107 protein-coding genes (1 of these 107 running past the window's edge) are annotated in these 115004 nt (G+C 71.2%); 37 read left to right on the plus strand and 70 right to left on the minus strand.

Translation table 11 applies throughout. The features are described from left to right. Positions 1-192 precede the first annotated feature (192 nt). Complete coding sequence (locus AC3EN4_RS16655; RefSeq protein ID WP_422737536.1) at positions 193-1722, minus strand: flotillin family protein; 1530 nt, start codon at positions 1720-1722, stop codon at positions 193-195. 27 nt (positions 1723-1749) lie between these two features. Continuing rightward, a complete protein-coding gene (locus AC3EN4_RS16660; protein ID WP_435206712.1) occupies positions 1750-2292 on the minus strand; it encodes a hypothetical protein in 543 nt (180 codons plus the stop codon). Positions 2293-2439: 147 nt separating this feature from the next. Here AC3EN4_RS16660 and AC3EN4_RS16665 point away from each other — a divergent pair, with 147 nt between their 5' ends. Continuing rightward, positions 2440-2919: a methylated-DNA--[protein]-cysteine S-methyltransferase gene (locus tag AC3EN4_RS16665; RefSeq protein ID WP_435206713.1), complete on the plus strand. Its 480-nt coding sequence runs from the start codon at positions 2440-2442 to the stop codon at positions 2917-2919. A gap of 119 nt (positions 2920-3038) precedes the next feature. Here AC3EN4_RS16665 and AC3EN4_RS16670 read toward each other — a convergent pair whose 3' ends face one another. Then, positions 3039-4118 (minus strand): inositol-3-phosphate synthase, encoded by a 1080-nt coding sequence (locus tag AC3EN4_RS16670; protein WP_422737533.1) that lies wholly within the window; start codon positions 4116-4118, stop codon positions 3039-3041. A 23-nt stretch (positions 4119-4141) separates the two neighbouring features. Beyond that, positions 4142-4780: a PadR family transcriptional regulator gene (locus AC3EN4_RS16675; RefSeq protein WP_422737532.1), complete on the minus strand. Its 639-nt coding sequence runs from the start codon at positions 4778-4780 to the stop codon at positions 4142-4144. A 175-nt stretch (positions 4781-4955) separates the two neighbouring features. Between AC3EN4_RS16675 and AC3EN4_RS16680 the strand changes: the two genes are divergently transcribed. Next, entirely contained in the window at positions 4956-5411 is a 456-nt protein-coding gene (locus AC3EN4_RS16680; RefSeq protein WP_422737531.1) for a DUF5318 domain-containing protein, read from the plus strand. Between the two features lie 139 nt (positions 5412-5550). Here AC3EN4_RS16680 and AC3EN4_RS16685 read toward each other — a convergent pair whose 3' ends face one another. Continuing rightward, a complete protein-coding gene (locus AC3EN4_RS16685) occupies positions 5551-6240 on the minus strand; it encodes a hypothetical protein (protein WP_488179832.1) in 690 nt (229 codons plus the stop codon). A 4-nt stretch (positions 6241-6244) separates the two neighbouring features. Here AC3EN4_RS16685 and AC3EN4_RS16690 point away from each other — a divergent pair, with 4 nt between their 5' ends. Then, positions 6245-8407, plus strand: coding sequence for a transglycosylase domain-containing protein (locus AC3EN4_RS16690; protein ID WP_488179833.1), 2163 nt, complete (start codon positions 6245-6247; stop codon positions 8405-8407). A gap of 181 nt (positions 8408-8588) precedes the next feature. Continuing rightward, complete coding sequence (locus AC3EN4_RS16695) at positions 8589-9116, plus strand: DUF2690 domain-containing protein (RefSeq protein WP_435206715.1); 528 nt, start codon at positions 8589-8591, stop codon at positions 9114-9116. Positions 9117-9189: 73 nt separating this feature from the next. Here AC3EN4_RS16695 and AC3EN4_RS16700 read toward each other — a convergent pair whose 3' ends face one another. Next, positions 9190-9765: an AfsR/SARP family transcriptional regulator gene (locus tag AC3EN4_RS16700; RefSeq protein ID WP_435206716.1), complete on the minus strand. Its 576-nt coding sequence runs from the start codon at positions 9763-9765 to the stop codon at positions 9190-9192. Between AC3EN4_RS16700 and AC3EN4_RS16705 the strand changes: the two genes are divergently transcribed. Beyond that, on the plus strand, positions 9754-9981 hold the full coding sequence (locus AC3EN4_RS16705) for a hypothetical protein (RefSeq protein ID WP_435206717.1): 228 nt from the start codon (positions 9754-9756) through the stop codon (positions 9979-9981). The genes AC3EN4_RS16700 and AC3EN4_RS16705 overlap by 12 nt on opposite strands. Positions 9982-10465: 484 nt before the next feature. Next, a complete protein-coding gene (locus tag AC3EN4_RS16710) occupies positions 10466-11002 on the plus strand; it encodes a DUF2690 domain-containing protein (protein WP_435206718.1) in 537 nt (178 codons plus the stop codon). Positions 11003-11075: 73 nt separating this feature from the next. Here the strand turns inward: AC3EN4_RS16710 and AC3EN4_RS16715 are convergent, their stop codons facing one another. Continuing rightward, positions 11076-14039, minus strand: a complete 2964-nt coding sequence (locus AC3EN4_RS16715) for a golvesin C-terminal-like domain-containing protein (RefSeq protein WP_435206719.1) — start codon at positions 14037-14039, stop codon at positions 11076-11078. Between the two features lie 11 nt (positions 14040-14050). Beyond that, positions 14051-15565 carry a chymotrypsin family serine protease gene (locus AC3EN4_RS16720; RefSeq protein ID WP_435206720.1) on the minus strand — a complete coding sequence of 505 codons (1515 nt, stop codon included), beginning with the start codon at positions 15563-15565 and terminating at the stop codon, positions 14051-14053. 267 nt (positions 15566-15832) lie between these two features. Here AC3EN4_RS16720 and AC3EN4_RS16725 point away from each other — a divergent pair, with 267 nt between their 5' ends. After that, positions 15833-17341, plus strand: coding sequence for a glycosyltransferase family 87 protein (locus tag AC3EN4_RS16725; RefSeq protein ID WP_435206721.1), 1509 nt, complete (start codon positions 15833-15835; stop codon positions 17339-17341). Between the two features lie 30 nt (positions 17342-17371). On the opposite strand, the gene AC3EN4_RS16730 is transcribed toward AC3EN4_RS16725, so the two are convergent. From AC3EN4_RS16730 to AC3EN4_RS16745, 4 genes are all read right to left on the minus strand, one after another. Beyond that, positions 17372-17845 carry a hypothetical protein gene (locus tag AC3EN4_RS16730; protein ID WP_435206722.1) on the minus strand — a complete coding sequence of 158 codons (474 nt, stop codon included), beginning with the start codon at positions 17843-17845 and terminating at the stop codon, positions 17372-17374. Between the two features lie 17 nt (positions 17846-17862). Beyond that, positions 17863-21753, minus strand: coding sequence for an SGNH/GDSL hydrolase family protein (locus AC3EN4_RS16735; protein WP_435206723.1), 3891 nt, complete (start codon positions 21751-21753; stop codon positions 17863-17865). Positions 21754-22184: 431 nt separating this feature from the next. Next, the gene (locus tag AC3EN4_RS16740; protein ID WP_435206724.1) at positions 22185-24392 is read right to left on the minus strand and encodes a hypothetical protein; all 2208 of its coding nucleotides are present in this window, start codon (positions 24390-24392) and stop codon (positions 22185-22187) included. Continuing rightward, entirely contained in the window at positions 24389-25180 is a 792-nt protein-coding gene (locus AC3EN4_RS16745) for a deoxyribonuclease IV (protein WP_422737525.1), read from the minus strand. Before AC3EN4_RS16745 ends, AC3EN4_RS16740 begins: the two co-directional genes overlap by 4 nt. A 627-nt stretch (positions 25181-25807) precedes the next feature. On the opposite strand from AC3EN4_RS16745, the gene rpsF reads away from it, so the two are divergent. The 4 genes from rpsF to rplI all read left to right on the plus strand — a co-directional run bounded on the left by rpsF (position 25808) and on the right by rplI (position 27467). Beyond that, positions 25808-26098: a 30S ribosomal protein S6 gene (gene rpsF, locus AC3EN4_RS16750; protein WP_007453836.1), complete on the plus strand. Its 291-nt coding sequence runs from the start codon at positions 25808-25810 to the stop codon at positions 26096-26098. A gap of 90 nt (positions 26099-26188) precedes the next feature. Further along, a complete protein-coding gene (locus AC3EN4_RS16755) occupies positions 26189-26725 on the plus strand; it encodes a single-stranded DNA-binding protein (RefSeq protein ID WP_433536288.1) in 537 nt (178 codons plus the stop codon). Positions 26726-26766: 41 nt separating this feature from the next. After that, entirely contained in the window at positions 26767-27006 is a 240-nt protein-coding gene (gene rpsR / locus AC3EN4_RS16760) for a 30S ribosomal protein S18 (RefSeq protein WP_007073789.1), read from the plus strand. Between the two features lie 14 nt (positions 27007-27020). After that, complete coding sequence (gene rplI, locus AC3EN4_RS16765; RefSeq protein ID WP_007453817.1) at positions 27021-27467, plus strand: 50S ribosomal protein L9; 447 nt, start codon at positions 27021-27023, stop codon at positions 27465-27467. Between the two features lie 85 nt (positions 27468-27552). Here rplI and AC3EN4_RS16770 read toward each other — a convergent pair whose 3' ends face one another. Beyond that, on the minus strand, positions 27553-29142 hold the full coding sequence (locus tag AC3EN4_RS16770; protein ID WP_435206725.1) for a hypothetical protein: 1590 nt from the start codon (positions 29140-29142) through the stop codon (positions 27553-27555). 381 nt (positions 29143-29523) lie between these two features. Between AC3EN4_RS16770 and dnaB the strand changes: the two genes are divergently transcribed. Then, the gene (gene dnaB, locus AC3EN4_RS16775; RefSeq protein WP_435206726.1) at positions 29524-32361 is read left to right on the plus strand and encodes a replicative DNA helicase; all 2838 of its coding nucleotides are present in this window, start codon (positions 29524-29526) and stop codon (positions 32359-32361) included. Between the two features lie 58 nt (positions 32362-32419). Here the strand turns inward: dnaB and AC3EN4_RS16780 are convergent, their stop codons facing one another. The 6 genes from AC3EN4_RS16780 to AC3EN4_RS16805 form a co-directional block, all read right to left on the minus strand. Then, positions 32420-32629: a helix-hairpin-helix domain-containing protein gene (locus AC3EN4_RS16780; RefSeq protein ID WP_435206727.1), complete on the minus strand. Its 210-nt coding sequence runs from the start codon at positions 32627-32629 to the stop codon at positions 32420-32422. Positions 32630-32633: 4 nt separating this feature from the next. After that, complete coding sequence (locus tag AC3EN4_RS16785) at positions 32634-33311, minus strand: maleylpyruvate isomerase N-terminal domain-containing protein (RefSeq protein WP_435206728.1); 678 nt, start codon at positions 33309-33311, stop codon at positions 32634-32636. A gap of 101 nt (positions 33312-33412) precedes the next feature. Beyond that, the gene (locus AC3EN4_RS16790) at positions 33413-33802 is read right to left on the minus strand and encodes a TFIIB-type zinc ribbon-containing protein (RefSeq protein WP_422737521.1); all 390 of its coding nucleotides are present in this window, start codon (positions 33800-33802) and stop codon (positions 33413-33415) included. 22 nt (positions 33803-33824) lie between these two features. After that, positions 33825-34457: a phosphoribosyltransferase gene (locus AC3EN4_RS16795; RefSeq protein ID WP_422737520.1), complete on the minus strand. Its 633-nt coding sequence runs from the start codon at positions 34455-34457 to the stop codon at positions 33825-33827. Between the two features lie 41 nt (positions 34458-34498). Continuing rightward, entirely contained in the window at positions 34499-35821 is a 1323-nt protein-coding gene (locus tag AC3EN4_RS16800) for a glycosyltransferase 87 family protein (protein ID WP_435206729.1), read from the minus strand. A 78-nt stretch (positions 35822-35899) separates the two neighbouring features. Continuing rightward, positions 35900-38419 carry a putative bifunctional diguanylate cyclase/phosphodiesterase gene (locus tag AC3EN4_RS16805; protein WP_435206730.1) on the minus strand — a complete coding sequence of 840 codons (2520 nt, stop codon included), beginning with the start codon at positions 38417-38419 and terminating at the stop codon, positions 35900-35902. 958 nt (positions 38420-39377) lie between these two features. On the opposite strand from AC3EN4_RS16805, the gene AC3EN4_RS16810 reads away from it, so the two are divergent. The 5 genes from AC3EN4_RS16810 to AC3EN4_RS16830 all read left to right on the plus strand — a co-directional run bounded on the left by AC3EN4_RS16810 (position 39378) and on the right by AC3EN4_RS16830 (position 45129). Next, positions 39378-42170, plus strand: a complete 2793-nt coding sequence (locus AC3EN4_RS16810) for an ATP-binding protein (RefSeq protein ID WP_435206731.1) — start codon at positions 39378-39380, stop codon at positions 42168-42170. A 265-nt stretch (positions 42171-42435) separates the two neighbouring features. Next, positions 42436-42927 (plus strand): cyclic pyranopterin monophosphate synthase MoaC, encoded by a 492-nt coding sequence (gene moaC, locus AC3EN4_RS16815; protein ID WP_422737516.1) that lies wholly within the window; start codon positions 42436-42438, stop codon positions 42925-42927. Next, positions 42924-43394, plus strand: a complete 471-nt coding sequence (locus tag AC3EN4_RS16820) for a MogA/MoaB family molybdenum cofactor biosynthesis protein (protein WP_435206732.1) — start codon at positions 42924-42926, stop codon at positions 43392-43394. Before moaC ends, AC3EN4_RS16820 begins: the two co-directional genes overlap by 4 nt. Before the next feature lie 53 nt (positions 43395-43447). Next, the gene (locus AC3EN4_RS16825; protein WP_435206733.1) at positions 43448-44704 is read left to right on the plus strand and encodes a molybdopterin molybdotransferase MoeA; all 1257 of its coding nucleotides are present in this window, start codon (positions 43448-43450) and stop codon (positions 44702-44704) included. Then, positions 44701-45129, plus strand: a complete 429-nt coding sequence (locus tag AC3EN4_RS16830; RefSeq protein WP_433536276.1) for a molybdenum cofactor biosynthesis protein MoaE — start codon at positions 44701-44703, stop codon at positions 45127-45129. The genes AC3EN4_RS16825 and AC3EN4_RS16830 overlap by 4 nt, the downstream gene beginning before the upstream one ends. A 6-nt stretch (positions 45130-45135) precedes the next feature. On the opposite strand, the gene AC3EN4_RS16835 is transcribed toward AC3EN4_RS16830, so the two are convergent. Beyond that, on the minus strand, positions 45136-46581 hold the full coding sequence (locus tag AC3EN4_RS16835; RefSeq protein ID WP_435206734.1) for a glycosyltransferase 87 family protein: 1446 nt from the start codon (positions 46579-46581) through the stop codon (positions 45136-45138). A gap of 215 nt (positions 46582-46796) precedes the next feature. After that, on the minus strand, positions 46797-47342 hold the full coding sequence (locus AC3EN4_RS16840; RefSeq protein WP_435206735.1) for a DoxX family protein: 546 nt from the start codon (positions 47340-47342) through the stop codon (positions 46797-46799). Between the two features lie 134 nt (positions 47343-47476). Between AC3EN4_RS16840 and AC3EN4_RS16845 the strand changes: the two genes are divergently transcribed. After that, positions 47477-48025, plus strand: coding sequence for a GNAT family N-acetyltransferase (locus AC3EN4_RS16845; RefSeq protein WP_422737510.1), 549 nt, complete (start codon positions 47477-47479; stop codon positions 48023-48025). Between the two features lie 28 nt (positions 48026-48053). On the opposite strand, the gene AC3EN4_RS16850 is transcribed toward AC3EN4_RS16845, so the two are convergent. The 3 genes from AC3EN4_RS16850 to AC3EN4_RS16860 all read right to left on the minus strand — a co-directional run bounded on the left by AC3EN4_RS16850 (position 48054) and on the right by AC3EN4_RS16860 (position 50698). Then, positions 48054-49292 carry an AAA family ATPase gene (locus AC3EN4_RS16850; protein ID WP_422737509.1) on the minus strand — a complete coding sequence of 413 codons (1239 nt, stop codon included), beginning with the start codon at positions 49290-49292 and terminating at the stop codon, positions 48054-48056. Positions 49293-49426: 134 nt separating this feature from the next. Further along, positions 49427-49837, minus strand: coding sequence for an LppU/SCO3897 family protein (locus tag AC3EN4_RS16855; RefSeq protein ID WP_435206853.1), 411 nt, complete (start codon positions 49835-49837; stop codon positions 49427-49429). A 420-nt stretch (positions 49838-50257) separates the two neighbouring features. Beyond that, the gene (locus AC3EN4_RS16860; RefSeq protein ID WP_435206854.1) at positions 50258-50698 is read right to left on the minus strand and encodes an LppU/SCO3897 family protein; all 441 of its coding nucleotides are present in this window, start codon (positions 50696-50698) and stop codon (positions 50258-50260) included. A gap of 552 nt (positions 50699-51250) precedes the next feature. Between AC3EN4_RS16860 and AC3EN4_RS16865 the strand changes: the two genes are divergently transcribed. Together AC3EN4_RS16865 and AC3EN4_RS16870 are read left to right on the plus strand one after the other, a co-directional pair. After that, positions 51251-52255 (plus strand): EamA family transporter, encoded by a 1005-nt coding sequence (locus AC3EN4_RS16865; RefSeq protein WP_435206736.1) that lies wholly within the window; start codon positions 51251-51253, stop codon positions 52253-52255. 10 nt (positions 52256-52265) lie between these two features. After that, positions 52266-52895, plus strand: coding sequence for a prepilin peptidase (locus tag AC3EN4_RS16870; protein WP_435206738.1), 630 nt, complete (start codon positions 52266-52268; stop codon positions 52893-52895). 152 nt (positions 52896-53047) lie between these two features. Here the strand turns inward: AC3EN4_RS16870 and AC3EN4_RS16875 are convergent, their stop codons facing one another. The 5 genes from AC3EN4_RS16875 to AC3EN4_RS16895 form a co-directional block, all read right to left on the minus strand. Next, complete coding sequence (locus AC3EN4_RS16875; protein WP_435206739.1) at positions 53048-56248, minus strand: UvrD-helicase domain-containing protein; 3201 nt, start codon at positions 56246-56248, stop codon at positions 53048-53050. A gap of 61 nt (positions 56249-56309) precedes the next feature. Continuing rightward, the gene (locus tag AC3EN4_RS16880) at positions 56310-57560 is read right to left on the minus strand and encodes a metallophosphoesterase (protein WP_435206740.1); all 1251 of its coding nucleotides are present in this window, start codon (positions 57558-57560) and stop codon (positions 56310-56312) included. Positions 57561-57573: 13 nt separating this feature from the next. Continuing rightward, on the minus strand, positions 57574-57828 hold the full coding sequence (locus AC3EN4_RS16885) for a MoaD/ThiS family protein (protein ID WP_422737504.1): 255 nt from the start codon (positions 57826-57828) through the stop codon (positions 57574-57576). A 3-nt stretch (positions 57829-57831) separates the two neighbouring features. After that, positions 57832-58845: a GTP 3',8-cyclase MoaA gene (gene moaA, locus AC3EN4_RS16890; RefSeq protein WP_435206742.1), complete on the minus strand. Its 1014-nt coding sequence runs from the start codon at positions 58843-58845 to the stop codon at positions 57832-57834. Next, positions 58842-59756: a fructosamine kinase family protein gene (locus AC3EN4_RS16895; RefSeq protein ID WP_435206743.1), complete on the minus strand. Its 915-nt coding sequence runs from the start codon at positions 59754-59756 to the stop codon at positions 58842-58844. The genes moaA and AC3EN4_RS16895 overlap by 4 nt, the downstream gene beginning before the upstream one ends. Positions 59757-59908: 152 nt before the next feature. On the opposite strand from AC3EN4_RS16895, the gene AC3EN4_RS16900 reads away from it, so the two are divergent. The 3 genes from AC3EN4_RS16900 (at position 59909) to AC3EN4_RS16910 (ending at position 61695) form a co-directional block, all read left to right on the plus strand. After that, positions 59909-60955 carry a DUF4192 domain-containing protein gene (locus AC3EN4_RS16900; RefSeq protein WP_435206744.1) on the plus strand — a complete coding sequence of 349 codons (1047 nt, stop codon included), beginning with the start codon at positions 59909-59911 and terminating at the stop codon, positions 60953-60955. A gap of 90 nt (positions 60956-61045) precedes the next feature. Continuing rightward, the gene (locus AC3EN4_RS16905; protein ID WP_435206745.1) at positions 61046-61381 is read left to right on the plus strand and encodes a type II toxin-antitoxin system RelE/ParE family toxin; all 336 of its coding nucleotides are present in this window, start codon (positions 61046-61048) and stop codon (positions 61379-61381) included. Beyond that, complete coding sequence (locus AC3EN4_RS16910) at positions 61378-61695, plus strand: helix-turn-helix domain-containing protein (RefSeq protein ID WP_421473766.1); 318 nt, start codon at positions 61378-61380, stop codon at positions 61693-61695. Before AC3EN4_RS16905 ends, AC3EN4_RS16910 begins: the two co-directional genes overlap by 4 nt. 21 nt (positions 61696-61716) lie before the next feature. Here the strand turns inward: AC3EN4_RS16910 and fdhD are convergent, their stop codons facing one another. Then, positions 61717-62595 (minus strand): formate dehydrogenase accessory sulfurtransferase FdhD, encoded by an 879-nt coding sequence (fdhD, locus tag AC3EN4_RS16915; protein ID WP_435206746.1) that lies wholly within the window; start codon positions 62593-62595, stop codon positions 61717-61719. Between the two features lie 168 nt (positions 62596-62763). Here fdhD and mobA point away from each other — a divergent pair, with 168 nt between their 5' ends. From mobA to AC3EN4_RS16930, 3 genes are all read left to right on the plus strand, one after another. Next, entirely contained in the window at positions 62764-63435 is a 672-nt protein-coding gene (gene mobA / locus AC3EN4_RS16920) for a molybdenum cofactor guanylyltransferase (RefSeq protein ID WP_435206748.1), read from the plus strand. Then, positions 63432-63695 (plus strand): DUF6457 domain-containing protein, encoded by a 264-nt coding sequence (locus tag AC3EN4_RS16925; protein ID WP_435206749.1) that lies wholly within the window; start codon positions 63432-63434, stop codon positions 63693-63695. Before mobA ends, AC3EN4_RS16925 begins: the two co-directional genes overlap by 4 nt. 120 nt (positions 63696-63815) lie before the next feature. Further along, entirely contained in the window at positions 63816-64910 is a 1095-nt protein-coding gene (locus tag AC3EN4_RS16930; RefSeq protein ID WP_422737497.1) for a T3SS (YopN, CesT) and YbjN peptide-binding chaperone 1, read from the plus strand. Here AC3EN4_RS16930 and AC3EN4_RS16935 read toward each other — a convergent pair. Then, entirely contained in the window at positions 64907-65869 is a 963-nt protein-coding gene (locus AC3EN4_RS16935; RefSeq protein ID WP_435206751.1) for a zinc-binding dehydrogenase, read from the minus strand. The genes AC3EN4_RS16930 and AC3EN4_RS16935 overlap by 4 nt on opposite strands. 61 nt (positions 65870-65930) lie before the next feature. Beyond that, positions 65931-66392: an Lrp/AsnC family transcriptional regulator gene (locus AC3EN4_RS16940; RefSeq protein ID WP_007453771.1), complete on the minus strand. Its 462-nt coding sequence runs from the start codon at positions 66390-66392 to the stop codon at positions 65931-65933. Between the two features lie 59 nt (positions 66393-66451). Between AC3EN4_RS16940 and ddaH the strand changes: the two genes are divergently transcribed. Next, positions 66452-67285 carry a dimethylargininase gene (gene ddaH, locus AC3EN4_RS16945; protein WP_422737495.1) on the plus strand — a complete coding sequence of 278 codons (834 nt, stop codon included), beginning with the start codon at positions 66452-66454 and terminating at the stop codon, positions 67283-67285. 75 nt (positions 67286-67360) lie between these two features. Here the strand turns inward: ddaH and AC3EN4_RS16950 are convergent, their stop codons facing one another. Next, the gene (locus tag AC3EN4_RS16950; protein ID WP_422737494.1) at positions 67361-68548 is read right to left on the minus strand and encodes an ABC transporter substrate-binding protein; all 1188 of its coding nucleotides are present in this window, start codon (positions 68546-68548) and stop codon (positions 67361-67363) included. A gap of 80 nt (positions 68549-68628) precedes the next feature. Next, positions 68629-69426 (minus strand): alpha/beta hydrolase family protein, encoded by a 798-nt coding sequence (locus tag AC3EN4_RS16955; RefSeq protein ID WP_435206753.1) that lies wholly within the window; start codon positions 69424-69426, stop codon positions 68629-68631. Between the two features lie 83 nt (positions 69427-69509). Here AC3EN4_RS16955 and AC3EN4_RS16960 point away from each other — a divergent pair, with 83 nt between their 5' ends. After that, positions 69510-70112: a bacterial proteasome activator family protein gene (locus AC3EN4_RS16960; protein WP_422737492.1), complete on the plus strand. Its 603-nt coding sequence runs from the start codon at positions 69510-69512 to the stop codon at positions 70110-70112. A 4-nt stretch (positions 70113-70116) separates the two neighbouring features. On the opposite strand, the gene AC3EN4_RS16965 is transcribed toward AC3EN4_RS16960, so the two are convergent. The 3 genes from AC3EN4_RS16965 to AC3EN4_RS16975 all read right to left on the minus strand — a co-directional run bounded on the left by AC3EN4_RS16965 (position 70117) and on the right by AC3EN4_RS16975 (position 72785). Beyond that, positions 70117-70929 carry a Cof-type HAD-IIB family hydrolase gene (locus tag AC3EN4_RS16965; RefSeq protein ID WP_435206755.1) on the minus strand — a complete coding sequence of 271 codons (813 nt, stop codon included), beginning with the start codon at positions 70927-70929 and terminating at the stop codon, positions 70117-70119. Continuing rightward, the gene (locus tag AC3EN4_RS16970; RefSeq protein ID WP_422737490.1) at positions 70929-71750 is read right to left on the minus strand and encodes an HAD family hydrolase; all 822 of its coding nucleotides are present in this window, start codon (positions 71748-71750) and stop codon (positions 70929-70931) included. Before AC3EN4_RS16970 ends, AC3EN4_RS16965 begins: the two co-directional genes overlap by 1 nt. 294 nt (positions 71751-72044) lie before the next feature. Further along, positions 72045-72785: a hypothetical protein gene (locus tag AC3EN4_RS16975; protein WP_435206756.1), complete on the minus strand. Its 741-nt coding sequence runs from the start codon at positions 72783-72785 to the stop codon at positions 72045-72047. A gap of 174 nt (positions 72786-72959) precedes the next feature. Here AC3EN4_RS16975 and AC3EN4_RS16980 point away from each other — a divergent pair, with 174 nt between their 5' ends. The 3 genes from AC3EN4_RS16980 to AC3EN4_RS16990 all read left to right on the plus strand — a co-directional run bounded on the left by AC3EN4_RS16980 (position 72960) and on the right by AC3EN4_RS16990 (position 74821). Then, positions 72960-73391, plus strand: coding sequence for an OsmC family protein (locus AC3EN4_RS16980; protein ID WP_355048644.1), 432 nt, complete (start codon positions 72960-72962; stop codon positions 73389-73391). A gap of 256 nt (positions 73392-73647) precedes the next feature. Next, positions 73648-73995, plus strand: a complete 348-nt coding sequence (locus AC3EN4_RS16985; RefSeq protein ID WP_422740871.1) for a metallopeptidase family protein — start codon at positions 73648-73650, stop codon at positions 73993-73995. 103 nt (positions 73996-74098) lie between these two features. Then, complete coding sequence (locus AC3EN4_RS16990; protein WP_357131467.1) at positions 74099-74821, plus strand: AIM24 family protein; 723 nt, start codon at positions 74099-74101, stop codon at positions 74819-74821. 37 nt (positions 74822-74858) lie between these two features. Here AC3EN4_RS16990 and pheA read toward each other — a convergent pair whose 3' ends face one another. From pheA to AC3EN4_RS17015, 5 genes are all read right to left on the minus strand, one after another. Further along, positions 74859-75812, minus strand: a complete 954-nt coding sequence (gene pheA, locus AC3EN4_RS16995; RefSeq protein ID WP_422737487.1) for a prephenate dehydratase — start codon at positions 75810-75812, stop codon at positions 74859-74861. 10 nt (positions 75813-75822) lie between these two features. Beyond that, positions 75823-76395 carry a hypothetical protein gene (locus tag AC3EN4_RS17000; protein WP_435206758.1) on the minus strand — a complete coding sequence of 191 codons (573 nt, stop codon included), beginning with the start codon at positions 76393-76395 and terminating at the stop codon, positions 75823-75825. An 82-nt stretch (positions 76396-76477) separates the two neighbouring features. Beyond that, positions 76478-76867, minus strand: coding sequence for an ACT domain-containing protein (locus AC3EN4_RS17005; protein ID WP_435206759.1), 390 nt, complete (start codon positions 76865-76867; stop codon positions 76478-76480). Between the two features lie 75 nt (positions 76868-76942). After that, on the minus strand, positions 76943-77401 hold the full coding sequence (locus AC3EN4_RS17010; protein WP_435206760.1) for a hypothetical protein: 459 nt from the start codon (positions 77399-77401) through the stop codon (positions 76943-76945). Positions 77402-77569: 168 nt separating this feature from the next. Further along, the gene (locus tag AC3EN4_RS17015) at positions 77570-78310 is read right to left on the minus strand and encodes a hypothetical protein (protein ID WP_422737484.1); all 741 of its coding nucleotides are present in this window, start codon (positions 78308-78310) and stop codon (positions 77570-77572) included. Between the two features lie 163 nt (positions 78311-78473). Here AC3EN4_RS17015 and AC3EN4_RS17020 point away from each other — a divergent pair, with 163 nt between their 5' ends. Beyond that, complete coding sequence (locus AC3EN4_RS17020) at positions 78474-79691, plus strand: arginine deiminase (protein ID WP_435206761.1); 1218 nt, start codon at positions 78474-78476, stop codon at positions 79689-79691. A gap of 48 nt (positions 79692-79739) precedes the next feature. Here AC3EN4_RS17020 and AC3EN4_RS17025 read toward each other — a convergent pair whose 3' ends face one another. From AC3EN4_RS17025 to AC3EN4_RS17080, 12 genes are all read right to left on the minus strand, one after another. Further along, the gene (locus AC3EN4_RS17025; protein ID WP_422737482.1) at positions 79740-80627 is read right to left on the minus strand and encodes a DUF5926 family protein; all 888 of its coding nucleotides are present in this window, start codon (positions 80625-80627) and stop codon (positions 79740-79742) included. A 45-nt stretch (positions 80628-80672) separates the two neighbouring features. Beyond that, positions 80673-81077, minus strand: coding sequence for an ATP-binding protein (locus tag AC3EN4_RS17030; RefSeq protein ID WP_435206856.1), 405 nt, complete (start codon positions 81075-81077; stop codon positions 80673-80675). Between the two features lie 60 nt (positions 81078-81137). Then, positions 81138-82592: a PAS domain-containing sensor histidine kinase gene (locus AC3EN4_RS17035; RefSeq protein WP_435206762.1), complete on the minus strand. Its 1455-nt coding sequence runs from the start codon at positions 82590-82592 to the stop codon at positions 81138-81140. A gap of 83 nt (positions 82593-82675) precedes the next feature. Further along, a complete protein-coding gene (locus AC3EN4_RS17040; protein ID WP_435206763.1) occupies positions 82676-83464 on the minus strand; it encodes a glycerophosphodiester phosphodiesterase in 789 nt (262 codons plus the stop codon). A 10-nt stretch (positions 83465-83474) separates the two neighbouring features. After that, positions 83475-83810, minus strand: coding sequence for a rhodanese-like domain-containing protein (locus AC3EN4_RS17045; protein ID WP_435206765.1), 336 nt, complete (start codon positions 83808-83810; stop codon positions 83475-83477). A gap of 58 nt (positions 83811-83868) precedes the next feature. Then, the gene (locus tag AC3EN4_RS17050; RefSeq protein ID WP_435206766.1) at positions 83869-84744 is read right to left on the minus strand and encodes an LCP family protein; all 876 of its coding nucleotides are present in this window, start codon (positions 84742-84744) and stop codon (positions 83869-83871) included. A gap of 257 nt (positions 84745-85001) precedes the next feature. Continuing rightward, positions 85002-86261 (minus strand): LCP family protein, encoded by a 1260-nt coding sequence (locus AC3EN4_RS17055; RefSeq protein ID WP_422737478.1) that lies wholly within the window; start codon positions 86259-86261, stop codon positions 85002-85004. A gap of 180 nt (positions 86262-86441) precedes the next feature. Continuing rightward, positions 86442-87665, minus strand: coding sequence for an LCP family protein (locus AC3EN4_RS17060; RefSeq protein WP_435206767.1), 1224 nt, complete (start codon positions 87663-87665; stop codon positions 86442-86444). 76 nt (positions 87666-87741) lie between these two features. Then, positions 87742-88719 carry an NAD-dependent epimerase/dehydratase family protein gene (locus AC3EN4_RS17065; protein ID WP_422737476.1) on the minus strand — a complete coding sequence of 326 codons (978 nt, stop codon included), beginning with the start codon at positions 88717-88719 and terminating at the stop codon, positions 87742-87744. Positions 88720-88799: 80 nt separating this feature from the next. Beyond that, the gene (locus AC3EN4_RS17070; RefSeq protein ID WP_435206768.1) at positions 88800-90491 is read right to left on the minus strand and encodes a solute symporter family protein; all 1692 of its coding nucleotides are present in this window, start codon (positions 90489-90491) and stop codon (positions 88800-88802) included. Continuing rightward, positions 90469-90834 carry a DUF485 domain-containing protein gene (locus AC3EN4_RS17075; RefSeq protein WP_435206769.1) on the minus strand — a complete coding sequence of 122 codons (366 nt, stop codon included), beginning with the start codon at positions 90832-90834 and terminating at the stop codon, positions 90469-90471. Before AC3EN4_RS17075 ends, AC3EN4_RS17070 begins: the two co-directional genes overlap by 23 nt. A 175-nt stretch (positions 90835-91009) precedes the next feature. Beyond that, positions 91010-91762, minus strand: a complete 753-nt coding sequence (locus AC3EN4_RS17080; protein WP_435206858.1) for a flavin reductase family protein — start codon at positions 91760-91762, stop codon at positions 91010-91012. A gap of 448 nt (positions 91763-92210) precedes the next feature. Between AC3EN4_RS17080 and AC3EN4_RS17085 the strand changes: the two genes are divergently transcribed. After that, positions 92211-92996 carry a helix-turn-helix domain-containing protein gene (locus AC3EN4_RS17085; protein ID WP_422737474.1) on the plus strand — a complete coding sequence of 262 codons (786 nt, stop codon included), beginning with the start codon at positions 92211-92213 and terminating at the stop codon, positions 92994-92996. Further along, positions 92993-93193: a DUF397 domain-containing protein gene (locus AC3EN4_RS17090; protein ID WP_435206771.1), complete on the plus strand. Its 201-nt coding sequence runs from the start codon at positions 92993-92995 to the stop codon at positions 93191-93193. Before AC3EN4_RS17085 ends, AC3EN4_RS17090 begins: the two co-directional genes overlap by 4 nt. Here AC3EN4_RS17090 and AC3EN4_RS17095 read toward each other — a convergent pair. Together AC3EN4_RS17095 and AC3EN4_RS17100 are read right to left on the minus strand one after the other, a co-directional pair. After that, on the minus strand, positions 93190-94899 hold the full coding sequence (locus AC3EN4_RS17095; protein WP_435206772.1) for an ABC transporter permease: 1710 nt from the start codon (positions 94897-94899) through the stop codon (positions 93190-93192). The two genes, AC3EN4_RS17090 and AC3EN4_RS17095, sit on opposite strands and share 4 nt — an antisense overlap. Beyond that, complete coding sequence (locus tag AC3EN4_RS17100; protein ID WP_422737471.1) at positions 94884-95648, minus strand: ABC transporter ATP-binding protein; 765 nt, start codon at positions 95646-95648, stop codon at positions 94884-94886. The genes AC3EN4_RS17095 and AC3EN4_RS17100 overlap by 16 nt, the downstream gene beginning before the upstream one ends. Positions 95649-95842: 194 nt before the next feature. On the opposite strand from AC3EN4_RS17100, the gene AC3EN4_RS17105 reads away from it, so the two are divergent. Then, on the plus strand, positions 95843-96289 hold the full coding sequence (locus AC3EN4_RS17105; RefSeq protein WP_435206773.1) for a hypothetical protein: 447 nt from the start codon (positions 95843-95845) through the stop codon (positions 96287-96289). Between the two features lie 478 nt (positions 96290-96767). On the opposite strand, the gene AC3EN4_RS17110 is transcribed toward AC3EN4_RS17105, so the two are convergent. From AC3EN4_RS17110 to AC3EN4_RS17130, 5 genes are all read right to left on the minus strand, one after another. After that, complete coding sequence (locus AC3EN4_RS17110) at positions 96768-98408, minus strand: sodium/solute symporter (RefSeq protein ID WP_435206775.1); 1641 nt, start codon at positions 98406-98408, stop codon at positions 96768-96770. A gap of 1 nt (position 98409) precedes the next feature. Then, complete coding sequence (locus tag AC3EN4_RS17115) at positions 98410-98823, minus strand: DUF485 domain-containing protein (protein WP_435206776.1); 414 nt, start codon at positions 98821-98823, stop codon at positions 98410-98412. A 44-nt stretch (positions 98824-98867) separates the two neighbouring features. Next, positions 98868-100640, minus strand: a complete 1773-nt coding sequence (locus AC3EN4_RS17120; RefSeq protein WP_435206777.1) for a DUF4153 domain-containing protein — start codon at positions 100638-100640, stop codon at positions 98868-98870. Between the two features lie 323 nt (positions 100641-100963). Then, positions 100964-102037 (minus strand): sensor histidine kinase, encoded by a 1074-nt coding sequence (locus tag AC3EN4_RS17125; protein WP_435206778.1) that lies wholly within the window; start codon positions 102035-102037, stop codon positions 100964-100966. After that, positions 102034-102711, minus strand: a complete 678-nt coding sequence (locus tag AC3EN4_RS17130) for a response regulator transcription factor (protein WP_422737460.1) — start codon at positions 102709-102711, stop codon at positions 102034-102036. Before AC3EN4_RS17130 ends, AC3EN4_RS17125 begins: the two co-directional genes overlap by 4 nt. Before the next feature lie 183 nt (positions 102712-102894). On the opposite strand from AC3EN4_RS17130, the gene AC3EN4_RS17135 reads away from it, so the two are divergent. Next, positions 102895-103446, plus strand: coding sequence for a Uma2 family endonuclease (locus AC3EN4_RS17135; RefSeq protein ID WP_435206779.1), 552 nt, complete (start codon positions 102895-102897; stop codon positions 103444-103446). Between the two features lie 48 nt (positions 103447-103494). Here the strand turns inward: AC3EN4_RS17135 and AC3EN4_RS17140 are convergent, their stop codons facing one another. From AC3EN4_RS17140 to AC3EN4_RS17165, 6 genes are all read right to left on the minus strand, one after another. After that, complete coding sequence (locus tag AC3EN4_RS17140; RefSeq protein ID WP_435206780.1) at positions 103495-105570, minus strand: carboxypeptidase regulatory-like domain-containing protein; 2076 nt, start codon at positions 105568-105570, stop codon at positions 103495-103497. 146 nt (positions 105571-105716) lie between these two features. Beyond that, the gene (locus AC3EN4_RS17145) at positions 105717-106379 is read right to left on the minus strand and encodes a DUF5701 family protein (protein ID WP_435206781.1); all 663 of its coding nucleotides are present in this window, start codon (positions 106377-106379) and stop codon (positions 105717-105719) included. Between the two features lie 65 nt (positions 106380-106444). Further along, on the minus strand, positions 106445-107206 hold the full coding sequence (locus AC3EN4_RS17150) for a LytR/AlgR family response regulator transcription factor (protein ID WP_007453674.1): 762 nt from the start codon (positions 107204-107206) through the stop codon (positions 106445-106447). A gap of 31 nt (positions 107207-107237) precedes the next feature. Then, entirely contained in the window at positions 107238-108464 is a 1227-nt protein-coding gene (locus AC3EN4_RS17155; RefSeq protein ID WP_435206783.1) for a sensor histidine kinase, read from the minus strand. 32 nt (positions 108465-108496) lie between these two features. Continuing rightward, positions 108497-110068, minus strand: a complete 1572-nt coding sequence (locus tag AC3EN4_RS17160) for a sugar transferase (RefSeq protein WP_422740865.1) — start codon at positions 110066-110068, stop codon at positions 108497-108499. Between the two features lie 264 nt (positions 110069-110332). Then, positions 110333-111193: an Fpg/Nei family DNA glycosylase gene (locus AC3EN4_RS17165; RefSeq protein ID WP_435206784.1), complete on the minus strand. Its 861-nt coding sequence runs from the start codon at positions 111191-111193 to the stop codon at positions 110333-110335. Positions 111194-111273: 80 nt separating this feature from the next. Between AC3EN4_RS17165 and AC3EN4_RS17170 the strand changes: the two genes are divergently transcribed. Beyond that, positions 111274-112542: a glycosyltransferase gene (locus tag AC3EN4_RS17170; protein ID WP_435206785.1), complete on the plus strand. Its 1269-nt coding sequence runs from the start codon at positions 111274-111276 to the stop codon at positions 112540-112542. A 359-nt stretch (positions 112543-112901) separates the two neighbouring features. On the opposite strand, the gene AC3EN4_RS17175 is transcribed toward AC3EN4_RS17170, so the two are convergent. The 3 genes in view from AC3EN4_RS17175 to AC3EN4_RS17185 are tightly spaced (each overlapping or abutting the next) and all read right to left on the minus strand, a layout consistent with a single transcriptional unit that may run on beyond the window. Next, a complete protein-coding gene (locus AC3EN4_RS17175; RefSeq protein ID WP_435206786.1) occupies positions 112902-113624 on the minus strand; it encodes a CDP-alcohol phosphatidyltransferase family protein in 723 nt (240 codons plus the stop codon). Then, positions 113599-114666: an iron-containing alcohol dehydrogenase family protein gene (locus AC3EN4_RS17180; protein ID WP_435206787.1), complete on the minus strand. Its 1068-nt coding sequence runs from the start codon at positions 114664-114666 to the stop codon at positions 113599-113601. Before AC3EN4_RS17180 ends, AC3EN4_RS17175 begins: the two co-directional genes overlap by 26 nt. After that, on the minus strand, positions 114654-115004 hold the end of the coding sequence (locus AC3EN4_RS17185; protein WP_435206789.1) for a phosphocholine cytidylyltransferase family protein. 381 nt of this gene lie beyond the right edge of the window; 351 of the gene's 732 nt are visible here — the last part of the coding sequence; the start codon falls outside the window, past its right edge — the gene reads right to left on this strand; its stop codon occupies positions 114654-114656. The genes AC3EN4_RS17180 and AC3EN4_RS17185 overlap by 13 nt, the downstream gene beginning before the upstream one ends.

Raw genomic sequence — 115004 nt, forward strand, 5'->3', positions numbered from 1 at the left:
CGCGCCCCGAACCCCGCGCTCCGCGCCCCGAACCCCGCGCTCCGCGCCCCGAACCCCGCCGATCTTGCACTTTCTGTGGTCGATATGAGGGGGACTGTCCTCTTTCGTCGCGACAGAAAGTGCAAGATTGACGGCGTGGGGGGCGCGGCGGCGCGGCGCGGGGACGGGGGCGCGGGGCGGGGGCAGCGTGGGCTAGCGGGTTTCTACGGCTGTTCCGTCTACTGCCGCGCCCTTGCCGGTCGAGCTGCCGTTGCCGGGCGTCGAGGCTGAGCCGAGGCGGGCCAGCAGGCCGGCCAGGTCGATGCCGGTGAGGTCGCTGCCGAGCTGCAAGCCCTGCGCCACGTTGCCGGCTACCGACTTGGTCAGCGACGACGCGCCTTCGGTGGAGATGACCGTCATCTTGTCGATCGCCCCGATCGGAGCGCTGGCTGCCTCGACGACCTGCGGCAGCACCTTGACCAGGAGGTCCAGCACCGCAGCCTCGCCGTACGCGGCGAACGCCTCGGCCTTGCGGGCCATCGCGTCGGCCTCGGCCTCACCCTTGGCCAGGATGGCCGCCGCCTCGGCCTGCCCCTCGCGCTCGACCGCCTCGGCGATGGCGGAGCGCCGCCGCTGCTCGGCCTCACCCTCCTTGGCGCCCTCGATCGCGTTCGCCTCGGCCAGTGCCGCACGGCGGGCCCGCTCGCCCTCACCGGTGAGCCGCGCCTGCTCGGCGGACGCCTGCGCGGCGGCGATGACCGCCTGGCGCTGTGCGTCCGCGCTGAGTACCGCCGCGTTGCGGGCCGCCTCGGCCTCCTGCTCCACCTTGTACCGGGCGGCGTCGGCCGGCTTGCGCACCTCGGTGTCCAGTTGGCGCTGCTTCAGCTCGGCGTTGCGCTCGGCCACCTTCTGCTGCTCGGAGAGGATCGCCTGGTCCCGTTCCGCCTGGGCGAGCGGCCCGGCCGCGGCCGACTTGGCCTTCGCCGCGTCGATCTCCGCCTGGATGCCGGCCTGCTTGAGGGCCAGGTTGCGGTTCGCCTCGGCGATGGCCTCCTCGGCGAGCAGGCGCTCCTGCTCAGCCTGCTGCCGGGCCCGCGCCTCGGCGATGGCCGCGTCCTTGAGTACCCGGGCTGCCTCCGGCCGACCCAGGTCCTGCAGGTAGGAGCCTTCGGCGAGGATGTCCTGGAGCTGGAACGTGTCGAGCACCAGACCCTGGTTGGTCATCGAGTGCTCGGCCTCCTCGGCCACGGCGCTGGCGAACGCCGCCCGGTCCCGGATGACCTCCTCGACGGTGAGCCGACCGACGATCGAACGCAGCGCCCCCGCCAGCACCTCCCGGGTGAAGTTGTCGATCTCGTCCTGCTGGTGCAGGAACCGTTGGGCGGCCGCGCGGATCGCGTCCTCGGTGCCGCCGACCTTGACGATCGCCACTCCGTGCAGGTCGGCACGGATGCCCTGCTTGCTGACCGCGCCCCGGATGCCCACGTCGATCCGCCGGCTGGACAGGTCGAGCGACTGGAGCTTCTGCACCACCGGGAGCACGAAGACCGAGGCGCCGAGCACCACCTTCTGCCCGGAGGTGTCGGTCGACCGGCCGCCGTCCGCGGTGTGCGTGGTGCGGCCCTTGCGACCCGTGACGATGAACGCCTCGTTCGGCCCGGCCACCTTGATCCGGGACAGCACGAACAACACCAGGACGAGCGCGAGGACGACCGCGCCCACGACAGCTATCAACAGGGGCATGGAGGGGGTCCTGTCTACGAGAAGGAATCAGTAGGTCTCGACGTGCACGCTGGTCTCACTCAGCGCCTGCACGACGAAGACCTGCGCGCCGATCGGGATCGGCTGGTCGGCGCGGGCGTTGAGCTTGACCGGCTGGCCGGCGACGCGTACCCGCACCTCGCCGTACCCGTCGAGGGGCACCGGCGTGACGACCAGGCCGAGCGCGCCGACCAGGTCGTCGCGGGTGGGGGTGGGGTCGGTGCGCATGTTGCGCGCCGCCCGGCTGAAGCGGGACGCCAGCCACGCCGTGGGCACGGCCGCGAGCAGGCCGCCGGCCGCCGCGCCGGCGATCATTCCGGGGGTACGCGCGCCGAGCAGCTCGTTGACGATGGCCCCGCCGAAGCCGAACGCTCCGGCGAAGCCGGCGACCGCCTCGGTGGAGATCGGCCCGTCCACGTCGGGGTGCCCGAAGTGGAGCAACTCGCTGCCGAGCAGGGCGAGTGCCAGCACCGTGACACCGGCCCCGCCGATGATCAGGAAAACGAGCGTCCCCGTGGCCATGACCTGCACGGTATCGACGCCGCGCAACATCCAACCTGACGTTCCGAGCCCGCCCCCGCCCCGCCGATCTTGCACATTGTGTCGTTGTTACGTGGTGGTTCGTACCTTTGGTGACGACAGAAAGTGCAAGATCGGCGCGGGTGGGGGTGACGGCTTCGCGTCGGGGACAATGGGTTCGTGCGCTGGACCGTGCTTGACTCACCGATCGGCGAGTTCTCCGTGGCCACCGACGGCACGAGCGTCTGCGGAGCCCACTTCGGCCGGGTGGACGGGGCCACCGACGAGCCGGCCGATCCGCTGTCCCGGCAGGTCGTGGCCGAGCTGCGGGCGTACTTCGCCGGCGAGCTGACCGCGTTCACGGTTCCCGTGTCGGCCCCGCGCGGCTCCGAGTTCGAGCGGGCGGTGTGGCGGGAGATGACCCGCATCCCGTACGGCCAGACGCTGACGTACGGCGAGGTGGCTCGGCTGGTCGGCGACCCTGGCGGGGCCCGGGCGGTGGGGGTGGCCTGCAACCGAAACCCGGTTCCCGTGCTCGTGCCGTGTCACCGGATCGTCGGCGCGGGCGGCAAGCTGGTCGGCTTCGGTGGCGGCCTGCCTCGCAAGGTCACGCTGCTGGAGTTGGAGGCTGGGGTCGCGCTGCGACACGCCTGGTCCTGAACCTGCTGCGGAGGTCCCGTGGGCGGTGCTGAGGATCACGGGACGCGTACCCGGGTATGAAGCCCGAAGGGCCGGGTCCACACGGACCCGGCCCTTCGGCGGTGCTGGTGATCAGCGCGTCAGCGCTCGACCTCGCCGGCGATGAACTCCTCCACGGCCTGGTGGGCGTCGTGGTCGGCGTACTGCACCGGCGGGGACTTCATGAAGTACGACGAGGCCGACAGGATCGGGCCGCCGATCTTGCGGTCCAGCGCGATCTTCGCGGCCCGGACGGCGTCGATGATGACACCGGCGGAGTTCGGCGAGTCCCACACCTCGAGCTTGAGCTCGGCGTTGAGCGGGGTGTCGCCGAAGGAGCGACCCTCCAGGCGGATGTACGCCCACTTGCGGTCGTCCAGCCACGGCACGTGGTCCGACGGGCCGATGTGCACGTCGCTCTTGCTCATCTCGTGCGGGATCTGCGAAGTGACCGATTGGGTCTTCGAGATCTTCTTCGAGACCAGGCGGTTGCGCTCCAGCATGTTCATGAAGTCCATGTTGCCGCCGAAGTTGAGCTGGTACGTGCGCAGCAGCTCGACACCGCGGTCCTCGAAGAGCTTCGCGAGCGCGCGGTGCACGATGGTCGCACCGACCTGGCTCTTGATGTCGTCGCCGACGATCGGCAGACCCGCGTCGGTGAACTTCTGCGCCCACTCGGGGTCGGAGGCGATGAAGACCGGCAGGGCGTTGACGAACGCGCAACCGGCGTCGATCGCGGCCTGAGCGTAGAACTTGTCGGCCTGCTCGGAGCCGACCGGCAGGTAGGAGACGACGACGTCGACCTGCGCGTCGCGCAGCGCCTGGGCCACGTCGACCGGGGTGGCGTCGGACTCCTCGACGATCTCGCGGTAGTACTGGCCCAGACCGTCGAAGGTCGGGCCGCGCTGCACGGTGACGCCGGTCGGCGGCACGTCGCAGAGCTTGATGGTGTTGTTCTCGCTGGCGACGATCGCCTCCGCGAGGTCCATGCCCACCTTCTTGGCGTCGACGTCGAACGCCGCGACGAACTGAACGTCAGAGACGTGGTAGTCGCCGAAGGTGACGTGCATGAGACCCGGGACGCGGTCGTTCGGGTCGGCGTTGCGGTAGTACTCGACGCCCTGAACCAGGGACGAGGCGCAGTTACCCACACCGACGATGGCGACGCGGACGGAGCCCATAGCGTCTGCCTCCTTCTTTTCTGTCACGGCCGCTCTTTCCTGGTCTCTCCAGGTGGAGGCGGGCTGTTGTCTTCTCGTCGGCCACCGGCTGTCCCCGGATGGGGGACCGTCGGGGCTCGGCCGGAGCGCTCGTTGGCGATGAGCTCCTCCAGCCAGCGGACCTCACGCTCACAGGCGTCCAGGCCGTGGCGCTGCAGTTCCAAGGTGTAAGCGTCGAGGCGCTCGGCCGCCCGGCCCAGCACGTCGCGAAGGCCTTCACGACGTTCCTCGATCTTGCGGCGGCGACCCTCCAGAATGCGCAGGCGGGTCGCCTGGTCGGTCCGGGCGAAGAACGCGAAGTGCACGCCGAAACCCGTGTCGTCGTACGTCTCGGGGCCGGCCTGTGCGATGAGCTGGGCGAAGCGTTCCTTGCCCTCCGCGGTGATTTTGTAGACCACCCGACCTCGTCGGCTGGTCAGCGCGGGAACCTCCTCGGCGGTGGCGGGTGTCTCGGCGGCTTCGGTGATCCATCCCGCCGCCTGCAACCTGCGCAGGGTCGGGTAGAGCGAGCCGTAGCTGATCGCCGCCCGGATCGCACCGAGTTTGGCGGTCAGCTCCTTGCGCAGCTCATAGCCGTGCATCGGAGACTCCTGCAGGAGGCCGAGGATGGCGAATTCGAGCACTGGCCATCCTCTCTTTACCCTCCGGCGCGGAGCGATAACCGCCACGATGTATCGGACCGATACATCGCACGTTAGCCGTTGCCGCCGGCCAGCACAAACCCCCGTTCCGGGATGCTGTCATCACGCATCGTGACCGTGGTCGCCTCGCCGGGCCGGACCGCGTACCCTTCTCCGCATGCGTACGCAGCGCCAGATCGTCGACTACTCGCTTCAGAAGCGAGCAGTGCTGCGTGAGCTGATGGCCGGCCGCATCGGCACGTACGACGTGTGTGACGCGTCGCCGTACCTGAAGAACGCTGCACGGTTCCACGGCGAGCCCACCGAGCTGCGCTGTCCCATCTGTCGCAGCGAGAATCTGACGCTGGTCCACTACATTTACGGGGACGAACTCAAGCAGTCCGCCGGACAGGCTCGGACACTCGCCGAGCTGCCCGTGCTGGCGATGACGCTACGTGAGTTCCAGGTCTTCGTGGTGGAGGTGTGCCTCGGCTGTGACTGGAACCATCTCGTCGAGCAGTACCTGCTCGGTCGGGAGGGTCTCACCGGCGACGGCGACGGTGTTGGCGCTGACGAGCAGGACGCCGCGGCCGCCGAGGGCGTGGGTCGGCGGAGGCGAGAGGCGCAACGGTGATCTCAGTGGGTTCGACCGGCTCCGGGGCTGTGAACATGAACCGGGACGGCCGACCACTCGTTGGTCCGATTGGCCCGATTGATTCGGCAATGACCCTGGCGAACCGGCACCCCCGTGCCGGTGCTCCGGGTGAAGCAACTCACGGCAACCCGGTGGCGGCGCTGTCGCGCCCCACCGCGACCGGCAGGGTGTGAAGAATGAACTCGTACGGCGATCCCAGCTCCGCGCGCGGTCGGGCCCAGTACCCGGGCCCGGACGGTGACCCCGGACCGGGCGCGGACGACGCGTACCGCAGACCCGGCGGTGACTCCCGCGCGGGCGGCTGGTCTTCCGCGGAGCCCGCGGCGCCCCCCGGCCGAGCCTCGGTGACACCGAGAGCCGCCGGCGGTCGTGCGTCGGTCGGCGGCTCGGCCTCCGTGCCTCCGCCCGGCGGCGCCGCCGCCGGATCCGCGGCGGTGGGCTCGGCCACTCCCGGCCGCAGCGGGCGGGCCTCGGTGCCCGTGTCGCCGGCGCCGGGTGCGGCCACCGGTCGCGCCGGGGCCGGGCGGGCGTCCGTTCCGGTGTCCCCGGCGCCGGGAGCGCCCGCCGGTCGGGCCCGGGTCGGCACCGCCGCCGTCGGCGCCGCCTCGGCGGGCCGGGCCAGCGTCGGCTCCGCGTCGGTGGGCGGCCGTGCCGCGGTCGCCCGGGCGAGCGTCTCGCCAGTCTCCGGCGGGCCCGGTGGTCCCGGCGGTCCGAACGGTCCGGGTGGACCGAACGGACCCGGACGCGGTGGCCGAGGTGGTCGCGGCGCGGGTGACCCGGCCGCGGCGGCCCGGGCCAAGAAGCGCAAGCGGATGAACCTGCTGATCGCCGGGTTCGCCGTCTTCATCATGCTCGCCGGCGTCGGTGTGGTCGGGTTCACCTACTACTCGACGAACGTCGTCATGCCCAACGAGTTGCCGCTGCCGCTGTCCACGACCGTGTACGCCAAGGACGGCAAGACCACGCTCGCCAAGCTGGGCAGCGAGAACCGCACCTTCGTCACCATCAACCAGATTCCGGAGCACGTGCAGCACGCGGTGGCGGCAGCCGAGGACCGGAACTTCTACCGGCACTCGGGCGTCGACTACAAGGGCATCGTCCGGGCCGCGTGGAACAACGTCTCCAACGGTGACAAGCAGGGCGCCTCGACGATCACCCAGCAGTACGCCCGCAACGCGTTCGAGAATCTCCAGGACGACACGTACGGCCGCAAGGTGAAGGAGGCCATCCTCGCCTCCAAGCTGAACGACGCGTACAGCAAGCCGGAGATCATGCAGCACTACCTCAACGTCATCTACTTCGGACGCGGTGCGTACGGCATCGAGGCGGCGGCACAGACGTACTTCGGCAAGTCGGCGATCAAGCTGACCCCCGCCGAGGGCGCGGTCCTGGCCGCATTGATCAAGCAACCCGTTGCGACCGACACCCACAAGGGTTACGACCCGGCGGTCAACCCGACCGACGCCAAGACCCGGTGGGACTACGTGATCGACGGGATGAAGAAGGAGAAGTGGCTGGACCCGGCCGCCCCGATCGAATACCCGAAGGTGTTGCCACCGAAGAAGGGCGGCAACGGCTTCGGCGTCGACACCCCCCGGGGCAACGTCATCAACTACGTCCGTCAGGAGATGGACGCGATGGGCCTCTGCTCCGACACCGGCGCGGAGGGCAAGACGAGCTGTGTCGACGCGCTGCGGGACGGCGGCTACCGGATCACCACGACCATCGACCCGAAGCTCCAGACGGCCGCCGAGAACGTCGCCATGCAGTCGAAGAAGGGCTCGGAGCTCAACGACCAGCCCAAGAACCTGATGGCGGCCGTGGTCTCGATCGACCCGAAGAAGGGCCGCGTGCTCGCCTACTACGGCGGTGACAGCGGCGCCGACTTCGACTACGCCGGCAAGAACATCGACAAGAACGGCGACCTGGTCGGTGGTCACCCGCCGGGCTCCTCGATGAAGGTCTACACCCTCGCCGCCGCGATCGAGGCCGGCATCTCCGTCAAGTCGCACTGGGACCCCACGCCGTACAAGCCCGAGGGTTCCAAGGACCCGATCGGGAACGCCGGCCGGACCAACCTCAAGTGCGGCAAGTACTGCACCCTCGAAGAGTCGACGATCCAGTCGTACAACGTGCCCTTCTACTGGGTCGCCGACACCATCGGCGCCGACAAGGTCGTCGACATGGCCCGGAAGGCCGGCGTCACCACCATGTGGGACGTCAACCCGCCGCAGGCCTACGACCTGTCGAAGAAGGGGAAGAACCCCTTCGACAACTACACCGGTTTCGGCAAGTACCCGCTCACCGTGTTCGACCACGCGAACGCGATGGCCACCTTCGCCAACGACGGCAAGTACATCAAGGCGCACTTCGTCATCAAGGTGGAGCAGCAGGACAAGGACACCGGTAAGTGGAAGGTCGTCGGCAGCGAGCGGATCAAGCCTGAGCAGCGGATCGACAAGAAGATCACCGATGAGGTGACCGGCGTCCTCAAGCAGATCCCCGCCCCCAACCATCTCTCGCTCGAAGACGGCCGTCAGGCCGCCGCGAAGACGGGCACCTGGGAGTGGAACGACAAGGACAACGCGCACGCGTGGACGGTCGGGTACACCCCGCAGAACGCCACGGCCGTCTGGGTGGGCAGTCGGGATATCAAGAAGCCCCAGATCCGCCTCGCGAGTGGCAAGCCCGTCGGCGGTTCGACGCTGCCCGGTCCCATCTGGGAGAAGTACATGAACGCCGCGCTCAAGGGCCAGGAGGAGATTCCCCTGCCCAGCGTCACCGGCGAGGGCGACGTCACCAAGGGCAACGGCAAGGAGCCCGCGGCACCACCGCCGCCGCCCCCGGGCCAGCCCGGTCAGCCCGGCCAGCCGGGTCAGCCGTGCGACCCGTTGACCAATCCGTTCTGCCCCCGCAACGACGGCAACCCCGGTGGAAACAACCCCGGCGGTCCCGGAGTTGGCGGAAGAAACTAGGACCACACCGCACGCCGCCGCCGGCCGGACGATCTGTCCGGCCGGCGGCGGCGTTTTGCTGTGCTCACCGTCCCGAGTAGGACGTTGATGATGACTCCCCAGGACTGATGAGTGGTCGATGGAAGCGCGATGACGGCCGATGCCAGGCTGCCGTTGTCCCCGTCACCTGATCAGGAGAACCATGAAGCGACTGTTGCTCCTCCCCGGCCTCGCCTCGGCTCTCGCCCTGAGCTTCCTCGCCGGTCCCACCCCGGCCCAGGCCGCGCCGGCCCAGCCCGCGTCCGCATCCGACGTCGAGGCGGTGATCGCGGCGGGGCAGGGCACCCGGATCGACGCGGCGACGCTCGCCACGAGCGGCTGCGGATCGTCGTGCGACGGGAAGGATCCCTACTTCAAGATCTACTACAACGGCTCGAGCTACTACAAGTGCGCTGACGACGCGATCACCCAGTACAGCGTCTCGAACTCCTTCGGCAGCGTCAGCCTGCGCTACAGCCCTCGTTGTCGTACGGCTTGGGCGAAGACCGCCGCGAGCGACGTGATCTTCAAGGTGGTCAGCCGCTACACCAACGGCACGCAGCGGACGTCGATGAGCGCCTTCTACCCGTCCGAGTACACGAACATGGTCAATGACGCAGGGCTGGAGGCGCAGGCCTGTTTCGACCCGACCGGCCCGGGCGAAGGCTGGACCTGCACCGCTTGGTGGTGAGTCGGGCAGAGGTCCACATGCAGGGGAGCGCACCGACCGGTGCGCTCCCCTGCACGTGTCAGGTGCGTACAACTCAGTTGTTGAGGCACTCCAAGGCGTTGGTGAGCACCTTCAGGGACTGTGTCGTTTCAGTCAATGCCCGGCGGAGCGCTTCAACTGCTCGGCTGGACTGAGGCGTCTCGGGGTCGGGCGATGCGCCGACCAGGCGAAGGTGCATCTCCTGCACCGAGGTGCCCGGATTGATGCCCAGCTCGGTGGCGAGCCGCATCTTCAACTGGTGCAGCAGCATCAGCGCCTCACCCGTGCGAGACCTCAGGTGCAGAGCCTCGGCGAGCCGGCAGTGCAGACCCTCGTGATAGGGGTAGCGCTGGACCCAGGTGCGCAGATCGGCGGTGATGGCGCTGTGTCGGCCGCAGCTGAACTCCAGCTCCACCAACGTCTCGATGGCCCTGAGTCTGGATTCCTCCCAACGGAGAGCGTCTGCGCTCAAGGCGGGTGAATCGATGCCCTCCAGGGCGGAGCCCCGCCAGAGGCCGAGGGCCGCCTTGAGGTTACCGGCCGCGCGCTCGAACTGCCCGAGTCGTTGAGCGTGGTCGGCTTCGGCGCAGAGCCTGCGGAACGTGAGCCCGTCGACCTGATGCTCGCGCACTTCAAGGCAGTAGCCCCGCCCGACCCGGTTGATCTGTGGGGCATGCGTCTGCCCGAAGAGGCGCCGGAGCTTGCCGAGCCGATTCTGTACCTGCTGGCGGGCGGTGCTGGGTGGCTGCTCTCCCCACAGGACGTCGATGAGCCGGTCGATCGGTACCGGTTTGTTGGCATCGATCAGGAGAGCGGCGAGAAGTCTGCGATTCCGGTCTCCACCTAGAGGTAGAACCATTAATCCCGATTTGACGGTTAATGGTCCTAAGAACGAGATTTCCAATTGAGCCCCCGTGTTGCGTTCGGTGCATTTGCCGTAGCAAGCTGTGACTCAGCATAGTCGGTCCTGGATGTCCGTCAAGCATCGCTCAAGATCATCTGAGTGAAATCTGAACGCCTGCTAAGGGCCTCGTGCCCGAGTGGCTCGGCGCGGTACACAGCCCTGGCCTCAGGGGATGGATTGCCTGCGTACAGCCATCGTCCGGACTTCCCGCGGGGCGCTTCCGTGCCGGTGTCGACGCGGCGGCTGAACACCGCACGGCGGCTCGGCACGCGCCGGCCGTCCGGTGCCGTGGCGGGCGTCGCTGCATCGTCCGCGCTGCGTCGCGTCGCGCCATCAGGGCGATTGACCGGACTGTGGAGAGCTGGTGACGGCTTGATGGCCGGCGGTTGGATCCTCCACTCATTCCATCGACACTGGAGGAACTACCGTGCTGAAGAGAAATCTCGTCCGACTGGGCGCCACGCTGCTGATCTGCCTGGGGGGTGCCGTCGTCGCCCCGCAGGCCGCGATGTCGGCACCGTCGGCGCCGGACAGCTCGTCCACCACGATCAGGGCGCAGGATCTGGACCCCAGCACCGCCACGATGATCCCGGACGCGGAGCTGGCCAGTGCCGGCTGCGGATCGACGTGCGACGGGAAGAACCCGGCCACCTACAAGATCTACTACAGCGGATGCACGTCGTGCTACCACTACTGCGCGGACGATGCGACGACTGTCGCCTCGAACACCAGCGGCATCACCCTGGAGCTGCGGTACAGTCCCCGCTGCCGCACCGCCTGGGCTCGGGTCGGGTCGGACTTCTACTACCCGACCATCCGCAGCTACTACTCCGACGGTCGCGTCCGTACGTCGTACAGCGGTTTCGTTGACGCCTATTACACCCAGATGGTGAACGACGCCGGACTTCTCGCGAGGGCGGAAGCCACTGCGGGCCCCAGCACCTGGTGGACGTCCAAGTACTGATCCTGCCGTTCCATCGCCGTGCGGAGTGCCGCATCGGGCTGCGTTTTCGCAGCAGCCCGATGCGGCACTCACCTTATGAGCCGCCGCCGGGAACGAACGCCACGGCGTCGAACCCGATGGTCTTCTCGGTCGGTGCCGACTTGAAAGAGTCGAGCCTCACGCTGGCGCCGGAGCGGAGGCTGAAGTTGCCGAGCCACACCCAGCCGCCCTTGTGGTAATCCTGGTCCACCCGCACCTGACGGGTCCGGCCGTCACCCGTCTGGACCTCGTAGATCGCGTCATTCACCCGAGCCCCGGTCATGGGGATGTAGGCGTAGATGCCGGTCCAACCGGAGTACGACGACGGCGGTTTCCACGTACCGATCACCTGGAACTTGGTCGATCCGCGCGCCCTGCTGAACCAGTGATGACCCCCGAAGCCGTTGTCCACCTGGTGAAGGTCGATCTTCGCGGTGTACTCGTTCGGCCAGCCACTGCCGAACTCGAATTTCACCGACCCGTCATTGCGTGGTCCGACGCCACCGCACCGCGGCATGCTGGTTCCGGAGAGAACGTAGTCGACCACGATCGCGTTGGACGGCAGTTGACTGGCCGTGCACCGTGGCGGATTGTGCGTACCGTCTGCCGGCTCGGAGTAGTTGTCCGGTACATCGTACCGAATGCCCTCGTAACCGCAGGTCTCCTCGCAATCGCTCTTCCAGGTCACGGGTTTGTGGTACCAGCACTTCAGGTCGTACTGGCCGGCGCTGTTCTTGTGGAGGCAGGGCCCCGGCTTCTCGCCCTCCAAGCCCGGCTCGTTCGGTTGCACCCGCTGGAGCTGGTCACAATTGTTGGTGGAATCGCAGAACATCCAGATCTGTGGCTTGGCCGCGGAACGCCGCAGCCGCGCCTCGACCGGTTCGCCGTTCCAGAACGCCGTGCGGAAGCCAACCCCGTCATCGCCGGTGTCGATCGACTGAGCAGCCCACCCGATGACCTTCTCCTGGTAGGGCCAGTCCTGTGGATGCGCCGCGTCGCTGAAGACCGGCACGTTGTCGTCTGGGTTGAGCGGGTCCCGCACGTCCAGGAACGGGTGTCGCGTCGGGTCGTACCGCGGGTTGATGGGGTTGTTTCCCCAACCCACGCCCCAGGGTGAGCCATCACCCTTGTCCGGGTAGAAACCACTGTTGTACGCCCAGGCGGCGAAGAACCAGTTCTCGATCCGGGTCGGGTCGGCGTTGTTGATCCTCAGTCCTGCGTTGTACGTCTGGTTCCACTTGTCCTGCAGGATCTGCAAGCCCGCGGAGATGTTCGCCGCGTAGTCGAGGGCGATCGCCCGCTGGTGGTTGACCGGTCTGGCGGTCTCGCCCGGCTTCTCCTTCCCGGCCTTGCGCATACCGTCGGTCACCTGGCTGACGCCGTAGCCGCAGTCGGCCTCGTCCCAGTGGATCCGCCAGTCGTCGCTGGTGTCGGAGTCGTAGTAGCGGCGGCCGTAGTAGTTGCCGATCAGCGGGTTGCCGTACTCGCCGGACTCCGTCTGGGACGCCTGCCAGAGGTTGGATTCCTGAGCCAGGATGCCGAGCATGACCTGGGCAGCAACATGGCCGCCGCCGGCAAGCGCCCGAGGCGGGAACATCCCCTGGGGCGAGTAGGCCGGCAGGCCGAAGCCCCGGTAGTTGGCGGGACGGCTCTGGGTCAACGCTCCGAAGATGCCGTAGTCGACGGCCCACTCGATCTGACGAGGGCGCGGATGGTAGGCGAGCGTGGCCATGTCGTTGCGCGGCACCGAACACCAGGGGTCCGGGTCCTGTGGCGTGTACGGCTCCAGTACGTCATCGACTGCGCTGGACCCCAGCGATCTGCCACTCGACGCCGGTCGGGGCACGCCGATGGCCGGACTGTCCGACGTGGGGGCCGTCTCCACAGTGTTCACCCGGAAGGCGAGCTCATGGCCGGACTTCATGGCTCGGGCACCCAGCCGGAGAGGTGCCCGGGTGCCGACTGACACTGTCGACCCGGGCAGGGTCTCCTCGGCCGTCATCGTCCGCTCGAAGGCCAGGTCGCCGTTTGTGGAGATCTCTGCCTGAACTGGCACGCTCAGTCGGCGTACCGCTGCTGGTAGCGGCTTCACCGTCTTCGGAGTGCCGGTCAGGAACACCCGACCGCTGTCGCCGCGCTCCAGACCGAACGTGCCGATCGGACCCTCGGCGAGAGTGGTGACACTGCTGCCGACCTGTCGACGTGCCCGCATGGCGGTTCCATCCGCCTCCAGGAAGTTGAGCCCGCCGTCTTTGTCCGCTCGGATCGCGAACGGCACGCCTCGGCTCCTCGCCACCATCCGCACCCGGCCCGCAGTGTCGACTGCGGCGAGCCTGTCGCTCAGTCCGCCGACGAAGCCGTCCCGCGTCGACACCGCCGAGGTGAACTGGCCGTTGATCTTGACCTTGGCCCCCAGCGTGCCGCGTTCGGCGTCAAGCCGCAGCAGTTGGGTACCGGGCAACCCTTCGTCGCCCTCCTGGGTCAGCGCAGCGGACTCACCCGCACCGCAGCCCGGATTGAAGTACGCGAGGCTTGTCGTGACCGGAAGTTTGGTGACCTTTCCGGTCTGCAGATCGACGACAGCCGTGAAACCGCCCCGCCCGCTCAACTCGGTCTTGTTGGTGAAGTTGCGTGGGGCATAGACGACGACCGCGCGGCGCCCGGACGACGTGACGCAGGCATTGCCAATCCACCGGTCGGTGTCGAAGCCACCCTCGCGTAGCGTTGCGACGGTACGCCACGCATAGCCGTCGGCGGCATCCGCCACCAGCACATGAAGGCCCTCGGCGTCGCCCGCCGTGGTCCATGCCCGGTCCGTTGACGTGCGCCACGACGCGCCCAGCACCTTGTCCCGATCGGCGCTGGGAACCGCTTCGGCCGGCACACCGGCTCCGGCCTTCGGTTCTGCCTCCGGTCGGGCCTGTGCCGCCGGAACCTGCAACAGGCTGAGGCCCACCGCACCCACGGTCATCAGCGCCAACCGCAGGAAGGTACCCCTCCTGATGGGGTCAACTGTCATTCCAGTCTCCTTCATCGTCGGTCGTTGCGGACGGTCAGCTCGGTCATGTTGGGGTACGCAGCCGCAATTTTGTCGACACCCACCATGTCGTAGTTGAACGGGTTCTCGTCACGCCCGCCGTGAATCCGCAGAATGATCCCCTTGATCAGAATCCCGGACTCGGGACCTTCGCTGGGTATGGTGTAGACCGCTCCACCCATGTCTCCATCGCCGAACGCGATGGAGCTGCATCCGATGGAGTCGTAATCCTTGAGGAAGGGGAAGCCATTACATGGGCTTCCATCTTTCAGGATGTAGGTGCGGCGATCAGGCCACACGGTGCCGGGCTCGTTGATGTCGGCCTTGATGACCGATACGCCCCTGGCCTCCTCCAGGTCTCCCTGGTAACTCTCGATCCAGACGGTGTTGCTGCCGACGAACTCGGTCATCTCCACCCCGCAGAACGTTCCGGTTTCGGCGCCCGAAACGCACACCTGTTGACCGGCGATCGGCGACTCCCAGGCATCGATCTGCCAACCGTCCTGCGTCCAGCCGGTGCCGTCGTAAACGGCCGGCTCGGCACCGCCCTTCGGCTTGGTCAAGGTGACGCCGCGGATTGGCTTGTGCCAGGCTGCGTCGACACCCGTCGTCTCGTTCACCACGTCCCCACTGGGGTCGACGTAGGTTTGACCGGGAGTACCACAACTCGCCGGGCCGACCATCAGTTCGGTGTTCGTGGCGTCGTCCAGAATCGGGACGCCTGAGGTGCAGTGCCATTTCGTGTCGGCATCGACAACCTCGCCGGAATCAAGTCGAACACTCCAACCGCCATTGCCGCGGTTGGTGCTCGAGTTGATGATGTGTGCGCCTCCCCATGCCGGCGTCGTGTCATCCTGGCGGCTCGGACTGGGCCAGGTGACTGCGTCGGCAGCAACTCCAGCAGTGGTGCTGCGGCCGTCCGGCGTTTCGGTCCGGCCGCTGAGCGCGGGCAGATCCGGTTCGCTCCGCACCGTGACCGGCACGCCGACGTCCGGCAGTCGGAGAGAGGATTTGGCCCCGCTCGACACGGTGGCCGTAATACCGTCGCCCCGCACGGTGTAGGCGACAGACCGTATCGACCGGTTGCCGCTGGCCCTGATCTTCTCGGCAGCTCGAGCGAGTTCGTGAGCCGCGTAGTGGGCGGGCTCGACCTGCACCGGAACGTGCGCACGCTCCTGATCAAGCACGCGGCGCACGTCCGCCGGGACCTTGCCCCGCCAATAGACAGTCACTGTCCCTTGCCGAAGAGCCACACCCGCGAAGCCTGACTGCCTCGCCTCGGCAGCAGTGCGGATACGTACCGCCGCCGCGGCCAGCGGTGCCTCGGCGGCCATCCGCGCGCGTTGTGCCGGCGTCGCGCCCTGAGTGTCAGCCGCGAACAGCTTGTCCGCGGCCGCAGGCGTCCGTGACACCCTGCCCGGCTTGTCGGTGGTTCCCGCCGCCTCCGCTGACACGGGCAGTACGGCGAGTGCCGCACTGGCCATGCCGGCGGTGAGCAGCCACCCCATGGATCTTGCCGAACCCTTCAATCCGATCCCCTCACCGTGATGACGGGCTCGCAGGGCTCAAACGAGTCGATGCTGCGGCCCGATTGGCGCGAAGTTTCTCCGGCTGTCTCATCAATCGGTCACAGCTCGGACAGTCCGAGAGCGGGGATCAGGTCAGGGTGCGGGCGGCGGACGGAGGTCTCGGGCCCTGATCGCGCTGGGTTGCCACCTGAGTGGACGGCTCGGGACACATGACGTACTACTGCGAGTACGGCAGGATGCCTTTCTATGAGCACCCAGTCGACGCCCGGCATCGACGACGCCGGAACCACCGACCACCCGTCCCGCTCCGACGGGTTCGTCCGCGGCCTCTCCGGCGCCATCGGCGGGCCGCTGGGCGACCACGCGACGGCCCTGGATCGGCCGGCCGGGCAGGAACGCCGGTTCTGGACCGCCGTCCGGATCGTCCTGGCGCTTGCGTGCCTCACGCTCGCGCTGCACTGGGTGCAGAAATCCCCGTGCCAGGACGGCGCCTGGCAGAACAACGTCCAATACACCCGGTTCTGCTACACGGACGTGCTCGCCCTCTACTACGCCGAGGGCCTCAACGAGGGCAAGGTGCCCTACCGGGACCACCCGGTGGAGTACCCGGTGCTGACCGGCTACTTCATGGGTGCCCTCGGCCTGCCGGTGCACGCGATCGGCGACGGCGACCCGAGCATCAACCAGGGCCAGTGGTTCTACAACCTGAACGCGCTCGTGCTGGGCGCGCTCGCCGTGGCCACCGTCGCGGTGATCCTCGCGCTGCGCCGCCGACGACCCTGGGACGCCGCGCTGTTCGCGCTCGCCCCGGCGCTGCTGCTCACCGCCACCGTCAACTGGGACCTGCTCGCCATCGGACTGGCGGCGTTCGGTCTGCTGGCCTGGGCCCGGCGACAACCGGTGGTCGCCGGCGTGCTGCTCGGGTTGGCCGGCGCGGCGAAACTCTGGCCGCTGTTCGTGCTGGGGCCGATCCTCGTCCTGGCGCTGCGGGCCAACCGGCTCCGCGCCGCGCTCACCTCGCTCGGCGCGGCGGCGGTGGCCGTGGTGCTGGTGAACCTGCCCGCCTACCGGGCCAACCCGGACAACTGGGGTCGGTTCTTCGAGCTGAACACCACTCGGCCGATCGACTGGGGCACGCTCTGGTACATCGGGCGCTACCTGGACGGCAAGGTCGGCAACGACCCTGGCCAGCAGGGTCCGTTCGAATGGTTGAACACCAACATCCCGACCCTCAACACCATTTCGTACGCCCTGTTCGGGCTGGCCTGCCTCGGCGTGGCCGTGCTGGCGCTGCGGGCCCCGCGCCGGCCGCGGCTCGCCCAGCTCGCCTTCCTGGTGGTCGCCGCGTTCCTCATCTTCAGCAAGGTCTGGTCCCAGCAGTTCGTGCTCTGGATGCTGCCGCTGGTCGTGCTGGCCCGGCCGAAGTGGGGTGCCTTCCTGGCCTGGCAGTTCGCCGAGGTCTGCTACTTCGTGGCCTTCTACGGTGAGCTGCTCGGTGCGGCGACGAGCCGGCCGGTCTTCCCGGAGGGCGTGTTCGTGCTGGCCTCGACGCTGCGACTGGCGACCGTGGTGACCCTCTGCGTCCTGGTCATCCGGGAGATCCTGCACCCCGAACAGGACGCGGTGCGGGCCACCTATGCCGACGACCCGGACGGCGGCGTGCTCGACGGCGCGCCCGACGTCGGCTGGATCGACCGCTTCCGCCTACGCCCCAGCACCCCGACGACGGTCACCGAGGAGGACGTGCGGGTCTGACGCCGTGGCGTGCGCGTGCGCAAGGAGCCATCACTGCCGTAGGCCGACCGTGGTGTCCGCCTGGCCGAGTTTCCGGTCGAGGCCGGTGTCGCAAGCGGTGTCTGACATCGTCACCTCGGGCTGGGCACTGCGGGTGCCGCTGAACCGTACACAGAGCCGCACCGTCACCTCGGCGGGCGCGAGCCCTCCGGCGTTGCCGGTGCCGTCGAACGCCACGTCCAGCCAGATCCGATCACCCGGTTCGGACCGGCGACCGAAGACGAACCCGTTGCGCTCCCCGCTCTCCACCAACTCGGCGACCGCACCGAGCAGCGCCTCCTGGCGCGGGGCGGACGGGTCGGCCAGCGCGTTCGACATCGCCTGCCGCGACCGTTCCGCCTTCTCGCGGACCACAGCCGTGGCCTTGTCCGTGGCGTCCTGCTCCTGGTCAGGGGCCCCACAGCCGAGACTCGACGCGGCCAGGGCCGTGCCCGCGAGGAGGCCGAGCAGCCTTCTCGCGGGCACTGATGATGAAGCCTTGGTCAAAGCCCCATCTTTCCCCGTGTGACGTCGTTCATCACCTCAGCGTAGATACCGGCGCCACTGATCTTCGGGTGGAACGACTGCTGTGATGCCCCGTAGACGTTCCACGAGTCCGGTACCGGGCTCTTGAGCGGTCCCTCCTCACCTGCGGTGAGGTCCTTGATGACACCGTTCACCGTCTCCGGTGAACCGCAGACCGCCTTGCCCGAGAAGCGCTCGGTCGGGTTGCCGAACCACACCTGGACCCCCTCGGCCTTGACCTCGGCGACCGCCTCCTCCATCTTCGTCGCGAGGAGTTCGGCCGTGGAGTTCAGCCAGGGCAGTTCCTCCGCGCCGATACCGAGGACGCAGTACCCTTCGACCAGCTTGGGATAGCCCATCAGCAGGATCTTGGCTGCTGGCGCCTTCTTGTGGATCTCTCTGAGCACGATCTTGATTGATTCCTTGACCGGCCCTTCGATGCGCTTCCTGGTGGCCGTGCTCACCGGCTCGGTGTCGCCCTTCAACGTGCTGTCCTGGCAGAGTTGGAGTCCGGATCCGTAGATGCACTCCTGGATCACCTTGCTGAACTCGGAGTCATTGCCCCCGATGGACAGGGTGACCAGGGTGGTGTTCTCGTCGAGGAAGCCCTTGTCCAGTTGGGATACCTCGCCGTACGAGCCGCTGCCCGTCTTGTTGAACGCGTTCGCCGGCGGTGACTGCCCGGTCGGGACGGTCCTGAAGGGCAGCAGGTTGTGAGTCCGGGCGCCCGAGCAGGCATGGAACTGGTAATCCATCTGCGGATCCCAGGAGTCGGCCCGGCTGCCGATCGATGCCGAGTTGTCCGACAGCACCGCCTGCCGTGACCAGGAGTACCGGGAGCGGTGGCAGTTGTTCTGGAACAGCACCTCATCGCCGTTGAGTTGCTTGAAGTCGGTCTCGCGGTAGTAGTCGGCACCACGGTTCTCCGACGCTCCCTCGCCGGAGGAGTACGAGTCCCCGAGGGCCACGACCTGATGACGCGGCTTCGCGTTCAGCTTCTGCACCGCGATCGCGTCCCACGCCACGTCCTCCACCCCGGTGCCGTCCTGGGTGTCGGTCGACAGCCGGACGCGGGGAGTGCCGGCGAACTTGAAGACACCCAGGGACACCCACCGGTGCTCCTGGGTGCGTTGCAGCAGGACCCGCTTCTTGCCCTTGTCGAAGCCCTGGCCGAGGTCCACCTGGTACTCGGCCTGACGGGTGTGCGCGCCCTGGTCGGGCATGTGCACCATCACCCGCCCCCAGCCCTGGAGTTGCTGGTTCAGCGACCACGTTCCGGATACCCGAAACTTGCCACCCTGGTCATCGGGCCGCCGGGTGTGCGCGAACCAGAAGTGGCCCCCGAATCCCCCACCGATCTGGTGGAAATCGATCTTGGACGGGTAGTGGCCGGTGCTGTCTGCGGCGAAGTCCAGATTGAAGGTTCCGGCGTTCGTCCAGGGCCGTCCGCAACCCGGCCGGACGGACGGTGTGCCGTCGACGACGTTGTCGATGACGAGAGCACCGCTCGGCAAGCCCGACAGGCTGCAGTTCGGTGCGTAGCTCGTAGCGTCCTCCTGGTAGGCGTACCCGGGATCGAATCGGAGCACCTCGTTGCCGGCCTCGAAGCCCTCCTTCCACTTCACCGGCCGGTTGTACCAACACACGAGATCGAAGCGGCCGGCGGCGTTCTTGTGGGCGCAGGGGCCCGCTTCCTCGCCCACCACATCCGGGTCATCCGGAACGTTCAACTCCCCTGGGTGGCAGTAGTTCGAGTCGTCGCAGAACAGATCGATCGGCGGCTTGACGGTGATCCGCTGCCGAGTGTCGTTCCACCACGCGGCCCGGAAGCCCGAGACCAGCTGGTCCGGGCCCTCCAGCAACTCCGGCGGGTGTCCGGCAAAACCGAGCACCTTCTCCTGGTACGGCCAGAACTGCGGATTCGCCGCGTCGGCGTACGTGTACTCGAGGAAGGGCACCCGGTCGGCCCGGAATCTCGGGTTGATCGGGTTGTTGGCCCAACCGACGCCCCACGGGGATCCGTCGCCCCGGTCCGGGTGGAAGCCACTGTTGTAGGCCCAGAGAGCGAAGAACCAGTGCTCGAGCCCTCCGGGATCCCCGCTGTTCACGATCAACCCGGCGGTCCGGGTCTCGTTCCACTTCGACTGCAGAATCTGCAGCCCGGCGGCGATGTTCGCGGCGAAATCCAGAGCGATGGCACGCTGCTTGTACGCGGGCAGGGCGACCTCACCTTCCTTCTCCCGGCCCGCCAACCGCATACCGTCGGTGACCTGGGTGACGCCGTACCCGCAGTCTGCGTCTTCCCACCTGATGTCCCAGTCGTCCTCCTCCTTGCCGTTGTAGATGTCCCGGCCGTAGTAGTTGCCGATCAACGGACTGGCGGTGACGCCCGGGACAGCGTGGAAGGACGCCTGCCAGAGATTCGACTCCTGCGCCGCGATGCCCAGCATGACCTGGGCCGGAACGCGGCCACCGCCGACCAACGGGATCGGCGGGAACAGATCCTGAGGTCGGTACGCAGACATGCCGAGGTTCTTCCAGTTGGCCTCCCGCTGCACGTAGAGCGAGTTGGTGATCGCCTGGTCGACTGCCCACTCGACCTGGCGGGGCTTGGGCTGCAATGCCTGGTTGCGCGGGTCGTTGCGCGGGACCGAGCAGTAGGCTTCCGCCTCCACGGGGTTGCTCGGGGAGCCCGCGGCGGCTGCCGAGGCCCGGCTACCCCCACCGGCCGACGCGAGTTTTGGATGAATGCGCCTACCCTCGGCGGCCTGGGCGTCCGGAGCGTCGGCGGGTTGCACCTGGAAATCGACCTTCTTGCCGTTGGTCAGGACGGTGGCCTGGATCTTCACCTGCCGCGGCGACGTCGGGTCCGGAACCGCAACCCGTGGGTCGGCCTGACCGGCCCAGCGGACCTCGGTCAACGCCAACTGCCCGTGCGAAGACAGCTGGGATCCGGCTGCCACCTCGACCTTCGACACGTTCTCCGGTAGCGCGTGCGTCCGGTCCGCCTGACCGGTGATGAAGGCCCGGCCACCAGCGCCAGGCGTGACGCTCAGCTTGGACAGCTGCCCCTCCGCGAGCGTTCGCGGTTCGTTCTTCGACTGCGGAACGGCACGCCGGACCCGTACCCGGTCACCCGTGCGGTCCATGAACAGGACACCGCCGCCGCCGTCCGCCTTGAGCTGGAACGGGGTTCCCGAGGTGGGGGCGACCGGCGTCAGCGTGCCGCCGCCTCCCACCTGCACCAGGCGCGAACCCCCGGCTGCCACGATGGTGCGTCCCACCGGCAGGGCAGAGGTGACCTCGGCGTTGACGAGGATCGGTCGCGAGAGCTCGCCTTTGCCGGCATCGAGCCGGAACAGTCGCGTACGAGCGGGCCCGTCGATCTGGTCGTTCGACAGCTGGCCGCCCAACTGCGTGAGGACCGCCGTCTCGTCCGCGCCGCAGCCCGGGTTGAAGTAGGCCAGCGATGACTGCACCGGCAGCTTGCGCACCGAGCCGGTCACCAGGTCGACAGTTGCCGTGAAGCCGCCGCGATCGAAAAGGTCAGCTTTGTTGGTGAAGGTGCGCGGCGCGTAGACGACAACGAGCCGCCGACCGGAACCGGTCAGGCAGGCGTTGCCGATCCACTGGTCCGCGTCGAAGCCCGGCTCTGCGAGAGTGGCCACGGTCCGCCACGTGTAACCGCTGCTGGCGGTCGCGGCGAGGACATGGAAGCCGTTGCCGTCTCCCGACGTCGTCCACGCGACGTCCTGCGACTCCTTATAGCCTTCGGTCAGGAGCTCGGCCCGACGCTGCGGATCGATCGTGGACGACGGGGTATCCGCCGCGGGTGCCGGCGCGGGCGGCGCGGCTGCTGCGAATGCCACGCCGTGCACCGACTGAGGAAGCAGCACCGCGCAGGCCACCGCGATGAGTAGCGCCGGAGATCGGGAACGTCGACGAGCCATCGGACTCCTCTCGGACTCGATGCGGCCGCATTCGTCTTCAGATGCCGTGCGGGAGGCCGGAAGGTAGCGCCGTGGTGGCTGAAGGACGCGCGGACAGCACCGGGGATCAGGGAGCCCTCAGGGTGGGGTGTGCGGCCATTGCTCTTTCATCGCCGTCACACAGGACGACCGTCACACGCTGTCGCCGAACGTGGCTGCGGCCGATGCGGGTGCGCGGCCAGGGGTGCGTCGACCCCATCGGCTGCCAACGATGGACCGCCGCCGTGACACTGACGCCATCGGCGGGCCGCTGGGTGACCAGGCCATGGCACTGGTCCGGCGGACGGGCAAACCGCAGGCAGCGAGAGGCGTCAGAGTCGATAGACGACCGCGTCGCCGACGTCCTGACGGGTGACGCCGAGCGATTCGACCGGCGCGTCGATGGTGATCTCCCAGGGCGTGCCGGGCACCTCGTCGCGGAGCAGCACCACCGTGCGCACACCGAGGGTGCGCAGGTAGTCGACGCTCATCTGGTCGGGGAACGACTGGCTGACCCGGCGTACGTCGTCGAGCTGTCGGGGCGTGAAGCCGCTGCCGCCGTTCGCCACGTCCGGGAATCCGTCCGTCGACCAGAGCATCACGTGCTGGTCGAGACCCTGGTCGCTGGGGAGCACGAGCAGCGGGCCCTGCGCCGAGCGCATCGCGGCGGGCTGCGCCGGCACCACCGGATGCGGGGTGGAGTTCAGCCCTTCGACGGTGACCAGCAGCAGCGGCAGCAGCGTGGCGATCCGCAGCCACGGCCCGGGCCAGGACGGGATCCGCTGCGCGGCCAGCTCCCGGACCCGGTCGGTGAGGGCGGTGACCGCGCCCGCCGCGAGCAGCGCGAGCAGCAACGTCGTCCAGAGCATCAACCGCCCGGGGGTACGCAGCGCGTTCCAACCAGGCGCGTGCTCGAACAACGGCACGTAGGTGAAGGTGCCGTCGAAGAAGCGGGTACCCATCGCGAACACCATCGTGACCAGCACCCCGACGAGCAGGAACAGCCGGTGCCGCAGCCGCCAGACGGAGAAGAACAGCCCGCCGAAGGCCAACGCGTAGAGCACGAACCCCGGCAGCAGCGTCATCTCCGCGTGAAACGGCAGCGCGTCTCGGGCACCCTCGTGCAACCCACCCCAGATCCGCGACTCGGCGGGCGCGGTCACGAAGCCGGACGCCGGCGGAGAGAAGAGGGAGATGTCGCGGACGGTCCGCTCGGCGTACGGGTGCAGCTCGGTCACCTGGAAGTACGGGAGTGCCATCAGCGCGCCCACCCCGGCGAAGAACACCCCACCGACCAGGTCGGCCACGAGCAGCCGGCGGCCGAACGGCAGGGTACGGCCGGACCGCAGCCACTTCACCCCGAACAGCACGGCAGCGACCAGCACCGCGACGGCCAGGAAGTAGGCGAACGGCAGACCGATGCCGAAGCCGAGGCTGATCTGCCAGGCGGCCACCAGCCAACCGGCGTACACCCAGCCGTCGTGCCGTCGTTCGGGCCGGTAGCCGTACCGCAGCGACCAGCCGTGCCCCCGCGCGAGCATCGCGAGAGCCAGCGGGATGCCGCCGTTGGACAGCACGTGCAGGTGCCCGGCCTGGGCCAGCAGCCACGGCGCGTAGGCGTAGCCCACCCCGGCGACGGCGGCGCCGATCCGGCCGGCACCGAGTTGCCGGGCCAGGGCGTACGCCCCGAACGTGGCGAGCGCGTGCGCCAGCACGAACATGATGTTGTAGCGCAGCACCGCGTCCTCGGGGCCGCTGCCGAGCATCCCGGCCGGGGCGTAGCCGAGCAGCGTGTCGGAGAACGCGAAGCTCCACAGCTCCGGGAAGAAGGTGTTCGACTGCCACAGGCGGGTCGGGTCGGCCAGCAGGATGTGACCGGACCAGGCCATCTGCCACGCCTGGAGGCTCGGGTCCCAGGTGTCCTGCGGCAGGGTGTAGCGCGGGTAGCGAAGCGTCGGCCAGGTCATCAGCACGGCCAGCGCCAGCGAGGCAAGGGCCGCCAGGCTCCACTCGTGGACCAGGGACCGGCCCACCGCGCGGGCCGCCCGGGTGAGCCGGCTGGGCCGGGGCTCCGGCGCCGAGGCGAACGCCTCCCACCGGTCGGGCTCGACCGACTTGGCCTCGCTACCCTCGTTGGCGTCGCCGTCCTTGGCTGCCGTACCCGTGGCGTCGGCCTTCTTCGCGACGGCGCTCGTCGTACCGATGTCGCCCTTGACGTCGCCCTTGACCGCGTCGCAGTTAGGCGTGTCGGCCTTGTCGCCGTCGGCGCTCTTCGCGTCGCCGTTCGTGACGGCGCCGTTCGTGACGGCGCCGTTCTTGGTGGCGTCGCTCTTCGTGGCGTCGCTCTTCGTGGTGGCGTTCGTTGCCGCGCTGGAGCTCTTCGGAGCCCTGTTTCTCCCCCAGCCCCTGCGGGTCGTGCCGTTCGTGGTGGTCCCGGCCGAGGCGGCCGGGTGCTCGGTGGACGGCGCGGCCGGTCGGATCGGGTCGTCGCCGGTGGACGTGGGCTGCGCCTTTCCCGGCTTGGACGGTCCGGTCGTCATGCTGCCGGGCGCTCCGTCGGGAGCTGCTGGCGCAGGAAATCGATGTCGGCGGCCTGGCCCTCGACGCCGCCCGGAGTCTCGACGACCACCGGCGCCCCGGCGGCCCGGATCACCGCCACCACCAGCTCGGGATCGATCGTCCCGCCGTCGAGGTTGTCGTGCCGGTCCTGGCCGGAGTTGAACCCGCCCTTGGAGTTGTTGGCGTGCACCAGGTCGATCCGGCCGGTGATTGCCTTGACCCGGTCGACGAGGCCGAGCAGTTCCTCGCCCCCTGCGTACGCGTGGCAGGTGTCCAGGCAGAAGCCAACCTCGTAGTCGCCGATCGCGTCCCAGAGCCGGGCCAGCGCGTCCAGCCGGCGGGCGCACGCGTTGTCTCCGCCGGCCGTGTTCTCGATGAGGACCGGCACGCCGAACCCGCCGGAGTCGGCCGCGTACGCGAAGGTCTTGCGCCAGTTGTCGAAGCCGACCGCCAGGTCGTCGCCGGCGTTGACGTGCCCACCGTGGACGATCAGACCCTTGGCGCCGATCTCGGCCGCCGCGGTCGCGTGCCCGACCAGCAGTTTGCGGCTGGGGATCCGGATGCGGTTGTTGAGGGTTGCCACGTTGATGACGTACGGCGCGTGCACGTAGAGGTCGACCTCGGCGGCGCGCAGCCGCTCGGCGTCCTCGCGCGGCTTGGGTGCCTTCCATCCCTGCGGGTCGGAGAGGAAGAACTGCACGGTGTCGGCGGACCGTGCGGCCGCCTCCGCCAGCGGGTCGGTCGAATCGACGTGGGCTCCGATACGCATGGCAGCGAGCCTACGTCGCGACCACGACAGGCGCGGTGACGGCCGGCGATGTCGTCACTCCGGCCGCCGGACGCTCGTTGAGGGGATGGGACCCGACGAGCGGGGCCCGGGGCCGGGCGCGACGAGGCGCCCGGGTACGGCACCGGGTCGTTCGTCGGCCCGACAGCGAGGTCACCCCCGTGGCGCGGCCCGGCGTCGCGGGGGGAGACCCCGTCGCACCAGATGGGCCCGGTCGCAGAATCTCGGAAATTTCTGCCTTTTGCCCCGACACGGGACGAGAGCCGTTGTATCGTCAGATAACAACACGATAAAGCTCCGCGGGGCGTCTCCGGTCCAACCTCATCGGTGTGGTCGTTCCTCCCCAGGTCCCACCCAAGGAATGCGGACGGGACGCTCCGCGGCCTCGTTGACGGGGGCTCGCCACCGACCAGTGACGGTCGGCTGGCGGGCCCCCGTCGGCCTGCCCGGAACGCCGGCCCGACCACCCCGGGCATGATCGTCCGGACCGGGTATCCTGGTCAGGTTGTCCGCGTCCGGCCGGGTTCCCCCGGCACGTGCGGGCAACGACGCACGACCTCCTGCCACGGAAGGACCGTGGCCGCTTAGCCCACAGGAGGTGAGCACGTCTTGCGTCATTACGAGATCATGGTGATCCTCGACCCCAGCCTCGAGGAGCGCACCGTCGCCCCGTCGCTCGACACGTACCTGAACGTGATTCGGACCGCGGGTGGCTCGGTTGAGAAGACGGACGTGTGGGGCCGCCGGCGCCTCGCGTTCGAGATCAACAAAAAGGCCGAGGGCATCTACGCCGTCGTCGACCTGCAGGCTACGCCTGCTGCCGTGGCCGAGCTGGACCGTCAGCTCCGGCTGAACGAGTCCGTGCTGCGCACCAAGGTCATCCGGCCGGAGATGCGCTAAGCATTCAGTCCGGTATTCAACCCGGTTCGCCCGGATCAGCCTCCGCGACTCTGTCGTACGGCTTTGAGAGCCTGTACGACGAGACGCTGAGTGCGCGAGGAGATGGTCATGGCAGGAGACACCACCATCACGGTCATCGGCAATCTGACCGATGACCCCGAGTTGCGGTTCACCCCCTCCGGGGCTGCGGTCGCCAAGTTCCGTGTCGCCTCGACGCCCCGATTCATGGACAAGGCGTCGGGCGAGTGGAAGGACGGCGAGCCGCTGTTCCTCGCCTGCACCGTGTGGCGGCAGGCCGCCGAGCACGTCGCCGAGTCGCTGCAGCGCGGCGCTCGCGTGATCGTCTCGGGCCGGCTGCGTCAGCGGTCCTACGAGACCCGCGAGGGTGAGAAGCGCACCGTCATCGAGCTTGAGGTCGACGAGATCGGCCCGTCGCTGCGCTACGCCACGGCGAAGGTGCAGAAGATGTCCCGCTCCGGTGGCGGTGGCGGCGGCTTCGGTGGCGGCGGCGGTGGTGGTGGCCAGGGTGGTGGCGGAGGCAACTTCGACGACCCCTGGGCTTCGGCCGCACCCTCTCCCGCGCGTGCCGGTTCGGGCGGCAACTTCGACGAGGAGCCTCCGTTCTAATGGCGCCGAGCGCCCGCGATCGCAAACCAGGAGCAAGGTCAATGGCCAAGGCTGCGGCACTTCGCAAGCCGAAGAAGAAGGTGAACCCGCTCGACAAGGACGGGATCACCTACATCGATTACAAGGACACGGCGCTGCTGCGCAAGTTCATCTCCGACCGCGGCAAGATCCGCGCTCGGCGGGTCACCGGCGTGACCTCGCAGCAGCAGCGGCAGATCGCCCGCGCGGTCAAGAACGCCCGCGAGATGGCGCTCCTGCCGTACACCGCAACGGCCCGCTGAGAGGAGGCACCGATATGAAGATCATCCTGACTCAGGAAGTGTCCGGCCTCGGTGCCCCGGGCGACATCGTCGAGGTCAAGGACGGCTTCGGCCGTAACTACCTGCTGCCGCAGGGCTTCGCGATCGCCTGGACCAAGGGCGCGGAAAAGCAGGTCACGGTCATCAAGCGGGCCCGCTCGGCCCGCGAGATCCGCGACCTCGACCACGCCAACGAGGTCAAGGGCCAGCTCGAGGGTCTCAAGGTCAACCTGAAGGCTCGCGCCGGCGACGGCGGTCGGCTCTTCGGCTCGGTCACCTCGGCCGAGATCGTCGACGCCGTCAAGGGCGCCGGCGGTCCGGTCCTCGACCGTCGCCGGCTGGAGGTGCCCGGTCACATCAAGTCGACCGGCACCTACCCGGTGAAGATCAAGCTGCACCCCGAGGTCACCGCGTCGTTCAACCTGAACGTCGTTCAGGGCTGACGACCCGCACCACACGACGAGGGCCCGCACCGAGCAATCGGTGCGGGCCCTCGCGCATCCGCCAAGCGTGGCCCGGCGGCCCGCCTCACCCGATCGGTTGGCCCGTCACCGCGCTGATCAGCACCGTGGAAAGACCACCGCCGACCACGGCCGCCGCGAGCGCGATCGTCGCCGACCGCCACGTCGTGCCGACCCGGCGCAGCAGCGCCGCCACCACCAGGCTGCTCACCAGCGCCAGCCCGAAACGCGGCGAGCCGGCGAGCAGTGACTCCAACGCGCGTGACCGCGCCGAGTCACAGCCACCTCCACTGATGTCGGTGACACACCCGGCGGGCGCCTGCGCGTCGAGCGTCAGCAACCACAGGAAGATCAGCATCGCCGGCACCAGGTAGCAGGCAGTGGTGTAGAGCAGCGGCCGGACCGACCCGCCAGGGTCCGGGTCGAGCAGGTCGTCCTCCAGACGACGCGCCCAACCACCCGTCGCCACCGACTCGACCCGCCTGCGCACCGACGCCGTACCGACCGGCGGCCGGTCCGCCCGACGCCGGGCGCCAGCAGGGGGTACGGGGGCACTGCGCGGCCGTGGAGCCGTGTAACCCACCACCGGCGACCGGGGCGCCGACGTCGTCGTGTCCATCCAGCGCGGATCGTCACCGGACAACCGGGTGCCGGGCCAGAACCCGCTGTCCCGGCTCGGCCATCCCTCCGTCAGCCGATCCGAGCGGGGCGGCAGCGTCCGCTCCCACTGGTCGTCCTCGACCGCGGACCGCTCCCACTGGCCGGTACGGTCCGACCGCTCCCAACCACCGACGCTCTCCCCCGAAGACCACTGCTCGCTCACGTCCGTGCCGTCCGAGCCCGGCGTCGGCCACGCGTGCACACCCGACGCGTCCCACGGGTCCACCGCGGGCGCGTACGACGGATCGGGCTCGGCCGCCTGCTCCGCCCCGCGCTCCCACGGGTCGGCCGCCGGACGCGTCCACGACTCCTCCGTCGCGCGCCGGCTGCGCCGCGTCGGTCGGCTCACCTCCGGACGGGACACCGTCTCGGCCGAGTCGGCCGTCAGGTCCCCACCGGACCAGATCACCTGCGGACGGCCGGCCGGTGCGCGACGGGGACGACGGTCGGAGGCCGCCCCGGACACCGGCTCCTCCGCCGCCGAGTCGGCGCGTCGACGGCCCGCGTACCCCTGCTCCTGGGGACGGTCGAGCGTCCACTCCCGGGTGTGGTCCGAATCGGGACCCGCGCCGATCGCCGGCTGCTCACGCCGACCACCCGCGCCGATCGCCGGCTGCTCGCGCCAACCACCCGCGCCGATCGCCGGCTGTTCACGCCAACCACCCGCGTCGGCCCGGCGTCGGCCGGTCGCCTCGGCACTGCGCCAACCGGCACCCGAACTCGGGCGCTCGACCTCGATCTCGTCCTCGTCGGGCGCGGCGTGTCGGCCACCGCCGTCGGCCCGCTGAACCCCCGACTCCAGCGCCCACCGCGGCAGGTAGGCGTCGACCGGTTCGTCCTGCCCACGGTCGCGCGCCCGCCGCCGACTGGAGGTGCGGTAGGGCACGTCCTCGTCGTACGGGTCGACCGGAGCGGGCAGCGCAGGTTGACCCCACGAGGCGGTCGGCGGACGCTCCCGCGGGGTGCCCTCCCCGCGTCCCCAGTCCCGGTAACTCACGGCCGGAGTGTGACCCTTCTGAACCCAAAGCGTGATCCGCTGTCCAGGTGTAGCCGTTCGCTGGAGATAGTACGGGAAGATCGTGTAAAAGAACCGACCGAAATATTCTCCTCCACAGGGTGGGGACCGCATTTTGCCAGGTCAACGGCCTGCGCCCGAGAATTCCCCAGCGGTTGTCCACAGGCTGTGCACACGCTGCGCACATGCTCGTCCACCGGCATCCACAGGTTGTCCCGAGGCTCGTCCACCGTGCTTGTTGAGTCGCTGACCTCGGGGTCCGTATGGTTGGCCCTCGACCGCCGGCGCGATGGCCCCCGATCGACCGGCTCGGTCGGGAGAACTGTCGTACCTCGGCGGTAGAGCTGGGACAGATCCGACGCAGTGGAGGGGGGACCGGTGTCGGTCACCGACGACATGCGGGCGGAGGCACGGTCCGGCAACGGACAGCCACCCGTGCAGCGGGACGGCGGGTTCGACAAGACGCCACCCCAGGACGTCGCCGCCGAGCAGTGCGTCCTCGGTGGCATGTTGCTCTCCAAGGACGCGATCGCCGACGTCGTCGAGATCCTCAAGACCAACGACTTCTACCGGCCGGTGCACGCCACCATCTTCGACACCATCCTCGACATCTACGGCCGGGGTGAGCCGGCGGACTCGATCACCGTCGCGGCGGCGCTCGCCGACTCCGGGGACCTCGTCCGCATCGGCGGCGCACCGTACCTGCACACCCTCATCGCCAGCGTGCCCACCGCGGCGAACGCCGCATACTACGCGCGGATCGTCAGCGAGCGCGCCGTGCTGCGCAGGCTCGTCGAGGCCGGCACCAAGATCGTGCAGCTGGGCTACGGCACCGCCAGCGGCGGCAGCCGGGACGTGGACGACATCGTCGACCTCGCCCAGCAGGCCGTCTACGACGTCACCGAACGCCGGGTCAGCGAGGACTTCGCGGTCCTGGCCGACATGCTCCAGCCGACGCTGGACGAGATCGAGGCGGTGGGTGCGCAGGGCGGCGTGATGACCGGCGTGCCGACCGGCTTCAGCGACCTGGACCGGCTGCTCAACGGCCTCCACGCGGGGCAATTGATCATCGTGGCCGGCCGGCCCGGTTTGGGTAAGGCACTTGCGCTCGACACCCCCCTGCCGACCCCGGACGGCTGGACCACGATGGGTGAGGTCAAGGCAGGCGACCAACTACTGGCGGCGGACGGCTCCCCTACCACCGTCACACACGCCTTCGACGTGATGCACGACCGTCCCTGCTACGAGGTGGAGTTCTCCGACGGCACCGTCATCGTGGCGGACGCGGAGCACCTGTGGAAGACGACCACCCGAGCGAGCCGGCGGCCGGGCCCGGCGCGGCGGAAGCGGCACTGGCCCGAATCGTCGCTGACCAACCTACGTGCGGCCCGCGAAACTCTCGGCGCCGCGGGAAACCAGCCGATCACCCTCTTCGACACACTCGAGAAGGTCGGACCGGAGTTCCGGCATGTCCTGCACAAGGTCGCGCGTGATGTCGGGTCGACCGGCCGGATCAGCCGCCCCATCGTCCGCAACGGCAAGACGAGGAACTGGACGGCGCCGGGTTACCCGGCTGCCCCCCTGGTGACAGCGCTTCTTGAACGAGCCGAGCGGCAGGTCAACTCAGGCAGCCGGGTCGACCATGATGGCGTCGTCACCACTGCTGAGATCGCGGCCACGCTGCGTACCGACACCGCCGACCGACGGTTGAACCATGCCGTACGGAACTGCGCCCCCCTCCAACTCCCGGACCGCGAACTGCTGGTTCCGCCCTACACCTTGGGGGCATGGCTCGGGGACGGGCACACCGGCGCCAGCCGCTTCACCACCGCCGATCCGGACATGCTCACGCACGTCGAGGCCGACGGCTTCGCCGTGCGTCCCAGTGGGCCGATGGTCTACACCATCCTGCTACGGCCCACGCCGGTTGCTCAGGGGAACGGCGCCTGCGTGGACTGCGGCGTTTCCACCAGGGCGCTGCGGGAGAATCCGGCGACCAGGAAGTGCGCAGGCTGCCGGCACCGCAACGGTTCGTTTCTCGGGTTGTTGCGTCAGGTCGGGGTAGCGGCGGACAAGCACATCCCTGATGTCTACCTACGCGCCTCCGAGCCGCAGCGCCGGGCGCTGTTGGCTGGCCTGATGGACACCGACGGCACCGTCGCCCCCACCGGTAACCTGCAGTACACATCGACCTCGAAGCGACTGGCAGAGGACGTACGCGAACTCATCCTCAGCCTCGGCTACCGCTGCACGGTCAACGCCAAGCCGGTACGCGGCCGCACAAGCGAGTCGTCCGTCGCGTACACGTTGAACTTCTCCACCCCCGACGTCATCTTCCGGCTCAAGCGCAAGCAGGACGCGCACGTCGAACGCCGCCGGAGCACCTCCGACGTCCGGACGACCTCGCGGTACATCGTTGACGTTCGTCCGGTCCCGAGTGTGCCGGTCCGGTGCGTCACCGTCGACAACCCCGAGCATCTCTACCTGGCCAGCCGGGCGATGATTCCCACCCACAACAGCACGGCCAGCATGGACTTTGCCCGAAACGCGGCCATCCGGGCCAACCAGGCGGCCGCTATCTTCTCGCTGGAAATGAGCAAGGTCGAGATCGTCATGCGACTGCTCTCGGCCGAGGCGCGGGTGCCGCTGCACGTCCTGCGCAGCGGGCAGCTCTCCGACGACGACTGGACCAAGCTGGCCCGCTGCATGGGTGAGATCAGCGAGGCGCCGTTGTTCGTCGACGACACGCCGAGCATGAACCTGATGGAGATCCGCGCGAAGGCCCGCCGACTCAAGCAGCGGCACGACCTCAAGATGATCGTGGTCGACTACCTCCAGCTGATGACCTCGCCGAAGCGTACGGAGAGCCGCCAGCAGGAGGTCGCCGACCTGTCTCGTGGCCTCAAGCTGCTGGCCAAGGAGGTCGAGTGCCCGGTCATCGCGGTGAGTCAGCTGAACCGTGGCCCCGAGCAGCGAACCGACAAGCGTCCTCAGTTGTCCGATTTGCGGGAATCGGGATCGATTGAGCAGGATGCCGACGTTGTCATCCTTTTGCACCGCGACGACTACTATGACAAGGAGTCACCGCGGGCAGGGGAAGCGGACTTTATTGTTGCTAAGCATCGAAATGGTCCGACCGACACGGTGACGGTCGCGGCCCAGCTGCATCTGTCCCGCTTCGTCGACATGGCGATCGGCTGATCGACGTCTTCGGCGCACTGTGCGGCTCGCCAATCTGCCGACGCCGAGGCAACCGGCATCACCCCAGGCTGAGGCCGTGCTCCTCGAGAGCGGCCTGGATGATGTCGAGCGTTTTCGGGCCCATGCCGTGCAGTGCGGCCAGCTCCGTACGGGGCACCCCGGCCAGCTCGCGCAGAGTCGTGTAACCGGCACCGTGCAGGGCGCGCGTGGCCGGCGCACCTATCTGCGGCAGCGTGTCGGGTGAGGGGTTCACTCCCTTATCGTTCATCACGTCACCCCAGCAGGGGGAACCAGCCTGCCGCCTCGCCCAACTCCAGCCGGTCCCGGTCGGTGAGGGAGACGCGGCCGGTCGCCTTCAACAGGAACTCCCGGTCGTCCCAGCCGGCCGGGCGGACCGCGTCGTCGCTCAACAGCCCATCCATCGTGGACACCGCCACGCTCGTCGCCCGGGGTCCGGGTGGCGGCGCGTCCGGCAGCTCCGGGATGAGGTCCAGGTGGTGCACCACGGCCTCGGTGGTCAGGGTGGCCAGGAAATCGGGTACGCGCAGCACATGACCCTGCGTGGTCACGTACCCGTCGGGGTCCGCGAATCCGGCGGCGCGGACCGCCGCCGGGGCGGTGTCCCGCCACAACCGGACGATGGCGGTCGGTCGGTCGAAGGCGGACGCCGATCGCCGGATCCACCAGGCGTGCCGGGCGGCCTGCTCGTCGCCGCCCGGGAAGCCGCGCCAGTAGGAGACGTCGTCCACGTCGGCGGGACCGTCGACCGGGCTGGCCAGGGCCACCAGGGCCCGCTGGGCGTCGCCGAGCACGTGCAGGAGCAGGTCGGCGACGAGCCAGCCCTGGCATCGGGTGGCCCGTTGCAGGTCGGCGTCGTCGAGGGCGCCCACCACGGCGGTGATGCCGTCGTACGCCTCGGCGAGGGCCTCGTCGTGCCGGGTGACGGTCATGCGGTGTAGCCTCGCACGGACCGCCGCGCCAGCCAATCGCCGGGCAGCGACGTTGCCCGGGTCGACAACCGGATCGACCCGGGCGGGAGCCTCGGCCGGGTTCAGCCGAACATCTCGTCGAGGAAGCTCTTGCGCTTCTTGTGCCGGTAGTGACCGTGGTAGCCGTGGTGCTGCTGCTGGTAGCCGTAGGCGGGCGCCGGCGGGTAGCCGTGCGCGGGCGGTGGAGGCGGCGGTGGCGGGACAGCGCCGTAACCGGGCTGGTGCTGGGCGGGCGGCGGGGGCGGAGGCGGCGCGTAACCGCCCGGCTGCGGTGCCGGCGCGGTCGGCCCGGCCTGCTGGCGACTCCAGTTGGCCTCTGCCTCGAACAGCTTCTCGAGCTCGCCGCGGTCGAGGAAGATTCCCCGGCACTCGCCACACTGGTCGATGACGACGCCGCTGCGCTCGTACTGGCGCATCTCACCACGACACTTGGGACAGATGAGGTCACTCATCACCCGACGGTACCTGGTCGACCTAAGCGATTGCTGTGAGCGCCTCGATGACTTCGTCGTCGGAGACCTCGTGGAAGTCGTCGTAGTAGACGCTGACCGAGCCGAAATCGGGCGGACGTTGGGCGCAGATGACCTGGTCGGCCTCGGCGGCCAGCAGCTCGTACGCCTCCTGGGCGCCGACCGGCACGGCCACCACCACGCGGCGGGCGCCGAGCCGGCGGGCGACCTCGACGGCCGCTCGGGCGGTCGCGCCGGTGGCCAGACCGTCGTCGACGATCACCGCGACCCGGTCGGTGAGGTCGAGCGGTGGGCGACCGCCCCGGTAGAGCCGCTCGCGGCGCTCCAGCTCGGTCTGCTCGCGCCGGCTGACCTCGGCGATGTCGTCGCTGCTGAGGCGGCTGGCGATTGCGTCGTTGAGCACCTGCACGCCGCCGGGACCGAGCGCGCCGAAGGCGACCTCGCGCGCCCAGGGCATGCCGAGCTTGCGGACGACCAGTACGTCGAGGGGGACGCCGAGCCGTTCGGCGACGACCCGGGCCACCGGTACGCCGCCGCGGACCAGCCCGAGGACGACGGCGTCCGGGTCGCCGACCAGGGCGGTGAGCCGGTCGGCGAGCACTCTGCCCGCCTCGGCGCGGTCGCGGTAGGTGGTCATGTCTTCAGGTGTACGCCGTGCGGCGTCGTTGTGCCCGCCGGTTAGGCCGATGTGGCCCGACCGGGCAGGTGCTCGGGCGTCAGGGCGGCCGGTGTGGTCTCCGGCCGGTGCAGGGCGGGGGCCCAGACGAGCAGGGCCACCGGATAGAGCAGGTAACCGAAGCGGGTGGAGGGCATGAGGGCGATGGCGGCGAGTAGGCCGTACCCACAGATCGCGGCGGTGGCCGCGGCGGTGCCGGGCGGGCGGCGGGCGAGCCGGACGGCGATGGCCGCACCGGCCGCGACCAGCAGCGCGGCGGCGATCAGCCGGCCTCCGGGCAGGGCGGTGGCGATCAGCTGGCCGGGGAACGGGGACTGTGCCGGGCTGGTGACCAGGCCGTGCCCGAGCGGGAAGCGCAGCACGTTCTCGGTGAGGGCGGCGCGGTCGACGAGCAGTGCCGGGAGCAGGGCGAGGACGGGTAGCCCGATCGCGCCGGCCGCGACCCGCGCGCCGGCTCGCCGGGTCAGACCCCAGACGATCAGGACCAGGGCGATCGGCCAGGCGAACAGTTTCAGCGCGCCGGCCAGCCCGACCGCGAGGCCGGCCCGGCCGGGGCGGCCGGCGGCGGCGAGGGCGAGGGCCAGCAGGCAGAGCGCGAGCACGGGTAGGTCGTCGCCGCCGGTCGCCAGGGTCAGCGCGCAGACGGGGAGGACGGTGGCGGCCTGTACGCCTCGCAGCAGCGCGGCGTCCCGGCGGTGCGTGGCGTCGAGGGTGGCGGGCGCGGCGCGCAGGGCGGCCACGGCCAGGGCGAGCGCCAGTGCGGTGCCCAGCGTGAACCAGACGCGGGCGTCGGTCCACCATCCGTCGACGAGAGCCCGGGGCAGGCCGAACATCGCCATGCCCGGCTGGTACGGCGTGTAGCCGAGCAGTTGTTCACCAGGCGGCAGGGCGGCGATCGCGTCCCGACCGAGGTACGGCGTGCCGTGGTCGAGCAGTCGGCTGCCGGCCTGCTCGACGACCAGGACTTCCTCCTGCGCCCGGTCGGTGCGTCCGGTGGCCCGTTCGATGCTCTGCCAGAGCACGGGGACGAGGGCGGTGGTCACCCAGGCGAAGCCGGTCACCACCCAGCGGGCGGCGAGCCCGGCCAGCCGTGGGCTGCGTCGGCGGACCAGGAGCTGGACGACCACCGCCAGCGTCGCGACCAGGTAGCCGGTGGCGGCGACGGCACCCCAGGCCCGGTGCGGCAGGAGGGTCGAGGTGGCCGCGGTGATCGTCGCGAAGACTGCCGACACGGCGTAGAGACCCAGGTCGAGGGCGAGTCCGCCGGCGGCGGTGTCGAGTGTCCGCCACCGCTGGGGGCGGGCGGTCGGGGCGTCGGCGGTCACGGGCGTCAGTCTGGCAGATCTCGCTGCTCACCCGGTTGGCCGTCCGGCTGTCGCCCTGGTCGGGGCGCCGGTGCCCGGTCAGGCCGGGAGGTGGCGGTCGGGGCGGGAGCGGCCGGCCTGGCGGCGGCTCTGGTTGAGGCGGATCACCGCGCCCGTGTCGTGCAGTGGCCGCGCCAGGGTTCCGGGCTGGCCGCCCGAGCCGCGTTGCAACGCGGCGAGCAATGTCCCGGCCGGCATCGGTCGGGCGAACAGGTGGCCCTGACCGGCCGAGCAGCCCAGCTCCCAGAGGGCGCGTCGCTGCGGTTCGCTCTCCACCCCTTCGGCGACCACCGCCAGGTTGAGGCTGCGGCCCAGGTCGAGGGTGGAACGGATGACGGCGGCGGCCTCGGCCGAACTCTCCATGGTCGTGACGAAGCTGCGATCGATCTTCAGCTCGTGCACGGGTATCCGAGAGAGCAGCGAGAGAGACGAGTAGCCGGTGCCGAAGTCGTCGAGCGCCAACCGGACGCCCTCGTCGCGGAGCCGGCTGAGCACCCGGTCGACCACGTCGAGTTGGCTGAGCGTCAACGTCTCGGTCAGCTCCAGCACCAACCGCTCGGGCGGGAGGTCGTGGGCCCGTAGCCGGGCCAGCACCGAGCCGGGGAAGCGTGCGTCGAGCAGGCTGCGCGGCGAGACGTTGACCGCGACCGGTACGTCGAAGCCGGCGTCGCGCCAGTCGGCGGCGGCGATCAGCGCCTGGTCGAGGATCGCCTCGGCGAAGGCCGGCAGCATCCCCGAGCGCTCCACCGCCTCCAGGAAGCGCAGCGGGTCGATCAGCCCGTGGGTGGGGTGGTGCCAGCGGGCCAGGGCCTCGGCGCTGGTCACCTCGCCGGTGCCCAGGTCGACGATGGGTTGGAAGTTGACGATGAACTCGTGGTCGGCGACCGCGCGCGGCAGGTCACCGCCGAGGGTGAGGCGGTTCAGGTCGGCGGTGTCCCGGGTCGGGGCGTACGTGGAGATCCGCTGCCCGGCCCGCTTCGCCTGGTACATCGCCACGTCCGCGCGGCGCAGCAGCTCGGGCATGCCGCCGCTGGCCGGGGCCACGGAGATACCGCCGCTGGCCTCGACGCTGATCCGCATCCCGTCCAGCTCGAACGGCTCGTGCAGTGCGGCCAGCAGCGTCTCGGCGCGGTGGGCGGCCACCGCCGGGGCCGGTAGCCCGCGCAGGAGTACGGCGAACTCGTCGCCGCCGAGGCGGGCCACCAGGTCACTCGACTGGGCGACGCCGCGCAGCCGGTCGGCGACCTGGACCAGAACCTGGTCACCGGCGGCGTGGCCGAGGGTGTCGTTCACTTCCTTGAAGTGGTTGAGGTCGATCAACACCAGCGCGGTCACCCCGTCGGCGTGCCGGGCGCTGAGCTGCTCGGTGCCCTGATCGAGCAGGTGCCGCCGGTTCGCGAGGCCGGTGAGCGCGTCGTGCGCGGCGGCGTACGCGTGCTCGTCGGCCACCCGGGCCAGCTCGGCGTACGCCTGTGCGTTGCGGACCGCCGTGCAGAGCGCGGAGGCGAAGGTACGCAGCGTGTACTGCTCCCGCTCGGACAGCTGCACCGGGCCACGGAAGCGCAGGCGCAGGACGCCGACGTCGACGGAGCGGTCGTGGCCCTCCAGCGGGGTGGGCACGACGGTGCCGTCCACCTCGGGGGGCGTGTCGGTGGGCCCGTCGAAGGTGATGCCGCCGGTGGCGCCCCGGACGGTACGGCCACCGTCGTGCAGCTCGATCTCGACCTCGTCGGCGGAGAAGAGTTCGGCGGCCTGGGTGACGGCGGTGGTCAGCACGTTGTCCAGGTCCACCACGTTGAGCGCGTCGGTGGTGCGGGCGAGTCGCTGCCACGCCTGCTGCTCGGTGCGGGTTCGGATCCTCGTCGAGTAGGCCAGGTGCAGGCTGAGCACGAGCGGCGGGACGGCCAGCAGAAGTTTGAGGTTGGCGTCGAGGATCAGCAGTGTGCAGACCGCCACGATGAACCGGACGGCGAAGCCGGCGAGCCGGAGGTCGAGGTTGCTCCGGAACTGTCGGGAGATTCTCGTCCCCGAGGCCAGCGCGATCACCGGTATGGCCAGTACGTCGTCGACGAGGGCGGCGACGAGGTAGGCCAGGGCCAGGGGCGCGATCAGCGCGATGGTTCCCTCGGGAGGCCAGGTCCAGCCCGTCATCGCCAGAGCGATGCCGGCCCCCCAGGCCACCAGGACGTTCTTTCCGACGCTGAACGCGAGCTTGATCGGCAAGGCACGGCGAGGGGTGAGCGCGATGCCCGCAGCGGTGCAGAGCACCACCACCGGTGCCGGGACGATCGCGAGGCCGACGACGATCGCGGTCTCGGTCCAGCTGATCGAATGGGTGGTGGATCGGATGCGTACCCGCGCCTTGACCAGGTTGCCCAGCGTGATCGTCGCGGTGAGCACCACGATCAGGGCGATGTCGTTCGAGGTGGCGGTCGTTCCGTAGCGTACGGCGGCCGGAAGCGACGTGGCCATGATGACCGCCGCCGCGACGACGACGAGACCGACGAGCAGCCGTAGCCGCTGATCGGTCTCAATCTCTCGTCGCTGAGGAAGGGTCACATCACCCCCGGAGGACTGACTCCGTCGCAGCCTACCGCCCGGAATCGACGACGTCCTCCGTCAAACCGTTCAGTCCCACTCGCTGCCGCGCATCGCGCTGCTCCTCTCGACTGCCGGGTCGATCTACCCGAGGACCGGGGATCTTCCTACGAAAGGCAGCCTAAGAGGCGGATGGGCAATTAAGTTAGAATAAATGTCGCTATGCGCAATATTAGTCAAGCTGGCGTGCTTTTGTCACGGTCTGTCCACCTGCCTTGGACGGAGTGCGGTCACCGCTTGCAGATATGACCCCCCGTGTCGGTTCCCCAGCTAACGGTATTGCTCGAAGATTGTGTTCACGCTATTCCCACCAGGATGAAGCCTCTCCCCGGGATGCCTCATCCGAAGTTTGGTCAGGAGCGAAGACGGGTCAGTCGGAGTTCATCAGGAGGGCGCTCGACGGGTGAATTGTCGATCGGGCTTTCGGTCTCATCCAACGGGCCCCGCGCGTCCACCTCCAAGGGTTTGCCGGGGTGCAACTTGCTGGTCACACGCTGCGACGTGCCGCCGCCCTGGAACCGCCCCCGAACGACGGTCCCTCACGGCCCACCCCACCGCCGAGCGTGCCGGATCGTAGGCTTCGTTGCGTGACTGATTGAATACCCGGTGACGGCTGGAGTAGGGGACGGTGGAGATTCGGCTTCTGGGCGGCCTTTCGGCGCAACTTCCAAGCGGCACCCTGCGCACGGGCACTCCCAAACAGCAGGCAATCTTCGCAATGCTCGCGGTGCAACCCGGCCAACTGGTGAGCGTGGACGAACTCGTCGACGAGCTATGGGCCGACCGTCCGCCGCGATCCGCAGTGGCGAATGTGCGGACGTACGCCGCTAATCTGCGCCGAGGCTTTGACGCGTTGCAGCCCGGGTGCGGAGCTATCGCGCGGCAGCGGAACGGCTACCGACTCGACGCGCAGCCACACATGATTGACGTTTTCTGCTTCGAGTCGGAGTCGAGTTCGGGTCGACAGGCGCTGGCGGCGGGCGACCTGGAGCAGGCCGGTCAGCTGCTGAGCCGTGCCCTGGCCAGGTGGTCGGGCCCCATGCTCGCCGGTGTTCCGCTCGGCCCGGTCCTGAAAGCCCGTACGGTCGCGGTCGAGGAGGAGCGACTGTTGTCGGTGGAACTGCTCGCCGACGTCCACCTGCGTTCCGGTCGAGGTGATCTGGCGATCCCGCCGCTGCGGGAGGTGGTCGCGCGCCATCCGCTCCGCGAGCCGACGTACCTGCTCCTCATGCGTGCCCTGCACGAGCGCGGGGACAACGCCGAAGCGCTCGTCGCGTACGACGAGATCCGCAAGCACCTGATCACGGAGTTGGGGGTGAGTCCGGGCGCCAACCTCGAAGAGCTGCGGCGGAGGATCGCCGCAGCGCCGAACCGCGTGGATGTTCCAGGTCGGCGCGAGAGCACGGTACGACGGGCGACCACCACCGCACCCGTGTCCACGGGCGACCCGACGGCCGGTCGGTCGCCCGCAGTCAACCCGGTGGACCATCTGCCCCGGTCGGTCGTCGACTTCGTCGGTCGCGAGACGGTGGTGTCGCGGCTGCTGACGGAGACCCGTCGTGTCGAGGACCGCGTTCCGGCCGTGCACGTCATCGACGGGATGGCCGGCAGCGGCAAGACGACGCTTGCCGTGCATCTGGCCCGTCGACTGAGTGACAGGTATCCGGACGCCCGGCTCTACGTCGACCTGCGCGGGCATGGTGCCAAGGACGCGACGGAACCGGCGTCAGCCCTGGTTGTCCTGCTTCGCCAGCTCGGGGTGCCGCCCGAACGGGTGCCGGTCGACCTGGAGGACAGGACCGAACTCTGGCGACGCGAGCTGGCCCGCCGGAGGTCGGTGATCATTCTGGACAACGCGGCCAGCAGCGACCAGATCCTTCCCCTTCTGCCGATCGAGCCGACCGCCGTCGTGCTGGTGACGTCGCGACGTCGGCTCGCCCATCCTGATCTCGGGGCGTCGCAGTCCCTGCCGGTCATGTCCTCCGACGAGGGCGTAGAGCTGTTGGCCCTGAGCGTCGGCCGGGAACGGGTCGACGCCGAGCCGGAAGCGGCGGTCGAGGTGGTACGGCGCTGCGGCCGTCTCCCGCTGGCGATCCGGCTGGCCAGCGCCCGGTTGGCCCACCGCCGCGGTTGGCGGTTGGCGGACCTGGCCGCACAGATGGCCGGTACCCCCTCGGTTCTCCTCCGGCTGGGCGGGGAGAACAGCACGGTCGCCAGCGCGTTCGCTGCCTCCTACGGGCCTCTTCCCGAGTCGATCAAGCGCGTCTTCCGCTTCCTGGGCCTGTACCCGGGCAGTCGGTTGAGCCCGCCCGTGGTCGCCGCGCTGACCGGCCTGACGGTGGCGGAAGCGCAGGTGGCGCTCGACGACCTCACCGATCGGCACCTGGTGGAGGATCTGGACTCAACCCACTATCGCCTGCATGACCTCGTGCGCCAGTACGCCGTCGAACTGTGCTCGCACATCGACCCCGCCGTCGATCGGCAGGCCGCTCTGCGACAGCTCTTCGATTTCGTGCTGGCAGCGACGCTGCGGGTCGCCGAGACGCTCGAACCGGGCGTGATCGGCTCCCAGTTCACGCGCCTCCCGTTCGGCCGCCCGGAGTTACTCGAGTCCGTCGGAGAGCCGGGCGTCGAGTGGTTGGAGACGGAACGGACCGACCTGGTGACGATGGTGTCGGCAGCACAGGATTCCGGCTTCCCCGAACACGCCTGGCGGCTCGCGCGTTCCCTCTGGCGTTTCTGCTACATCCGCGGGTACTTCGAGGACATCATCCGAGCCCATCGGTACGGACTGGCCGCCGCAGAGGCGACCGGAGAGACCAACGCGATGGCGTTGATGAACAACTACCTGGCCTCCGCGTACGTCCGCACGGGCGACAATCAGTGGGCGCTCGAGCACCTGACCCGCGCCGTGGACCTCTCACGCGCGTCTCGGGACGTGCTGAACACCGCGCGGTACCGCACCAATCTCGCCGCCGTCTACTGGTGGGGCGGTCGCCTCGCGGACGCCTTGGAGGTGGGCAGGGAGAGCCTGCGCGACTACAAGGGGTATGGAAACGTCGGCGTGCCGGTGGTGCTGCCGAACCTGGGCACGGCTCTGATGACGCTCGGGCTGCATCGAGAGGCGCTGCGGCTCCACCGTCTCCACCTGACGTGGGCACGGACCAACTCCAACGAGTTCCATGTGCTCAACGCCCTGAGCCACATCGGGGCCGTCCGGGCCCGGATGGGTGACTTCCAGCCGGCGGTCCGAATCCTGGTGGCGTCGCTGGCGCTCCGGGACCGCACTGGCCACCGCTACGCCGAGGCCGAGGTGCGTAACGATCTCGGCATCGCGTACCGCGGTCTCGGCCGGCTGGCGGAAGCCCAACGGGAGCACGAGGCGGCTCGGGATCTGGCCGTCCGCTCGGGTGAACGGCACGTCGAGGCCGCGGCGTTGAACGAACTGGGCAGAACGCTGCGGGCCCGTGGGCGGGACCATGAGGCAGCGGAGATGCACCGCGAGGCCCTGCGTCTGGCGACCCGGATCGCGCACCCGCATGAGCAGGGGCGGGCACTGGCCGGGCTGGCCGAGCACTTCGCCCCCGTCGATCCGGCAGAGGCCCGGCGGCACTGGGAGCGGGCCCTCGCGATCTTCCGTCGGATGGGCGTGCCGGAACGCCTCGACGTCGAGCGGAAGCTCGCCGAACTGGACGCCGACGCAGGTCGCTGACCTGCTCGAACATCGCTTATCGATTTCTTATCGCCGGGCTCGGTAGCTTCTCACACGTATCGACGAACGGGGGAGGTTCTGCCCCTGGGCAGAACCAGGTCGTCGAGACACGCCCGCCACCGGGTCACCCCCCAGCGACGCCGGTGGCGGGTCCGGCCAGGAAGGGGTGATGGCCCGGTGGACGCGCCGTCGCACCCGGCGCGCTGCTGGGCCATCGCCCCTTCCGCGCGCCCACGCGTCGTACCGCACCGATAGGCTCACGGCCGTGACCGAACCCGCGCAGCTCAGCCACGTCGACCGGACCGGCGCGGCCCGCATGGTCGATGTCTCCGCCAAGTCGGTGACCGGTCGGCTGGCCGTCGCCGCGGGCCGTCTGCGCACCACGGCAGAGGTCATCGACCTGCTGCACCGTGACGGGTTGCCCAAGGGTGACGCGCTGGCGGTGGGCCGGCTCGCCGGCATCATGGGGGCCAAGCGCACTCCGGAGCTGATCCCGCTCTGCCACCCGATCGCCCTGCACGGCGTCACCGTCGACCTGCGACTGACGACCGACACCGTGGAGATCACCGCTACCGCCCGCACGGCCGACCGGACCGGAGTCGAGATGGAGGCGCTGACCGCCGTGGCGGTCGCCGGCCTCGCGCTCATCGACATGGTCAAGGCGGTCGACCCGGCGGCCTCGGTGGAGGCGGTCCGGGTGCTCCGCAAGGAGGGCGGCAAGACCGGCGAGTGGGTCCGACCGGAGGACCGGCCGTGATCCGGGCCCGGGTGATCGTGGCGTCCAATCGGGCGGCGGCCGGCGTGTACGCCGACACCAGCGGGCCGCTGCTCGTCGCGGGTCTGCGCGAGTTGGGCTGTCAGGTGGACGATCCGGTGGTGGTGCCCGACGGTGAGCCCGTCGGCGACGCGCTGCGGGACGCCCTCTCCGACGGTGTCGACGTGGTGGTGACCAGCGGTGGCACCGGCGTCACGCCGTCCGACCGCACGCCGGACGTGACCCGGGCGCTGCTGGACTACGAGATTCCCGGCATCGCCGAGGCGATCCGGTCACACAGTCGAGAGCGGGTGCCCACCTCGGTGCTGTCCCGAGGGGTGGCCGGGGTGGCCGGCCGGATGCTGGTGGTCAACCTGCCCGGCTCGACGGGCGGCGCCCGCGACGGGCTGGCCGTGCTCGGGCCGATCCTCAACCACACCGTCGACCAGTTGCGTGGCGGTGACCACTGAGCCGGTCGTCCCAGGCCCCGCCACGCGTCGGTCGGTGCCGATAGGCTCGGTCGGTGCGAACGGAAACCACACCAACGGCGGACCAGGTGGCCGCGCCCCCGCCGGCCGGGTGGGAGGAGGCGCGGTCCCGGGTGTACGCGGTGGGCCTTGCCGCCGCACTGCCCGCCGTAGCCCGGCCACTTGTCGACACCGATGGGCTGACCCTGGCCGAGCCCTTGACCACCCGCACCGACCTGCCCGCGTTCCCGACCTCCAGCGTGGACGGCTGGGCCGTCCGGGGCGACGGGCCGTGGCGGATCGTCGGCCGGGTGCTGGCCGGTAACACTCCCGCACCGCTGACCGACGACGGCACGAGCGTCGAGATCGCGACCGGGGCCATGGTTCCGGCGGGCGCCAGCACCGTGCTGCGCGTCGAGGAGTCCACCGTCGCCGACGGCCTCGTCAGCGGCACGCCCCGGCGGACGCCGGAGTGGCGGCAGCCGGGCGAGGAGGCGTACGCCGATGAGGAGCTCCTGCCCGTCGGCACGCCGGTCGACCCGGCGGTGATCGGCCTGGCCGCGTCCTGCGGGCACGACACGCTGCGGGTCCGGCGCGCGCCGCGCGCCGCGCTGCTGGTCTTCGGCGACGAGCTGCTGACCGCTGGTCCGCCCGGGGCGGGCCGGGTGCGGGACGCGTTGGGCCCGGCGGTGCCGGCGTGGCTGCGGCGGTACGGCTGCCAGGTCCGGCCCTCGGACGTGGTGGGGCCGGTGGCCGACACGCTGCCCGCGCACGTGGCGGCGTTGCGGGCGGCGCTGACCAACGCCGACCTGGTCTGCACCACCGGCGGCACGATGCACGGTCCGGTCGACCATCTGCACCCGACCCTGGAGGCGCTCGGCGCCGACTACGTGGTCAACACGGTGGCGGTCCGGCCGGGCTTCCCGATGTTGCTGGCCCGGCTGGTCGATCCGGACGGGCGGGTCCGGTTCGTTGCCGGTCTGCCGGGCAATCCGCAGTCCGCCATCGTCGCGCTGGTGTCCCTGGTCGCGCCGCTGCTGGCCGGCCTTGCGGGTCGCTCGATGCCGGTGTTGCCGCAGGCGACCCTGGCCGAGGCGGTGCCCGGTCGCGGCGACCACACCCATCTGGCGCTGGTTCGGCTGGACCGGGCCGCCGGTACGGCGTACCCGGTGCGGCATGTCGGTTCGGCGATGCTGCGCGGCCTCGCGGGCGCCGACGGGTTCGCCGTCATCCGGCCGGGCACCAGCGGCGCGCCGGGCGACCGGGTGCCGATCGTGCCGTTGCCGCTGCTGCCCGGGGAGCGGCCGTCGTGACCGCGCCGGCGATCACCGTTGTCGAGGTCACCGACCGGCCCCTGGACCTCGCCGCCCACGAGGCGGCGGTCGCCGACCGGCGGGCCGGTGCCGTCGTCTCCTTTCAGGGCGTCGTCCGCGACCACGACCACGGGCGGGCGGTGGTGAGCCTGGACTACGAGGGGCACCCGAGCGCCGTGCAGGTGCTGCGCGAGGTCGCCGCCGAGATCGCGGCCGACCCCGACGTGTACGCGGTGGCGGTCTCGCACCGGGTCGGCCCGTTGGCCATCGGTGACGTGGCGCTGGTCGCCGCGGTGAGCACGGCGCACCGCGCCGCGGCCTTCGCCGCGTGTGCCCGGTTGGTCGACGAGGCCAAGGCCCGCTTGCCGATCTGGAAGCGGCAGGTCTTCGCCGACGGCACCGAGGAGTGGGTCAACTGCCCCTGATCTGACCTAGCGACGGCCGTTGACCACGACCGCCCGGGCGAGTCGTTCGCCGTAGAAGGCCGGCTCGGCACCGGGCCGCCAGGGCAGGGCCGCGACCAGCACGATCAGGGCCAGCGCCAGCGAGTTCTCCATCAGCGCCCCGAACAGGCCGTCCTGGTAGTGCGACACCTCCGGCAACTGGTGCTCGTACGGCCAGATCGGGGAGACCAGGAACAGCAGGTAGAGCCCGATCGCGGCGACGCCGTGCCGGAGCCCGGTCAGCGTCGGATACCAGATCGGCGGGCGCAGGGCGTTGAGGCCGCTCAGGCCACCGAACGCCGACCCTTGGCCGGTGCGCTGCGCGAGGCCCCTGCTCGCCTCGCGGCGGCGTACGGCGGCGTCGGCCAGCACGATGATCGCCGGGATCACCCAGACGAGGTGGTGCGTCCAGGAGATCGGGCTGATCACGTTGGCGGTCAGGCCGACGAGCGTGAACGCGGTCAACTCGTCGCCGTCGGCACGCGAACTGGCCGCCCGGGACAGGCCGAGCGCCAGGATCAGCACCGAGAAGGCGAGCCAGAGCAGGCCGGGGGTCTCGATCGAGTCGTACAGGCGGGCCAGCAGGCCGGCGAGCGACTGGTTGGGCGTCATGTCGGCCGCGCCGACCCGCTCGGTCTGCCAGAGCACGCTGCCGAAGTAGGTGCGTGACTCGTCGCCGACGATCGCGAACGTTCCGATGGTCACGCCGATCGCGGTGCCGGTCGCGGTGGCCGCCGCCCGCCACTGCCGGGTGATCAGCAGGTAGCCGATGAACAGCGCCGGGGTGAGCTTGACGGCGGTGGCCAGGCCGATGCCGGCACCCGCCCAGGCGCCACCGTAGACGAAGCGCAGCAGCGGGCCGTCGGTCGCGGCGTAGTGGGTGCCCCGGCGGGAGCGCCAGCGCAGCCCGATGAGGTCCGCCATGATGAGCGCGAACAGCAGGAGGTTGACCTGGCCGTAGCCCAGGGTCTCGCGGCTGGGCTCGATCGCGACGGCGAGCGGAACGGCGAGGGCCACGGTGAACCACAGTGGCCACGCCAAGCGGTCCACGATGGGCCGCAGCAGCCCGGCCAGCACCAGTGCCAGCGCGGCGATGCTGGCGACGGCGTTGACCATCCCGGCCGCGCCGATCGGGAGCTGCGCCATCGGCAACATGACGAGCCCGGCGAACGGCGGGTAGGTGAAGCCGAGGGTGGTGCCGGGCGCGATGAACTCGTAGAGCTCGTGACCGCTCGCCCACCACACCACCGCGCCGTGGTAGATCTTCATGTCGAAGAAGTTGTACGGTCGCCCGAATTCCCCGATGGCGAGCCATGCGGCGTAGGCGACGGCGACCACGAGGGCGCCCCGTACGACATTCCTGCGATCGATCCCCCGGGTCATGCGCTGAACTGGGGCGAGGCGGTCCGCCCGTCTACCGACAGTCGTCGGCATGGCGTGGCCACCCCCGTACCAAGGTCGTCCTAGCCTTCCAGGTCCTGCACGGAGCCTAGAACGGCGCCTCACGTCAGTGCCTCCCGCGTTATGCGACCGTGTCCGATCCCACACATGTTTTTGACATTTCCACCGCGTTAACGCCTACCGGGTGGTTCAGGTAATTCGCGGCCTTAGCGGGGGGTGGGGGTGCGAACGAGAGGCATCGAGGCAGGTCAGCCTGGTAGCCGGCGTGCGGTCGCCGCCGAGCGGACGGCGATCCGTGCCTCGCGGCGGGCGGTGCGTACGGCGCGCTGCACCGAACGTCGAGAGTGGCCGATGCGGTGACCCGTACGCCAGCGCACGCCGGGCTTGCCGCCGGTGTCGACGGCCGCGAGGAGGAGACCGCCGAGGAGCCCGAGATTCTTGAGGGTGTGGATCTGGTTGTTGTTCTTGGCGATCGGGTCGTCGTTCTTCCAGAACGGATGCCCGGCGATGGTCACCGGCACCAGGGTTCCGGCGAGGACCAGTGCGGCGGGCCGACTGAACCGCCCGGTGGCGAGCATCAGGCCCGCCCCGACCTGCGTCGCCGCGTTGAGCCGGATCAACGACTCCGTATCGGTGGGGAAGTTCGGGTGCGCCTTCTGCAACAACGGCGCGACCTTGTCGGTCACCGGCTTGGCGGTCTCCGCCAGTCGGTGCGGGTTGCGGAGGTTGCGGTAGCCCTGGATCACGAAGATGCCGCTCAACATGGCGCGGGCGAGGGAACGTACGGGCGTCATGGATCAGTCATACCCCGTCGCGGCGTTTGCTACCCGGGCAACCGTCGGATCCGGATCGGTCGGCGTGCCCGCGCGCCACGCCGAATCGAGCGACCATCGCTGATGGACGGGGCGTGACGGGTAACGTCGCGCGGGTGACGACGCTACGGCTCCGCCCCGAGGACCCGGCCGACGCCGGTCCGGTGCGTCGGGTGCTGGCCTCGGCGTTCGCCCGCCCGGAGGTGCAGACGCCGCCGGAGGTGGGACTTGTCGACGACCTGCGGGGCACCGACGCCTGGCTGCCCGAGCTGGCCATGGTCGCCGAGTACGGCGGCGAGGTCGTCGGGTACGCGCTGCTCACCCGGGTGCGGGTACGCCCCGAACGGGGTGCCGTGGCGCCGGCCCTGGCACTCGGGCCGGTGGCGGTGGCGCCGCACCGACAGCGGGTCGGCCACGGCAGCGCGGTGGTGCAGGCCGCCCTGGACGCCGCCACCGAGTTGGGTGAGCGGCTGGTCGTGGTGCTCGGCGACCCGGCCTTCTACCGTCGCTTCGGCTTCGGACCGGCCGCCGAGCTGGGTCTGAGCAGCCCGTGGGCCGGTCTCGGCGAGCCGTGGCAGGCGTTGGTGCTGCCGCCGTCCACCAGCGAGGAGGGCGCCCCGCCGCGCGGCGAGGTGGTCTTCCCCGCGCCCTGGTCCCAGGTCTGACGCTCCGGCGCGGCCGGCGGTAGCGCGGTCAGGCCGGCTGGGTGCGCAGGTAACGGCCGAAGTGCGGGACGGTGAACGCCACCGTGCCCCGCTCGCCCGAGTAGATGAGCCCCTTCTTGATCAGCGCGTCCCGGGCCGGGGAGAGGCTGGCCGGCTTGCGGCCGAGGGCGCGGGCGATCTCGGCGGTGGGCACGGCGGCGTCCATGTCGTCGCGGACCGCGTCGCCGGCCTCGCCCTCCACCAGGGACAGCGTGGCCATCGCCCGCATGTACTCCCGTTCGGCCGGAGTGGCCCGCTCGAACCGGGAGCCGAAGAACCCGACCGCCAGTTCGGCCTCGGCCTCGGGGGCGGCGACCCGGACGTCCGCGGCGGTGACCGGCGACCGTGGCGCATGGTCCCAGGTCGCCTTCCCGTACGCCTGGACGAAGTACGGGTAGCCGCCGGACTTCTCGTAGAGCAGGTCGAGCGCCTTCTGCTCGTACTCCACCTCCTCGCGCTCGGCCGGCGCGCAGAGCGCCTGATCGGCGGCGATCCGGTCGAGCCGGTCGATGCGCTGGTAGCGGAAGAGCCGTTCCGAGTACGACTTGGCGGCGCTGAGCACGGCCGGTAGGTGCGGTAGCCCGGCGCCGACGACGATCAGTGGGGCGCCGAGCTGGGACAGTTCGTGGCAGGCGGCGCAGAGTGCCGAGACGTCCTCCGGCCCGACGTCCTGCATCTCGTCGATGAAGAGCGCGATGCCGGTGCCCACGTCGCTGGCCACGGCGGCGGCGTCGGTGAACAGCTCGACCAGGTCGATCTCGATGTCGCCGGAGTCGGCCCGGCCACTGGCGGCCGGTACGTCGATGCCGGGTTGCCACCGGTCACGCAGCTTGGGTGCGGCACCGCGACCGGCCGGCGCGGATCGCTGGGCGAACGCCTTGAGCACCCCGAGGAAGGCGTCGATCCGGTCGGGGGCGCGGTGGCGTGGGGCGAGTTCGCGGACCGCCATGTGCAGCGCGGCGGCGACCGGGCGGCGCAGTGACTGGTCCGGCCGCGCCTCGATCTTGCCGGTGCCCCACAGCCGGTTGATCGCCTGGGACCGCAGGGTGTTGAGCAGGACGGTCTTGCCAACGCCGCGCAGCCCGGTGAGCATGAGGCTCCGCTCGGGCCGGCCGCGGGCGATGCGTTCCAGCACGATGTCGAACACGTCCAGCTCGCGCCCCCGCCCGGCGAGTTCGGGTGGGCGCTGGCCGGCGCCCGGGGCGTACGGGTTGCGGACCGGATCCACGCATCGCAGAGTATCGGGCCCTCTAGCTGCGAAGCTAGATATGGATAGATGAGGCTACCGGCGTGTCGAGACCGTCGATACAAAACTAGGGCTGTCTAGCGTCCACGCTAGACAGCCCTAGTTTCGGGAATCGACTACCGCTTCTTCAGGCAGAGCACGTAGTCGAACAGGTCGATCGAATTGTCGTGCACGTAGTTCGCGGTCGCCTGCGGCGCGAGCGTCTGGCAGCGGTCGCCGTCGGTGGTCGCCGGGATCCGCAGCAGCACCTGGTAGGTGTTCGGGCCGCACGGCACCTTGCGCAGCTCCGCGTCCGCCTCGGTGCCGTCGTTGACCACGCAGTCGCCCTTGGCGAACTCCTCCTCCTCGTCCGGCGACGGCAGCACCGGGCTCGGCGCATCGCTGGGCAGGCCGGGAGGGACGACGGGGGCGGTCGCGGACGGCGCGGGCGCGGCGTCGTTGTCGGCGTCGGCGATGCGCCAGGCCGCCCAGCCGGCGAGGCCGAGGCAGGGACACAGCAGAAGCAGCACGACCAGCCCGACGATCAGGGCCACCTTCCGGCCGCTCCGGCCCGCGGGAGCGGCCGGCGGCATCGGGTACGCGCCGGGCGGCGGCCCCCACGGCGGCGCCGGCTGGCCGGGGGCGGGCGGGAACGGCCCCGGCGGCACGTCCGACTGCGTCGGCTGCTGCGGCGGGGCGTTCCACTGCCCCGGTTGCGGCGGGGCGTTCCACTGCGTCGGCTGCTCCGGGCCACCCCACTGCGCGGGCTGCTCCGGGGGCGCCCACTGCGAGGGCTGCTCCGGGGGCGCCCACTGCTCAGGCTGGGGTGGTGGTGGTCCCCACTGCGGGAGCGTCGGGTCGACCGGTGGCGGGCCGCCGGGACCGGTCGGCGGACGCTGGTACGGGTCGTCCGGCTGCCCGGAACCCGGTGGTCCGTAGGTCGTCATGTCATCCCCAGGGGTGGGTGGTCAGCGCTGCTTCAGGCAGAGCACGAAGTCGAGGGTGTCCAGCTCGCTGTCGAAGAAGTACCAGTTCGTGTAGCCCTCCACCTTGGCGCACTTGGCCTCGGCGTCGCGCTCACCGCTGGTCGCGCCGTCGATCCGGCGCAGCACCTCGTACGACTTCGGGGCGCAGCCGCTGATCAGAAGCTTGGGCTTGCCTCCGGCCACGCCGTCGTTGCGGACACACTGTCCGACCTTGACGAATCGCGGATCGGCCGACGACTCGGGCGCGGCGGCGCTCGGTACCGGCTCGTCCGGCTCGTTCGCGGCGGCGCTGGGCTCTGCCGCACCGGCGGAACCGGTCGGCGCGGCCGTCGTCGACGCCGGATCGTCCGACCCCCGCAGGAACCAGTACGCGCCACCGCCGGCCACCAGCAGCAGCACCACGACGGCCAGTACCGCGACCAGCGGTCCCCGCCCCCGCTTCGGCGGCGCGGGTACCGGATCGTCATCGTCGGGCCGGTAGGACGCCGGGCCGTAGCCCGGGTTGCGGTCGACGGCCGGGTACCCGCCGCCGTACGGCCCCGAGGCCGCACCGCCGTACTGTCCGCCGGTGCCGCCGTACTGTCCGCCCGCGCTGCCGCCGTACTGTCCGCCCGCTCCACCGCCGTACTGCCCGCCGGTGCCGCCGCCGTACTGGCTGCCTGCGCCGCCGCCGTACTGGCCCCCGCCGTGGGGCGCCGCTGGTGCGCCGCCGTACGGGCCGTCGCCGTAGGGGCCGGGTCGCTGCGACGCCACCGGGTAGGGCTGGACCGTCGGCGGGTAGGGCTCCGCGGCCGGCGGATAGGGCTGCTGCGGCGGCCGGTCGGGCGTCTCGTCGGGCCGCTGCCCACGCCACGGGCGTCCGTAGCCCTCACCCGGTGGTCCGTAGTTCGTCATGCCGCCCTCCTGCACAAGTGGTGAGAGGCCGGCCACCAATGCGCGACGCCGACTCCGAGGTCACCGTAGCGTGGTCCACCGATGAGCTCATCTCCACCGAGCGCCGCCGCCGCATCCGGCCGCCGCGCCGACACCGCGCCGAGCCTGGTCTGGACCGCGTTGATCGTGGTCTACCTGCTGTGGGGCTCCACCTACCTGGCCATTCGGATCACGGTGGAGACGGTGCCGCCGCTGCTGTCCGCCGCCCTGCGGTTCGCCGTGGCGGGCCTGGTGCTCGCGGTGGTGCTGCGGCTGCGCCGAGGGCCGGGCGCCCTCCGCGTGGAGCGTCGACAGCTCGGCTCCGCCGCGCTGGTCGGTGTGCTCCTGCTCGCCGGCGGCAACGGCCTGGTCGTGCTCGCCGAGTCCGGACCACCCGGCGTGGCGCTGCCCTCCGGCGTCGCCGCCCTGCTGGTGGCGACCGTGCCGCTGCTCGTGGTGCTGCTGCGGTCGGCCACCGGCGACCGGCCGCCGCTCTGGACGTTCGCCGGGGTCACCGTGGGCTTCGCCGGTCTGGTGCTGCTGGTGCTGCCCGCCGGCAGCGCGAAGGCGGTGCCGCTGGTCGGTGCGCTGACGGTGGTGGCGGGGGCCGCCGCCTGGTCGGTCGGGTCGTTCCTGTCGGGACGGATCCGGATGCCCGCCGACCCGTTCGTGGCGACCGTGTACGAGATGGCGGCCGGCGCGCTGGCGCTGGCCGTGGTCGCCGCCGGCCGGGGCGAACTGCGGGACTTCCACCCGTCGACGGTCAGCGCCCGGTCCTGGTTGGCGCTGGGCTACCTCATGGTGGCCGGCTCGCTGGTGGCCTTCACCGCGTACGTCTGGCTGCTGCAGAACGCGCCGATCTCGCTGGTGTCGACGTACGCGTACGTGAACCCGGCGGTCGCGGTGGCGCTCGGCGCGCTGCTCGTGGCCGAGCCGATCACGCCGCAGGTGCTGCTCGGCGGGGCGGTCATCGTCGCCGGGGTGGCCCTGGTGGTGAGCACCGAACGTCCTCGACGGCCGGGCGCGGGATCCCGTTCGGGGGCCACGCCGATCGAGGGCCGCCGGTAACGTCCGGTCCATGTCGGCGGCTGCGCTGGTGGGGGTGGCGTTGCTCGGCGGGCTGGTCGGTCTCGTCGTACCCTCGCTGGCCCGGCGGTTCGTCGACCCGCCGGCCCGGCGGATCGGGTCGGCCTGGCTCTGTCCGCCGCTGGCGGTCGTGGTGTTCGTGGGGCTCGCCACCGTGCGGCGCGACGACCCGGCGCTGCCGGTCCTCGTCGCGGTGGCGGTGGTGGGGTTGGTGCTGGCCGTGGTCGACCTGGCGTGCCTGCGGCTGCCCGACGCGTTGGTCGTCGCCGCCGGCACACTGGCGCTCGGCGGGCTGACCGGGGCGGCGTTGCTGGCCGGCACTCCGGGGCGGCTGGTCGGTGCTGTGGTCGGTGCGGTTCTCGCCGGCGCGGCGCACGTGCTGCTCGCCCTGCTGCCGAGATCCCGGCTCGGCTTCGGGGACGTCAAGCTCGCCGCGGTCCTCGGACTGCCGCTCGGCTGGCTGGGTCAGGACGCCCTGCTCACCGGGCTTCTGCTGGCGCACCTGCTCCAGGGTGGGCTGGTGCTCGGGCTGCTCGCCACGCGACGGGTACGCCGCGACACCCTGCTCCCGCTCGGTCCGGCCCTGCTCACCGGCGCGTGGCTCGGCGTGCTCCTCGGTTGAGGTTGGGGCCCGCCCGTGCCGTGCCCTGGCTTCGCCCGTGCCGGGACCTGGCCCGGCCGCCTGTCGAAAGAGCGTGATGCCTCTGAGTCATCTTGATGCCTCTGAGTCATCACGCTCAACGTGCCAGCTGGCCCCCGGGCTCCCCAGCGGAATCAGATCAGGCGGAGTTGGCGGTCCTTGGGGCGGCGGGGTTCGGTCTCGCCGAACCGCTCGAACAGGCCCGGGTCGATCGCGGCGAGGAACGGCGAGGGCGGACAGTCCCGTTCCACGCCGTGCCGCGTCCGTCGGGCGGCGTGGCTGACGTACAGCCGGTCCTGGGCCCGGGTCAGGCCGACGAAGAAGAGTCGGCGCTCCTCGGCGACCGCGTCCTCGTCGGGCGTCGCGCCGGGCCAGCGCAGCGGCAGCAGTCCGTCCTCGGCGCCGACCAGGAAGACCACCGGGAACTCGAGACCCTTCGCGGCATGCAGGGTCAGCAGGGTGACCGCCTCCGCGCGTGGGTCGAGCGCGTCCACCTCGGCCCCTGTCGCCAACTGCGACAGGAACGCCTCCACGTCGTCGCCGCACCGGTGGGCCAGCGGGGTCAGCAGGTCCACCGCGGCGCGGACGTCCTCGGGGCGGACCCCGCTGCCGCCGCCGTCCAGGGTGGGCACCGCGAACCGCTCGGCGACCACCTGGCCGGCCAGCCGCACCCGGGCCGCCAGCGACCCCGCCAGCCCGTCGGAGTGCCGCAGCTCGCGGGCGATGACCGCCACCCCGGGCCGGTCCCGCAGGCGGTCGTGCGAGCGCTTCTGCACCGGAATGTTGGCCCGGGTCAGCGCGTCCACGATCGGAGCGGCCTGCGCGTCGGTGCGGTACAGCACGGCGATGTCGGAGAACGACAGCGTCGTGGAGCGGCCGTCGATCCGGCCCGAGTCCAGCGACCGGTGCGACAGCCCGCCGACCAGTTCGTCGACCGTCCGGACCACGAAGTCGGCCTCGTCGGCCACGGACGACGCCGGATACCGACCGACCAGCGGGGCCTCCGGGTCCAGCCGGGCCGGATCCAGTCGCCGTCCCTGGACCAGCGAGGACGGCGCGATGGCCTGCACGGCGGCGGCCAGGATCGGCGCCGACGAGCGGTAGTTGCGGTTCAGTCGGACCAACCGGGCGTCCGTGAAGTCCTGCGAGAAACGCAGGAAGTAGCCGACGTCGGCACCTCGGAAGGAGTAGATCGCCTGGTCCGGGTCACCGATCGCGCACAGGTTGCCGTCGGCAGGGCTGAGCAGCCGCAGCAGCTCGTACTGCACCGCGTCGACGTCCTGGTACTCGTCGACGAAGATCCACCGCCAGCGGTCCCGGTACCGCTCGACCAGCTTCCGGTCCGCCCGCAGCAGCTCCACCGGCAGGGTCACCAGCTCGTCCAGGTCCACCAGGTCCTGCTTACGCAGCAACGCCGTGTAGCTGGCGGCATCGTCGCCGGCCTCCGACCGGGCCGCCGTCCGCTCGGCGTCGTCGGCGATCCGGAAGCCGGCCGGCAGGCCCGCCGCGTCGGCGTTCTCCCGCAGGATGGTCAACCCCAGCGCGTGGAAGGTGCCCACCGTGACGTCCTCGGCGACCGGACCGAGCAGCCCGTCGAGGCGGTGCCGCAGCTCCTCGGCCGCGCGACGGGTGAACGTGATCGCCAGGCAGTGCTCCGGAAAGACGTTCAGCTCCGCGCAGAGGTACGCGATCCGGTGGGTCAGCGTTCGGGTCTTGCCGGTGCCCGGTCCGGCCACGATGAGCAGCGGTCCGCCGGGGGCGGACGCCGCCACCCGCTGCATCGCGTCCAGGCGGTCCAGCAGGCCGGTGCCGACCTCCTCCATGCCGGAGAGCATCGGCTCGAACGGTTCGTGCGGTGACGGCGGCGGCGCGATCGGTGGTGCGGGAGGCGGGGTCGGCTTGCGCTTCGGCTCGGCCTTGGCCGCCGCCGGGCGCTTGGCCGTCGCGCGAGCCGCCGGCTCCGCCGGTCGTCGCTGCGCCGGCACGGACACGGGTACGTCGAACAGCGTCTCCTGTGCCGTGCCCGCGCCCCTGCCCAGCTCCGTCGGATCGAACAGCGTGATCACCCCGTACTCGCCGTCGTAACCCGGTACCCGGCGTACGTCGCCTCGCCGCAGCCGCCCGATCCCCTCGGCGAGCAGCTCACCACCGGCCTGCGCGATGTCGGCCAACGGCGTCGTCGTCAGGATCTCCAGCTCGGGGCCGAGCGCGGCGAGCAGTTCGTTGAGTCGCCCCTCGACCTTCTTCGACCGGGGGCCCACCTTGTTGATCTCGCCAAGGATCTCGGCGAGCGGCACCAGATGGGTGACGTCCCGGGCGTGTGCCGGCCGGTGCCCCTCGGGACGGTCGGCCAGTTCTTCCACGCGGCTGAGGACACCCACGGTGAGCGGCTTGCCGCACTCGGGGCAGCGGCCCTCGGCCGCCCGGGTCCGCTCCGGGGACCAGTTGACCCCGCACAGCCGGTGCCCGTCCGCGTGGTACTTGCCCTCCTCGGGAAAGAACTCGATGGTGCCGGCCAGGCCGACACCGGTACGCAGGGCCTCCCGGACGGCGAAGTAGTCCCGCTCGGCGGTCAGCACGGTCGCCTCCCGCCCGAGGGCCGGCGGCGAGTGCGCGTCCGAGTTGGAGACCAGTTGGTAGCCGTCCAGGCTGCCGACCCGCCAGTTCATCGCCGGGTCGGAGGAGAGGCCGGTCTCCACGGCGAAGATGTGCTCGGCCAGGTCGGCGTAGCAGTCGGCGATCGCGTCGAAGCCGGACTTCGAGCCCAGCGCGGAGAACCACGGCGTCCAGATGTGCGCCGGCACGAGATAGCCGTCCGGGCTGGCTTCGAGGGTGATCTCCAACAGGTCCCGTGAGTCCAGGCCGAGGATCGGTCGGCCGTCGGAACCGAGGTTGCCGATCCGCCCGAGAGCGGTGTTGAAACGGGCCACCGCCGCCAGGTCGGGCAGGTAGATCAGGTGGTGCACCTTGCGGGTGCGATCGTCCCGCTTGTAGATCGTGGAGATCTCCACGCTCAGCATGAACCGGACCGCGTCCGCGTCGGTCGTACCGGCGAGCCGTGGCGGCAGCCGGCGGGCGATGTCCCGCTCCGCCTCCGGACTGAGCCGGTAGAGCCCCGGCTCGGCCGGGCGCAGCGACTCCACCAGGTGGTCGTACCAGGCAGGGTGGGTGAAGTCGCCGGTGCCGAGCAGGGCGATGCCCTTGCGCCGCGCCCACCATCCGAGGGTCGGCAGGGTCAGGTCGCGGCTGCACGCGCGCGAGTACTTCGAGTGGATGTGCAGGTCCGCGACGAAGGGAGGGAGGCCACCGGGGGGTACGGCGCTGAACGGGGGCACGCCGCATCCTGTCACGCCCGCCGCGCGGGCCGCCCTGCGCCACGCGCGGACGTGACGTCCGCTATGCCGAGCGCAACTCCACGAGACTGATCTGCGGCTCGGCGCCCACCCGCACCGGCGGGCCCCAGAAACCGGCGCCGTTGGTCACGTAGACCTTGGTGCCGTCCACCTCGCCGAGCCCGCTCACCACCGGCTGCTGGAGGCGTACGGCCAGGTTGAACGGCATCAACTGCCCACCGTGCGTGTGCCCGGAGAGTTGCAGGTCGACTCCGTAGCGGGCGGCCTGCTTGGCGGCGAGCGGCTGATGTGCGAGCAGAACGACGGGGCGGCTCGGGTCGCGGTCGCCGAGGGCGGCCTCGAAGTCCGGGCCGGCGGCCAGGCCGGTGCCCGCCGGATCCGCGTCCAGGTCGTTGACGCCGGCCAGGTCGAGCACACCGCCCCGGGCCTGGATCTCCTGCCGACGGTTCTGCAGCACCCGCAGGCCGAGCCGGTCCACCTCCTGGACCCACTCCTCGACTCCGGAGTAGTACTCGTGGTTGCCGGTGACGAAGAAGTTGCCGTACCGGGAGCGCAGGTTCCGCAGCGGCGCGGCGGCCGGGCCCAACTCGGCGACCGAGCCGTCGACCAGGTCGCCGACGACCGCGACCAGGTCCGCGTCGAGCCGGTTGATCGCCGCGACGATCCGTTCGGTGTGCGCCCGGCCGCGCAGCGGGCCGAGGTGGATGTCGGAGACGGTGGCGATGCGCAGACCGTCCATGCTGCGCGGGAGCTTGCTGAGCGGGATCTGCACCCGGTCCAGGTGCGGCGGGCCGAGTGCCGTGCGGACGCCGTACCCCGTGATGCCGGTGGCGGTGAGGCCGGCGAAGATGGCCGCCCCACGGGCCAGCAGCAGGCGGCGGCCCGGGTCGTGGTCCGGTACCGCGACCGCCCCGGCGGCCGGCGGATCGGCGGGCCCGGCGGCCCCGACCAGTACCGGCTCGGGGGCGGCGGCGGTCGGTTCGGCGGCGGTCACCCGGCGGCGCAGCACCAGTCGCGTGACCAGCATCGGCGCTTCCAGCACGACCAGCGTGACCAGCAGGTAGAACATCACGGCCAGCCACAGGTAGCCCGGCCACGCGAGCCAGTAGAGGCCGGCCTGGGTGCCGACCAGGGTGGCCGGTACGAGTACCGCCAGCACGAGGGCGGCGATCCCGCCGATCCGACGCCAGCGGCCCGGCGTCGTGGTGTCCCGGACGAGGCGCTTCCACAGGTAGAGGTGGATCAGGCCGGTGACCAGCGCCAGGACACCCAGGAACCCGAGAACCGCCAACATGTGTTCGCCCCCCTCAGCCGCCCGCGAACGGGGGTAGGACATCGATCGTGGCCCCGCCCGGCAGGGGTGCCCGACGATCATGGCAGGTGACGCCGTCCACGAGGAAACTGGCCACCCGCAGCACGGCGGCCAGCCGGTCGCCGTGCCGCTGGGCCAGTTCGGCGGTCAGGTCGTCGAGAGACCGACCGGCGGGCGTGACCTCCTCGGCGCGGCCCGCGGCGGCCCGCGCCCCGGCGAAGTAGCGGACGGTCAGCGGCCTCGGCTCCACGACTCAACCTCCGATCGCGGACATCGGCCGGGTCGGCTGGAGGAAGGTGGGGTCGTCGATGCCGTGCCCGGCGCGCTTGCCCCACATCGCGGTACGCCACCGCCGCGCCAACTCGTCGTCGGTCGCGCCGTCGCGCAGCGCGGACCGCAGGTCGGACTCCTCGGTGGCGAACAGGCAGGCACGGACCTGGCCGTCGGCGGTCAGCCGGGTGCGGTCGCAGTCGCCGCAGAAGGGCCGGGTGACGCTGGCGATCACGCCGACCCGGGCCGGGCCGCCGTCGACCAGCCAGGTCTCGGCCGGCGCCGCGCCGCGCTCGGCCGGGTCGGGGCTGAGGTCGAAGTGGGTACGCAGGGAGGCGAGGATCTCCTCGGCGGTGACCATCGTGTCGCGGTCCCAGCCGTGCTGGGCGTCCAGCGGCATCTGCTCGATGATCCGCAGGTGGTAGCCGTGGTCGAGCGCGAAGCGGAGCAGCGCCGGTGCCTCGTCCTCGTTGACGCCGCGCATCAGCACCGCGTTGATTTTCACGGGGTCGAGACCCGCGGCCGCCGCACCGGCCAGCCCCGCCAGCACCGCGTCGAGGCGGGGACGGCGGGTGAGCTGCGTGAACCGGGCCGCGTCCAGGGTGTCCAGCGAGACGTTCACCCGGTCCAGACCGGCCGTACGCAGCGCGGGCGCCAGCCGGTCCAGGCCGATGCCGTTGGTGGTGAGCGAGATCCGTGGGCGGGGGTCGAGCGCGGCGACCGCGCCCACGATGCCGACCAGCCCGGGCCGGATCAGCGGTTCCCCGCCGGTGAACCGCACCTCGGTCACACCGAGCTGTTCGACGGCGACCCGGACCAGCCGGACGATCTCGTCGTCGGTGAGCAGCTGCGGGCCGGCCAACCAGGGCAGCCCTTCGGCCGGCATGCAGTACGTACACCGCAGGTTGCACTTGTCGGTGAGGGACACGCGCAGATCCCGCGCGACACGGCCGTACCGGTCGACGAGGACGCCGTCGGTACGTCGGTCGACACTCACCGGTCGACCGTAGCGCGCTCGACGCCACCCAGGGCGGCTCGGGCGAGCTGGACAACCGCATCGCGGTAGCCGGCACCGAACAGTGCGGTGTGCACCAGGAGCAGATGCAGCTGATGCAGCGGCACCCGGTCGCGCCAACCGTCGGCCAGCGGCCAGCTCTCCCGGTACGCGGCCAGCACCCGGTCGAGGTGCGCCACCCCGCCGAAGAGCGCCAGTTGGGCGAGGTCGGTCTCGCGGTGGCCGCCGTGCGCAGCCGGGTCGACCAGCCAGGCCCGCTCGTCGGTGCCCCACAGCACGTTGCCCGGCCACAGGTCGCCGTGGACGCGGGCCGCCGGCTCGTCCCCGCCGAAGTCGTCGATCCCCGCGATCACCCGCTCGACGAGCGCGGCGTCGCTGCTGGTGAGCGCGCCGCCGTCGACGGACAGGCGCAGGTAGGGGGCGAGTCGCCGCCGCGCGAACCACGTCGACCAGGGACCGTCGTCGGGGGTGTTGTCCTGGGCGAGCGCGCCGATGAAGCCCGCCCAGGGGGCGCCGAAGGCGGGCGCGCCGGCCCGGTGCAGGGCGGCCAACTCCCGACCGAAGCGGTCGGCGGCCTGCGGCGTCGGCTCGCCGGGCTCCACCCAGTCGAGCGCCAGCAGGTCGGGTAGCGCCACGATCACCTCGGGTACGCCGATCGCGTCGGCCTCGCGCAGCCAACGCAGCCCGGCGGCCTCGGCGGCGAAGAAGCCCTCGGGCGCCGGCCGGTCGGCCCCCTCCGGCCAGGACTTCGCGAAGACCGAGTGGCCGTCGTCCAGGGTCAGCCGGGCGGCGGCGCAGATGTCGCCCCCGGCGACCGGCGTCTCCCGGAGCCGCTGATGGGTCCGGAACGTCGGCAGGTGTGCCGGGTGTGCGCGTAGGTACGCCAGGTCCATCAGCGCACGGTAGCCGCTGCCCATGACAGCGTGGTGTCGTGTGAGCACATCGAATGACGTCTACCAGCATGAATACGTTCCGTAGTTGTGGATAAGCCGCGTGTCATCCACAGGGGCTGAAAGGTGCCGCAGCTCGGGCGCAGCCTCCCTGCATGACCTCGACCGAACGTGCGAAGCTCACCGTCCGCTCGCCCGCCGACCTGATCGCCGCCGTGCCGTACCTGCTCGGCTTCCACCCCGCCGACAGTGTGGTCGCGGTGGCGCTGCGCGGCCGGCAGATCATCTTCGCCGCCCGCGCCGACCTGCCCGATCCCTCGACGGACCTGGTCGACCGCGCCCGGCACCTGGCCGGCGTGATCCACCGGCAGGGCGCCCAGGCCGCCACCGTGGTGGGCTACGGCCCGCCCGAGCGGGTGACCCCGAGCGTGGACGCGGTACGCGCCGCCCTCACGGCAGCCGGCCTGGAGGTGCTCGACGCGCTCCGGGTGACCGACGGGCGGTGGTGGTCCTACCTGTGCACCGAGGCGGACTGCTGCCCACCCGAGGGTCGGCGCTACGACCCACAGGCCAATGCGGTGACCGCCTCGGCCGTGTTCGCCGGTCAGGTCGCACTCCCCGACCGGGCCGCCCTGGTGGCGCAGGTGTCGCCGGTGACCGGCCTGGCCCGCGAGGCACTGCGCGCCGCCACCGCCCGGGCCGAACGACGACTGGTCGAGCTGATCGAGCAGGCGCCCGCCAGCGACCTCCTCGGCGGGCGGGCCGTGCGTTCCGCCGGCGTCGCCGCGGTTCGGGACGCGCAACGCCGGCAGCGGCGCGGCGAGCGGCTCGACGACGACGAGGTGGCCTGGCTCAGCCTGCTGCTCGGTCACCTGCCGGTCCGCGACCATGCCTGGGAACGCACCGACGGCCGCGACCGGGACATCGACCTCTGGACCGACGTGCTGCGCCGGGCCGAGCCGGAGTTGACCGCCGCGCCCGGGGCGCTACTGGCGTTCGCGGCATGGCGGGCGGGGCAGGGCGCGCTGGCGGCGGTCGCGTTGGAACGCACGCTGAGCCTGCACCCCGACTACTCGCTCGCCCTGCTCCTGGACGACCTGCTCCGGCGCGGCGTACCCCCCTCCGAGCTGGACGGCTGGCCCTCGGTCGGTATGCCCGGCGTGGTCCGCCCCCGCAAGCGACGCCGCCGTGGCCGCCGCTGACCCCCGCGCGGCACGCCTTCGCCCGCGAGCCCATGCTCAGCTCCCCGGACAGCCACGCCGCGTATCGCAAAATTGCTATAGTGGGTGCGCATGCCCTGGCTAGTGCTCTACCACCCGGAGGCGATAGTCGAGCTGGACGCACTGCCCGCAGTGGAGCGGGCGGCAATTGGCCACGCCGTGGAGAAGCTGGAGAGCTTGGGCCCCAATCTCGGTTACCCGCACTCGAGTAGCGTCCGTAGCGCCGTCAACCTGCGCGAACTGCGCCCACGGGGAGGCCGCAGCCGGTGGCGCGCCTTCTATTCGGGCGTCGGCCGGGTGTTCGTCATCGGCGCCGTCGGCCCGGAAGCCAATGTTCATCGCCGAGGCTTCGCCAGGGCCGTCGCAGCGGCTCAGGAGAGGCTCAAGGATGTGGAGGAGGACCGATGAAGGTCGGTGATCTCAAGACCGCTCAGCAGGTCATTGATGAGGATCGCGATCAGGACCCGGCGTTCCGCGCAGAGTGGGACCGTTCGGCCTTCGCTCGTGACGTGGCTCTCCGCATCGTCCGGTACCGCGCCGAGAACGGCCTGACCCAGACGGCATTCGCCCGCATGGTCGGCATGACTCAATCGGTCATCGCGCGACTGGAGTCCGGTGACCAACCGCCGTCCATCGCCACGCTCGCCAAGCTGTCCGCAGGTAGCGGCCTGGAGTTCGAGTTCAAGATTTCGCACGGCATCGTCGAGGTGGAGGCGGCCTGAGCCGACGTAGCACCGGCTGGGTCAACTCTCGTGCCGGGCCGGCTGCTCGACGGTGATCCGCTGCGGGCCGGCGTACACGTTCATGGTCTGGCCGCGCAGGAAGCCGACGAGCGTCATGCCCGCCTCCTCGGCCAGCTCGACGGCGAGGGTGCTCGGTGCGGAGACGGCGGCCAGCAGCGGCAGTCCCGCCATCCACGCCTTCTGGGTCAACTCGAAACTGGCCCGTCCGGACACCAGCAGCAGGTGCCCGGCCAACGGCAGGCGGCGTTCCCGCACCGCCCAACCGATGACCTTGTCCACGGCGTTGTGCCGGCCCACGTCCTCGCGGAGCACCACCAGCTCACCGGCCGGGGTGAACAGCCCCGCCGCGTGCAGCCCGCCGGTGCGGTCGAAGGCGCGCTGGGCCGCCCGCAGCCGGTCGGGCAGCTCGGCGAGGAGGATGGCCGGCACGGCGAGCGGGTCCTGGGCGACCCGAAACAGCGAGCGGGTACGGATCGCGTCGATGCTGGCCTTGCCGCAGACCCCGCAGGAACTGGTGGTGTAGAAGTTCCGGGAAGGGTCCGCCGTCGGCTCCGGCACCCCGGGGGCGAGCACCACGTCCACGACGTTGTACGTGTTCGGAGTCTCGACACCGGAGCAGAGCTGGGCGGTCAGCACGTCGTCGGTCGACCGGATCAGGCCCTCGGTCAGCAGGAAGCCGATCGCCAGGTCCAGGTCGTCGCCGGGGGTACGCATGGTGACGGCGAGCGGTTTGCGCCGTCCCGGACCGGCCGCGCCGACCCGGATCTCCAGCGGCTCCTCCACGGCGAGCGTGTCCGGCCGGCGGACCGACGCGCGTCCGTCGACCGCCGCGTTCAGGTCGATCCGCAGTACGCCCCGTCGGTCAGTTGCCCGTCCCATCCCGCCATCCTGCACCTCGCCCCGGCCGCTCCGCACGGCCGCCGGTCATCGGGCGTCCCGCCGCGCCCGACGGTCGAGTCCCGGGAATCGGGCGGGCCGCCCGGCCGGTGAGCATCGGGCGTCCCGCCGCGCCCGACGGTCGAGCGCCGACACGGCTACCGTGGCCGGGTGGGGACGTACGCCGCTGTGGTGCTCGCGGGTGGGGCCGCCCGCCGGATGGGTGGGGTGGACAAGCCCGCGCTCCCGGTCGGTGGCCGTTCGATGCGCGACCGGGTCCTGGCGGCGGTGGGTGATGCCGCGTCCCGGGTGCTGGTCGGTTCCGGTGACGGCCTGCCGGACGAGGTGCGGGTGACCCGGGAGGATCCGCCCGGCGGTGGTCCGGTCGCCGCGACCGCGGCCGGGTTGGCGTTGCTCGACCCCGACACGACGGTCGTCGCGCTGCTCGCCGCCGACCTGCCGCTGCTCACCCGCGCCGCGATCGGCGACCTGCTGACCCACCTCGCCGCCGCTGAGAGTCCAGCGCTCGCCGCCCCGGTGGACGGCCCCTCCGGCCCGCGAGCCGGCGCTGTGCTGGCCCCGGAATCTGTCGACGGGGTGTGCTTCGTCGACGCGGACGGCCGCCGGCAGTCGCTGTGCGGGGTGTGGCGGGTCGACGCGCTGCGGACCGCGCTGGCCGGGCTGGCGGCCGAGCGTGACGGCGGCCTGGCCGGTGCTGCGGTACGGGCGCTGATGGCCCGGCTCGTGGTCCGGGAGGTGCCGTGGGTCGGCGCGGGTCCACCGCCCTGGTTCGACTGCGACACTGACGAGGACGTACGCCGGGCTAGGGAGTTGCTGCGATGACGGTGTTGGACGACTGGATCACGGCGGCCTGCGCGGAGGTGGGCCTCGATCGGGCCGAGGTGCCGGTGCCGGCGGTGCTGGACCTCGCCCGCGACGTCGCCCACCAGGTGGTGCGACCGGGGGCACCGGTCACCGCGTACCTGCTGGGGCTGGCCGTCGGTCGCGGTGCCGATCCGGCGGACGCCGCGGCCCGGCTCAGCGCCCTCGCGGCCGACTGGCCGGTCGGACTCGACGCCGAACTCGCCGACCCCACCTCCTGACCGCCGCGCCGCGTGCGGGGCGTCACGACGACTGGACGTTGGCGGGTGTCCGATCCCGGTCCGGGCTGATTCGGCGTCCGTGGACCGTGGGTAGGGTGATCGGAACGGACGGAGGCGATCATGACGGCTGACCACCCCTCGGCGTCGGATGCGGAGCCCGGCGGTACATCCGAGCCGGCGGAGTCGATCCTGCTCGACGGCCCCAGCACCACGGACCTGCGGGCCAAGGTGACGGAGGCGTGGCAGGAGTTCGCCCGGATGCTCGCCCTACGGCTGCGGGAGTTGCCGGCCGGCGCGCACCTCGAACTGACCCTCGACCCCACCGCCTCCGGTACGGGCGACGCCGTCTACTCGATCAGCGTGGACGCGACCGAGGACGGCGGGCTCTCCGCGCGGGCGGTCGGCAACGCGGCGCTGCCGCAGGGCTACCGGCTGGACCGCGCCGCCGTGGCGGACATGGTGGCGCTGGGCTGGTCCCCGCCCGGCGTGGTGGCCGGCTCCGGCGGCGCGTTCGGGTTGGACGCGACGGTGGCGGACGCCAACCGGATCGCCCCGCTGCTGTCCCGGACGCTGCGCGACGTGTACGGCGCACCGCACCCGGCCTTCCTCGTCTACCTGGTGCACGACGCCGAGGGGGAGCCGTTGGCCGTCGGGCCGTTGGGGACCGCGCGCAGCGAGTTCGGGCCGGACGCCGACGTGGAGGGGGACCTTCAGGAGGCGCTGGCCGAGGCGGCCGCCGACCGGGACGACGTGCTGGACCTGCCGGAACGCGTCCGTACCGTGGTGTCGACGATGTTGAAGTCCGACGCCGAGCGGTTGCAGATCGACTCGGACGGCGACATCACCATCAGGGCCGGCTCGGCGATGGTCTTCGTGCGGGTGCGCGACAACCCGCCGCTGGTGGACGTCTTCTCGCCGGTCCTCACCGAGGTCGAGCCGACCGAACGGCTCTACGTCAAGCTGTCGGAGCTGACCAATCGGATGCCGATCGGTCGCCTCTACTGCGCCGACGACACGGTCTGGGCCTCCATCCCGGTCTTCGGCCGCAACTTCCAGGCCACCCATCTCATGCTGGCGGTGCAGGTGATGACCGGTCTCGCCGATGAGTTGGACGATCGTCTGCACGGTGAGTTCGGCGGCAAGCGTTTCTTCGGCGAGGGCGACAAGTCGGTCCGCGATGACGACTCCCAGCACCGCACCGGCATGTATCTCTAGCTGACGGCCACGTCCAACAGGGTCTTGCCGACGGTGGCGCGCGCCTCGATGGCGGCGTGCGCGTCGGCGGCGCGTTCCAGGGGGAAGCGCTGGCCGATCAGCGGCCGGAGCTGCCCGGCCGTCGCGGCCGCCAGCGCCCCGATGGTGTACGCCCGCAGCCGCGCGGGCGTCACGTCCGGCCGGACCAGCGTGATCCGGCGTCCGGCGGCCGCCTCCGGTGTCACGGGGGACCACTCGCCGCTCGCCAACCCGTAACTGATCATCCGGCCGCCCGGGGTCAGCAGCTCGAACGCCGCCTCGGCCACCGCACCGCCGACGCCGTCGAAGACCACGTCGACCCCGGCCACCGCGTCGCGGACCCGATCGGCCCAGTCCGGCTTTAGGTAGTCGACCGCCACCTCGGCGCCCAGCCCGGGCAGCAGGGCGACCTTGCGCGGTCCGCCGGCCACGCCGATCACGCGCGCACCGGCCCGCGTCGCGATCTGGACGAGCATGCTCCCCACCCCGCCCGCCGCCGCTTCGACCAGCACGCGGTCACCGGGACGGACGCCGACCGCCTCGACGAGCATGGTGGCGGTACGACCGTCGGCGAGCAGCGCCACGGCGGCGTCCAGCGCCAACCCGGCCGGCACCTCGATCGGCGCGGACGCGTCCACCACGACCCGTTCGGCGTACCCGCCGGCGCCGCCGGTGGCGGTGACCACCCGTTGCCCGACGCGGGCCGGGTCGACGTCTGGCCCGACAGCGGTGATCACTCCGCCGACCCCGTTGCCGGGGATCAGCGGCGGGGCGTACCGGTTCGGTCCGGGACGCCCCGCGCGTTGCTGCGTCTCGACGAAGGTGACGTTCACGTGCGCGACGTCGATCAGCACCTGGCCGGGGCCGGGCGTCGGGTCGGGTGCCGGGCCGGGCGTCAGCACCCCGGGACCGCCGAACTCACGTAACCAGATCGCCCGCATGCGGTCCCCCCTCGTGTCGTGCCAGGCCGCCACGAGTCCAACACCTGAACGTGACTTGAGGTCAAGCCCTGGTGGACGGGCCGACACCGGGGGACTCGACCAGCCGGGACAGCACGATGGTGCTGCGGGTGGACGTCACGAACGACTCGGCGCGCAGCCGTTCGAGGGCCGCCTCGAGGTGGGCGATGTCGGCGGCGCGTAGGTGCACCAGCGCGTCCGCCTCGCCGGAGACGGTGTACGCGCCGACCACCTCCGGGTGTCGGCGGGCGGCCACGCCGATCTGCGCCGGGGTGGTCCGGCCGGCACAGAACAGCTCGACGAACGCCTCGGTGGTCCAGCCGACGGCCGCCGGGTCGACGACGGCGGTGAATCCCCGGATGACGCCGGTTGCGCGTAGCCGGTCGACCCGGCGCTTGACCGCCGGGGCGGAGAGTGACACCCGGGTGCCGATGTCGGCGTACGACGCGCGGGCGTCAGCGACGAGCAACGCAATGATCCGCTGGTCAACGGCGTCTATCTGCAACGTTCCGCCTCTGGGAAGCAACGGTTGTGGCTGTTACCAAAGTTCAACGATACCTACTCTTGGTGACCGTGAACCAGCAGCGAGTCCCGCGAAAGCGGACATATCTCATGTGCTCGCCCGAGCATTTCGCGGTCGAGTACGCGATCAATCCGTGGATGGACGTGACCACCCCGGTGGACCGGGACCTGGCCGTCAAGCAGTGGGACCGACTGCGCGAGACGCTCGTCGGTCTCGGCCACGAGGTGCACCTGCTCACGCCGGAGCCGGGGCTGCCGGACATGGTGTTCGCGGCCAACGGCGCCTTCGTGGTCGACGGCAGCGTCTACGGCGCGCGGTTCAAGCACGAGCAGCGGACCGCCGAGGCGGCCGCGCACCACGCGTTCTACGAGCAGCAGGGCTGGCGGTTCGTCGCGCCGAGCGAGACCAACGAGGGCGAGGGTGACTTCGCGTACCTGCCGGAGGCGCACGGCGGACTCATCCTGGCCGGGCACGGCTTCCGGACCGAGATCCCGGCGCACGCCGAGGCGCAGGAGGCGCTGGGTCGGCCGGTGGTGTCGCTGCGGCTGATCGACCCGCGGTTCTACCACCTGGACGTGGCGCTCGCCGCCCTCGACGACACGAACGTCGTCTACTTCCCGGGCGCGTTCTCCGCGGCCAGTCAGCGGGTGCTGACGCAGCTCTTCCCGGACGCGGTGATCGCCGACGACGAGGACGCCATGGCGTTCGGACTCAACCTGGTCAGCGACGGCGCGAACGTGGTGCTCAACAGCGAGGCCACCCGCCTGGCGGGCAAGCTCAAGGCCGCCGGTTACACCCCGGTCCCGGTCGAGTTGGCCGAGCTGAAGAAGGGCGGCGGCAGCGTGAAGTGCTGCATCGCCGAACTGCGGCACTGACCCGAACACTGCCGCGTACGGCAGGGGCCGGCCTCCCGCTCGGGAGACCGGCCCCTGTTGCGTCCGGTGGGGGGGTCAGCCCAGCGTGGCCAGCTCGTTGGTCAGCACGTTCGACATGATCTGACCGTCGCGCTGGACCTCCCGCAGGTACCACTTCTGCTGCGGCGTACGCGGCTGGTTGAACTGCCAGATGCCGCGCGGGCTGTCGATCTGGCCGAGCTTGCCCAGCGCCAGGTTGACCTGCTGCGGGGAGGGCGTCCCGCCGGTCAGCTGGATCGCCTGGTCGAGCACCTGCGCCGCGTCGTACGACGCCATCGCGTAGGTCGTCGGCGTGCTCTGGTGCTTCTTGCGGTACGCCGAGGCGAAGACCCGGTTCGACGTGTTGTTGAGGTCGGCCGAGTAGTTCAGGGCGGTCTGGATGCCCAACGCGTCCCGGTCCAGGCTCTCCAGCACGGTGCCCTCGGTGAGGAAGCCGGGAGCGTAGACAGGCCCGGAGAACTGGTCGCGTAGCTGCTTGATGAACTCCACGCCGGCCGCGCCGGCGAAGAAGCAGAAGACGGCGGTCGGCTTCTTGCGCAGCGCCTTCTCGATGTCCGCCACGTAGGTGGTCTTGCCGGGGTTCGGGGTGGGGTTGGTGTTGGTCACCGGGTCGGAGATCCGCGGGTCGGTGACGCCGAAGCCCTGCTTGAACCCCCGTACGACGTCCGGACTGCCCACGTTCTCCGGCACGATGATCGCGATCCGGCCGTTCGCCGGTAGCTGGTCGCGCAGGTAGAGGCCGAGTGCCCGGCCGGCCTCGTCCAGCACGTAGGACGTACGCCAGATGTAGACGACGCTCTGCAGGCTGCTCGGCGAGGCGTTCGACCCGATGAGCGGGACCCGGGCCTCCTCGACGGTGTCGCGGATGCCGACCATCACCGACGAGTTGACCACGCCGGTGAGCGCCAGCACGTTCTGCTTGAGGAGTTGGTCGACGGCGGCCTTGCCGGTCTTGGCGGTCTCGCCCTCGTCGGCGGTGAGCAGCTCGACCGGGTGCCCGCCCAGCTGCTGGTTGTGCAGGTCCAGGAAGAGCTGGAAGCCGTTGGTGATGTCGTCACCGATGGACTTGAAGCCGCCGGCCTTCGGTGCGATCAGACCGATCTTGATCGGGCTCTTGGGGGCGGTCGGCTGGTCGGCGGTGTCGGAGCCACACGCGGTGGCGAATCCGGTCGTACCGAGCGCGGCCAACAGTTGGAGCGCCCGCCTGCGGTTCATCTGCGACACCGAGTTCCTTCCCAGAAGCGTTGCAGGGCGGAACAGCGCCCCTCCGGCGTTCTACCTGGTCGGCGACGCTGCGTCAATGGCTATTGATCATCGTGCAGGGACCGCAACACATCCCGCACCCGGGGCCAGGCCGACGACTCCGGATCGATCAGCCCGAAATGCTCGCATCCGGGCAGCTCAACAAGGGAGATATCGGATCCCGCGCGACGAGCCGTCGCCACAAAATCCCGGCTCATCGACACCGGCACCTGCTCGTCGAGTGAGCCATGCATCACTACTGTCCGTGTTGGTACCGGTACCAATGATCGTGGGTCGGCCCTCGCGTACCGGTCCGGCACGTCCCCCGGACCACCGCCGAGCAGCGCGGCCACCGCGCCGGAGTCCAGGTCCCGCCGGTACGCCTCGGCGAGGTCGGCCACCGGGGCCAGGGCCAGCACTCCCGCGACCGTCGACGGTGCGGTGGCCGCCGCGTACAGGGCCAGGTGGCCACCGGCGGAATGACCGACGAGGATCGGCGCGGCCGGGCGCACCCGGTCGGGCAGCGCCCGCGCGGCCAGCTCCGGCAGCGCCGCGATCCCGGCCAGGGTGTCGGTCAACGTGCCCGGCCAGCCGCCGCCCGGCTGCCCGGTACGCCGGTACTCCAACTGCGCCACCGGGTACCCGTCGGCCGCCAGCGCGGCGGCCAGCGGTCCGGTGTGCCGCCGGTCGTACTCGGCCCGCCAGAAGCCCCCGTGCACCACGACGACCAACGGTCGGGCCGGCCCGGAACCGGCCGGGCGGCGTAGGTCGGCGACCTGGTCGGGGTGGTCGCCGTACGCCACCGTCCGGTCCGGCGCGGGCGCGGGCCGGGTCAGCACGGCGCGGGGGTCGGCAGGCATGGCGCGACGGTAGCGCGCCCACCCGGGTGGTTCGGCACAGGGAGTTGGTCCCGGGCGGCATGGGCCACGGCTCCTGGGTAAAGATGGACCCCATGACCGAAGCGCGCTCCGCTGAGCAGAACGACCAGCCCGGCCCCGATGACTCCGGCCACTCCGGCACCGTTGTGGTGGTCGGTCCGGACGGCCGGCCGATCGGCACCGTGCAGACCGAGGAGGGCCACGGCGAGGACCCGACCCGCCTGGTCGAGCAGCCGGCCAAGGTGATGCGGATCGGCAGCATGATCAAGCAGCTGCTGGAGGAGGTCAAGGCCGCCCCGCTGGACGACGCCAGCCGGCACCGGATGCGGGAGATCCACGAGCGCTCGATCGTCGAGCTGAAGGAAGGTCTCGCACCCGAGCTGCGCGACGAGCTGGAGCGGATCTCGCTGCCCTTCACCGAGGACAAGGCACCCAGCGAGAGTGAGCTGCGCATCGCGCACGCCCAGCTCGTTGGGTGGCTGGAGGGCCTGTTCCACGGCATCCAGGCCGCCCTGGTCGCCCAGCAGATGGCCGCCCGGGTCCAGTTGGAGCAGATGCGCGGCGGCCGGCAGGCACTCCCCAGCGGTCCCGGCGGGGTCGTCCCGGGCATGCCGGGTCTCGGCCAGCCCGGCGGCGGTGAGGGTCACAACACCGGCCAGTACCTCTAACCGGTCACTCCACCCCGAAGACCTTCTCCAGGTACGCGGCCACGCCGTCCTCGGAGTTCGTACCGGTCACCTCGTCGGCGACCGCGAGGACGGCGGGGTGCGCGTTGGCCACCGCCACCCCGCGTCCGGCCCAGCTCAGCATCGGTACGTCGTTCGGCATGTCACCGAAGGCGAGCACATCCGCCGCGGCCACGCCGAGCCGGTCGCAGTACCAGTCGAGCCCGGCCGCCTTGGTCACCCCGGCCGCGGAGATCTCTACCAGGCCGGACGACGACGAGTGCGTCGCCTCCGCCAGCCCCCGCAGCGCGTTGGAGATCAGCGCCGCGAACACGTCCGGATCCTGCTCACCGGCCCGGGCGAGGAGCTTCACCGCCGGGACGGAGAGCAGTTCCTCCGGCGTCTCGATCGGCCGGATGCCGTCGGCGTCGGCGTCCCAGCGCAGCGGGTAGTGCGCCTCGTGGCGCATCTCCCGGCTGTCCAGGATCTCCACGGCGAAGCTGATGTCGGGCACCTCGGCACGCAGCCGCCGGGCCACCTCCGCCAGGTGCTGCGGCGCGAGCGGGTCAGCCCGGAGCACCTCGTCGTTGAACGGGTCGTAAACCACGGCGCCGTTGGCGCAGACCGCCGGCAGCGGCTCGGCCAGCTGGTCGTACACCATCTTGAGCCAGCGGACCGGGCGGCCGGTGACCAGCACGACCGGCGTGCCTCGCGCGGAGATCCGCGCGAGCACGTCGGCGGTGCGCGGGCTGACCGTGTGGTCGTCGCGGATCAGCGTGCCGTCGATGTCCGTGGCGATGAGCCGGGGCGTCTCTCCCATCACCGGGACAGTAGTCGGTCCAGGTACACGGCCACCCCGTCGTCGTCATTACGCAGGGTCACCTCGTCGGCGACCGCGCGGACCTCCGGGTGCGCGTTGGCGACCGCCACCCGCGACCAGCCGGCCCACTCGAACATCGGCAGGTCGTTGGGCATGTCGCCGAAGACCAGCACGTCGGCCGGGTCGACACCGAGGGTCTGCGCCACGACGGTCAGCCCGGTCGCCTTGTCCACCCCCGGCGGGCAGATCTCGATGAACCCGAGCCCAGCCTGGGTGAGCGTGGCGACCTGCGGGTCGACGATCCGGCGGGCCACCGCCAGCAGTTCGTCCACGTGGTGGTCTGCGGTCCTGGCGAACGCCTTGAGCACGTCGCAGGAGAGGCACTCGGCGCGGCTGCGCGCCTCGAACCGGTCCTGGTAGGGCCAACTGGGGTGGTAGTCACCCCAGAGCGGGGCGTCGTGCTCGTCGGACGCCTCGACCATCACGGTCAGCGGGCCGACCTCGGCCTCCAGGTCGGCGAGCAACCGGGCCAGCACCTCGGCGGGCAGGCGCTCGTCACGGAGCACCACCGGGCCCGCCGGGTCGCTCTGGTCGACCACCCGCCCGCCGCCGGCCATCACCAGGAAGTCGGCGGCGCGGATGTCGTTGCGGGTCAACTCGGTCAGGCGAGGGCCGCGTCCGGTGGCGCCGACCACCGGAATTCCGGCGGCCCGCACCCGGTCGAGCACCCCGTGGGTGTACGCGGAGACGGTGTCGTCGCTGCGGACGAGCGTTCCGTCGAGGTCGGTCGCGATCAGCTTGGGCAGTCCCGGGCGGGTCATCGTTCCTCCTTCGCCCACCGCCGTCGCAGCCAGCTGTGTGGTCCTGATCGAGACCCGGCGTGACGGCGGGCAGCAACCGTACCTCGCGGAATGGGTCGCAACCATGGCTTCCCGGCGAATCGGGCACCAACCCCCAGCGCCCTGAAGGTGTCCAACCCGCGCCCGCCCCCCGCTGGCGCCGATCTTGCACTTCCGGTTGCCGATTCGAGGGCTTTGGCGCCTTATGTGACGACAGAAACCGCAAGATCGGCGCGGTGGTGGGGCGGGTTCGGGGCGGGGGTGGGGTGGGGTGGCTTAGGTGGGGTTTTCGGGGCGGGCGAAGGGGGTGGTGGGCTGGACCGTCAGGTCGGCTGGGGCGGGTGGACCGTCGTCCAGGGGGCCTGGCTCCGCACGGCGGCGCCAGGAACGCATCGCGGGTACGTCGGCGCGGGTGCCGTCGTCAGTCGGCTCCGTGGGCGCACCGGTCGGTACGGCCCACGCCAGTCGTAGTGCGGCGGCGAAGAGGACGCACGTGACGAACGCCAGCACGAGACCGCGGCCGTACTCGACCCGGAACTCGTCCTCGGTCGCGTAGAAGAGTTGCCGCTCCCCGGAGTTGTCGAGCGTCGCGGTGGCGGCCACCAGCAACGCCAGCAGCGCACCGGACAACGTGAGCCCGGCCAGTCGCGCGTTCGCCCGGACCGCCGCCGTGCCCCCCAGCGCCAGGGCCACGGCGCAGGCCAGGGCGAGCAGGCCGGCGAGGTAGGCGACCCCGTAGCCGCCGATCTCGGACACGCTGGCGTGCACCTCGATCGTGGTGGGCCCGTCGGGACCGCCGCTGGGCATGGTGGTCAGCACCCACTCACCGATCATCGACGCGACTCCGGCGACCGCGCCGAGGCCGGCCAGCAGCAGTGGCAGGCGAGGATCCCGGGTCAGACCGACCAGCGGGTTACCGAACCGGCGGGCACGGGTGGGCTCGTCGGCGCCCCACTCGATCACGGCCGGCGCGTCGGGTGGGTCGCCCTGGCGCGGAACGGGCAGATCCTCGGGCATCGGCCATCCCTCCGCCGGTCACGGGCCTGCGTCGCATCATGGCACAGCCCGTGGTGGCGGCGCTGCCGTCGACACCGCCCCACGGCCACCGCCGATCGTGGTGACGGGAATCGCAGGGCGGTCGTCGGTGCCGGTCGGTCGCCCGGGGGTCAGCTATCCGCTAGCGTTCTCGACATGCCTATCCGTACCGCTTCCGCACAATGGCAGGGCAATCTCACCGAGGGTTCCGGCACCGTCCGCACCGGTAAGGGCGGCCTGTCCGGCAACTACTCCTTCAAGTCGCGCTTCGAGGAGGGCGAGGGCACCAACCCGGAGGAGCTGATCGCCGCCGCCCACGCGGGCTGCTTCTCGATGGCGTTCTCGAAGGCCCTCGCCGACGCCGGCACCACGCCGACCTCGGTCGAGACCACCGCCAAGGTCCACCTGGACAAGACCGACGCCGGGTTCAGCGTGACCCGGATCGACCTCGAGACCGTCGGCCAGGTGCCCGGCGTGGACGAGGCGGAGTTCCAGAAGCTCGCCGAGGCCGCCAAGGCCAACTGCCCGATTTCCCGCCTGCTCTCGCCGGGCGCCGAGATCACCCTCACCGCCCGCCTGGCCGCCTAGGGCGTTTGTCAAAGCCCCTGGCCGGCCTGCGGCGGGCCCGGACGACGACCGGCCGCGTTGGAGATTGGCCCGGATACAACACCGGTATCCGAGCCAATCTCCGCCTTGCCGGATCGCCGCCTGGACTCCGCCTCGGCTCGACCGAGGACTTTGACACACGCCCTGACCGGCGACCCGCACCCGTGGACGCCGGCCCGGGTCGCCGTGCGCGACCCGGCCGATCGGTCCCGCGTCGGGCAGAATGAACGTCGTGCCGGTGGAGATGACCCGCGAGCGCTTCGAGGAACTGGTCGCTGACGCCCTCGACGAGGTGCCCGAAGAGCTTCTCGGCCTGATGAACAACGTGGTGATCCTCGTCGAGGACGACCCGCCACCGGGCGAGTCCGATCTGCTCGGCCTCTACGAGGGGCACGCGCTCACCAACCGGGGCTGGGACTACTCCGGCGTACTGCCGGACCGGATCTTCATCTACCGTCACCCGATCCTGCGCATCTGCGACAACGACGAGGACGTCGTCGACGAGGTGGCGGTGACCGTGGTGCACGAGATCGCCCACCACTTCGGCATCGACGACGACCGGCTGCACGACCTGGGCTGGGGCTGACGCGCGAGCCGCGTGCGCGAGCACCGTTGAACCGAGCGCCTCTGGTTGCCGTGGTCACCTACCGTCGGTGCAGCGACCGCGACCATTTCAGGAGGCACCTTTCATGCGCAGCGAGCTGTTCTCGTCGGAGAATCTGGAGAAGGAGTCGGCGCAGGCGGGCATGCGTCTGCAGAACTCCAAGATGTTGAAGATCGAGCTCAACGGCGAGGCGATGGCCCGGGTCGGCTCGATGGTCGCCTACCAGGGCAACGTGCAGTTCCAGGCCCTGGGCTCGGGCGGCCTCGGCAAGTTCCTCAAGCAGAAGCTGACCGGCGAGGGCGTCCCGCTGATGAAGGTCACCGGCCAGGGGGACGTCTTCCTCGCCGAGTTGGCCAAGGACGTGCACATCATCGACCTGGAGCCGGGCGACGCGCTCTCCATCAACGGGTCCAGCGTGCTCGCCTTCGACTCGACCCTGCAGTACGACATCAGGATGGTCGGCGGCGCCGGCATGGCGTCCTCGTCCGGGCTGTTCAACTGCGTGTTCAGCGGGTACGGCCGGATCGCCATCACCACCAAGGGCACCCCGGTGGTGCTCAACGTGGACGCCCCGACGTACGTCGACCCGCAGGCCGCCGTCTGCTGGTCGGCCAACCTCCAGACCGGTTACCACCGCGCCGAACAGCTCGGCCTCGGCACGCTGCTGGGCCGTCGCACCGGTGAATCGTTCACCATGAGCTTCGCCGGTCAGGGCTTCGTCGTGGTGCAGCCGTCCGAGGAGCCGCCCGTCATGGGCAGTGGTCAGCAGCAACAGGAGGGTGGCCTGCTCGGCGGTCTGCTGAGCTGAGCGTCGACGCGGCCGGGGCGTGCGGTGTTCGCCCCGGTCAGCTCATCTCGCCGGCACGCAGCCGGGCCAGCCAGGCCGCCGCGTCGGCGTAGTCGACGTCGGAGAGACCGGCCGGCGCGGACCCCCGCCGCTCGGCGGCCTCGACCCAGCGGTGCCGGGGATAGGACCCGAGGAAACGGACCTCCGCGCACACCCGGCGCAGCCCCTGCAACGCCTCACCCAGGCGTACGTCGGCCACATGTCCGGTGCAGTCGAGGAAGAAGACGTACCGGCCCAGCGCCTCCCCGGTCGGGCGGGACTCGATCCGGGTCAGGTTCACCCCCCGTACGGCCAGTTCGACCAGCACCGAGAGCAGCGCGCCCACCCGGTCGTGGGCGATGTAGACGGCCAGCGAGGTGAGGTCGTCGCCGCTCGGCGGTGGGGGTGGCCCGGGACGGGAGACCAGCACGAAACGGGTCACCGCGTCCGGGTGGTCGGCGATCTTGTCGGCGAGCAGCGCGAGCCGGTGCCGGGCCGCCCCGATGGGCGCGCAGATCGCCGCGTCGTACTCTCCGGACCCCGCCCCCGCCGCCGCCGCGCCGTTGGAGAGGACGTCGATGACCACCGCGTCGGGCAGGTGGTCCCGCAGCCAGCCTCGGCACTGGGTGGACGCCTGCGGATGGGCCGCGATCGAGCGGACCGTCGACAGCGTGGTGCCGGTTCGCGCGGCGAGCACGAACTCCACCGGCAGGATCACCTCCCGGGTGATCACCAGCGGCTCGCCCTCAACGATCTCGTCGAGCGTGACGCCGACCGCCCCGCCGATCGAGTTCTCCAGCGGTACGAGCGCCGCGTCGGCCTCCCCGGCCCGGATGCTGTCCAGCGCCTCTCCGACGCTGCGCGCGGGCGTACGGGAGCCGTGTTCGGCGGCGGGGATGGTGCGCAGGGCCTGCTCGGCGAAGGTGCCTTCGGGGCCGAGATAGACGAAGCGCGTAGGCGGTGTTCCGGGCATGCCGCCCAGACTACGCACCCGGCCCGACCGCCGGAGAAGGATCGCAGGCGAGCGTACGGATCCCGGCCGGCCCGGTGGCCCGGACCTCGGCGGTGCACACGTCCGTGCCCGCGGTGACCAGCTCCAGGGCGGTGGGCCGTCCCTGGGTGACGACCTGAAGCTCCTCGTGCCCGGTCACCTCCAGCACGGTGTACTGCCAGTCCCCGGCGCACAGCGGTCCGGTGCGGACCCGGACCCGGACGTTGTCCGGGAGCACCGAGGCCCGCCCGCGTAGCAACTGCACCACCCGCTGCCCGGTCGGCCCGTTCCGGCAGGCCGTCGCGACGAGACCGGGGTCCGGGGTGGCCGAGCGGGTGGCGGGTGGCGGCGCGGTCGGCGCGGTCGAGGGGGTACCCGTCGGGACGCCGGTCGGGCCGGACGGCCGCGGGCTGCCGGCTGCGGTGGGCAGACCGGCCGGCTCGTGCAGCTCGGGAGGTGCCCCGCAGCCGGTCAGCGATCCGATGGCGAGGAGCGTCAGCAGCGCGGCCCACGCGGGCGCGGCGGCGCTTCGGGCGAACGGGTGGCGGGGTGGGGTGAACGGCACGGGCCGATCCTCGGGACATCGGGACACGTCGCGGCCGGGGTGGCCGAGCCCATCGTAGGGCGAGCGGTCGGCCGGGTGAAGCTCAGCCGAGGAGGCGGTGTCCGGCGCGCTCCAACGCGGTCGTGCCCTCGGTCAGCCGGACGGCCGGTACCAGCACGTAGTCGGTGTCGAAGGTGGAGAAGGTCACCACGCTGACCCGGGCTGCGGCGAGCGGGTCCACGAGCGCCGCGAGGGTTCCGGTGCCGTTCACGTCCGTCGGCCCGGCGACCCGCAGGCAGCGCCAGGTGGTCTCCACGACGGCCTCGGCGGGCAGCCGATCGGCCGGGCAGATCACCGAGATCCCCTCGGTCGTCCAGCTCACGGTGACCACGTCGGCGCGACCCAGCCCGCTCGACAACGCGTCCGGCAGGGCAGTGCCGGCACCCAGCCGGCACACGGCGTACTCCCCGGGCAGCAGGGTGATATCGAGCATGAGGGCACCTTACGGCGTGGATCCGGGCCGGTCCGGGCATCGCCGCGTGCGGCGAACACCACAACCCGCCGCAGGTCAGACCTCGGAGAAGAAGGTGAGCGAACCCGCGACCGTGCCGTCGGAGAGCAGTGGGGTGGAGATCGCGTCGACCGTCGCGTCGGGGCAGCCGGGGGCCGCGGCCTGCACCCGCAGCAGTCCACGGGCTAGCCGGCCGGAGGAGAGCGCCAGCAGGGGCGGGATCTTGTCGACCTCGGCCTCGGTCAGCTCACCCCGGTTGGCGGTGAAGTCGAGCAGGCGGAGGCCACCGTCGAGCAGCGGTCGCCCGATCAGGCCGGCGGGCTCGCCCAGGCAGAGCAGCTCGCAGCCGGCGGTGGAGATGGCCACCACGCGGGTGTCGGCGTCGATCAGCAGGCAGGGCTCGTCGGCCCGACCGACGGTCGAGGACCACTGGCCGACATTGTCGAACTCCGGCTCTGTCGTGGCTCGGGCCGACGGCACGAACACTTCCGAGAGCGAGAGTTCGACGTGGGCCACCGCGCCTCCTATGTACAACGACGGACTGTCCACGCTAGCCGGTCGACGACGGAATCACCGAGCGAGCCGGGTCACCGCGCCGCAGCGGAGAACCCCCGGGCGGCCGGCGACGGCGCGGGAGCCGGTGGGTAGGTGGGGGACCGGGGCCGCGTGGCGTCGCCGGTGACGTTACCGGCGGTGCGCCGCCTTGTCAGCGGCCGTTCGGCCCTCCTCGTACCACCGGTAGTCGGCCGATGGACGGTACGTGCCGTTCAGCCAGGTGCTCGGGTGCTGTGCCACCCGGGCCAGCTTCTCGGCCGTGGTCGGGCTGATCCGGTTGCCACCGGCCACGAGGAGCCGGTCCAGCTCCCGGTGGGTGGCCATGAGGCAGTCCTTCGGGAGGCCGTAGACGCTGATCACGCCGGAGCCCACGAAGGTCAGCACGGGTGTCACCGGGATGGTCAGCCCCACCGCGTCGGAGAGGGCCTTGCTGGCTCGCTTGGCGTCCCGCCGGGCCTCGGTGACGTACGGGGGCCGCTTACCGTTGATCTGCACGACGTCCCCGGCGACGAGCACCCGGGCCCGGCCGTGGTCGGCGATGGTCACCGCGAACAGCCCGCTCGGCCCGATGGCGAGGAAACCGGCTCGGTCGTCCTGAGCGCGGTCGAGCAGGACGTCCGCCACGTCAGTGCGGGGCCACTCGATCACGTGCCAGGACGGCCCGAGGTGGTCGAGCTGGCCGAGCGCCCGCGCACCGGCCGCCTCCAGCCGACGGGCACCGCGCTCGGCGCGGCGGCGTCGGGCCCACTCGAGCGGTGTGGGGCGGACCGGTTCGAGAGCCCCGGTCGCCTCGACGCGGGGGTGGGGCACCGCGATGGGCGGCAGTGCCCGGGCGGTCGGTACGGCTCGTCGTGCGGGAAAGACAGTCATCGCGACCTCCGGCAAAAGGTCCCTCGAAGTTATGTCCTCACTACCCTACGTTGCCACTGTGGGTGTTCGGCAAGCCGGAGCGCCGGAGTGACTGTGGATGAATGCCATATTCATCCACAGTTCTTTTCTCGGATGCCGCCAAACCCTGCCCTACGCTGCGGGGGTGACCCACTACGTCGACAGTGAAGTCGGCCGGCTCGGCACCGTCCTGCTGCACCGGCCCGGCCCGGAACTGGCCCGGCTCACCCCGCGCAACAACGACTCGCTCCTGTTCGACGCGATCCCCTGGGTGGGCCGCGCCCAGGAGGAGCACGACGCTTTCGCGGCCGCGCTGCGCGAGCGCGGGGTCGAGGTGCTCTACCTGGCCACCCTGCTGGCCGAGACGCTGGCCGTCGAGGACGCCCGCGTCGAACTGACCGAGCAGGTGCTGCGCTCGCGCCGGCTCGGCGACACGCTCCGCGCCCGGGTCGCCGACCACCTCGCCTACCTGGACCCGGTCGCGCTGGCAGACGTGCTCACCGCCGGGCTGGCCCACGAGGAGCTGCGGATCAGCTCGGAGCGCCCGGGCGGGCTCGTCTACACCCTGATGGACCGGCACGACTTCGTCATCGATCCGCTGCCGAACCTGCTCTTCACCCGGGACTCGTCGCTCTGGATCGGCGATCGGGTCGGTGTCACCAGTCTCGCCATGCCGGCCCGCCGCCGGGAGACCACCCTCACCGACGCCATCTACCGGCACCACCCACGGTTCGCCGGCACCGAGTTCGTCTACCGCCCCGACCTGGAACACCTGGAGGGCGGGGACGTGCTGCTGCTCGCACCCGGGGTGCTGGCGGTCGGCGTGGGTGAACGGACCACCCCGGCGGGCGTGGAACGCCTCGGCCGGCAGGTCTTCGCCGCCGGCCTGGCCCACACCATCCTGGTGGTGCCGATCGCCCAGAAACGCGCCACCATGCACCTGGACACCGTCTGCACGATGGTCGACGTCGACGCCGTCCTGATGTACCCGAACATCGCCAGCACGCTCTCGGCGTACACCGTCATCGCCGGCGCGGACGGCGAGGACCCGCGGGTGGACGGCCCGGCGCCCTTCCTGCGGGCCGCCGCCGACGCGATGGACCTGGACCAGCTCCGGGTCATCGACACCGGCCTGGACCCGGTGACCGCGGAACGCGAGCAGTGGGACGACGGCAACAACACCCTCGCCCTCGCGCCCCGACTGTGCGTCGGCTACGAGCGCAACACCGAGACCAACGCGCAGTTGGAGCGGGCCGGCATCGAGATCATCCCGATCGCCGGCTCAGAGCTGGGCTCCGGCCGGGGCGGCCCGCGCTGCATGTCCTGCCCGATCGTCCGCGAGCCGCTGCCCGCCCGACGCTGAACCGGGCCACCCGCTGCCCGTACCCGCTGAACGGGCAGCGGGCCCGGGTCAGCGCAGGGTGAGCTGGCGGCCGAGCAGCCCCTGCCGGGCCCGCCGGCCGGCGGCGTCCAACGGATCGGTGCTGGCCAGGGCCTCCGCGTAGCGCTTGGCGAACTGCGCCACCGGGTCCTCCCACTCGCTCGCCGGCGTCTCCTCGGGCAGATCCCAGACGGGGACCAGCCGGCCGTGGGCGCGGAACATCCCGGCGAACTTGGTCTGGTCGCCGAGCGTCAGCGTGCCGGCCGCGCCGAGCCGGGCCAGCGCGTCGAGGGCGGCGTCCTCGTCGTCCGGCAGCACCCAGCGCACGTGCGCCTTCTCGGGGACCTGACACCAGTACGCGGCCTTCGCGGAGGTCATCCGCACGGTCGGGTAGATGGCTGCGTTCGCCCGTTCCAGGGACGCCTGGACGCTCGGGTCGTCGGCCGCGCCGGGGTCGAGCCAGAACTCGAACCCGTCGTGCATGCTGATCTCCAGGGGACCGTCCACCAGGATGTCCTGGAGTCGCGGCCCGGGGCCGGGCAGCGGCGGTACGGACACCTGGCCGCCCGGCTCGGTACGCAGCGCGCAGAGGAGCGCCTCGGCCAGGTCCCGGGAGACGTCGCCGGACTGCTGGTGACGCTGCAGACCGATGAGCACCTGGCCGTCCGGCTTGCTCACCGCCGGCGCGGCCATCGGCAGCACCGTGGCCAGGGTCGCCGACCGGTCGCCGAACTCCTCGACCAGGGCGGGCGCCAGCCGCAGCGGGGCGGACGCGGCGGGCACCAGCTCGCGCAGCGCGATCCACTCGGGCTCGTCGGTCAGGCCCTCGAAGGGGCGCGGCACGAAGACGTCCCGCACCTTGTCCCGGCGGGGAGTGGTGTCGGTGGCTGCTCGCTGGCTCTTTCGACGCTTGCTCACGGCGTCACAGCCTAGAGCCCTCGACCGCGCACCGTGGCCCGGACCCTAATTCGCCGCGACCAGCCGGGGAATGGGGTCGAACTCCGCCCAGACGCGCTGACCCATGCCGTCCCGCTCGACGCCCCAGCGGGTCGCCAGGCCGGCCACGATGTGCAGACCCCGCCCGTCCGCCGCGTCCTGGCCCGCGGTGCGGATCCGTGGACCGGTGGCCGCGCCGCCGTCGGTCACCCGCAACTGGATCCGTGGGCCGTCGGCGGCCGCCCGCAGCCGCCAGGCCACCCGGACCACGCCGCCGGGCAGCGGGCGGGCGTGCCGGACCGAGTTGCCCACCAGCTCGGCGAGCACCGCGATCAGATCCGCGAGAAGCGTCGGGGGTACGAGGTCAGCCAGGTCGTCGGCGAGCCGATGCCGGGCCAGTCGTGCGCCGGCGGGGTGGTGGGGAACCACCACGCACCACGCCCGATCCCTCGTCGCCGTCGCCACCGTCGCCTCCACGTCGCGTCCCGCTGGTCAACCGCGCGGTAGCCGCACCTCTGCGACCGTACCGCCGTCGGTCCTCGGACGTAGGGATACCCATCCATTCTGTTGTTCAACGATCCGGCGGACGAGATAGAGGCCGAGCCCCGCTCCCGGGTAGCCGCGCCGGTCACCGGACTCGCCCTGCCAGAACCGGTCGAACGCCCGTTCCACGTGCTCCGGCCGGATGCTGATGCCGCGGTCACTCACCCGGAACGCGACCAACTGACCGTCGACCCCGGCGGTGATCTCGATGGGGGAGCCCGGCGGCGAGTACTTGCCGGCGTTGGTCACCAGCTCGGTCAGGACGGTGGCCAGGCTGGGCCGGTGGCCGAGCGCCTTGGGCAGGTCGACGGGGAGGTGCAGCGTCAGCCGGTGCCGTAGCTCCGCCGGCAGGTCCACCACCGCGGCGCGCAGCGCCGCACCGAGGTCGAACGGGGTGGGCGGCTCGTCGGCGGGCCCCGTCTCGGCCGCCGAGGAGAGCAGCCGGTCGACCAACCGGGCCAGCTCGTTGGCGCGCTGCCCGATCACCCGGGCGGCCTGCCGCCGGTCGCCGTCGGTCAGCGACTCCCAGTGGTCGGTGAGGGTGTCCGCGTACCCCTTGATGACGGTGACCGGCGTGCGCAGCTCGTGGCTGGTCACCGCGACGAACAGTTCCCGGTCGTGGTCGCGGCGCTGCTGGTCGGTGATGTCGCGGAAGGTGACCACCCGCAGTGCGCCCGGGCCGGGCAGGTCGCCGGAGGTGATGCGCAGCCAGCGCCCGTCCGGCAGCCGGTGGTCGCGGACCTGGCCCGCGGGCGGCAGCGGGAACGGCAACGGCCGGTTCAGGGCCTGGTCCGTCGCGCAGCCGGTGACCTGGACGGCGGCCGGGTTCCAGAGCCGGACGTGCCCGTCCCGGTCGACCACCGCCAGCCCGTCGGCGAGTGCCGCCACCACCGGCCCGTCGCCGTGCACCGGCAACCCGGTCTGGTCGCCGTACATGTGCGCGACGCACGAGGCGAGGTACGCGATGACGCCCTGGTGCTCGGCGCCCGGCCCGTCGTCACCCGGATAGAGGGCGTGCAGGCTGCCGACGGTGTGGCCGCCGATCTCGGCCCGGGACACCACCATCCGGCGTAGTCCGCTGCCGGCCAGTTCGGCGGCGAGCTTGCCGCTCAGATCGGTCACCCGGACCTGGCTCACCCGAGGGCCGGAGAGCAGCCGGACGGTGTCCGGGTCGTCCACCGCGAGCGGACGGCCGACCGCCCACTCCGCCGCGCCGGTGGCCGCGATCACCCGGCCGCCGGTCGGGCCGAACTCGACGAAGGCCATCCCGCTCGCGCCGAGCGCCGGTTGGGTCAACCGGAGAAGCTGGGTAAGGACCGGTAGGCCCGCGTCCCCTGCATTGATCATCTCGATCACGACGGTGTGGCCGGCGAGAAGAGCGGGAAAATCGATACGCTCCGGCATGTGCCGAGTCTGCCCCGCCGGCCCGGCTTTCGGCACCCCCGGACGTCGGGTAGGCATCGGCTCGTTCGCCTCGACCGGCCCATTCAGCGGTCCCGCCGGGCCAGGACGTGCGCCGGTCGGTCCGTGATGATCCCGTCCACCTCCTCGGCCAGCACCAGCTCCACGTCGGCCGGGTCGTTGACCGTCCAGACGTACACCTGGTTGCCGGCGGCGCGCAGCGCGGGCAGCAGGTGGGGGCGGGCCCGGAGCAGCCCGATACCCGGGCCGGCGATGCGCGCGCCGAACGGCAACCGGCCGAGGCGCAGCCAGGGTGGAAGCACCTCCAGCAGCAGCACCGTGGGCAGTGCCGGGGCCAGCTCCCGGACCCGCCGTACGGCCAGCGGGGAGAACGACATGACGGTCACCTGGACCGGGTCGTCAGGGGCCGGGTCGGCCAGCCCGTACCGCCGGAGCAGGTCGACCAACCGCCGCTCCACCTGTGCGCCGAAGCGGGACGGATGTTTCGTCTCCACCAGCAGCCGGACCGGCCGCCCGGCGGCGAGCACCGCGTCGAGCAGCCGGGCCAGGGTCAACAGCCGGGTGTGCGACTCGTCCGGCGGCAGGTCACCGCTCGGCGCGCCGCCCGGATGCCAGGAGCCGAAGTCCAGCGCGTCCAGCTCGGCGAGGGTCCGCGCGCTGACCAGCCCGCGGCCGTTGCTCGTCCGGTCCAGCCGCCGGTCGTGCACACAGACCAGATGACCGTCCCGGGTCAGCCGGACGTCGCACTCCAGCCCGTCGGCGCCCTCGTCGAGGGCGCGCAGGTACGCGGCGAGGGTGTGCTCCGGGAGGTCGTACGAGGCGCCGCGGTGCGCGAAGACCAGTGGCCCGCCCATCCCGTCCGCCTCAGATGACCTGGCCGGGCTGCCCGTTCGCGTCGACCACCGGTCGGCCGACCGCCGCCCACTGGCGCATCCCGCCGTCCGCGTTGCGCACCTGTCCCCAGCCGTTGTTGACCAGGTAGGCGACGACCTGGGCGGATCGTCCGCCGGAGCGGCAGATGACGGCCACGTCCCGGTCGGTCGGCACCTCGGCCAGCCGTGCCGGCAACTCCATCATCGGCAGGTGGTGGGCGGTGGGGGCGTGGCCGGCCGCCCATTCGTCGGCCTCCCGCACGTCGAGCAGGTAGGTGTCGTCGTCGATCTCGGTCACGGGCACGGTGGGAACCTGGGGTCCGAACACAGGAAGCAACACTAGATCCTCGCGGGCCGGATCGGCACCGACCCGGCCGTCGCCACGGTCACAACCGGGTCACCCAGCGCGGGTTGACCTGCGCCCAGGCCGGTACCCGGCTGCCCCGGACCGCCTCGAACAGCCCGTTGCCGCCGTTGTCCAGCACCACGTACGAGACCTGGTCGATGGTCTGCGGCGACGAGGGCACCTGGACGCCGCGCATCCCGTCGGGCGGCAGCGCGCGGAGCGCGACGAGCAGGTCCTCAAGGGGTACGCCGTTGGTGTCGACGGTCAACGAGCCGCCGACCGCGCGGAGCACCTGGTCCAGCTTGACCGGGTTGTTGCGCAGATCGGCGTCGCCGGCGCTGTCCAGCATCGCCCGCAGGAGTTGCTGTTGGTGGCGCTGCCGGTCGTAGTCGCCGCCGGGCAGGTCGTAGCGCTGCCGTACGTAGTCCAGCGCCTGCGCCCCGTCCATCCGCTGGCAGCCGGTGGGAAAGACCCGGTTGGTGTGGATCGAGCGCACCTCGGTGTCGACGCACATCTGCACCCCGCCGAGCAGGTCGATCACCTTCCGGAAGCCGGAGAAGTCGACCAGGGCGGCGCCGTCGAACCGGATGCCGGTGAGCTGGTTCAGGGTGCTCGAGAGCAGCCGGGTGCCGGCCGGTCCGCCGCCACCGTGCTCGTACGCGGCATTGATCTTGTCCGGGCCGCCGCCGAAGCCGTTCGCCGGTGGGATCGCCACCAGCAGGTCACGCGGGATGGAGATCAGGTACGCCGCACGCCGCCCGGCGGGCACGTGCACGATGAGGATGGTGTCCGAGCGCTGGTCCGGCTCGCTGCTGCCGGCGCGTCGGTCGGTGCCGACCAGCAGGTAGTTGAGCGCCCCGTCCAGGTCGGTCCGGTCGGTACGGGCGTCGGCGTCGAGCAACTGCTCCTTGGTCACCGTACGGTCGTACCGATGGCTCAGTGTCTTGAGGCCGACCACGGCGAGCCCGGCCAGCAGGACGAGGGCCAGGCCGACGCCGAGCAGGAGGCGTGGCCCGCGGTCGCGGCGTGGCCCGGCCGGGCGTGCCCGGCCGGCCGCGTTCCGTCCCCACCTGGACGTGACCGCCTCCCCGCAGCCGATACGTGAACAGTGCTCACGTCAGGCTACGGTCCGTGACGGGACGGTCGCCGGGCTTTCCGCGACTCGAGGCCCGCTCACTTGCGGCCGGAGATCACCTCGGGGTGGTTGAAGACGAACTCGGCGAGCTTGTCCTGCTTGACCGCCTCGAACATCTGCATCGTCTCGGCGTTCAACGCCTCGCGGTTGTTGCCGTTGCCGTTGAAGTTGCCGTTGTTGGTCTTCAACATGGTCAACTCGTTCGCGGTGACGCCACGCATGGTGAAGATGAAGTTCTCGATCGGCACGCCGCCGGTGTCCAGGACGAAGGCCTTGCCGGCCGCCTTGATCAACGAGTTCATCTTGGCCGGGTTGGTCAGCATGCCGCCGTCGGTGGCCTTACGGGCCATCGCCTTGATCAGCTGCTGCTGGTTCTGCTGCCGGTCGTAGTCGCCGCCGGGCAGGCCGTAGCGCTGCCGGGCGTAGTCGAGGGCAGCCCAGCCCTCCATCTCCTGGCAGCCCTTCTTGTGCACCACCGGGGTCATCGACTTGCCGGTCTTCTTGGCGTCGGCGTTCCACATCGGCTTGCCGTCGACGAACGACATGTGCTTCGACTTGACCTCGTGGCTGACACAGATCTTGACCGTGCCCAGCGTGTCGATGACGTTCTTGAAGCCGCCGAAGTTGATGATCGCCGCGCCGTCGAAGCTGACGCCGGTGAGGCGCTTGATCGTCTGGGCCATCAGCTGGGCGCCACCCTCCCAGCCGCCGCCGTTGCGGGCGCCGGCCTGGAAAGCAGCGTTGATCTTGTCGGTGCCGCCGGGGAAGCCGCTCTTCTTGAAGGGCGGGATCTGCGCCTCGGTGTCCCGGGGGATCGAGATCAGGTACGCCTGGTCGTGCGAGGCCGGGATGTGCAGGATGATGATGCTGTCCGACCGGACGTCGTCGGCGGCCCACCGCTCCCGCGCGTCCACACCGAGCAGCAGCATGTCGATCGGGCCGTCCAGGCTCGCGCCGCCCTCGGCGTCGGTTTTGCCGGCCTCACCGAGCAGGTTGCGCTGGGCGATGTCGCCGGTGGCCTGACCGATCAGCACCTTCGAGCCGACGATGGCCACCCCGCTGCTGAGCATCAGCACCGCACCGAAGACCACGGTGAGGCGGGCCCAGAGCGGATCCTTGCGCCGGGGCCGCTTCTTCGCCGGCCCCTTGCCGCCCGTCCGGTTGTCGCCGCCACCGGGCGGACGACCGCCCGGGCCGCCGCCCGACGGGCCGGGCTGCATCGGGATCGACGCGGCGATCCGGCCGCTCGCTGCGGCGGATTTCGTGGACGGAGGGCGACGGCTGGCCTGAACCGGCATTCGTGCTCCAGCTCGTGATCAGGAGGGGGCGGCACCACTGTACGTACATCAATTCGACTTTGCGAGTTCATCTGGACTCAATTGGGACGACAGGTACCGTCAACCGTGCGATCGGTCGTACTCGATCACCGAAACGGTGAGCCCGACTCGCGTTGGGTAAACCGCCGTGTTACTCCGCGTTCATCCGCCGTCGGAGTTCTTCGGCGGGTTGGCCTTCACCCAGTCCGCCATGGTGTCCGCCGACATGGCCTTGTACATCGCCAGCGCCTTCTCCCGGTCCGAGACCACCACCGACTCGCCGTTGATCGTGTCGCTGCCCGAGTTCGGGCTGGTCAGGAAGGTGAGGTTCTCACCGCGCAGGTTGCGGAACTGCACTGCCATATCGGTCAACGAGAAACCCTGGTCGACGGTCACCGCCGCGGTGACCGACTTGAGGAAGTCGTTGAGCTTCTTCGGGTTCGCCAGGGTGCCGGTGCTGGCCGCCTTGTCCATCAGCGCCCGCAGGAACTCCTGCTGGTGCCGCATCCGGGCGAAGTCGCCGTCCGGGAACTGCTTGCGCTGCCGGATCCAGTCCAGCGCCTCCGCGCCGTCCATGTGGTTGGTGCCCTTGGTGAACGTCCGGTACGGCTTGTGGATCGAGGTGATGGTCCGCTCCACCTTCAGATCCACCCCGCCGAGGGCGTCGGTGACCTCCTTGAACCCACCGAAGTCGATCGCCATGACGTGGTCGATCCGGACGTCGCTGAAGCACTCCACGGTACGGACCGCCAGCGGCAGGCCACCGAAGGCGAACGCCGCGTTGATCTTCGCACGCCGGCCGGAGCCGCAGTCCGCGCCGGCGCTCTCCGGGATCGGCACGTACAGGTCACGCGGGATGGAGACCAGGTACGCCTCCTGGTGGTCGGCCGGGATGTGCATCACGATGATCGTGTCGGCCCGCCACTGGCTCTTCGAGTCGACCGGCGCGTCCGGGTCCCGTGAGTCGCTGCCGACCAGCAGAATGTTCAGCGCGCCGTCGACGGGCTTCGCCGGCCGACCGCCGGTGATCTCGGCGAACGGGTCGGTGCGGGCCAGGTCGTTGTTGAGGTTGCGCGCGTACAGCCACGCGCCCAGGCCACCGAGGAGTGCCAGCACCAGCACCGTGATGCCGGCCACCAGACCGATCCGCCCCCACCTCGGCCGTGGCCCACGCCGTCCCGACCCGCCGGCGCCACCCGGCCCACCAGGTCCCGTCGGTCCCACCGGACCGCCCGGGCCGACCCGCCGGTCGTCGTGCGACGGGTACCAGCGCGTCTCGGCTGGACGCGCGCGTCCGGAGGCACCACGGTCGGGGCCGGGCACCGAGGCGCGCCCGGCGCTGCGGTGCAGGTACGGGTGGGGAACGCCGGCAGGGGTCGCTGACATGCAAATCAGAGTACGTAGCGAGGGCCACTACCGCCCTCAGGCGACACTCAGCGATCGGCGGTCCACGCCGAGCCGGTTACCCTAGCCGCGCCCGGAAGTACTCGATCGTGCGTCGGAGGCCGTCTTCGGGCGTCACGGTCGGCTCGTATCCGAGCAGTTCACGAGCGAGGGTCAGGTCGGGGCGGCGCATCTCCGGGTCGTCCGAACTGCGCGTGATGTACGTCACCTGCGAGCTGCTGTCGGAGAGCGACACGATCAACTCGGCGAGTTGACGCATGGACATCTCGTGTTCGGTGCCGCAGTTGATCGGGCCGGTCTCGGTCGAGTCGAGCAGCAGCAGGATGCCCCGCACCAGGTCCTCGACGAAACAGATCGACCGGGTCTGGTTGCCGGTGCCGTGCACGGTGATCGGCTCGCCGCGCAGCGCCTGGGAGATGAAGGTGGGGATGGCGCGACCGTCGTCCGGGCGCATCCGCGGGCCGTACGTGTTGAAGATCCGCACGATCGCGGCGTCCAGCCCCCGGTACCGGTGGTACGCCATGGTGGCCGCCTCGGAGAAGCGCTTCGCCTCGTCGTAGACGCTACGGACGCCGATCGGGTTGACGTTGCCCCAGTAGGTCTCGCGCTGCGGGTGCTCCTTCGGGTCCCCGTACGCCTCACTGGTGGAGGCCATCAGGAACCGGGCGCCGTCGGCGACCGCGCGCTCCAGCAGGTGCAGGGTGCCCACCGAGCCGACCCGGAGGATCTCCACCGGTAGCTGGGCGAAGTCGGTGGGGCTGGCCGGCGAGGCCATGTGCAGGATCGCGTCGAAGCGCTCGGCCAGCGCGGGGTGGTGCGTCGGCAGACCGTCGGAGATGTCCGCCTCGACCAGGGTGAAGGTTGGCCGGTCCAGCAGGTGGGCGACGTTCTCCTTGGAACCGGTGACGAAGTTGTCCAGCGCCACCACCGTGCAGCCCCGGGCGATCAGGGAGTCGACCAGGTGCGACGGGACGAAACCGGCGCCGCCGGTGACGAGAACGCGGTGACCGGAACCGAATCGCTCAGCAACCTTCATGCCGGCCAGCCTACCGACCGAAGGAAGGGCCCCCTGCCAACGCCTGGCGCGTTGTGCAGGGGGCCCTGACAACTAGCGCGTCAGTGCGCGCCCGCGCCGGTGAGGGAGCGGACTTCCAGTTCGGCGTACTTGTCCTCGTCGTGCTCCTTCGAGATGAGGGTGCCGACGAACCCGCACAGGAACCCGAACGGGATGGACAGGATGCCCGGGTTGGAGAGCGGGAACCACTGCCAGTCGTGGTCCGGGAACATCGACGTCGCCGCGCCCGAGACCACCGGTGAGAAGAACACCAGCACCACGGCCGAGATCAGACCGCCGTAGATCGCCCACACCGCGCCGGAGGTGTTGAACCGCTTCCAGAACAGGCTGTAGAGGATCGCCGGCAGGTTGCCCGAGGCGGCGACCGCGAAGGCCAGCGCCACCAGGAACGCCACGTTGAGGTTCTGCGCGTAGATCGACAGGAGGATGGAGATCGCGCCGATCACCAGCGCGGAGATCCGGGCGACCCGTACCTCCTGGCGCTCGGACGTCTCCCCCTTCTTCAGCACGTTGGCGTAGAAGTCGTGCGCCAGGCTGGACGAGGAGGCCAGGGTCAACCCGGCGACCACGGCCAGGATGGTGGCGAAGGCGACCGCCGCGATGATCGCCAGCAGGGCCGCCCCGCCCAGTTCACCGCCGAAGAACTCCAGACCGAGCGCCTCGGCCAACTGTGGCGCGGCGGTGTTGCCGGCCTTGTCCTGGGCGGTGATCGCCTCACCACCCACCATGGCCGCCGCGCCGAAGCCCAGGGCCAGGGTGAGCAGGTAGAAGGTGCCGATGATGCCGATGGCCCAGAGCACGCTCTTACGGGCGGCCTTGGCGGTCGGCACCGTGTAGAAGCGGATCAGGATGTGCGGCAGACCGGCCGTGCCGAGCACCAGCGCGATGCCGAGCGAGAGCAGGTCCATCTTGTTGTAGAACGTCTGCGTGGCGTTCCCGGCCACCTCGACGCCGTACCGGAGTCCCGGTTCCAGGAGTTTGTCGCCCTTGCCGGACGCGGACGCGGCGGCGCCGAGCAGCTCGGACAGGTTGAAGTGGTACTTCGCCAGCACCAGCACGGTCATCAGCAGCGCGCCGCTCATCAGCAGGAACGCCTTGACGATCTGCACGTACGTGGTGCCCTTCATGCCACCCACGGTCACGTAGATGATCATCAGGGCGCCGACCATGATGATGGTCGCCACCTTGGCGGTGGCCGCGTCCATGCCGAGGAAGGTGGTGCCCGGCTTGATGCCGAGCAGCAGCGCGACCAGCGCACCGGCACCCACCATCTGGGCGAGCAGGTAGAAGATCGACACGGTGATGGTGGAGACGGCAGCCGCCGTGCGCACCGGACGCTGCCGCATCCGGAACGCCAGCACGTCGGCCATCGTGTACCGGCCGGAGTTGCGCAGCAGCTCCGCGACCAGCAGGAGCGCGACCAGCCAGGCGACCAGGAAGCCGATCGAGTAGAGGAAGCCGTCGTAGCCGTAGAGCGCGATGATGCCGGCGATGCCCAGGAACGAGGCGGCCGACATGTAGTCGCCACCGATCGCCATGCCGTTCTGGAATCCGGAGAAGGAGCGGCCGCCAGCGTAGAAGTCGGTGGCCGTCTTGGTCTGCCGGCTGGCCCAGATGGTGATGCCCAGGGTCACCGCCACGAACACCAGGAACAGCGTGATGGTCAGGTTGCGGGCCGTGTGGTTCGTCGCGTCGGCCGCGAGGAGCAGGTCAGCCGCGTGGACCGTTGTCATGGGTCACCTCCCCGATCTCGGCGCGGATCCGGTCGGCGACCGGGTCGATCTTCCGGTCCGCGTACCGGGAGTAGAGCCAGGCGATCAGGAACGTCGAGACGAACTGGAGCAGGCCGAAGACCAGCGCAACGTTGATGTTGCTGCCGAACAGCTTCGTGCCCATGAAGTCCCGGGCGTACGCGGAGAGAATGACGTAGAGCGCGTACCACAGGAAGAACGCGACGGTCATCGGGAAGACGAAGCCGCGCAACGCGCGCCGCAACCCGGCGAACTCGTCTGACTGTTGTACGGCCAGGTACTTGTCCGGCTGGGAAGCGGTCGGCGCGGGTGTGTCCGTGGACATCTGTGGATCACCACCTTCACAGGCGTCGGGGGTAGTTGCGCGCACCGTAGGAGGCACGCTCCCCGACGGGGAAGGTCGAGATCGACGCCGGTCGTCGACTGCGCCGAGCGGTTGGCTGGGTGCGCCGAGTGACCCAGGTCACCCCGGTGACCGGTCGCGCGTCCCGGGAGCCTGGTCAGCCCGGCAGCTCGTGGTACCGCCCCCGGTAGTGCAGCAGCGGCGTGGTGTCCTCGACCAGGTCGACGGCCTCGATGGTGGCCTCCACCAGCAGGCCCCAGCCGTACTCCCGGGCGGTGTCCAGCCGGCACCCCGCCCAGCCGCCGGCGTCGGACGGCACCGGCCCGTAGGGCGTCTCGGTCCACGACCCGGTGGCGAAGAGCCCGCCCGGCGCGGGAAAGAGGCCGGCGAAGCGGTCGGCGAGCTGCCGGTGTGGCGGGCCGAGCGGCGCGACGGCGAACCGGCCCGCCTCCTCGACGGACGCCCAGAGGTCGGACTCCGGGTCGATGAGCCCGAGCAGCCGGTCCGGCTCCCCCTCGGCGACCAGTGTCGACGACACCGTCAGACCCGCCGGGCCGGGCGCGGTCCAGAGGGTGACCGGCGCGGCGAGCCGACCCCGCAGCCGGCGGGCCGGTGACCGCTGGCCGGTCGGCACCGCGAACGGGTCGGTGTGGTGGATCTCGGCACCCGGCTCATGATTCACGTGAAACATTGTGCCGCCCCGGTCCCGCACCCAACCCAGGAAGCGCGCGTGCAGGTCGGCGGGTCGCCCGTTCAGCCGGGCGAGCTGGTCGCCCGCCTCCGCCATCAGCGTGCCCAGGTAGAACAGCAGGGCCGTGTGGTCGTCCCGGTACTCGGCCAGCAGCGCGAGCCGCGCCGGTTGGCAGGGCCAGTGCGCGCCGCAGCCCCGACACCGCCACACCGGCCGCATCGGCAGGTGCGGCCGGCTCACCCCACACCTCCGGCGGCCGGCAGGAGGCAGTACCTCAGTGAGCGTGATGCCGGTGAGTCATCTTGATGCCTGACAGGCATCACGCTCGTCGGGATGTCAGGTCCTCGATCGCGCCGCGCCGCGCCGCCGCGTGCCGGCTCGATCGCGCCCGGCACGGCCGTCGCCGCCACGTTCCTCATCGAGTACGACCACCGCGTCCCGCCCCGACCAGGAATGAATTCGAGCACGGCTGACCTCCTCCCGGTCGATCAAGGGGCCGCCCCGACCGGGGGAATGACCGGGACGGCCCCGACGCAGGACCAGCCGCCGGGTCATCGCCTCCACCGGCCGGGCCGCGTGCTCTCCACCCTGGACGGCGCGGCGTGGACACGGGAGGATTCCAGGGCTTACTACGCACCGCAGTCACGTACTTACCGGAGAGGTAAGGATGAACATCGAGATGTGGGTACGGGCGTTGAAGGCCGCCCGGGCCGGTGCCGACGTGTCCCAGGAGGCCCTGGCGACCCTGATCAGGTGGAGTCCGTCCACGGTGGCCGCCATCGAGACCGGCCGCCGCCGACCGACGATGGAATTCGCGGTGGCCGCCGACGAAGCCCTGGCCACCGGCGGCCTCCTCGCCGAACTCCTCAAGGCTGCGGACCACGAGCACGGCCCATCGTGGTTCGTTCCGTGGCGCGGCTACGAGCAGCGGGCGACGCGCCTCCGTGCCTTCGAGGCATGTCTTGTGCCCGGCCTGTTGCAGACCGAGGAATACGCCCGCGCCGTCATCTCGGCGGGTGGATTGCAGCCGCCGGCCGTGGTCGACGAACTTGTCGCGGTTCGCTTGGAACGTCAACGGCTCTTGTCCCAGGAGGTGCCGCCGCATTGTGTCTTCCTGGTGGATGAGATGGGCCTGCATCGCCCTGTGGGCGGCCACACCGTGCTCAATGCCCAACTCGGTCGACTGCTTGAGGTGGCAGACCTTCCGTTCGTGCGGCTGCACGTCATTCCATTGAGCGTCGGCGAGCACGTCGGGTTCGGTGGCGGCTTCGTATTCGCCGACCTGCCCGACGGAGACAGGGTGCTTTACCTGGAGAATGCTGCTCGCGGACACGTAATGGACGACCCGCAGATGCTCCGATTGATTGATCGCAAATGGGATAGTCTGCTCGGCGAAGCACTGTCCACAGGTGCGTCGATGGACCTGATTCGGAAGCTGAAGGTGACACCATGACGATGATTGAGCCGCGCTGGCGCACCTCCACCCGGTCGACCGACTCCGGTGGCAACTGCGTGGAGGTGGCGGAAAATCTGCCCGGTGTCGTGCTGGTGCGGGACAGCAAGGACCGGTCCGGCCCGGTGCTCACGTTCAGCCCGTCGGCCTGGACCGATTTCCTCGCCGCCCACGCGTCTCGCGGGCCGGCCGCCTAGCGGCGTGGCGTGACGGTGGCCAGCAGTTCCGGCTGACGCCGGTCCAGTACGTCACCGGCCAGGTACGCGCCGAGCAGCGCCGCACCCAGCCCGTACGCGGTGCCGAGCGGCAGGGCCAGCCAGAGCCAGGCGTCGCCGAGCAGCGCGGCGGCCACCACCATCGGCACCCCGATGACCGCCGTGGTGATCATGGCGAGCAGGGTGAGCACCCCCTTCGCCATGCCGGCGCCGCTGTTCATGCCGAACGGGTTGCTCGTCTCCGGCAGCGAGTACGCCCCGAGCACCGAGAGAAAGCTGTTCACCGCCAGTCCGGCGCCGTAGGTGGCGAGCAGACTGCCGACCATCAGCCCGAACCACTGCGGTCGACTGAGCAGCACTGACAGCACCACCGCGACGACCATCAGCATCGGCAGGACGTACAGCGAGAACGCGGTCATCCGCGCGCGCAGCTCGACCCGACCGGGAACGCCGGCCACGACGTTCGCCGCGTACGCGCTGCCGTCGAAGCCGAACTGGTTGGCGAGCGTGGCCGAGGCGACGATGCCGACGAGCAGCAGCGAGAGGGTGACCACGACCGGTGAACTGTCGCCGACCGCCGCGGTGAACCCGCCGTCCTGCGAGGCGAAGTCCCCACCCATGACGTTGACCAGGACGGGCACGAAGATGCCGACCACCGCGATGGTGATCAGGTTGGCGCGGCGGCGGGCGTCCCGCCACCAGTAGCGGGCCTCCCGGGCGACGAGCGCGCCGAACCGGTCCCGCCGGGCCCAGCCGGCGGCGCGGGGGAAGAGTTGAGCGACCGCCCCGCCCTCGACGCCGCCTCGGGCCGGGGCCCGGCCGGCGGTCGCCGAACCGACCATGGCCGACTCCAGCGACCGCGACCACCAGGCCAGCAGGGCGCCGATCGCGGCCACCGTGATCAGTAGCTTGAGCGGAGCGGCCCAGACCCGTCCCTGCGCCACGTCGATGCCGGCGGTCCACGGCGCCCCGAACGGCGTCCACCCGAGCACCGAGGCGGGCCCGGTCAGTCGGGTCCAGTCCGTCTGGCGCAGTGCCGCCAGGCCGAAGACCTGCAACGGGCCGAGTAGCGCGGCGGTCACCGCCAGCAGCACGGCAGCCAGGTCGCGGACCCGACGGGACCGCAGCATGCTGGCGAAGGCGCTGGTCACCGCGCGGCTGGCGGCCACACAGAGCAGCAACCCGGTGAGTACGCCGAGCACGGCCACCACGCCGGCAGACCAACCGCCCAACGCCCAGGCGGTCAGCACCAGCCCCAGCGAGGCGACCGCCGCCGCCAGCACCGGCACGCTGACCAGCGCGGCCGCGAAAAGGCCGACGACCAGGGTGCGGCGCGGCAGCGGTAGCAGCGCGAACCGGGCCGGGTCGAGTGTCTCGTCCACCCCGAAGAAGACCAGCGGCAGCAGCAGCCAACCGAGCACCAGCAGGCCCCCGCCGGCGGCCGCGACCAGCACCGCGTACCGGCCGTTGCCCGTCATACCTGGCGCGGCAAACAGGAAGAAGCCACAGGCCGCGAACCAGAGGCCGAGCAGCGCCCCGCCGACGAACATGGCGATCCGCCAGCCCTGGCCCCGGAAGTTGTTGCCCATCACCCGCAGCTTGAGCCGTACGAAGTGCCGCGCGGAGACCGTGCGCGCCGGGGTGGCGGGTGCGGTGGCCGCGGTGGCCGGGTTCACCGAGACAGCCATGACAACTCGTCACCGGTCGCGGTACGCCCGCCGACCACCTCGACGAAGACCTGTTCCAGTGACCGGTCGCCGCGGACGTCCGCGATCGTGCCGACCCGCTTGATGGTGCCCTGGGCCAGGATCGCCACATGCGAGCACAACCGCTCGACGACCTCCATCACATGACTGGAGAAGACCACCGTGCCGCCCCCGGCCGCGTACCGGGTGAGGATGTCGCGGATCAGCGCCGCCGACACCGGGTCGACCGCCTCGAAGGGTTCGTCCAGCACCAGCACCCGGGGGCCGTGCAGCAGGGCGCAGGCAAGGCCGATCTTCTTCTTCATGCCCGCCGAGTAGTCCACCACCAGCGTCCGACCGGCGTCGCCGAGCGCCAGGACGTCCAGCAACTCCGCGGCCCGCTGGTCGACCACCGCCGGGTCCATCCCCCGCAGCAGCCCGTGGTACGCCAGCAGCTCGGCGCCGCTGAGCCGGTCGAACAGCCGTACCCCGTCGGGCATCACGCCGAGCAACTGCTTGGCCGTGACCGGATCACGCCACACGTCCTGGCCGAGCACCCACGCCGCGCCGGCGTCCGGCCGTAACAGGCCGACCGCCATCGACAGCGTGGTGGTCTTGCCGGCGCCGTTCGGACCGAGCAGCCCGTAGAAGGACCCGGCCGGTACGTCCAGGTCGACACCGGCGACCGCCACCGTGCCGTCGAACCGCTTAGCCAGACCACGCAGCACGAGCGCGGGATGCTCACCAGTCATGGCCCGACGTTATCCGCCGATTGCCAGTTCCACCGTCCGGCGCAAGTCGGACGCACGATCATCCCCGAGACGTAGCCGCCTGATCCGCTCCATCGCCGACCTGTACTCGATCAACAGCGGCCTGCAGTGTGGAATTCGTGCGATCTCCAGACTTCTGAAGTAGTGTTGATGTCGTGTCGATGCCCTTGGAGTCCGTGCCGTTCTCGGAGCTGCTGCGGCAGCCCGCTGAGACAGCCGAGCGGCTGTCCCACGCGCGTGCGGTGCGGCTGCGCCGCCGCGACGCGGCTGATCTGGTGTTGATGTCGGCCGACCGGGCAACGGCCGAGGGTGAGGTCGTGGACCTGACCGCCCGGCTGCTGGCCAGCGTGGTGCGGCGGGATCCGACTCTGGTGCGTGAGGCGCTGCCGACCGTGCTGCCCTGGGTGCGGTTCCTGCCATCAGAGGACCGTGAGCAGATGGCCACCGAGTTCGTCGAGGTGGCAGAGGCTGCTGCGGCGGTGGGAAACACCGCAGCCATTTCGCAGCTGCTTACCGAGTGGCGGCACAGCGCCGAAGTTCACGCCGATCCCGACCTGCACCGCGTTCTGGCCACACCCAGCTCTGACGACTTCGGGGCAGTGCCCCGACCGGCCGCCGAGTGAGCGCCAGGCGCGGCGACCGGGCGGCGCCGCCGCCCCGCCCTGGCGGCTACGCCCTACGGTTCGCCACCAACGACGCGGCCAAGGGCTGGGAGGAGCTGTGCCGCCAGGCGGCAGCCAACACCCGGGCAGCTTTCGATGCCATCGAATCCGACCCCTGCCCGTCACCACCGACCAGCAGGCAGCACCCTCTCAGAGGCTCGCTCGCCACCGCCACGCACAACGGCAAAGCGCTGCCTCAGTGGCAGTACGAGGTCACGGCTGGCGGCCGCATCTGGTATCTCCCCGACCATGACACCCGCACCTGCTGGGTCAAACACGCTGGCACGGGCCACCCCAGAGCCACCGACTGAAGGGACCTGACCCGAAGCCACCCACCCTCGCGCCGATCTTGCGCTCTCGGTTGCCGTAGTGCGAAGAACACACCTTTTGCCATGACAGAAAGTGCAAGATCGCGGAGCTAGGGGTGCGGGACGCCGCGCTAGAGGCGCAGGGCTTCGGGGGTGTGTAGGCGGAGCATGGTGGCGGCTACGTCGGCTGGTGCCCGGCGGCGGGTCGCCATCGAGACCGCGACCATCACGGTGAACGCCAGCGGTACCGTCCAGGCGGCCGGCTGCGCGGTGAGGGTGGCGGGCCAGCCGGTCAGCGGTGGGCCGAGGACGGTGACCAGCACCGCGCCGATCGCCGCTCCGCCGCCGGCCAGCACCCCGGCCGCCGCGCCCAGGTCGGTGAGCCCGCGCCACCAGATGCCCAGCACCAGCAGCGGGCAGAAGCTCGACGCGGCGACGGCGAAGGCCAACCCGACCACCTGGGAGACGTCCAGGCCGGAGACGTGCAGGGCGAGTACCGCCGGCACGCCCCCGGCGATGACGGTCGCCAGTCGGAAGCCGCGTACCGAGCCCCGGCCGAGCACGTCCGTCGAGATCACCCCGGCGACGCTGGTCAGCAGGCCCGACGAGGTGGAGAGGAAGGCGGCGAACGCACCCGCCGAGACCAGCGCGGCGAGCAGCCGCCCGGCCAGCCCGTCGCCGAGGACCGCGCCGGGCAGCAGGACCACCACCGCGTCGGTCTGCCCGCTGACCAGCAGTTGCGGGGTGTAGATCCGGCCCAGCACCCCGTACAGGGTGGGCAGCAGGTAGAAGACGCCGACCAGGGCCAGCACCACGAGCGTCGTCCGGCGGGCCGCCGCGCCGTCCGGGTTGGTGTAGAAACGCACCAGTACGTGCGGCAGGCCCATGGTGCCCAGGAAGGTGGCCAGGATCAGCGAGTACGTGCCGAACAGGCCCCGGTCGTCGGCCCCCGCGGCGCTGGGCAGCAACCAGTCCGCCGCGTCGGTGGCCACCCCGGACACCTGCGGCACCGGGTCGCCGGCGGCGAAGGTCAGTTCGTCGCCGGGGCGTACCTCACGGATGTCACCGTCGGCCAGGGTGAGGGTCGCGCGGTGCTCGACCACGACGGTGGTCGCTGCCCGGAACGTCGGTCCGTCCGGCGGCGTCACCGCCGGACGGGCGTCGGCCTGCCACTGCAACGCCAGGAAGATCACGGGTACGGCGAGAGCCGTCAACTTGAGCCAGTACTGGAACGCCTGGACGAAGGTGATGGCCCGCATCCCGCCGAGCGCCACGTTCGCGGTGACCACGGCCGCGACCAGCAGAGCACCCACCGGGTACGGGGAGCCGGCGACCGTGGCCAGCGTGAGGCCGGCGCCCTGCAACTGCGGCACCAGGTAGAGCCAGCCGATGAAGATCACGAAGGCGGTGGCGAGGATGCGCAGGCGGCGGGACCCGAGCCGCAGCTCGCAGAAGTCGGGCAGCGTGAACGCGCCGGAGCGGCGCAGCGGCGCCGCCACGAACAGCAGCAGGGCCAGGTAACCGGCCGCGAAGCCGACCGGATACCAGAGCACGTCCACGCCGTACTTGAGGACCAGGCCGGCGATGCCGAGGAAGCTCGCGGCCGACAGGTACTCCCCGCCGATGGCGGCGGCGTTCCAGGTCGGACTGATCGCCCGCGAGGCGACCAGGAAGTCGGACGTGGTCCGGGCCAGCCGCAGCCCGTAGAAGCCGATGCCGACGGTGACCAGGGTGACCGCGACGATCGCCGGGACCACGTAGTCGTTGCCCACGTCAGTGCTCCGGCCGCTGCACCAGGTCGGTGAAGTCCTGCTCGTTGCGTTCGGCCAGCCGCACGTAGGCCCAGCCCACCGCGATCAGGAACGGGAACGAGGCCACCCCGAGCAGCAGCCAGGGCAGGTTCACGCCGGCCACGGTGGTCCGGCCGAGCGACGGCGCGATGGCGAACAGCCACGGCAACCCACCCAGCCCGATGACGACCACCAGCGACAACCGCAACGCCAGCGCGAGCTGGGCCCGGACCAGGCCACGGACCAGCGCCTCGCCGACCTGGGTCTGCTGGGCCAGCTCCACGCGGGTCCGCTCGGCACGCGTGTCCCGCCGGGTGATGTCGGCCAGCACGATTCGGGCCCGCCGGGGCGGCGGGACCGCACCGCCCGACCCCACGTCAGGGAGTTGCTTGGCCACCCCGGCAGTCTTGCCCGCCTCGCGCGATTGTCAAGCGCCGACGCTCACCAGTACCGCAGCCCGAGGCAGTACGTCGAAGTGGTGTTCACCGGAATCCTCGCCAGTTCGGGGCGGGCCCGCTCCCGGCCGACGTTCGTCGCCCAGAGGCCGTCCCGGGGCAGGTCGGCGGCGAGCCGGGACAGTGCGCAGATCCGCATCGGCTCGGGCAGCCGGGCCAGGGCCGGTACGGCGTCCGCCGACAGGCCGGACACGTAGTCGACGTCCAACCGGCCGGTTTGCAGGTACCTGTCGACGTTCCGCTCGGCGATCAGCCGATCGGGGTTGACCAGGGCCAGCCCGAGCAGCGCCAGCACCGCCGTGCCGATCACCAGCCGGGGCAACCAGGTGGCCCGGAGCCGTACCACGGCCACGCCGACCAGCACGAACAGCAACCCGAGCCACAGTTCGACGGTCGCCACGACGAGTCGCAGCCGGGTGGCCCCGTACGCGTCGGCGTAGACCTGCATCCGGTAGAGCGCCGAGGCGACGATCACCAGGCTGAGCGCGGTGAGCGCGCCGAGCAGGACGCGGACCAGTAGCCGGTCGGTCCGGGTGGCCTTCGGTGCCCGGCGGGCGGCGACGGCGATCACCAGCAGGGTGAGCCCGGTGACGGCGAGCAGTTGCCAGAAGCCGCTGCGCGCGTACTGCGCGTAGGTGAGTCCCGACGTGCGCAGCACATGCCCCGAGCCACCGAACAGCACCGTCAACTGGACGAGTACGAACGCCGCGAACAGGGCGTCGAGCAGCACCAACGGAAGCGTCCACTCCAACCGGTGCGCGGGCCGGGACGGTGCGGGCCGCAGGCCCTCGAGGTCGGGCGGCCGACTGACCAGGTACGCGGCGCCCAGCAGGCCGCCGCCGATCAGCAGCAGCCGGAACGTCCACCCGATCGTGCCGGGGACCGAGATGTCGGGCAACAGGCCGCTGACCAGGTCGGCGAAGACCGCGTCGGCGGAGGAGAAGAGCAGCCCGAACAGCATCAGCAGACCGGCGGAGACGGCCACGCTGGTCAGCACCCGTCCGACGGCGATACCCGAGCCGGCCGCTCGGTTGTCGCGCAGCCCGCGTACCGCCCAGGGGAGCGCCCGTACCGTCGCGGCCGGCGGCAGGGTCACGGCCAGCAGCATCCCGAGCGGACTGCGCCCGCCGGTCACCGCGAGTGTCCCGGTCACCACGGCGGCCAGCAGGCAGAGGGCGAAGAGCCAGCCGGCCGCCCGGACCGTACCCACGCCCACCAATGCGACGGTCGCGGCCGCCCAGACGACCTGGGCCGCCCGCCCCGATGCCCCCGTGGCATCGGGACGGGCGGTGGCCGCCGAGGCGGCCTGGGCCGCCGGCGGGGTCTGAGCTGCCGGCGTGACCTGGACCGCCGGGGCGGCCTGGCTGGGCGGCGTGGTGGTCGGAGTGATCTGTGCTGCCGGCGTGGTCGTGGCGGCCTGGGCCGTCGGGGTGGCCGGGCTCGGCTGGCCCGTTGCGATGGGCTGGGTCCCCGGAGACGCCGGAGCCGGCGGGGTGGGCGACGACGTCGGCGTCACCGACGCGGGTGGGGCGCTCGTCGGTCTCGCCCGAACGACGGCGGCGACGGCGAGCGCGGCGCTGCCGGCCACCACGGCGACCAGCCAGCCGAGTCCGGGACGGACCATCGTGATCGTCGACGCGCCGAGGATGGCAGCCGCCGCCAGCGCCGCCAGGACGAGCGGACGCGCGGCACCCGATGGGCCTGGCCAGCGCCGCTCGATCAGCGACGGTGGCCGGGGCGCGAGGAGCGGCGCAGCCATCGGCTGAGGCCAGGCCGGTACCGGCCGTCCCGCAGGGCCCATGGCCGGTGCCGCCGGGCCACCGGCCGGCGGTGTGGCTGGACCTCTGGTCGGCGGTGCCGCCGGGCCACCGGTCGGCGCGGCCGCTGGCCCACCGGCAGCCACGGGACCACTGGTCGGCGCGGCCACGGCGTCACTGGCCGGCGTGGCCGCTGGCCCACCGGTCGGCACGGCCACGGGGCCACCGGTCGGCGCGGCCGACGTGCTGGCCGGCGGTCGCGCCGGTGCGTCGGCGACCGGCGTCGTCGGGACGCTGGTCGGAGGCGGAGTGCTGCCAGGGGTGGTCATGCGACCTCTCCTCGGTATGGTCCGTTGTTCGGGATGATGACCTGGATGCGGCAGCCGGGACGGGTGCCCTTGGCGACGCCGACCGGGTCGAGGACCGCGATCCGGCCGCCGTGGAGTTCGACGACCCAGCGGGCGATGGCCAGACCGAGGCCGGTGCCACCCCCGGCGGCGCGGTCACCGCGGGTGAACCGTTCGAACACCCGGGACCGCTCGGCCGTCGGGATGCCCGGCCCCTCGTCGCTCACCTCGAAGTGGAGCTGGCCGGCGTGCTCCTCGGCGCGCACCTGCACGGTGCCGCCCGGTGGGCTGTGCCGGGCCGCGTTGTCGAGCAGGTTCGTGAACACCTGGTGCAGCCGCCACGGGTCCGCGTGCACCGTCAACGGCCCGGCCAACTCGTGCAGCCGGAAGTCCACGTCCAGCCCCGCACCGGCCGCGCTGGCCGTGGCGTGCTCCACCGCCTCGTCGAGGAAGTCCCCCACATCCAGGTGGACCCGGCGCAGCGGCACCACCCCGGCGTCGAGACGGGACAGGTCGAGCAGGTCGGCGACGAGATGCCCGAGCCGTTCGGTCTGGGACAGCGCCGCACGCAGGGCCGCCGGCTCCGGTTCGGCCACCCCGTCCACCATGTTCTCCAGTACGCCCTGCAACGCCGTGATCGGCGTCCGCAGCTCGTGGGAGACGTTGGCGATCAGCTCACGCCGCCGTTGGTCCGCCGCGTGCAGGTCCCCGGCCATCTTGTTGAACGCCTGGGCCAGCTCACCCACCTCGTCCCGGGAGGTGGCGCGTACCCGACGGGTGTAGTCGCCGCGGGCCATCGCCCCGGCGGCGGCCGTCATCTCCCGCAGCGGTGAGGTCATCCCGTGGGCCAGCACCTGCGAAGTGACCAGCGCGATGCCGATGGAGGTGATCGCCGTGCCCGGTGGGAGCCAGCCGATGCCGTACCAGAAGTAACCGATGGCTACCGCCCAGGAGGCGACCAGCAGCACGCCGAGCTTCATCTTTATCGAGCGGACCGGGTCGAGGGGGCGGGGAAGCACCCGGTCCAGCCAGCCGACCAGTTGGCCGGTCACGCGGGGACCTCCAGGGCGTAACCGACGCCGTGGACGGTCCGGATCAGGTCGGCGCCGAGCTTGCGGCGCAGGGCCTTGACGTGGCTGTCCACCGTGCGGGTGCCGGTGCCGTCGGCCCAACCCCACACGTCGGCGAGCAGTCGCTCCCGGGGAAGCACCGTGCGGGGTCGCCCGGCGAGGTGCAGCAGGAGGTCGAACTCGGTGGGCGTGAGGTGCACCTCCGCGCCGGCCCGGCGGACCCGCCGCTCGGTCTCGTTGATCTCGATGTCACCGAGGCGGATGGCGGGTGGCGCGGGGGTCGCGGCCCGTTCCATGCGGCGCAGCAGCACGTGGACGCGGGCGGCCAGCTCGCGCATCGAGAACGGCTTGGTGAGGTAGTCGTCCGCGCCGACGGCGAGCCCGACCAGCAGGTCCGTCTCGTCGTCGCGGGCGGTGAGCATCAGCACCGGAACCGGCCGGACCGCCTGGATACGCCGGCACACCTCCAGACCGTCGAAGCCGGGCAGCATCACGTCGAGGACGACGAGATCCGGCTGCCCGGTCCGGAACCGCTCGACCGCGCTGGGGCCATCCGTGGCGATCTCCACGGCGAAGCCCTCGGCGCGGAGTCGGGCGGCGACCGACTCGGCGATGGTGCGTTCGTCCTCGACGACCAGGACGCGGCGTTCCTTCATGGGGTTTGACTGTAGGGAGCCGCCGTGGAGATCAGTGGGTGGCGTTGTGAACAACCTGTGGAGAACCGGTCAGCCCTGTGGATAACTCGGCGGTAATGGCAGCCGGCCTCCCGGAACGTCCGAGGTTCGTTGTGGACGACCAACCGAGCTGTCAGGGTGGACCGGTAGAGAGGAGGTGTGACGGTGACCAATCCTGCCCGGCCCGGCCGGGGCGACGCCTGGACGGTGGACGACCTCCAGGGCCTCCCCGAGGACAACCAGGTCTACGAGATCTTCGACGGGAGCCTGCTCGTGTCCCCCCATGCGGACGTCTTCCACGGCGCGGTCGCCAATCGCCTCCGCCGGATGCTCGATCGGCAGGCACCGGCAGGTCTGCTCGTCGGCCAGGACATCGGCGTCAGCGCCAAACGCTCGTCGTACTTCGTTCCGGACCTGTTCGTCGCGCACGAGAGCGCGATGGATCGAGGTGGTGCGGCGCTCCACCCGGGCGACGTGCTCCTCGTCGTCGAGGTGATCTCGCCGAGCAATGCCGGCCGCGACCCGGTGCTCAAACGGCACGAGTACGCCGCCGCCGGCATCCCGCTCTACTGGCTGGTGGAACCCCGCAAGCAGACCTTGACCGTTCTCGTCAACGGCCCTGGTGGATACCGCGAGCAGGTCGTCGTTCCGACCGGCGAGGTCTATCGCAGCGAGCGGCCGTTCCCTCTCACGCTCGCGCTCGCCGACATCTTCTGATGGTCAGCGGGGCCGGTGGCGCTGCCACCGGCCCCGCTGACGCCACTGTCAGGCTGCCGGTACGACCAGGTCCGCCGACATGCTGCCGTTGCTCGGCACGTTGAAGAGCGCGAGCTTGCGGGTGCCGTCGGGCTGGGTCACCAGGTAACGGCCGCTGACCTGCTGACCCTCACCAAGGGAGGCGTCGTAGGTGAAGTAGACACGCTGCGGGCCCTTGAGTCGCATGGTGAAGCGGCCGTCTTCGATCCCACCGCTGCCGGCGATGTCGCCGGTGTCGGCGCTGCGGGCCACGACCCAACCGCTGGTGTAGGCGGTGCCGTCGGGCGTGCGGAAGGTGCCGGCGAGGGGCACCCCGCTGTCGAGCTGCGCATCCTGCCTGGCCGCCGCGCCGGCGGTGACGGTCACCGGGGTCGCGGTGAACCGGCTGGGCTTGTCACCCGACCACTCGCTGGCGTACTGGCCGTCGCTGAACACGACCGGCCAGGCGTACGGCCCGAGGTTGCGCAACGTGTAGACGCCGTTCGCGTTGGTGGTGGCGTCGTTCACGCCGACGCCCGGATGCGCGGTCAGCACGGAGACGTCGATGCCCTGGATCGGCTTGCTGGCGGAGTCGGTGACCGTGCCGGTGATGGTGCCCGCCCGGTCCATCCTGACCTGTGGACCGGTCGCCACCTGACCGACAGTGGCCGTGACGGTGGCGGCCTGCCGCTCGTCGCCGGTCCCGCCGTCGACGCCTACCCACTGCCGACCGTAGGTGGAGCCGAGCGGTGCGGCGAAGAGCTTGTAGGTGCCCGCGGCCAGTGGTCCCACCTGGATCCGGCCGTTGCGGTCGCTGCACTCGCCGTAGCCGTCGCTGAGCGCGGCCTGCTTGGGCAGGAACGCGTCGAGGCAGACGTCCGACAGCGGCGTGCCGGTCTGCCGGTCGACGATGGTGGTGGCGATGACCGCGCCCGGCCGGAGCTTCACGGTCAGCTTGGTGGTGTTGTTGGCCTTGACGCGTACGCCGGTGAGCTGGCGGGAGAAGTAGTGGCCGTCCGGCGCGTACAGGAAGAGGTCGTGCTGACCCTGGGGCAGGCCGCTGACGGTCACCGTGCCGCTGCCGTTGCTGCACACGGAGTTGGCGCAGAAGTTCGCGACCGGAGCGCCGGTCACCGAGTCGACGGCCGAGATGGCGACCGATCCGGTGCCGAGCAGGCTGTCCGCGATGGTCGTCTGCTGCCCGCCACGGATCTCGACAACGTCGGCGGCCTCGGCCGTCAGCTTGCCGCGGTAGTACTGCTGCCGGTCGTCCTTGGAGAACCCGACCTTGTAGGACCCCTGGAGCACCTCGACGGTGAACCGACCGTTGGAGTCGGTCTGCGTCCATGCTCCGCCGTACGAGTTCGCGGTGGTGATGTCGACCTGGGCGTTGGCCAGGGCGGCGCCGGTCGCCGTGGTGAACCGGCCGGTCAGGCCACCCACCGGCAGCACCGTCTCGTTGACCTCGGTGACCGCGTCCAGCTTGACCTCGAAGACGCTGGCGCCCTCCTCGTCGAGCTTCCCCGGTACGTACTGGGTCTGGTACGAGCCCTCGATCGGGTTGAAGCTCACCCGGTAGCGGCCGGGTAGCGCGTTGATGGCGAATCGTCCGTCGTCGTCGGTGGAACCACCGGCCCAGCCGTACGTGTCGACCTCGTTGGCGCTGATGCTCACGTTCGCCACGGGGCTGCCGGCGGCGTCGACGAGCCGGCCGCTGAGGGTCCCGGTGCCGAAGAGTTGCTCGTCGACGGTGGTGGTGCCTCCGGCGGTGACGGTCACCGGATCGGCGTCGAACATCTGGGACTTCTGGTGGTGGTACTGCTCGGGGCGCAACCAGGGGAAGTAGCCCACCCGGTAGGAGCCGGCCGGCAGGTTGGCCACGGTGTAGTTGCCGTCGGCGTCGGTGCTGGTGTAGCCGGCGCTCTCGTAGTCGTCGGCGGGGTAGACCTGGACTACAACGTCTGCGGCGGGTGCGCCGTTGCTGGTGGTCAGTCGTCCGCTGACCGCGCCCGTCGCCGCGGCCTGGGCCGGGGTGGCGCCGGGCAGCACGAGCGCTGCGACGACGGCACCGGCCAGCAGGGCGCGGCGGGCTGGGGATTGCTGCATCGATGTCCCAACGTGAGGGTGGTGGGGCGGCCTGAGCAGGCTCCGCCCGCACCGACCCTGCGCCCCGTACGGGACCGGCACACGGACGATAGGTCACCGACGATGGCTACGTAACCGGCCGATCGGCGCTACCGTCCCCAATGGATTCAGTCGAGACCGATGCGTTCCGGGCGGGCCGAGGCGGAGCCGAGCCAGGTGTGCGGGTTGCCGTACCAGCACCAGCCCAGCTTCGGCGCGCCCTGGCTGATCCACAGCGCTGGCACCCGCTTGTCGCCGCACCGCGAGCCGACCAGCGAGAAGCACCTGTTGCTGGCCAGCGACCCGGGGTACAGCGTGATGAGGGCGAGCCCTTCGTCGATGGTGAGCGGCAGTCGGTTCTGAGCGGTCATGCCCTCCATGGCCGCCGCCGGGGCGAGGTTGCGGAACTCCTCACCACGGTCGACGTCGAAGAGGAGGTACGCCGGCCCGGCAGGCACCTCCAGTTCCTTGATGGGGTCGAAGCGCGGCAGGTCGTCCTCGGCGTAGTGCCGGTCGAGGAAGCCGGGCTTGCGCTTGCCGGCCAGGGTGGTGAGTTCGAGTCGGGGCTCCACGCCGATCAGGTCCCGCGTCACGACCAGCAGGAAGGGCACCCGCGCGTCGGTGGGCGCGGGCAGGCCGGCGGCCCCGTCGACCGCTCGGGCGCGCAGCGGCGCGACCAGGTCGCGGAAGGCGTTCTCCGGCATTCCGGCGAGGGCCGGGTAGCCCAACCGCACCAGGCGGTCGAGCTGGCTGTCGAACTCGGTCTCGGCGTCGAAGGGGGTTTCGGTCACGGCGGCCCTCCCGGTTGTCGTACGACGTAGCGTACAACGTACGGGATGGCTGCGGGCATTCCCGTTCAGCGACTCCAATCCTGCTTAGCGGCCCTGACCAGCTTGTCCTTCAGCTCGCGGGTGTGCCGCCTGCTCACCGGCAGCTCGGTGGAGTCGACCACCACGACGTAGCCGGAGTTCACCAGACGCAGCTCCGCGATCAACTTCAACTGCACCAGGTACGACCGGTGCACCCGGACGAAACCCGCATCCGCCCAGCGTTCGGCGAGCGTCGCCAGCGACACCCGGACCAGGTGCGACCCCTCGGCGGTGTGCAGCCGGGCGTAGTCGCCCTGCGCCTCCACCCACCGCACCGCCGAGCGCGGCAACATCCGGGTCGTACCGGCCAGCTCGATCGGGATGGTCGGATCCTCCTCGGCCCGGGCCAGCGCCGCCGGGTGCGACGGCACCACCCGCGACCCGATCACCCGCCGCAGCGACTCGGCAAGCCGCTCGGCGCGTACCGGTTTGCGGACGTAGTCCGTGGCGCCCAGGTCGAAGGCGTCCACCGCGCCGTCGTCGTACGCGGTGACGAAGACGATCGCCGGTGGCCGGGCGAACCGGCGCAGCACCCGGGCCAGCTCCATGCCGTCCAGGCCGGGCATCCGGATGTCCAGGAAGACCACGTCCACGTCACCGTCGCGGAGCAGCCGCAGCGCCTCGGTGGCGTCCCCGGCCGTGTGCAGGCGGGCCACCCGGGGATCGGCCCGCAGGTGGTACGCCAACTCGTCCAGCGCGGGCGGCTCGTCGTCCACCGCCAGCACCCGCAGGAAACCGGAGGCGTTCACCGGGCTGCCCGCATTCGCTCGCTGCGCTCGCTCACGAACCGGCCCGTACGCCCGGGTGGAACTTCGGCACCCGCACGCTCACCCGGGTGCCCGAGCCCAGCCCGGTCTCGACGACCAGACCGAAGCGGTCACCGAAGACCGAGCGCAGCCGTTCGTCGACGTTCGAGAGGCCGACGTGCTGGCCCGTGTCGTCGCCCGGGTCGCCGGTGCTGCGGGCCAGCTCGGCGATACCGGCGGTCAGCGTGGTCGGATCCATACCCACCCCGTCGTCCTCCACCGTGATGTGGCATTCGGCGCCCGCGTCCCGGGCCTCGATGCTCACCATGCCCGTGCCCGGCTTGCGGGACAACCCGTGGCGCACGGCGTTCTCCACCAGCGGCTGGAGACAGAGGAACGGCAGCGTCACGGGCAGCACCTCCGGCGCGATCTGCAACCGCACCTGCAACCGGTCGCCGAAGCGGGCCCGTTCGATCGTCAGGTACCTGTCGATCGACCGCAGTTCCTCGGCGAGGGTGGTGAACTCCCCGTGCGCCCGGAACGAGTACCTGGTGAACTCCGCGAACTCCAGGATCAACTCCCGGGCGCGCTCCGGGTCGGTGCGGACGAACGAGCCGATCGCGGTCAACGCGTTGTAGATGAAGTGCGGGCTGATCTGCGCTCGCAGCGCCCGGATCTCGGCCCGCGCCAGCCGCTCCCGGGACGAGTCCAGCTCGGCCAGGGCGAGCTGGTTGCCGGCCCAGTGCGCGGTCTCCAGGGTGGCCTGCACCAGCCCCGGCGCCGGCGCGTTGTCGGCGATCGCCACCAGCGCCCCGACCACCCGGGCGTCGGCGCCGTGCAGGGGCGCGACCACCGCACCCCGGATCGGGCAGTCCACCCGGTCACAGCGCAGGTCGGACTCGCCGAGCACGGTCGACCGCCCCGAGTTGATCGACCGCTGGGCCGCCGCGAGCAGTTGCTCGCCGTGGTGCGTACCGCGTCCGTCGAGGGCGAGCACCGCGTCGGCGTCCGTGAGCGCCAGCCCGACCGCGCCCACCAGGGCCCGCAGATGGCGTACGGCCTTCGCCGCGCCCGCCGCACTGAGCCCCGCCCGCAGCGGCTCGGCGGCCAGCCCGGCGGTGTGCAGCACCTCGTAGGTGGCCCGCTGGGTGGCGGTGGCGATGCCGCGCCGAGCGCGCAGTCGCAGCACCGCCAGCAGGGCCGCGGTCAACGCGGTGACCAGCGAGACGACACCGACGACGGCGGAGAGGTTGCCACCCACGCAGCGATCCTGACGGCTCGCCGGCTCCGGCGCTAGTAGGCGCCCTTGCGGGCGAGCACCACCCCGACGGTCCGCCACAGGATGCTCAGGTCGTACGCCAGCGACCAGTTGTCGACGTAGTAGAGGTCGAGCCGGACGGCCTCGTCCCACGACAGGTCGGAGCGGCCGGAGACCTGCCACAGCCCGGTCATGCCCGGGCGTACCAGCAGACGGCGGCGTACGTCGCCCAGGAAGTCGCCGTCGTCGGCGGGCAGCGGACGCGGCCCGACCAGCGACATCTCACCCCAGAGCACGTTGATCAACTGAGGCAGTTCGTCCAGCGACGAGGCGCGCAGGAAGCGGCCCACCGGGAAGACCCGGGGGTCCTGCTTCATCTTGAACAGCATGCCGTCGGTCTCGTTCTGGTCGGTGAGGCTGGCCAGCCGGTCCTCGGCGTCGACGTACATCGTCCGGAACTTCCACACCCGGAACGTGCGCCCCTCGTGTCCCACCCGGGGCTGGCGGAAGAAGACCGGCCCGGGGTCGGAGATCCGGATCGCGATCGCGATCGAGATGAAGAGCGGGATCAGCAGCAGCAGGCCGAGGCCGGCGGCGACCCGGTCCATCAGGTTCTTGGCCAGCAGCGCCGGCCCGGAGAGCGTCGGCTCCTCGACGTGCAGCAGTGGCAGACCCTCGATCGGCCGGATGTGCACCCGCGGGCCGGCGATGTCGGTCAACTGCGGGGCGACCACGAGATCGACCCCGGAACCCTCGAGCTGCCAGGCCAGCCGGCGCAGCTCACCCGGCTCGGCGCTGGCCGACCCGCACACGGCGATGGTGTCCCCGCCGACCTCGCGGACCAGGGCGAGGACGTCGCGGCCGGAGTGCACCGGCACCGGCGTCGGCACCCCACGGGCCGCCGCGTAGCCGTCGGTGATGTGGATGGCGACCGGCATCAGGCCGGCGGCCGGGCTGCGGGTGACCGCCGCGTAGACCTCCAGGCACTCCGGCAGGGTGCCGACCAGCACCATCCGGTGCGCGGCCTGACCGGCCCGCCGACGGATGTAGTGCAGCGCCCAGCGGGCCACGAAACGGCCCCACAGGATCAGCAGCAGCGCCCCGAGCAGCGCGGTGCCCACCGTCCACCGGGACAGCGCGGTCTTGGTGGCGAAGGCGAGGAAGGAGACGCTGGCCGCGACCGTGACCGCGGCCCTGATCACCCGCTTGAACTCGTCCGGACCCAGCCCCAGGTACCGCCGGTCGTACGCCCGGTTGCTCCAGAGGATGACCACCCAGCCCAGCGGGAGCAGCAGGTAGGAGATGGTGTGGAACCAGGTCGGGTCCTGGTTGGTGCCGGAGAAACCCGAGGCGGCCTGGTCGAAGAGTTGGATCGCGATCCAACTGGCGAAGGCCGCCGCCCCGAAGTCGAGCAGCAGCAGGATCGCGGTGTAGGGGCGGTGCCACCGGGAGACACGGCGTCGCGCCCTGGCCCACGCCGACCGAGGTACGCCGTTGTGTGACGGCGGCGTCGGCGGCTGGATCTCGAAGCTGTCGACGTGCCGCACGAGTCTGCTCCGGCCTTCGTTGGATACCGGGCGCTGGAGGCTTGCCGTCACCTCACCCATGTCCTCCCGCATGACACGTGCCGCTCACTCGCCGTGAGGGCCCGGGTCGCCCACCGTCCCAGTCTCCCACGCGGGCTCCGGCCGGTCGCCGCCCCGCAGGAGATTGGCGACCGATGGTGTCGGCGGGATCTGGCCGGCTCCGCACCATTTCAGAAGCCGGGGACCGGGCCACTATACCGATGGATGCCCGTGTGGCGAGAACGGTGGACCGGAGGTTCGGCTCACTTGGGCCGATTCCGCTCTGTAGTCGCCCCGTGGGATTACTCACCGTACGAGACGGGACAACCGTCGGTCAGCGAGCGGCTTGCCGCCGGTCTGACAGGTGGCGCAGTACTGCAGGCTCGAGTCGGCGAACGAGACCTCCCGTACGGTGTCCCCGCAGACCGGACAGGGCAGGCCGGTACGGGCGTGCACCTTCAGCCCGGACCGCTTCTCGCCCTTCAGTTCGGCGGCCCGCTGACCGAGGGACCGCTCGACCGCGTCGCCGAGCACCTGCCGGGTCGCCGCGTGCAGGGTGGCGAGCTGGGCGTCCGTGAGCCGATCGGTGATCGCGAACGGGGACAGCTTCGCCGCGTGCAGGATCTCGTCGGAGTACGCGTTGCCCACCCCGGACAGCACCGACTGGTCGGTCAACACCCCCTTGACCTGCCCGCGCCGGCTGCGTAGCCGCTCGACGAAGGTGGGCAGGTCGGCGGCGAGCGCGTCCGGGCCCAGCTTGGCCACCCCGGGCACCGCCGCCGGATCGGTGACCAGGTACGCGGCCAGCTTCTTCTGGGTGCCCGCCTCGGTGAGGTCGAATCCGGAGCCGTCGTCGAGCCGGACCCGCACGGCGATCGGGCCCTTGCCCGGCCGCAGCGGGGCGGCGGACGGGAACGCCTCCCGGTAGTGCAGCCAGCCCGCCCGGGCCAGGTGCACCACGAGATGCAGGTCACCCTCGATGACGACGTCGAGGAACTTGCCGTGCCGACGGGCGTCGACCACCGCCTTGCCGGCGACGGCGGTGGGTGCCGGGTCGTACGTCTTCAGGGCGCTGATCGCGGCGATCTCCAGCCGGTCGACACGCCGCCCCACCGCGCGCTGCCGCAGGTAACCCGCGAGCGCTTCAACCTCCGGTAGTTCGGGCACCAGCCAACGGTAGCCTTCTTTCCCGTGAGCGTGAGGAATGAGCTTGCGAGTCCCGCAATCGCGAACGAAAGGCAAGCTCAGTGAGAATCGTGGTGGCGCACAACCGGTACCGGGAAGCTCAGCCCTCCGGCGAGAACACCATCGTCGACGCGGAGATCGCTCAGCTCACCGCCGCCGGTGTCGAGGTGCTGCCGTTCATCCGCAGCTCGGACGAGATCCCCTCGATGTCGAAGGCCGCCAAGGCGCTGCTGCCGATCTCACCCATCTGGGCGCCGCGCGCCCAGCAGGACCTGAGCCGGCTGCTCACCGAGCACCGGCCGGACGTCCTGCACCTGCACAACCCGTACCCGCTGATCTCGCCCTGGGTGGTGCGGACCGCGCACCGGCACGGCGTGCCGGTGGTGCAGACGGTGCACAACTACCGGCAGGTCTGCTCCTCGGGGATCTACTTCCGGGACGGCGTGATCTGCCAGGACTGCAAGGGCCGGGCGCTGGGCGTGCCGGCGATCAAGCACCGGTGCTACCGCGACTCGGCGGCGCAGAGCGCGCTGATGGCGACCACCCTGGCCGTGCACCGGGGCACCTGGCGGTCGGTCGACCGGTTCATCGCGCTCACCACGGCCATCGCCGACCACCTGCGCGACTACGGCATCCCGGACGACCGGATCGTGGTGAAGCCGAACGCCGTGCCCGACCCGGGCCGACCGGCGCCGCTCGGTGACGGCTTCCTCTACATGGCCCGGCTCTCCCCTGAGAAGGGCGTTGACCTGTTGCTCGACGCCTGGCGACGACACCCGGCGGGCACCCTGGGCACGCTGCGGATCGCCGGTGACGGCGAACTGCGCCCGCTGGTCGAGGCCGCCGCCGCCGAACGCCCCGACGTGGTCTACCTCGGGCAGCTCGACCGCGCCGGCGTCCGGGCCGCGGTCGAGGCCAGCGCCGTGGTGATCGCGGCGTCGATGTGGCACGACGTGCTGCCGACCGTGATCATCGAGGCGCTGGCGAGCGGCCGGCCGGTGCTCGGCACCGCGCTGGGCGGCATCCCGTACCTGGTGGGAGCGGACGCCCCCCACGAGCCCGCCGGCACCGGCCCGGCCGAGACCGCCTCGGCGGTCGCCGGTGGCGGTGGCCCGGTCATGCCAGCCGGCATCGGTCTGGGCGAGGCCGGCTGGGTCGTCGCGCCGGAGCCGGCCGCGCTCGCCGCCGCCCTGCCGGTCGCTCGAGCCGGCGCAGCCGGGCTGACCCTGGCCGCCCGGGCCCGGTACGAGCGCACCTTCCACCCCGACGTGGTGACGAAGCAACTAATCGACATCTACGCCGGCGTCGCCCGCACCCCCAACCCCGCCTGACCCGGCCAGACGACCCACGCCGGCACCACGTGCCCTCGCGCCCCAGTGCCCTCGCGCCCCAGTGCCCTCGCGCCCCAGTGCCCTCGCGCCCCAGTGCCCTCGCGCCCCAGTGCCCTCGCAAGATCGTGCTCGAACCAGGATCTAGTGGCCTCCGGGACGGTCGGATGGCACTGTTTCCTGGTTCGAGCACGATCTTGTCGGCGGGCGTCGGTCAGGACACCACTGCGGTCGTTTCCGGCGCATGGGCGCGGCAAGATCTACCAACATCAGGGAAACTGCTGCCTTCCGCATTCAGGAGGCAGCAGTTTCGGGGAAGTTGTGCGGATCTTGCGCGGCGCAGCGCAGCGCAGCGGGTGGGGTCAGCGCAGGGAGGCTCGGGCGGAGAAGGCGATGCTCGCCAGAAGGAAGCCGCCGTTGACGATGGTGAACGCGACAAGCACCCAGAGGACCAGCGCGGGCGCGACGGCGAGCACCAGGGCGGCCACGAAGATGACCGCGCCGTAGTCGCGGACCAGCTTCACCAGGCGTACCGGCAGCGAGGTCGAGGTGACCATGCTGGCGGCGTTCGGGCCGGACTGCATCACCGAGGTGACCAGGTTGACCATCCAGGTGCCCGCGAAGGTGGCCACCAGCCAGGTCGGGGTGGACGGCTCCTGCGCGACGGCGGTGGCGGCCAGCGCGGCCACCAGGGCGATCTGCGCGGCCACGTCGCAGAGGATGTCGATCCGGGCACCGGCCGGGCTGCCCTGGCCGGTGACCCGGGCGAGCTGCCCGTCCGCGCAGTCCAGGGAGTACGCCACCTGCCAGCCGACCAGGGCGACCAGACCGACCACCCAGGCCGGTACGTCCCCGTCGGCGACCGGGCCGGCGAGCGCGACCACGGTCACGGAGGTGGCCAGGCCGAGCACCAGGTTGGTGAGGGTCAGCGCGGTCGGGCGTAGCCCGAGGCGCTGCGCGACCAGCGCGAAGACCGCGCCGAGCCACTGGCTGATCGACTCGCTGAACAGGCCGCCGCCCCGGTTGACCCGGTGGAAGTCGGCGACGGTGGGACGGGGGTCAGCCAAGCTGGTCGCGGATTGCACCGGCGTAGTCTGCCAGCCGCTCCCGCGTCTCGGTAGGCGACAGGGCCAGGTGTTCCAGGATGGTGTACCGGTCCGGGCGGGTACGCGGCGCGAACTGCACCGCCTCGACGAACTGGTCGTCGGTGAGCGCCACCTCGGCGGGCAGCCGGGGCAGGCCGTGCCGGGCCAGGCAGGCCGACATCTCCTCGAAGCGGCGCAGGTCACCGCGGAGCCAGGTGCAGAACAGCGCCCCCAGCCCGGCCAGCTCGCCGTGCGAGGCGGTGCCGGGGTAGAGCGAGTCGATCGCGTGCATGATCTCGTGGCAGCCGCCGCTGGACGGTCGGCTGGTGCCGCAGACCGCCATCGCCAGGCCGCTGGAGATCAACGCCTCGGCCAGCACGGTGACGAAGGAGTCGTCGGTCATGTCGCCGGGGTGGTGGAGCACCGCCTCGGCGCCCGCCCGGGAGAGCGAGGCGGCCAGGCCGTCCACCGGCTCGCCGCGTACCTGGCGGGACAGCTCCCAGTCGGCCAGCGCGCTGATGTTGCTGATCACGTCGCCGATGCCGGCCCGGTTGTGCCGGTCCGGGCCACTCTCCACGAAGTCCAGGTCGACGATCACCGCGATCGGGATGTGCACCCCGTAGGAGCCCTTGATCCCGTCGGTGATGAGGCTGGCCACCGGGGAGCCGATCCCGTCGTTGGCGAGGCTGGTCGCCACCGACACCATCGGCAGCCCGCGCCGGGTGGCCGCGTACTTGGCCACGTCGATGGTCTTGCCGCCGCCGATGCCGACCACGGCGTCGTACGAGCGGGCGCGGAGCTTGCCACCGAGATCGTCGGCGGCGTCCAGGGTCGCCCCGGCGACGGTGAACACGTCGGCGGAGCGCAGCGACGGCCGGATCAGCTCGGCGATCTGTGCGCCCTGACCGGGTCCGACCACCACCGCGACGTCGCCGCCGGCGGAGATCCGTCCGTCGGCCAGGATGGCGGCCAGGTCGGCGACCGCCCCGCGTCGCACGTCGATGTGCAGCGGGGTGAGGACGCTCCGGGCTAGTAGCGGCACGCGATCTCCCGCGCGCGGGCCAGGTCGGCGTGGTTGTCGACCTCGACCCACGGGACGTCACCGATGGGCGCGGCCCGGACCTCGCCACCACGGTCGGCGAACTCCTGGTAGCCGTCCTCGTAGTAGAGGTTCGGGTCCCGCCGCCAGGTCGCCTCCAACGCGTCGGCGAGGGCGTCGGCGACCTGCGGCTCGATCAGCGTCGCGCCGATGTACTCCCCGTACGCCTCGCCCGGGTCCATCAGCTTGGTGATCCGGGTGAGCTGGCCGGCGGCGTCGAAGGTGGTCTTCATCTCCTCCTCGGCCAGCGGCTTGAGGGTGTCCACCGCGAGCAGGATGCC

Source organism: Micromonospora sp. bgisy143, assembly GCF_057708145.1.

Coding starts and splice junctions, on each gene's coding strand:
- AC3EN4_RS16655 (WP_422737536.1), bottom strand. CDS start 1,722: ATGCCCCTGTTGATAGCTGTCGTGGGCGCGGTCGTCCTCGCGCTCGTC.
- AC3EN4_RS16660 (WP_435206712.1), bottom strand. CDS start 2,292: ATGTTGCGCGGCGTCGATACCGTGCAGGTCATGGCCACGGGGACGCTC.
- AC3EN4_RS16670 (WP_422737533.1), bottom strand. CDS start 4,118: ATGGGCTCCGTCCGCGTCGCCATCGTCGGTGTGGGTAACTGCGCCTCG.
- AC3EN4_RS16680 (WP_422737531.1), top strand. CDS start 4,956: ATGCGTACGCAGCGCCAGATCGTCGACTACTCGCTTCAGAAGCGAGCA.
- AC3EN4_RS16690 (WP_488179833.1), top strand. CDS start 6,245: ATGAACCTGCTGATCGCCGGGTTCGCCGTCTTCATCATGCTCGCCGGC.
- AC3EN4_RS16695 (WP_435206715.1), top strand. CDS start 8,589: ATGAAGCGACTGTTGCTCCTCCCCGGCCTCGCCTCGGCTCTCGCCCTG.
- AC3EN4_RS16705 (WP_435206717.1), top strand. CDS start 9,754: ATGCTCGCGCACTTCAAGGCAGTAGCCCCGCCCGACCCGGTTGATCTG.
- AC3EN4_RS16715 (WP_435206719.1), bottom strand. CDS start 14,039: ATGACAGTTGACCCCATCAGGAGGGGTACCTTCCTGCGGTTGGCGCTG.
- AC3EN4_RS16720 (WP_435206720.1), bottom strand. CDS start 15,565: ATGGGGTGGCTGCTCACCGCCGGCATGGCCAGTGCGGCACTCGCCGTA.
- AC3EN4_RS16725 (WP_435206721.1), top strand. CDS start 15,833: ATGAGCACCCAGTCGACGCCCGGCATCGACGACGCCGGAACCACCGAC.
- AC3EN4_RS16740 (WP_435206724.1), bottom strand. CDS start 24,392: ATGACGACCGGACCGTCCAAGCCGGGAAAGGCGCAGCCCACGTCCACC.
- AC3EN4_RS16745 (WP_422737525.1), bottom strand. CDS start 25,180: ATGCGTATCGGAGCCCACGTCGATTCGACCGACCCGCTGGCGGAGGCG.
- rpsR (WP_007073789.1), top strand. CDS start 26,767: ATGGCCAAGGCTGCGGCACTTCGCAAGCCGAAGAAGAAGGTGAACCCG.
- rplI (WP_007453817.1), top strand. CDS start 27,021: ATGAAGATCATCCTGACTCAGGAAGTGTCCGGCCTCGGTGCCCCGGGC.
- AC3EN4_RS16780 (WP_435206727.1), bottom strand. CDS start 32,629: ATGAACGATAAGGGAGTGAACCCCTCACCCGACACGCTGCCGCAGATA.
- AC3EN4_RS16785 (WP_435206728.1), bottom strand. CDS start 33,311: ATGACCGTCACCCGGCACGACGAGGCCCTCGCCGAGGCGTACGACGGC.
- AC3EN4_RS16790 (WP_422737521.1), bottom strand. CDS start 33,802: ATGAGTGACCTCATCTGTCCCAAGTGTCGTGGTGAGATGCGCCAGTAC.
- AC3EN4_RS16795 (WP_422737520.1), bottom strand. CDS start 34,457: ATGACCACCTACCGCGACCGCGCCGAGGCGGGCAGAGTGCTCGCCGAC.
- AC3EN4_RS16810 (WP_435206731.1), top strand. CDS start 39,378: ATGATTGACGTTTTCTGCTTCGAGTCGGAGTCGAGTTCGGGTCGACAG.
- AC3EN4_RS16835 (WP_435206734.1), bottom strand. CDS start 46,581: ATGCCGACGACTGTCGGTAGACGGGCGGACCGCCTCGCCCCAGTTCAG.
- AC3EN4_RS16840 (WP_435206735.1), bottom strand. CDS start 47,342: ATGACGCCCGTACGTTCCCTCGCCCGCGCCATGTTGAGCGGCATCTTC.
- AC3EN4_RS16865 (WP_435206736.1), top strand. CDS start 51,251: ATGAGCTCATCTCCACCGAGCGCCGCCGCCGCATCCGGCCGCCGCGCC.
- AC3EN4_RS16870 (WP_435206738.1), top strand. CDS start 52,266: ATGTCGGCGGCTGCGCTGGTGGGGGTGGCGTTGCTCGGCGGGCTGGTC.
- AC3EN4_RS16880 (WP_435206740.1), bottom strand. CDS start 57,560: ATGTTGGCGGTTCTCGGGTTCCTGGGTGTCCTGGCGCTGGTCACCGGC.
- AC3EN4_RS16895 (WP_435206743.1), bottom strand. CDS start 59,756: ATGGACCTGGCGTACCTACGCGCACACCCGGCACACCTGCCGACGTTC.
- AC3EN4_RS16900 (WP_435206744.1), top strand. CDS start 59,909: ATGACCTCGACCGAACGTGCGAAGCTCACCGTCCGCTCGCCCGCCGAC.
- AC3EN4_RS16905 (WP_435206745.1), top strand. CDS start 61,046: ATGCCCTGGCTAGTGCTCTACCACCCGGAGGCGATAGTCGAGCTGGAC.
- AC3EN4_RS16910 (WP_421473766.1), top strand. CDS start 61,378: ATGAAGGTCGGTGATCTCAAGACCGCTCAGCAGGTCATTGATGAGGAT.
- fdhD (WP_435206746.1), bottom strand. CDS start 62,595: ATGGGACGGGCAACTGACCGACGGGGCGTACTGCGGATCGACCTGAAC.
- AC3EN4_RS16925 (WP_435206749.1), top strand. CDS start 63,432: ATGACGGTGTTGGACGACTGGATCACGGCGGCCTGCGCGGAGGTGGGC.
- AC3EN4_RS16930 (WP_422737497.1), top strand. CDS start 63,816: ATGACGGCTGACCACCCCTCGGCGTCGGATGCGGAGCCCGGCGGTACA.
- AC3EN4_RS16935 (WP_435206751.1), bottom strand. CDS start 65,869: ATGCGGGCGATCTGGTTACGTGAGTTCGGCGGTCCCGGGGTGCTGACG.
- AC3EN4_RS16955 (WP_435206753.1), bottom strand. CDS start 69,426: ATGCCTGCCGACCCCCGCGCCGTGCTGACCCGGCCCGCGCCCGCGCCG.
- AC3EN4_RS16960 (WP_422737492.1), top strand. CDS start 69,510: ATGGACCCCATGACCGAAGCGCGCTCCGCTGAGCAGAACGACCAGCCC.
- AC3EN4_RS16965 (WP_435206755.1), bottom strand. CDS start 70,929: ATGGGAGAGACGCCCCGGCTCATCGCCACGGACATCGACGGCACGCTG.
- AC3EN4_RS16970 (WP_422737490.1), bottom strand. CDS start 71,750: ATGACCCGCCCGGGACTGCCCAAGCTGATCGCGACCGACCTCGACGGA.
- AC3EN4_RS16975 (WP_435206756.1), bottom strand. CDS start 72,785: ATGCCCGAGGATCTGCCCGTTCCGCGCCAGGGCGACCCACCCGACGCG.
- AC3EN4_RS16980 (WP_355048644.1), top strand. CDS start 72,960: ATGCCTATCCGTACCGCTTCCGCACAATGGCAGGGCAATCTCACCGAG.
- AC3EN4_RS16990 (WP_357131467.1), top strand. CDS start 74,099: ATGCGCAGCGAGCTGTTCTCGTCGGAGAATCTGGAGAAGGAGTCGGCG.
- pheA (WP_422737487.1), bottom strand. CDS start 75,812: ATGCCCGGAACACCGCCTACGCGCTTCGTCTATCTCGGCCCCGAAGGC.
- AC3EN4_RS17005 (WP_435206759.1), bottom strand. CDS start 76,867: ATGCTCGATATCACCCTGCTGCCCGGGGAGTACGCCGTGTGCCGGCTG.
- AC3EN4_RS17015 (WP_422737484.1), bottom strand. CDS start 78,310: ATGACTGTCTTTCCCGCACGACGAGCCGTACCGACCGCCCGGGCACTG.
- AC3EN4_RS17035 (WP_435206762.1), bottom strand. CDS start 82,592: ATGCCGGAGCGTATCGATTTTCCCGCTCTTCTCGCCGGCCACACCGTC.
- AC3EN4_RS17040 (WP_435206763.1), bottom strand. CDS start 83,464: ATGGGCGGGCCACTGGTCTTCGCGCACCGCGGCGCCTCGTACGACCTC.
- AC3EN4_RS17055 (WP_422737478.1), bottom strand. CDS start 86,261: ATGCCGGTTCAGGCCAGCCGTCGCCCTCCGTCCACGAAATCCGCCGCA.
- AC3EN4_RS17060 (WP_435206767.1), bottom strand. CDS start 87,665: ATGTCAGCGACCCCTGCCGGCGTTCCCCACCCGTACCTGCACCGCAGC.
- AC3EN4_RS17065 (WP_422737476.1), bottom strand. CDS start 88,719: ATGAAGGTTGCTGAGCGATTCGGTTCCGGTCACCGCGTTCTCGTCACC.
- AC3EN4_RS17070 (WP_435206768.1), bottom strand. CDS start 90,491: ATGACAACGGTCCACGCGGCTGACCTGCTCCTCGCGGCCGACGCGACG.
- AC3EN4_RS17075 (WP_435206769.1), bottom strand. CDS start 90,834: ATGTCCACGGACACACCCGCGCCGACCGCTTCCCAGCCGGACAAGTAC.
- AC3EN4_RS17080 (WP_435206858.1), bottom strand. CDS start 91,762: ATGCGGCCGGTGTGGCGGTGTCGGGGCTGCGGCGCGCACTGGCCCTGC.
- AC3EN4_RS17085 (WP_422737474.1), top strand. CDS start 92,211: ATGAACATCGAGATGTGGGTACGGGCGTTGAAGGCCGCCCGGGCCGGT.
- AC3EN4_RS17090 (WP_435206771.1), top strand. CDS start 92,993: ATGACGATGATTGAGCCGCGCTGGCGCACCTCCACCCGGTCGACCGAC.
- AC3EN4_RS17095 (WP_435206772.1), bottom strand. CDS start 94,899: ATGGCTGTCTCGGTGAACCCGGCCACCGCGGCCACCGCACCCGCCACC.
- AC3EN4_RS17100 (WP_422737471.1), bottom strand. CDS start 95,648: ATGACTGGTGAGCATCCCGCGCTCGTGCTGCGTGGTCTGGCTAAGCGG.
- AC3EN4_RS17120 (WP_435206777.1), bottom strand. CDS start 100,640: ATGGCTGCGCCGCTCCTCGCGCCCCGGCCACCGTCGCTGATCGAGCGG.
- AC3EN4_RS17130 (WP_422737460.1), bottom strand. CDS start 102,711: ATGAAGGAACGCCGCGTCCTGGTCGTCGAGGACGAACGCACCATCGCC.
- AC3EN4_RS17140 (WP_435206780.1), bottom strand. CDS start 105,570: ATGCAGCAATCCCCAGCCCGCCGCGCCCTGCTGGCCGGTGCCGTCGTC.
- AC3EN4_RS17160 (WP_422740865.1), bottom strand. CDS start 110,068: ATGGGTGAGGTGACGGCAAGCCTCCAGCGCCCGGTATCCAACGAAGGC.